Origin of the sequence: Pantoea alhagi (assembly GCF_002101395.1) — a bacterium.
Taxonomy (GTDB): domain Bacteria; phylum Pseudomonadota; class Gammaproteobacteria; order Enterobacterales; family Enterobacteriaceae; genus Mixta; species Mixta alhagi.
In genome coordinates, this window is sequence record NZ_CP019706.1 from 1,319,762 (window position 1) to 1,435,104 (window position 115,343).

98 protein-coding genes, 3 pseudogenes and 1 riboswitch (1 of these 102 cut by a window edge) are annotated in these 115,343 nt (G+C 54.2%); of the genes and pseudogenes, 52 read left to right on the forward strand and 49 right to left on the reverse strand.

The window, feature by feature from the left end; all coding sequences use genetic code 11:
• On the forward strand, positions 1–223 hold the final stretch of the coding sequence (locus tag B1H58_RS06235; protein WP_085068690.1) for a DcrB family lipoprotein. 332 nt of this gene lie to the left of the window's left edge; 223 of the gene's 555 nt are visible here — the last part of the coding sequence; the start codon falls outside the window, past its left edge; the stop codon is at positions 221–223.
• An 89-nt stretch (positions 224–312) separates the two neighbouring features.
• On the opposite strand, the gene iolE is transcribed toward B1H58_RS06235, so the two are convergent.
• The 4 genes from iolE to iolD form a co-directional block, all read right to left on the reverse strand.
• A complete protein-coding gene (iolE, locus tag B1H58_RS06240; protein ID WP_085068692.1) occupies positions 313–1,209 on the reverse strand; it encodes a myo-inosose-2 dehydratase in 897 nt (298 codons plus the stop codon).
• A gap of 69 nt (positions 1,210–1,278) precedes the next feature.
• Positions 1,279–2,163, reverse strand: coding sequence for a sugar phosphate isomerase/epimerase family protein (locus B1H58_RS06245; RefSeq protein ID WP_085068694.1), 885 nt, complete (start codon positions 2,161–2,163; stop codon positions 1,279–1,281).
• 68 nt (positions 2,164–2,231) lie between these two features.
• On the reverse strand, positions 2,232–3,248 hold the full coding sequence (gene iolG, locus B1H58_RS06250; RefSeq protein ID WP_085068696.1) for a bifunctional inositol 2-dehydrogenase/D-chiro-inositol 1-dehydrogenase: 1,017 nt from the start codon (positions 3,246–3,248) through the stop codon (positions 2,232–2,234).
• Positions 3,249–3,350: 102 nt separating this feature from the next.
• Positions 3,351–5,291, reverse strand: coding sequence for a 3D-(3,5/4)-trihydroxycyclohexane-1,2-dione acylhydrolase (decyclizing) (gene iolD, locus B1H58_RS06255; RefSeq protein ID WP_085068698.1), 1,941 nt, complete (start codon positions 5,289–5,291; stop codon positions 3,351–3,353).
• A gap of 552 nt (positions 5,292–5,843) precedes the next feature.
• On the opposite strand from iolD, the gene B1H58_RS06260 reads away from it, so the two are divergent.
• Together B1H58_RS06260 and B1H58_RS06265 are read left to right on the forward strand one after the other, a co-directional pair.
• On the forward strand, positions 5,844–7,772 hold the full coding sequence (locus B1H58_RS06260) for a bifunctional 5-dehydro-2-deoxygluconokinase/5-dehydro-2-deoxyphosphogluconate aldolase (protein ID WP_085068700.1): 1,929 nt from the start codon (positions 5,844–5,846) through the stop codon (positions 7,770–7,772).
• Positions 7,773–8,023: 251 nt separating this feature from the next.
• Positions 8,024–8,863 carry a MurR/RpiR family transcriptional regulator gene (locus B1H58_RS06265; protein WP_085068702.1) on the forward strand — a complete coding sequence of 280 codons (840 nt, stop codon included), beginning with the start codon at positions 8,024–8,026 and terminating at the stop codon, positions 8,861–8,863.
• Positions 8,864–9,099: 236 nt separating this feature from the next.
• Here B1H58_RS06265 and iolB read toward each other — a convergent pair whose 3' ends face one another.
• Positions 9,100–9,921 carry a 5-deoxy-glucuronate isomerase gene (gene iolB / locus B1H58_RS06270; RefSeq protein WP_085068704.1) on the reverse strand — a complete coding sequence of 274 codons (822 nt, stop codon included), beginning with the start codon at positions 9,919–9,921 and terminating at the stop codon, positions 9,100–9,102.
• 21 nt (positions 9,922–9,942) lie between these two features.
• Positions 9,943–11,448, reverse strand: a complete 1,506-nt coding sequence (locus B1H58_RS06275; protein WP_085068706.1) for a CoA-acylating methylmalonate-semialdehyde dehydrogenase — start codon at positions 11,446–11,448, stop codon at positions 9,943–9,945.
• A 421-nt stretch (positions 11,449–11,869) separates the two neighbouring features.
• On the opposite strand from B1H58_RS06275, the gene B1H58_RS06280 reads away from it, so the two are divergent.
• Entirely contained in the window at positions 11,870–12,685 is an 816-nt protein-coding gene (locus tag B1H58_RS06280) for a TIM barrel protein (protein WP_085068708.1), read from the forward strand.
• A gap of 95 nt (positions 12,686–12,780) precedes the next feature.
• Here the strand turns inward: B1H58_RS06280 and B1H58_RS06285 are convergent, their stop codons facing one another.
• Positions 12,781–13,980: an MFS transporter gene (locus B1H58_RS06285; RefSeq protein WP_085072242.1), complete on the reverse strand. Its 1,200-nt coding sequence runs from the start codon at positions 13,978–13,980 to the stop codon at positions 12,781–12,783.
• Positions 13,981–14,111: 131 nt separating this feature from the next.
• Here B1H58_RS06285 and B1H58_RS06290 point away from each other — a divergent pair, with 131 nt between their 5' ends.
• Complete coding sequence (locus B1H58_RS06290) at positions 14,112–15,161, forward strand: AI-2E family transporter (RefSeq protein ID WP_085068710.1); 1,050 nt, start codon at positions 14,112–14,114, stop codon at positions 15,159–15,161.
• On the opposite strand, the gene B1H58_RS06295 is transcribed toward B1H58_RS06290, so the two are convergent.
• Positions 15,158–15,841 carry a FadR/GntR family transcriptional regulator gene (locus B1H58_RS06295; protein WP_085068712.1) on the reverse strand — a complete coding sequence of 228 codons (684 nt, stop codon included), beginning with the start codon at positions 15,839–15,841 and terminating at the stop codon, positions 15,158–15,160. The genes B1H58_RS06290 and B1H58_RS06295 overlap by 4 nt on opposite strands.
• A 229-nt stretch (positions 15,842–16,070) precedes the next feature.
• Here B1H58_RS06295 and uxuA point away from each other — a divergent pair, with 229 nt between their 5' ends.
• The 3 genes from uxuA to B1H58_RS06310 all read left to right on the forward strand — a co-directional run bounded on the left by uxuA (position 16,071) and on the right by B1H58_RS06310 (position 20,173).
• Complete coding sequence (uxuA, locus tag B1H58_RS06300; RefSeq protein WP_085068714.1) at positions 16,071–17,255, forward strand: mannonate dehydratase; 1,185 nt, start codon at positions 16,071–16,073, stop codon at positions 17,253–17,255.
• A 409-nt stretch (positions 17,256–17,664) separates the two neighbouring features.
• Positions 17,665–19,170, forward strand: a complete 1,506-nt coding sequence (proP, locus tag B1H58_RS06305; RefSeq protein WP_085068716.1) for a glycine betaine/L-proline transporter ProP — start codon at positions 17,665–17,667, stop codon at positions 19,168–19,170.
• 172 nt (positions 19,171–19,342) lie between these two features.
• Complete coding sequence (locus B1H58_RS06310) at positions 19,343–20,173, forward strand: MBL fold metallo-hydrolase (protein ID WP_085068718.1); 831 nt, start codon at positions 19,343–19,345, stop codon at positions 20,171–20,173.
• A gap of 32 nt (positions 20,174–20,205) precedes the next feature.
• Here B1H58_RS06310 and B1H58_RS06315 read toward each other — a convergent pair whose 3' ends face one another.
• On the reverse strand, positions 20,206–20,679 hold the full coding sequence (locus tag B1H58_RS06315) for an Hsp20 family protein (RefSeq protein ID WP_085068720.1): 474 nt from the start codon (positions 20,677–20,679) through the stop codon (positions 20,206–20,208).
• Between the two features lie 315 nt (positions 20,680–20,994).
• Here B1H58_RS06315 and hemB point away from each other — a divergent pair, with 315 nt between their 5' ends.
• Both hemB and B1H58_RS06325 read left to right on the forward strand, forming a co-directional pair.
• Positions 20,995–21,972 carry a porphobilinogen synthase gene (gene hemB / locus B1H58_RS06320; RefSeq protein WP_085068722.1) on the forward strand — a complete coding sequence of 326 codons (978 nt, stop codon included), beginning with the start codon at positions 20,995–20,997 and terminating at the stop codon, positions 21,970–21,972.
• Between the two features lie 248 nt (positions 21,973–22,220).
• Positions 22,221–23,189: a GGDEF domain-containing protein gene (locus B1H58_RS06325; RefSeq protein WP_085068723.1), complete on the forward strand. Its 969-nt coding sequence runs from the start codon at positions 22,221–22,223 to the stop codon at positions 23,187–23,189.
• Positions 23,190–23,194: 5 nt separating this feature from the next.
• Here the strand turns inward: B1H58_RS06325 and pqqF are convergent, their stop codons facing one another.
• The 9 genes from pqqF to B1H58_RS06370 all read right to left on the reverse strand — a co-directional run bounded on the left by pqqF (position 23,195) and on the right by B1H58_RS06370 (position 33,860).
• Positions 23,195–25,570 carry a pyrroloquinoline quinone biosynthesis protein PqqF gene (gene pqqF / locus B1H58_RS06330; protein ID WP_085068725.1) on the reverse strand — a complete coding sequence of 792 codons (2,376 nt, stop codon included), beginning with the start codon at positions 25,568–25,570 and terminating at the stop codon, positions 23,195–23,197.
• Positions 25,570–26,733: a pyrroloquinoline quinone biosynthesis protein PqqE gene (pqqE, locus tag B1H58_RS06335; RefSeq protein WP_085068727.1), complete on the reverse strand. Its 1,164-nt coding sequence runs from the start codon at positions 26,731–26,733 to the stop codon at positions 25,570–25,572. Before pqqE ends, pqqF begins: the two co-directional genes overlap by 1 nt.
• Positions 26,702–26,980 (reverse strand): pyrroloquinoline quinone biosynthesis peptide chaperone PqqD, encoded by a 279-nt coding sequence (pqqD, locus tag B1H58_RS06340; protein WP_085068729.1) that lies wholly within the window; start codon positions 26,978–26,980, stop codon positions 26,702–26,704. The genes pqqE and pqqD overlap by 32 nt, the downstream gene beginning before the upstream one ends.
• Positions 26,980–27,735 (reverse strand): pyrroloquinoline-quinone synthase PqqC, encoded by a 756-nt coding sequence (pqqC, locus tag B1H58_RS06345; RefSeq protein WP_085068731.1) that lies wholly within the window; start codon positions 27,733–27,735, stop codon positions 26,980–26,982. The genes pqqD and pqqC overlap by 1 nt, the downstream gene beginning before the upstream one ends.
• 2 nt (positions 27,736–27,737) lie before the next feature.
• Entirely contained in the window at positions 27,738–28,649 is a 912-nt protein-coding gene (pqqB, locus tag B1H58_RS06350; RefSeq protein ID WP_085068733.1) for a pyrroloquinoline quinone biosynthesis protein PqqB, read from the reverse strand.
• A 53-nt stretch (positions 28,650–28,702) separates the two neighbouring features.
• Positions 28,703–28,780: a pyrroloquinoline quinone precursor peptide PqqA gene (pqqA, locus tag B1H58_RS06355; RefSeq protein ID WP_071883753.1), complete on the reverse strand. Its 78-nt coding sequence runs from the start codon at positions 28,778–28,780 to the stop codon at positions 28,703–28,705.
• A 130-nt stretch (positions 28,781–28,910) separates the two neighbouring features.
• Positions 28,911–29,951, reverse strand: coding sequence for a dipeptidase (locus tag B1H58_RS06360; RefSeq protein WP_085068735.1), 1,041 nt, complete (start codon positions 29,949–29,951; stop codon positions 28,911–28,913).
• On the reverse strand, positions 29,948–30,946 hold the full coding sequence (locus B1H58_RS06365; protein ID WP_085068737.1) for an alpha/beta fold hydrolase: 999 nt from the start codon (positions 30,944–30,946) through the stop codon (positions 29,948–29,950). The genes B1H58_RS06360 and B1H58_RS06365 overlap by 4 nt, the downstream gene beginning before the upstream one ends.
• A 127-nt stretch (positions 30,947–31,073) precedes the next feature.
• The gene (locus tag B1H58_RS06370) at positions 31,074–33,860 is read right to left on the reverse strand and encodes an autotransporter outer membrane beta-barrel domain-containing protein (RefSeq protein ID WP_085068739.1); all 2,787 of its coding nucleotides are present in this window, start codon (positions 33,858–33,860) and stop codon (positions 31,074–31,076) included.
• A gap of 568 nt (positions 33,861–34,428) precedes the next feature.
• On the opposite strand from B1H58_RS06370, the gene B1H58_RS06375 reads away from it, so the two are divergent.
• Entirely contained in the window at positions 34,429–34,926 is a 498-nt protein-coding gene (locus tag B1H58_RS06375; RefSeq protein ID WP_085068741.1) for a CinA family protein, read from the forward strand.
• Between the two features lie 52 nt (positions 34,927–34,978).
• Here B1H58_RS06375 and B1H58_RS06380 read toward each other — a convergent pair whose 3' ends face one another.
• Together B1H58_RS06380 and B1H58_RS06385 are read right to left on the reverse strand one after the other, a co-directional pair.
• On the reverse strand, positions 34,979–36,172 hold the full coding sequence (locus B1H58_RS06380; RefSeq protein ID WP_085068743.1) for a zinc-dependent alcohol dehydrogenase: 1,194 nt from the start codon (positions 36,170–36,172) through the stop codon (positions 34,979–34,981).
• A 381-nt stretch (positions 36,173–36,553) separates the two neighbouring features.
• Positions 36,554–37,165, reverse strand: coding sequence for a helix-turn-helix transcriptional regulator (locus B1H58_RS06385; protein WP_085068745.1), 612 nt, complete (start codon positions 37,163–37,165; stop codon positions 36,554–36,556).
• A 683-nt stretch (positions 37,166–37,848) separates the two neighbouring features.
• Between B1H58_RS06385 and B1H58_RS06390 the strand changes: the two genes are divergently transcribed.
• Entirely contained in the window at positions 37,849–38,595 is a 747-nt protein-coding gene (locus B1H58_RS06390; protein ID WP_085068747.1) for a winged helix-turn-helix domain-containing protein, read from the forward strand.
• Complete coding sequence (locus B1H58_RS06395; protein ID WP_085068749.1) at positions 38,592–39,056, forward strand: hypothetical protein; 465 nt, start codon at positions 38,592–38,594, stop codon at positions 39,054–39,056. The genes B1H58_RS06390 and B1H58_RS06395 overlap by 4 nt, the downstream gene beginning before the upstream one ends.
• A 123-nt stretch (positions 39,057–39,179) precedes the next feature.
• Here the strand turns inward: B1H58_RS06395 and B1H58_RS06400 are convergent.
• Positions 39,180–39,487: pseudogene (locus B1H58_RS06400) on the reverse strand (hypothetical protein); the annotation flags it as partial.
• A 489-nt stretch (positions 39,488–39,976) separates the two neighbouring features.
• Between B1H58_RS06400 and B1H58_RS20990 the strand changes: the two are divergent.
• Entirely contained in the window at positions 39,977–40,138 is a 162-nt protein-coding gene (locus B1H58_RS20990) for a YnfU family zinc-binding protein (protein WP_237172479.1), read from the forward strand.
• Between the two features lie 78 nt (positions 40,139–40,216).
• Here the strand turns inward: B1H58_RS20990 and B1H58_RS06405 are convergent, their stop codons facing one another.
• Positions 40,217–41,401: a BaiN/RdsA family NAD(P)/FAD-dependent oxidoreductase gene (locus tag B1H58_RS06405; RefSeq protein ID WP_085068751.1), complete on the reverse strand. Its 1,185-nt coding sequence runs from the start codon at positions 41,399–41,401 to the stop codon at positions 40,217–40,219.
• Positions 41,402–41,642: 241 nt separating this feature from the next.
• On the opposite strand from B1H58_RS06405, the gene pitA reads away from it, so the two are divergent.
• Positions 41,643–43,142 carry an inorganic phosphate transporter PitA gene (gene pitA, locus B1H58_RS06410; RefSeq protein WP_157130232.1) on the forward strand — a complete coding sequence of 500 codons (1,500 nt, stop codon included), beginning with the start codon at positions 41,643–41,645 and terminating at the stop codon, positions 43,140–43,142.
• Between the two features lie 47 nt (positions 43,143–43,189).
• On the opposite strand, the gene uspB is transcribed toward pitA, so the two are convergent.
• The gene (uspB, locus tag B1H58_RS06415; protein ID WP_085068755.1) at positions 43,190–43,525 is read right to left on the reverse strand and encodes a universal stress protein UspB; all 336 of its coding nucleotides are present in this window, start codon (positions 43,523–43,525) and stop codon (positions 43,190–43,192) included.
• Positions 43,526–43,841: 316 nt separating this feature from the next.
• Between uspB and uspA the strand changes: the two genes are divergently transcribed.
• Positions 43,842–44,279 carry a universal stress protein UspA gene (uspA, locus tag B1H58_RS06420; protein ID WP_085068757.1) on the forward strand — a complete coding sequence of 146 codons (438 nt, stop codon included), beginning with the start codon at positions 43,842–43,844 and terminating at the stop codon, positions 44,277–44,279.
• 328 nt (positions 44,280–44,607) lie between these two features.
• Here uspA and rsmJ read toward each other — a convergent pair whose 3' ends face one another.
• Entirely contained in the window at positions 44,608–45,360 is a 753-nt protein-coding gene (rsmJ, locus tag B1H58_RS06425; protein WP_085068759.1) for a 16S rRNA (guanine(1516)-N(2))-methyltransferase RsmJ, read from the reverse strand.
• Positions 45,361–45,368: 8 nt separating this feature from the next.
• A complete protein-coding gene (gene prlC / locus B1H58_RS06430) occupies positions 45,369–47,411 on the reverse strand; it encodes an oligopeptidase A (protein WP_085068761.1) in 2,043 nt (680 codons plus the stop codon).
• Positions 47,412–47,585: 174 nt separating this feature from the next.
• Between prlC and B1H58_RS06435 the strand changes: the two genes are divergently transcribed.
• Both B1H58_RS06435 and B1H58_RS06440 read left to right on the forward strand, forming a co-directional pair.
• Positions 47,586–48,401 (forward strand): CPBP family intramembrane glutamic endopeptidase, encoded by an 816-nt coding sequence (locus B1H58_RS06435; protein WP_085068763.1) that lies wholly within the window; start codon positions 47,586–47,588, stop codon positions 48,399–48,401.
• A 102-nt stretch (positions 48,402–48,503) separates the two neighbouring features.
• Entirely contained in the window at positions 48,504–49,346 is an 843-nt protein-coding gene (locus B1H58_RS06440; protein ID WP_085068765.1) for a 23S rRNA (adenine(2030)-N(6))-methyltransferase RlmJ, read from the forward strand.
• A gap of 99 nt (positions 49,347–49,445) precedes the next feature.
• Here B1H58_RS06440 and rnz read toward each other — a convergent pair whose 3' ends face one another.
• Together rnz and B1H58_RS20575 are read right to left on the reverse strand one after the other, a co-directional pair.
• A complete protein-coding gene (gene rnz / locus B1H58_RS06445; protein ID WP_085068767.1) occupies positions 49,446–50,357 on the reverse strand; it encodes a ribonuclease Z in 912 nt (303 codons plus the stop codon).
• A 4-nt stretch (positions 50,358–50,361) separates the two neighbouring features.
• A pseudogene (locus tag B1H58_RS20575) lies at positions 50,362–50,538 on the reverse strand (sigma 54-dependent transcriptional regulator); the annotation flags it as partial.
• Between the two features lie 140 nt (positions 50,539–50,678).
• Here B1H58_RS20575 and B1H58_RS06450 point away from each other — a divergent pair.
• The 5 genes from B1H58_RS06450 (at position 50,679) to B1H58_RS06470 (ending at position 57,502) form a co-directional block, all read left to right on the forward strand.
• A complete protein-coding gene (locus tag B1H58_RS06450; protein WP_085068769.1) occupies positions 50,679–51,902 on the forward strand; it encodes an RtcB family protein in 1,224 nt (407 codons plus the stop codon).
• A 163-nt stretch (positions 51,903–52,065) separates the two neighbouring features.
• The gene (gorA, locus tag B1H58_RS06455) at positions 52,066–53,418 is read left to right on the forward strand and encodes a glutathione-disulfide reductase (protein ID WP_085068771.1); all 1,353 of its coding nucleotides are present in this window, start codon (positions 52,066–52,068) and stop codon (positions 53,416–53,418) included.
• A 267-nt stretch (positions 53,419–53,685) separates the two neighbouring features.
• A complete protein-coding gene (locus tag B1H58_RS06460; RefSeq protein ID WP_085068773.1) occupies positions 53,686–54,411 on the forward strand; it encodes a gluconate 2-dehydrogenase subunit 3 family protein in 726 nt (241 codons plus the stop codon).
• 45 nt (positions 54,412–54,456) lie between these two features.
• Positions 54,457–56,226: a GMC family oxidoreductase gene (locus B1H58_RS06465; RefSeq protein ID WP_085068775.1), complete on the forward strand. Its 1,770-nt coding sequence runs from the start codon at positions 54,457–54,459 to the stop codon at positions 56,224–56,226.
• A gap of 4 nt (positions 56,227–56,230) precedes the next feature.
• Positions 56,231–57,502 (forward strand): c-type cytochrome, encoded by a 1,272-nt coding sequence (locus B1H58_RS06470; RefSeq protein ID WP_085068777.1) that lies wholly within the window; start codon positions 56,231–56,233, stop codon positions 57,500–57,502.
• A 37-nt stretch (positions 57,503–57,539) separates the two neighbouring features.
• Here the strand turns inward: B1H58_RS06470 and B1H58_RS06475 are convergent, their stop codons facing one another.
• Positions 57,540–59,366, reverse strand: coding sequence for a glycoside hydrolase family 15 protein (locus tag B1H58_RS06475; RefSeq protein WP_085068779.1), 1,827 nt, complete (start codon positions 59,364–59,366; stop codon positions 57,540–57,542).
• A 223-nt stretch (positions 59,367–59,589) separates the two neighbouring features.
• Between B1H58_RS06475 and adhP the strand changes: the two genes are divergently transcribed.
• Positions 59,590–60,603 carry an alcohol dehydrogenase AdhP gene (gene adhP / locus B1H58_RS06480; RefSeq protein WP_085068781.1) on the forward strand — a complete coding sequence of 338 codons (1,014 nt, stop codon included), beginning with the start codon at positions 59,590–59,592 and terminating at the stop codon, positions 60,601–60,603.
• 35 nt (positions 60,604–60,638) lie between these two features.
• Here adhP and B1H58_RS06485 read toward each other — a convergent pair whose 3' ends face one another.
• The 8 genes from B1H58_RS06485 to kdpF form a co-directional block, all read right to left on the reverse strand.
• Positions 60,639–61,580 (reverse strand): alpha/beta hydrolase, encoded by a 942-nt coding sequence (locus B1H58_RS06485; RefSeq protein ID WP_085068783.1) that lies wholly within the window; start codon positions 61,578–61,580, stop codon positions 60,639–60,641.
• Between the two features lie 196 nt (positions 61,581–61,776).
• Positions 61,777–63,162, reverse strand: a complete 1,386-nt coding sequence (locus B1H58_RS06490; RefSeq protein WP_085068785.1) for a cation:proton antiporter — start codon at positions 63,160–63,162, stop codon at positions 61,777–61,779.
• 203 nt (positions 63,163–63,365) lie between these two features.
• A complete protein-coding gene (locus tag B1H58_RS06495; RefSeq protein WP_085068787.1) occupies positions 63,366–63,869 on the reverse strand; it encodes a TIGR00645 family protein in 504 nt (167 codons plus the stop codon).
• Between the two features lie 140 nt (positions 63,870–64,009).
• Positions 64,010–66,694, reverse strand: coding sequence for a two-component system sensor histidine kinase KdpD (gene kdpD / locus B1H58_RS06500; RefSeq protein ID WP_085068789.1), 2,685 nt, complete (start codon positions 66,692–66,694; stop codon positions 64,010–64,012).
• Positions 66,695–66,772: 78 nt separating this feature from the next.
• Positions 66,773–67,351, reverse strand: a complete 579-nt coding sequence (gene kdpC / locus B1H58_RS06505; RefSeq protein ID WP_085068791.1) for a potassium-transporting ATPase subunit KdpC — start codon at positions 67,349–67,351, stop codon at positions 66,773–66,775.
• A 9-nt stretch (positions 67,352–67,360) separates the two neighbouring features.
• Positions 67,361–69,409 carry a potassium-transporting ATPase subunit KdpB gene (gene kdpB, locus B1H58_RS06510; RefSeq protein ID WP_085068793.1) on the reverse strand — a complete coding sequence of 683 codons (2,049 nt, stop codon included), beginning with the start codon at positions 69,407–69,409 and terminating at the stop codon, positions 67,361–67,363.
• Between the two features lie 15 nt (positions 69,410–69,424).
• Complete coding sequence (gene kdpA, locus B1H58_RS06515) at positions 69,425–71,104, reverse strand: potassium-transporting ATPase subunit KdpA (RefSeq protein WP_085068795.1); 1,680 nt, start codon at positions 71,102–71,104, stop codon at positions 69,425–69,427.
• Positions 71,104–71,193, reverse strand: coding sequence for a K(+)-transporting ATPase subunit F (gene kdpF / locus B1H58_RS06520; protein WP_085068798.1), 90 nt, complete (start codon positions 71,191–71,193; stop codon positions 71,104–71,106). Before kdpF ends, kdpA begins: the two co-directional genes overlap by 1 nt.
• Positions 71,194–71,504: 311 nt before the next feature.
• Between kdpF and B1H58_RS06525 the strand changes: the two genes are divergently transcribed.
• The 5 genes from B1H58_RS06525 (at position 71,505) to B1H58_RS06545 (ending at position 76,972) form a co-directional block, all read left to right on the forward strand.
• Positions 71,505–72,605: an ABC transporter substrate-binding protein gene (locus B1H58_RS06525; protein ID WP_085068800.1), complete on the forward strand. Its 1,101-nt coding sequence runs from the start codon at positions 71,505–71,507 to the stop codon at positions 72,603–72,605.
• On the forward strand, positions 72,598–74,685 hold the full coding sequence (locus tag B1H58_RS06530; RefSeq protein ID WP_085068802.1) for a TonB-dependent siderophore receptor: 2,088 nt from the start codon (positions 72,598–72,600) through the stop codon (positions 74,683–74,685). The genes B1H58_RS06525 and B1H58_RS06530 overlap by 8 nt, the downstream gene beginning before the upstream one ends.
• 119 nt (positions 74,686–74,804) lie before the next feature.
• Positions 74,805–75,002, forward strand: coding sequence for a hypothetical protein (locus B1H58_RS06535; protein ID WP_085068804.1), 198 nt, complete (start codon positions 74,805–74,807; stop codon positions 75,000–75,002).
• A gap of 1 nt (position 75,003) precedes the next feature.
• Positions 75,004–75,768 (forward strand): hypothetical protein, encoded by a 765-nt coding sequence (locus tag B1H58_RS06540; RefSeq protein WP_085068806.1) that lies wholly within the window; start codon positions 75,004–75,006, stop codon positions 75,766–75,768.
• Between the two features lie 76 nt (positions 75,769–75,844).
• Positions 75,845–76,972, forward strand: a complete 1,128-nt coding sequence (locus B1H58_RS06545) for a GNAT family N-acetyltransferase (protein ID WP_085068808.1) — start codon at positions 75,845–75,847, stop codon at positions 76,970–76,972.
• On the opposite strand, the gene B1H58_RS06550 is transcribed toward B1H58_RS06545, so the two are convergent.
• Positions 76,969–78,801 carry an ABC transporter ATP-binding protein gene (locus B1H58_RS06550; RefSeq protein WP_085068810.1) on the reverse strand — a complete coding sequence of 611 codons (1,833 nt, stop codon included), beginning with the start codon at positions 78,799–78,801 and terminating at the stop codon, positions 76,969–76,971. The genes B1H58_RS06545 and B1H58_RS06550 overlap by 4 nt on opposite strands.
• Positions 78,802–78,912: 111 nt before the next feature.
• Here B1H58_RS06550 and B1H58_RS06555 point away from each other — a divergent pair, with 111 nt between their 5' ends.
• Positions 78,913–79,524, forward strand: a complete 612-nt coding sequence (locus B1H58_RS06555; protein WP_085068812.1) for an alpha/beta hydrolase — start codon at positions 78,913–78,915, stop codon at positions 79,522–79,524.
• Positions 79,525–79,536: 12 nt separating this feature from the next.
• On the opposite strand, the gene B1H58_RS06560 is transcribed toward B1H58_RS06555, so the two are convergent.
• Both B1H58_RS06560 and crcB read right to left on the reverse strand, forming a co-directional pair.
• Positions 79,537–80,352 carry a sugar phosphate isomerase/epimerase family protein gene (locus tag B1H58_RS06560; protein WP_085068814.1) on the reverse strand — a complete coding sequence of 272 codons (816 nt, stop codon included), beginning with the start codon at positions 80,350–80,352 and terminating at the stop codon, positions 79,537–79,539.
• Between the two features lie 69 nt (positions 80,353–80,421).
• Positions 80,422–80,799, reverse strand: coding sequence for a fluoride efflux transporter CrcB (crcB, locus tag B1H58_RS06565; protein WP_085068816.1), 378 nt, complete (start codon positions 80,797–80,799; stop codon positions 80,422–80,424).
• Between the two features lie 101 nt (positions 80,800–80,900).
• Positions 80,901–80,975: riboswitch (Fluoride riboswitch) on the reverse strand.
• Between the two features lie 146 nt (positions 80,976–81,121).
• Here crcB and B1H58_RS06570 point away from each other — a divergent pair.
• From B1H58_RS06570 to B1H58_RS06580, 3 genes are all read left to right on the forward strand, one after another.
• Complete coding sequence (locus B1H58_RS06570) at positions 81,122–82,273, forward strand: acetyltransferase domain-containing protein (RefSeq protein WP_085068818.1); 1,152 nt, start codon at positions 81,122–81,124, stop codon at positions 82,271–82,273.
• 715 nt (positions 82,274–82,988) lie between these two features.
• Complete coding sequence (locus B1H58_RS06575; protein ID WP_237172456.1) at positions 82,989–83,300, forward strand: mobilization protein; 312 nt, start codon at positions 82,989–82,991, stop codon at positions 83,298–83,300.
• 6 nt (positions 83,301–83,306) lie between these two features.
• Complete coding sequence (locus B1H58_RS06580; RefSeq protein WP_085068820.1) at positions 83,307–83,522, forward strand: MbeD family mobilization/exclusion protein; 216 nt, start codon at positions 83,307–83,309, stop codon at positions 83,520–83,522.
• A gap of 333 nt (positions 83,523–83,855) precedes the next feature.
• On the opposite strand, the gene B1H58_RS06585 is transcribed toward B1H58_RS06580, so the two are convergent.
• Positions 83,856–84,548, reverse strand: a complete 693-nt coding sequence (locus B1H58_RS06585) for a hypothetical protein (RefSeq protein ID WP_085068821.1) — start codon at positions 84,546–84,548, stop codon at positions 83,856–83,858.
• A 777-nt stretch (positions 84,549–85,325) separates the two neighbouring features.
• On the opposite strand from B1H58_RS06585, the pseudogene B1H58_RS06595 reads away from it, so the two are divergent.
• The 3 genes and pseudogenes from B1H58_RS06595 to B1H58_RS06605 form a co-directional block, all read left to right on the forward strand.
• A pseudogene (locus B1H58_RS06595) lies at positions 85,326–86,098 on the forward strand (hypothetical protein); the annotation flags it as partial.
• A 715-nt stretch (positions 86,099–86,813) separates the two neighbouring features.
• A complete protein-coding gene (locus B1H58_RS06600; protein WP_085068825.1) occupies positions 86,814–86,978 on the forward strand; it encodes a con-10 family general stress protein in 165 nt (54 codons plus the stop codon).
• Between the two features lie 318 nt (positions 86,979–87,296).
• The gene (locus B1H58_RS06605) at positions 87,297–87,773 is read left to right on the forward strand and encodes a YciE/YciF ferroxidase family protein (RefSeq protein ID WP_085068827.1); all 477 of its coding nucleotides are present in this window, start codon (positions 87,297–87,299) and stop codon (positions 87,771–87,773) included.
• A 49-nt stretch (positions 87,774–87,822) separates the two neighbouring features.
• Here the strand turns inward: B1H58_RS06605 and B1H58_RS06610 are convergent, their stop codons facing one another.
• On the reverse strand, positions 87,823–89,214 hold the full coding sequence (locus tag B1H58_RS06610; RefSeq protein WP_085068829.1) for a hypothetical protein: 1,392 nt from the start codon (positions 89,212–89,214) through the stop codon (positions 87,823–87,825).
• Positions 89,207–90,076, reverse strand: a complete 870-nt coding sequence (locus B1H58_RS06615) for an alpha/beta fold hydrolase (protein ID WP_157130233.1) — start codon at positions 90,074–90,076, stop codon at positions 89,207–89,209. Before B1H58_RS06615 ends, B1H58_RS06610 begins: the two co-directional genes overlap by 8 nt.
• Before the next feature lie 748 nt (positions 90,077–90,824).
• Here B1H58_RS06615 and B1H58_RS06620 point away from each other — a divergent pair.
• From B1H58_RS06620 to mqo, 4 genes are all read left to right on the forward strand, one after another.
• Positions 90,825–91,067, forward strand: a complete 243-nt coding sequence (locus tag B1H58_RS06620; RefSeq protein ID WP_085068833.1) for a DUF1158 family protein — start codon at positions 90,825–90,827, stop codon at positions 91,065–91,067.
• A 198-nt stretch (positions 91,068–91,265) separates the two neighbouring features.
• Positions 91,266–91,661 (forward strand): YgiW/YdeI family stress tolerance OB fold protein, encoded by a 396-nt coding sequence (locus B1H58_RS06625; RefSeq protein WP_085068834.1) that lies wholly within the window; start codon positions 91,266–91,268, stop codon positions 91,659–91,661.
• Between the two features lie 45 nt (positions 91,662–91,706).
• The gene (locus tag B1H58_RS06630; protein WP_085068836.1) at positions 91,707–92,102 is read left to right on the forward strand and encodes a YgiW/YdeI family stress tolerance OB fold protein; all 396 of its coding nucleotides are present in this window, start codon (positions 91,707–91,709) and stop codon (positions 92,100–92,102) included.
• Between the two features lie 352 nt (positions 92,103–92,454).
• Positions 92,455–94,074, forward strand: coding sequence for a malate dehydrogenase (quinone) (gene mqo, locus B1H58_RS06635; protein ID WP_085068838.1), 1,620 nt, complete (start codon positions 92,455–92,457; stop codon positions 94,072–94,074).
• Between the two features lie 95 nt (positions 94,075–94,169).
• On the opposite strand, the gene B1H58_RS06640 is transcribed toward mqo, so the two are convergent.
• Positions 94,170–95,471 (reverse strand): SLC13 family permease, encoded by a 1,302-nt coding sequence (locus tag B1H58_RS06640; protein ID WP_208615340.1) that lies wholly within the window; start codon positions 95,469–95,471, stop codon positions 94,170–94,172.
• A 147-nt stretch (positions 95,472–95,618) separates the two neighbouring features.
• Here B1H58_RS06640 and B1H58_RS06645 point away from each other — a divergent pair, with 147 nt between their 5' ends.
• On the forward strand, positions 95,619–98,009 hold the full coding sequence (locus B1H58_RS06645) for a phosphoketolase family protein (protein WP_085068840.1): 2,391 nt from the start codon (positions 95,619–95,621) through the stop codon (positions 98,007–98,009).
• Between the two features lie 38 nt (positions 98,010–98,047).
• Here B1H58_RS06645 and B1H58_RS06650 read toward each other — a convergent pair whose 3' ends face one another.
• On the reverse strand, positions 98,048–98,629 hold the full coding sequence (locus B1H58_RS06650; RefSeq protein ID WP_085068842.1) for a LysE family translocator: 582 nt from the start codon (positions 98,627–98,629) through the stop codon (positions 98,048–98,050).
• Between the two features lie 134 nt (positions 98,630–98,763).
• Here B1H58_RS06650 and B1H58_RS06655 point away from each other — a divergent pair, with 134 nt between their 5' ends.
• Positions 98,764–100,233 carry an aminotransferase-like domain-containing protein gene (locus B1H58_RS06655; RefSeq protein ID WP_237172457.1) on the forward strand — a complete coding sequence of 490 codons (1,470 nt, stop codon included), beginning with the start codon at positions 98,764–98,766 and terminating at the stop codon, positions 100,231–100,233.
• 9 nt (positions 100,234–100,242) lie between these two features.
• Here B1H58_RS06655 and B1H58_RS06660 read toward each other — a convergent pair whose 3' ends face one another.
• Positions 100,243–100,866 carry a glutathione S-transferase family protein gene (locus B1H58_RS06660; RefSeq protein WP_085068846.1) on the reverse strand — a complete coding sequence of 208 codons (624 nt, stop codon included), beginning with the start codon at positions 100,864–100,866 and terminating at the stop codon, positions 100,243–100,245.
• 110 nt (positions 100,867–100,976) lie between these two features.
• Here B1H58_RS06660 and B1H58_RS06665 point away from each other — a divergent pair, with 110 nt between their 5' ends.
• Positions 100,977–101,828, forward strand: a complete 852-nt coding sequence (locus B1H58_RS06665) for a PhzF family phenazine biosynthesis protein (protein ID WP_085072244.1) — start codon at positions 100,977–100,979, stop codon at positions 101,826–101,828.
• 62 nt (positions 101,829–101,890) lie between these two features.
• Here the strand turns inward: B1H58_RS06665 and B1H58_RS06670 are convergent, their stop codons facing one another.
• Positions 101,891–102,649 (reverse strand): SDR family NAD(P)-dependent oxidoreductase, encoded by a 759-nt coding sequence (locus B1H58_RS06670; RefSeq protein WP_085068848.1) that lies wholly within the window; start codon positions 102,647–102,649, stop codon positions 101,891–101,893.
• Positions 102,650–102,764: 115 nt separating this feature from the next.
• Here B1H58_RS06670 and B1H58_RS06675 point away from each other — a divergent pair, with 115 nt between their 5' ends.
• From B1H58_RS06675 to B1H58_RS06695, 5 genes are all read left to right on the forward strand, one after another.
• The gene (locus tag B1H58_RS06675; protein WP_085068850.1) at positions 102,765–103,664 is read left to right on the forward strand and encodes a LysR family transcriptional regulator; all 900 of its coding nucleotides are present in this window, start codon (positions 102,765–102,767) and stop codon (positions 103,662–103,664) included.
• Between the two features lie 54 nt (positions 103,665–103,718).
• Positions 103,719–104,723 (forward strand): inner membrane protein YhjD, encoded by a 1,005-nt coding sequence (yhjD, locus tag B1H58_RS06680; protein ID WP_085068851.1) that lies wholly within the window; start codon positions 103,719–103,721, stop codon positions 104,721–104,723.
• A 137-nt stretch (positions 104,724–104,860) separates the two neighbouring features.
• On the forward strand, positions 104,861–105,304 hold the full coding sequence (locus tag B1H58_RS06685) for a hypothetical protein (protein ID WP_085068852.1): 444 nt from the start codon (positions 104,861–104,863) through the stop codon (positions 105,302–105,304).
• A 1-nt stretch (position 105,305) separates the two neighbouring features.
• Positions 105,306–105,854, forward strand: a complete 549-nt coding sequence (locus B1H58_RS06690) for a hypothetical protein (protein WP_085068853.1) — start codon at positions 105,306–105,308, stop codon at positions 105,852–105,854.
• 381 nt (positions 105,855–106,235) lie between these two features.
• Positions 106,236–107,567 (forward strand): MFS transporter, encoded by a 1,332-nt coding sequence (locus B1H58_RS06695; RefSeq protein WP_085068855.1) that lies wholly within the window; start codon positions 106,236–106,238, stop codon positions 107,565–107,567.
• Positions 107,568–107,620: 53 nt separating this feature from the next.
• On the opposite strand, the gene B1H58_RS06700 is transcribed toward B1H58_RS06695, so the two are convergent.
• Both B1H58_RS06700 and pdeH read right to left on the reverse strand, forming a co-directional pair.
• Entirely contained in the window at positions 107,621–109,681 is a 2,061-nt protein-coding gene (locus B1H58_RS06700) for an AsmA family protein (RefSeq protein WP_085068857.1), read from the reverse strand.
• A gap of 53 nt (positions 109,682–109,734) precedes the next feature.
• A complete protein-coding gene (pdeH, locus tag B1H58_RS06705; protein ID WP_085068859.1) occupies positions 109,735–110,514 on the reverse strand; it encodes a cyclic-guanylate-specific phosphodiesterase in 780 nt (259 codons plus the stop codon).
• Between pdeH and B1H58_RS06710 the strand changes: the two genes are divergently transcribed.
• From B1H58_RS06710 to B1H58_RS06725, 4 genes are all read left to right on the forward strand, one after another.
• Positions 110,491–110,694: a hypothetical protein gene (locus B1H58_RS06710; protein ID WP_085068861.1), complete on the forward strand. Its 204-nt coding sequence runs from the start codon at positions 110,491–110,493 to the stop codon at positions 110,692–110,694. The two genes, pdeH and B1H58_RS06710, sit on opposite strands and share 24 nt — an antisense overlap.
• A gap of 84 nt (positions 110,695–110,778) precedes the next feature.
• Entirely contained in the window at positions 110,779–111,711 is a 933-nt protein-coding gene (gene kdgK, locus B1H58_RS06715) for a 2-dehydro-3-deoxygluconokinase (protein WP_085072245.1), read from the forward strand.
• A gap of 48 nt (positions 111,712–111,759) precedes the next feature.
• Complete coding sequence (locus B1H58_RS06720) at positions 111,760–112,401, forward strand: glutathione S-transferase family protein (protein WP_085068863.1); 642 nt, start codon at positions 111,760–111,762, stop codon at positions 112,399–112,401.
• A 325-nt stretch (positions 112,402–112,726) separates the two neighbouring features.
• A complete protein-coding gene (locus B1H58_RS06725) occupies positions 112,727–113,617 on the forward strand; it encodes an alpha/beta hydrolase (RefSeq protein WP_085068865.1) in 891 nt (296 codons plus the stop codon).
• A gap of 48 nt (positions 113,618–113,665) precedes the next feature.
• On the opposite strand, the gene B1H58_RS06730 is transcribed toward B1H58_RS06725, so the two are convergent.
• Entirely contained in the window at positions 113,666–115,159 is a 1,494-nt protein-coding gene (locus B1H58_RS06730; protein WP_085068867.1) for a M16 family metallopeptidase, read from the reverse strand.
• Between the last annotated feature and the right edge of the window lie 184 nt (positions 115,160–115,343).

Consider the following 115,343-nt stretch of genomic DNA (forward strand, 5'->3'; position numbering starts at 1 on the left):
ACAGCTGCAGGTGGTAACCAACAAGGCGATTGACCTGAAAGGTGAAGCGGCGCAGCAGCTGGACACGGTGATTTCCGCCAATAATCAAACCGCATGGTCCTCAGTGGTATTAGCGAAGACCGAAGGCAAACTGCTGACGCTGCAAATTACCCTACCGGCTGGCAATCAGCAGCAGGCGCAGACCCAGGCTGAAAACATCATTAACACCATTACGTTGAAATAAGCCGCGCCAAAAGTTGAGGTAAAAAACGCCGCCAGATAATGGCGGCGTTTTTTTATCACGCAAACCAGGCGTGAGGCCTGCTCGCTAATTTAAATCCCTGCGGTTTCGCGAATATATTTGCGGGCCTTTACCGCATATTCGAAAGGGTTTGCCAGTGCCGGATCCTGCTCCGCTTCAACCACCATCCAGCCGCGATAGCCCGCGTCATCCAGCAGCTTAAATACCGGTTTAAAATCAATCACGCCGTCGCCGGGCACGGTAAAGGTGCCGCGCTTAACGCCATCCAGAAAAGAGAGCTGTTGCTTACGCACTTCTGCCACCACCTCATCACGCACATCCTTCAGGTGTACATGATTGATGCGTGACAGATGTTTTTCCAGCACCGCCAGCATCGCCTGCTCACTATTTTCTGAATAGTAAAGATGACCCGTATCGTACAGCAGACAGACATCATCATTCGTTAACGCCAGGAAGCGGTCGATTTCAGCCGGCGTTTGAATGCCGGTGCCCATATGATGATGCAGGCAAACCTGCATTCCTTTCTCAGCGGCGATTTTCGCCAGCTCGTTATACCCTTCTGCGGTTAAGCGCCACTCTTCATCGGTAAATACCGGCTTATGCCCGAACACCGCCAGTGAAGTACCCTGAATGCTTTTACTTTGCTCAGAGCAGCCGATGACTTTCGCGCCCATCGCATGCAGAAAGTTCATATGGTTGATGAACTCATCGATGGTTTTCGCCTTTTCGCCATTGGCGAAAAAAGTGCTGAACCAGGCGTTACAGATCTCAATGCCACGGATCTCCAGCATGGGTTTCAGTACTGCCGGATCGCGTGGGTATTTGCTGCCGACTTCACTGCCGCTAAAGCCAGCCAGCGCCATTTCACTTACGGTCTGCTGAAAAGTATTCTCTTTCCCCAGCTCTGGCATATCGTCATTGGTCCAGCCAATCGGCGCAATCGCCAGCTTTACGTTATCTTTGTTCATCATGCATTCCCGATTCGGTACGGCGGCCTTTAGCCGTCATGCGGTCAGGCTCCGGCGGAGCTAACCACCCTATTTTCCCAGCAGTTCGCGCTCTATCAGCTCGCGCGTTTCCACCGCCTGATACTTCATTTTTTCCGGGTAACCAAACAGCGCCGGGGTAATAATCGACTCGCCGCCCACTTTCCAGCTGCGGCTGGCAAAGTTCATTTCACGCAGCGTTTTAAACAGCGCGGTGAAATCCACCTCGCCTTCACCTACGCCAACATGCTGATGCACAGCGGCATCAACGCCCGGCGGGTTGACGATATAACGGCAGTGTTTGGTGTGATTCATGGTGTCCGCAATCAGCACGTGTGAGAGATCGTCGCCCACGTACTCCAGCATGCTTTTTACATCGCCTTTGCCGTTGTCATAGAAAAAGGTGTGCGGCACGCTGTAGACATACTTAACGTTCTCGCTGCGGAATGACTTAACGATGTCGGCGGTTTCATTGTTGCGCTCGCAGAAATCCCACGGATGTGACTGAATTTCAAGGCGGATCCCTTCGCGTTCTACGATCGGCAGCAGCTCTTCCATTGAGCGATAAAACATCTCTTCGCAAATCTCCGGCTCGTTCGGATTGCCGGACAGTTCGGTATTGATGACCTGTACGCCCATCTCAACCGCAATTTCAATCATGCGTTTCCAGTTTTTAACTGCCGCCTGGCGACGCAGCTCATCAGGGCCTGACCAGCGATAAACCACAATAAACGAGGAGATCTCCACGCCGGTGGCTTTCAACGCGTTTTTGTACTCCGTCATAATTTCCCGACTGGCCTTCGGGTGCTTATAAAAAGGGTTAATCTGCGGATGCGGTGACTGCTCAATATACTTGTAGCCCCAGTCAGCCACCTGATGAACCATCTTTGTGATGCCTAAATCTCTAATGACATCCACATCGAAAGCGATCTTCATAACCTTCTCCCTGATTGCTCAGTGCATGATGCACGCGCTTCCCGCCAGGGCAGGAAGCGCGCGGGAAATTAAGCCTTATCGTAAAATGCCGGGCGCGGCGGCAGCTCAACGGGCTCGATAGCGCCGCTATTCTGTGCCTTCAGACAGGCATCGGCAGCCACGGAAGCGGCATAGCCATCCCAGGCGGATGGTCCGGTCAGGGAGCCGTTACTGACATCATTAATAAATGCCTGCAGCTCTACGTCATAGGCATCGATAAAGCGATCTTTCCAGTCGGTAAGAATGGAGGTGGAAAGTTGGGCGCTTTTACGCATCTGTACGGCAGAGGGTTCCGGCAGTTTGGCAATACCCTCTTCGCCGACCACTTCGCACTGGATATCGTAGCCGTAGGCGCAGTTAACAAAGATTTCTACATCGATGCGGATGCCCTTCTGCGTTTCAAACAGCACAATCTGCGGATCTTTCAGACGAGCATGCGTTTTTGACGTCACGCGCGGGAAAACCACCTGGACGGTTTTATAGTCATCATTGGTCAGCCAGCGCAGCACATCCAGCTCGTGAATCAGGGTGCTGGTGATTGCCATATCGGTGGTATAACTTTCCGGCACCGCTGGATTACGGTGTGCGCAATGCAGCATCAGCGGCTCGCCGATCTCACCGTCAGTAATTACTTTTTTCAGCGCCCGGTAGCCCACATCGTAAGGACGCATAAAACCAACCTGTACCAGACGCTTGCCGAATTTCATTTCAGCATCAACGATGCGACGGCAGCCTTCGGCGGTCATCGCCAGCGGTTTTTCACAGAAAACTGACTTACCGGCGGCAATAGCAGCCAGGGTAAATTCCTCATGCGTAGGATCCCATGACGTCACCAGCACCGCGTCCACGTCAGGGGAATTCACCACGTCATGACCATTGGCGTACACCTCCGCCTGCAGGCCAAGTCGCGTCAGCGCCGCCTTCGCGCCTTCAAGATTAATATCAGAGACCGCTACTACGGTGGCACCCTGCAGCACTTTGCTGCAGCGACGAATATGTTCCTGGCCGATTGCGCCGGTGCCGATAACGCCAAGTTTCAGAGTCATGGTATCTCCAGAATTCAGGGTAAGCGCGAACCCGCCAGGCGGGCTGGCAAGATTCGCTGTCAGGGTAGATGTCAGATAGTTAAGGACTAAATTTTTTAATAATTAGTATTTACGCGCCTGCTCGACATGCTCGTTCAGCATTTTAGCCACGGCATCGATGCGCTCGGAGGTGGAAACCTGCGCGCCGCCGACATGCCACCAGCTGAAATACTTATGCACCATGGTTTTAGGCAAAACTTTCACGTCAATCAGGGTTGATACGGTTTCTTTACGTGCCGCTTCCAGCGCATGGCTTAGCTCTTCCAGCGTGGTCACACGCCAGGTTTTACAGCCGTAACCGGCAGCGATGGCGGCGAAATCAACCGGAATAAAGCCACCGTCCAGCTTGCCGCTTTCGTTATCCCGAAAGCGAAACTCGGTGGTAAAGCTGTCCATGCCGTGTTCCAGCTGAAGGTTGTTAATGCAGCCGTTGGTCATATTGTCGAACAGCACGACATTGATTTTGGCTTTCTCCTGAATCGAGGTCACCAGCTCAGAATGCAGCATCATAAAAGAGCCGTCGCCCACCAGCGCATAGACTTCGCGTTGGGGCTCAGCCAGCTTGACGCCAAGCGCGGCGTTGATCTCATAGCCCATGCAGGAGTAGCCATACTCCACGTGATAGCCGTTCGGCGCTTTGGTGCGCCAGACCCGTTGCAGATCGCCCGGCAGGCTGCCAGCCGCCGCGACGATAACTGCATCCTCCGGCAGTTGCTCGTTCAGAGTACCCAGCACGCTGCTCTGAGTCAGAAAGGAGCCGGTCAGGCGATTAAACTCGGCAAACAGCGCTTTGCGATCGATGCTGTCATCAATTTCCGGCACAAAATTTTCTTCGCTGTAAGCCACCTGATAAACGCGCTGCGTTTCCCTGAGCAGCTTGCTTTGTGCCTGTTCGATTTTAGCGCCCCACTCGCTGCTAAACCCTTGCGCGCTCAAACGTTCATTCAGTGCGGTCAACGCTTCACGCGCATCGGCAACCACCTGCACGCCATCCAGTTTATAAGCGTCGAAATTGCTGATGTTAATATTGAGGAAGCTAACGTCGGGGTGCTGGAATATCCATTTTGATGCGGTAGTGAAATCGGTGTAGCGCGTCCCGACGCCAATCACCAGATCGGCCTCTTTCGCCAGCAGGTTAGCAGCCAGGCAGCCGGTTTCGCCGACACCGCCTACGTTCAGCGGATGATCGGAAACTAACGTGCCTTTGCCCGCCTGCGTTTCAGCGAAAGGAATGTGATGCTGTTCAGCAAACTGACGTAGCGCCTCGCCAGCGCCGGAGTATTTCACGCCGCCGCCACAGACAATCAGTGGCTTACGCTTGCTTGCCAGCAACGCTAATGCATCCTGTAACTGCGCTTCAGTAGCGGGACGGCGATCTAACCGATGCACACGCTTTTGAAAGAAATAATCAGGGTAATCCCAGGCTTCGCCCTGCACATCCTGCGGCAGCGAAAGCGTCACCGCGCCGGTTTCCGCCGGATCGGTTAATACGCGCATGGCATTGATGCAGGCGGTCATCAGTTGTTCAGGACGGCTCACGCGATCCCAATATTTACTGACGGCACGAAACGCATCGTTGGTGCTCAGGCTCAGATCGTGGCTCTGTTCAATTTGCTGCAGCACCGGATCGGGCTGACGCGTAGCGAACACATCGCCGGGTAGCAGCAGCAATGGAATGCGGTTAGCCGTGGCGGTTGCAGCGGCGGTAATCATATTGGCTGCGCCGGGACCAACGGAGGAGGTGCAGGCGATGATTTCACGACGCAGTTTCTGTTTTGCATAGCCAGTAGCGGCATGCGCCATCCCCTGCTCGTTGCGGCCCTGATGCACAACCAGATCGCCACTATCCTGTTCTAACGCCTGGCCAAGACCCAGCACGTTACCGTGGCCGAAAATAGCGAAAATGCCCTTAACGAATTTAGTTTCAACCCCGTCAACGCTCAGGTACTGATTATCCAGAAATTTCACCAGCGCCTGTGCCGTGGTTAATCTGATCTTGCCCATTTGCTTATCCTTTACCCGTGGAGGAACCGTTAACAGGGTGCGCCGTAACTCGCCTGTGCTGGCGACCAAACGCTAATCGCCCGACGGCTGATTAGTGAAACGTGAGGCGATTATAAACAAATATTTTTTCCATAAAATATGATTACAGAAGAAACATTTCATTTTGCGAGTGAGATCAAATTATGGATTTAGCCAGCCCGTAAAGCGGCTTCGGTACAGCGAGAAGTGAAACAGCAGCAGGACTTTTCGCCAAAAACAAATATTCCATTTCATTTGCTGGGTGATGTTAACTGCTTCAATATCAGCGCTAAAGCAAGTGAACATCCGCTTTTCATCGCAACTAATCGCAGCTTTAAGAGCAGCAGGAACGCCGAGAGATTTTTACCCGCCTCACAGTTTTGGCTATATAATTTCATTTTATATTGTTTTTGAAATATTTATTTCCCATACTGCCAGCACAGTTGATCCGGTGCGATCGGATTATCGGGATTTCCCGTAAGATCTCTGGAGACGCTCAACAGTGACTGCTTATCACAAAAGGAAATCACAGGTATGAGTACACAACAGAAGCGGCTTGATGTGATTTGCATTGGCCGTATTGCCGTTGACCTCTACGGTCAGCAAATCGGTGCGCGTCTGGAAGATACCAGCACCTTTGCCAAATATCTCGGCGGCTCCTCTGGCAATGTCGCTTACGGCACCGCCATTCAGGGCCTGAAATCAGCGATGCTGGCGCGCGTCGGCGATGAGCATAATGGCCGTTTCCTGCGTGAAGAGTTGCAACGCGTAGGCGTCGATACCGAATTTTTGATTACCGATAAAGATCGTTTAACCGGCCTGGTGATATTGGGAATTAAAGATCAGGATACCTTCCCGTTAATTTTCTATCGCGATAACTGTGCGGATATGGGCCTGACGCCGCAGGATATTGATGAAGACTATATTGCTTCCGCCCGTGCGGTTGCCGTTACCGGCACCCATCTTTCTCATCCCGACACGCGCGCGGCAGTATTAAAAGCGCTGGAGATTGCGCGGCGACACGGATTACGTACGGCGCTGGATATTGACTATCGTCCGGTGCTGTGGGGACTGACATCGCTGGGCGATGGCGAAACCCGTTTTATCGAATCAGGACGTGTGACTCAGCAGCTACAGGAAGTGCTGCACTATTTCGATTTGATCGTGGGAACAGAAGAAGAATTTCATATTGCTGGCGGCAGCACCGATACGCTGACGGCATTGAAAGCGGTACGTCAGGCCAGTAAAGCGACGCTGGTATGCAAGCGCGGCCCGTTAGGCTGCGTTGTTTTTGAAGGCGATATTCCGGACAGCTGGGATCACACCACGCTGCAGAGCGGCGTGCGTGTGGAAGTATTAAACGTGCTGGGCGCGGGCGACGCCTTTATGTCGGGTCTGCTGCGCGGCTGGCTTAACGACGAAGGCTGGCAGCAGGCCTGTCGCTATGCCAACGCCTGCGGCGCGCTGGTGGTATCACGTCACGGCTGCGCACCGGCAATGCCGACCAAAGCGGAGCTGGATGATTATCTCAGCCGTGATAGCGAAGTAAAACGCCCCGATCGCGACGTGCGGCTTAACCATCTCCACCGGGTGACCACCCGCAAGCAGAACTGGCAGGAGCTTTGCGTGTTTGCGTTCGACCATCGCAAACAGCTGTTTGATATGGCCCAGGAGGCGGGTGCCGAACCGGCACGTATTCCGCAGCTAAAAATGCTGTTGTTGCAGGCGGCTGAAGCGGCGGCCAGCGAGGCCGGTTTAGAAAATCACAGCGGTATTCTGGCCGATACCACATATGGTCAGCAGGCGTTAAATGCCATCACCGGCAAAGGCTGGTGGATCGGGCGCCCTATTGAAATGCCTGGATCGCGTCCGCTGCGTCTTGAGCATGGCAACATCGGCTCACAACTGATCGACTGGCCACAGGAGCATGTGGTGAAGTGCCTGGTCTTTTACCATCCGCACGATAAGGCCGAGCTGCGTGAACAGCAGGATGCACTGATTCGCGACGTCTGGCGCAGCTGCAATAAATCGGGCCACGAACTGCTGCTGGAAGTGATCCTGCCGGAGGATAACCCGGATCGCCAGGAATCTTACTATATTGATATCGTTCAACATTTTTACCGGCTTGGCGTACAGCCTGACTGGTGGAAGCTGCCGCCGCTGTCGCTGCAAAGCTGGCAGGCGCTTGGCTCCATCATTGAGCAGTACGATCCCTGGTGCCGGGGCATTCTGCTGTTAGGGCTGGATGCGCCGGAAGATAAGCTTAAAGCGGGATTCCGTGATGCGGCGCAGGCTCCATGGGTGAAAGGGTTTGCCGTAGGACGAACCATTTTCGGTCAGCCGTCGCGTCAGTGGCTGCAGGGCGAACTGAACGACGAACAGCTGACTGAACAGGTAAAAAACAACTATCTGACGCTCATTGGCTACTGGCGTGAGGCACGGCCGGTACGCCAGGCCAGCTGATATCCAGAGCCATCACACCGCCGATATCATACCTGTCGGCGGCGTGATTTTTTTTAACCGTAATCGCGATGAATTGCCTGCTTTTCTGCTTTCTTATCGCCCTACGGCGCGCTATTTAGCACCACTTTTTGTGAGGTAATTCATGTTGCGATGAAATAAAGTCTGCTAACCCGGGATTCAAATGAAATTTTCCATTCGTCTGGTAGAATATTGCTCAGCAAAATGCCCACCATTTTTAGCAGGCCGAAGTAATGACAACTAATCCTACCCAGCTTTCCCTGTTACAGGACGACATTCGTCGTCGTTACGATACGCTCAGCAAGCGCCTGAAACAGGTTGCACGTTATATCCTTGATAACAGCAATAGTATTGCTTTTGACACCGTCGCCTCAATTGCTCAGCAGGCTGACGTTCCGCCTTCTACGCTGATTCGCTTTTCGAATGCTTTTGGCTTCAGCGGCTTTAACGAAATGAAGCAGGTTTTTCGCCAGCATTTAATGGAAGAAACGGTTAACTATACCGAGCGTGCGCGTCTGTTCCGGCAAACGGCTACCGACGAGGCTGCTGCCTCGCCTGAAAATCCGGCAGAGATCCTGAATGTGTTCACCATGGTGAACTCTCAGGCTTTACAGCAGTTAGCGATGCAGACCAACCCTGAGCAACTTAATAAAGCGGTGGAGATGCTTAATAATGCTGAAAACATCTATGTCATCGGCCTGCGCCGCTCTTTTAGCGTGGCGTCTTATCTGACTTACGCCCTGCGCCATCTGGAGCGTCGCGCTTTCCTTATCGATGGTTTAGGCGGCATGTTCACTGAACAGCTCAGCCTGGTGAATCCCAGAGATGTGGTTATTGCCATCAGCTATTCGCCTTACGCCCGTGAAGGTGTGGAACTGGTGGAGATGGGTGCCCGACGCGGCGCGCAACAAATTGCCATTACCGATAGCCAGGTAAGCCCGCTGGCTGCCTTCAGCGATGTCTGTTTTGTGGTGCGCGAAGCGCAGGTGGATGGCTTCCGTTCTCAGGTCGCCTCTTTATGTCTGGCACAGACGCTGGCGGTATCGCTGGCGCTGCACAATGCCAAAGAGTAGTTCTGCCAACTCATCCCTTCTGACAGTCATAAAGCAGCCCGTGCGGGGCTGCTTTATGACGATTGCTGCTACCGCTGGCCAGGCTGCGGTTTTTGTCTACGGACTAATGCCCTGATTGAGGCCTGGCTTAAGACACGAGGCGTTAAGACAGCAGAGTACAGCCGCGCAGACTCCCTACTTTGCCAGCAAAAAAAGGCAGCCTTTCCGGCTGCCCTGATACGCTTTACCGTGCGGATTTATTTCTCTTTAACAGGATAATCATCGCTGTTAACCCAGGCGTGATCCTTTTCCCAGGTAAATTTCCACTTCCGTACCGGCCCGGCCATGACGTTCAGATAATAGTTATCGTAACCGGCAAGCGTGGCGACTGGATGGTAGCCGCGCGGTACCGTAACCACATCGCGGTTATAGGGCGCCATACATTCGTCCAGCGAGCGATCATCGGTATAAACGCGCTGCATGGCGAAGCCCTGCTCCGGTTGGAAACGGTGATAGTAGGTCTCTTCCAGATAGGTTTCATCCGGTGAGTCCTCCTGATCATGCTTGTGGCTGGGATAAGAGCTGGTATCGCCCTCGTCGGTATACACCTCTACCACCAGCAGACTATCGGCAGGCTTATCATCTGGCAGGATATTATGCACCAGCCGCTTGTTACGCCCTTTACCACGATGCTCAACGCCCACATCCTGTGGCGCAATCAGCCGTGCGGGTAAATCGCCCTGCCCCGGCGCGCTGCATACGGCCAGCTCCAGATCGGAATCAGCTACCACCTCAACACGGTCATGATGCGGCACATAAACAGAGTAAGGGGGCGTGCGCTCAAAAGGCGATTGCCGTTTGCCGATATCAGGAAAATCTGCATATTGTGTTTTCACCGACGCCAGCCCCGCAACCAGCACCAGGCACAGTTCTTTCTCCCCGCTTTCCAGCGTCAGGGTTTGCCCTTGTTTCAGCAGATAGACATCAAAGCCAACAAAGCGCCAGCCAGCGCTTTCTGGCGTAATGTGTTGGATACGCCCGTTGGCATCAGGCTGCTGATGTTTAGCAAGTAACGACATTCGCTTCTCCTTGTAAACCCGTTAGCCCAGCGTTGGCATACTAAATTCAGATACCGTTTGCTGGCCGCTCGGCCAGCGTGCCGTTGCCGTTTTCATCCGCGTATAGAAACGCACGCCGTCCGGGCCATGAACATTCAGCGCACCAAATACCGAACGCTTCCAGCCGCCAAAACTGTGGAAGGCCATCGGCACGGGCACCGGAACGTTGACGCCGACCATACCCGCCTCTACGTTTTGAACAAAATCACGCGCGGTATGTCCATTGCTGGTAAAGATGGCGCTGCCATTGCCAAACTCGTGGCTGTTTACCAGCGCCAGCGCGCTCTGGTAATCAGGCGCACGCATAATGCCCAGCACCGGCCCGAAAATCTCTTCGCGCCAGATAACCATATCTGTCGTGACGTTGTCGAACAGGGTGCCGCCAACATAGTAGCCTTCTGCATGGCCTGGCACCTGGAAATTACGGCCGTCCACTACCAGCGCCGCCCCTTCCGCTACGCCTTTATCGATATAGCCCAGTACCTTCTTCTGATGAACGGCAGAAACCACCGGTCCCATTTCATTTTCTTCGCTGCCTTTATGCATGCCCGGCCCTACGCGCAGCGCTTTTATCAGCGGCGTAAGGCGCGCAATTAGCTTATCGGCGGTATTGTCGCCCACCGCCACCACGACCGGCAGCGCCATACAGCGTTCACCCGCCGAGCCGAAAGCGCCGCCCATGATGGCATTAACGGTGGCGTCCAGATCGGCATCTGGCATCACAATGGCATGATTTTTGGCCGCGCCGAATGCCTGTACGCGCTTGCCGTAAGCACTGGCGGTTTTATAAATATGCTCCGCTACGCCCGACGAGCCGACAAAGCTGACCGCCTGAACGCGGCTGTCGGTATACAGCTGTGCGGCATCTTCATTAGAACAGTGTACGACGTTGAACACGCCATCCGGCAGACCGGCTTCGCTCAACAGCTCAGCCATGCGCACAGCAGCGGAAGGATCAAGCGCCGGCGGCTTCAATACAAAAGTATTGCCACAGGCCAGCGCGATCGGGAACATCCACATCGGCACCATCGCCGGGAAGTTAAACGGCGTAATGCCCGCCACCACGCCCAACGGCTGCATCAGCGAGTAGCTGTCAACGCCGGTGCCGACGTTCGGCGAATATTCCCCTTTAATCAGGTGCGGGATGCCGCAGGCGAATTCCACCACTTCCATGCCGCGCGTCAGCTCGCCCTGCGCATCCGACCATACCTTGCCGTGCTCGCTAACAATCAGCTCCGCCAGTTCGTCGCGGTGCTTTTCCAGCAACATTTTAAAATTAAACATGACGCGCGCGCGGCGCAGCGGGGAGGTATTGGACCACTCCGGGAAGGCGTTATGCGCCACTTCTATCGCCTGAGCGACCTCATCCGCCGTGCTCTGCGTGAGTTCGCGCACCACTTTACCGGTAGCAGGATCGTAAACCGGAATAGTTTCATTGCTGGCGCTATACGTGATTTTGCCGCCAATAAAGTTTCCAACGATATTCATGTGCATGCCTCTTGATATGGTGGTTCCCGCCGAACGGCCCGTTGCGCTTCGCCATTGGTAAGCGGGGTTTAGCCTGTTTCCGTGCATTGACCCTATTATATTGAAATAAATTTTTCAAATAGTTCAGATTGGAAAATTCATTTTTAGCGGGATGGATCGCATTTTTTCCGTAACATCACAAGACCGTTTCAGCCGATAGAGGCCACATTAGCGCTATTATCCGGCGCTTTATCACACAGCTTACGGCAGGACCGCACGTGCTTTCCCCCTGTTCCTCTTAATGAAAAATGAAATTTCTGCGAAGCAGATCCAAAAATTATCATTTCACCATTCCATCAATTTGAAATAAATGTTCTCTTTAGTCCAACCGCCCGGCACGTAATCATGTCGGCTTTTACTTAACATTTTGCAGGAGCACATCATGGCCATCGATCCCACCCGTTTCTGTATCAACCGCAAAATCGCGCCCAATCTCAGTATTGAATCGTTCTTCAAACTGGTTCAGCGGCTTGGCCTGAATAAGGTGGAATTGCGCAATGACATGCCCAGCGGCAAAGTGACCGATAACCTGAGCCATCAGCAGGTGAAAGACCTGGCGCAGCAGTACGGCATGGAAATTGTGACCATCAATGCGCTTTATCCCTTTAACCGCATGGATGAGGCGCTGCTGGCGCAGGCGGAAGGGTTATTGAAAGAGGCGCAGGCAATTGGCGCTGGCGCGCTGGTGCTCTGCCCGTTAAACGACGGGCAACCGATCGCCGCAGAAAAAACCGTCGCCGCGCTACAAAAGCTTGCGCCGCTGTTTGAGCAGTATGGCGTGAAAGGGCTGGTAGAGCCTCTGGGCTTCCCGCAAAGTTCACTGCGCTCTGCCGTCCAGGCGCAGGCACTCATTCGCGATGCGCAGGTGCCCTTTAACGTGCTGATCGATACGTTCCACCACCATTTATATGAGCAGGCTGAACAGGAGTTTGCTTCCGGTATTGATATTGATCGCATCGGGCTGGTGCATCTCTCCGGCGTAGAAGATGCGCGTCCAACTGCGGAACTGACTGATGAAGAACGTATTATGCTCAGCAACGGCGACGTGCTGAACAGTGTTGCGCAGGTGCAACGCCTTGAGCAGATGGGCTATCGCGGCATTTACGCCTTTGAACCTTTCTCTTCAGACCTGGCGAACTGGAGCGAGGCGGATATCGAACGTGAAATCCGCCAAAGTATTGAACTGTTGCAGGCTTGATGCCGGCACGGTTCTGAAGAAGTTATCTGTTATTTGTGTCTTTGCAGTTTCTGGCCTCCTCTGGAGGCCTTTTTTATACCTTTTCTGCGGGCGAATCAGGTCGTTTCAGCAGTGCGGTTCCGCATGCGCCACGTCAGCAACAGCGCCAGGCACACCAGCAGCGCGCTCAGCAGATAAATAACCGGTATCCCCGCATAGCTCATGATAAAACCGGCAACCGGCCCGGTAATACCCAGCGATAGATCCATAAACGCGGTGAAGGTAGCCAGCGCGCTGCCCTGATTTTGCTGCGGCACCGCCTTCACTGCCGCTACGCCTAGCGCCGGGAACACCAGCGAAAAGCCTGCGCCGGTCAGCAAAGCGCCAAGATTAGCCAGCCACGGAGAAAAAGAGAGCCAGACAATAAACAGTCCCAGCGCCTCCACACCAAAACAGACAATCGCCACCCGCAATCCGCCGTAGCGGTTGATACTGTTGGGAAACAGCAGGCGAGTGCCGACAAACGCCAGGCTGAACAAGGTTAACGAGAAAGCTGCGCCAGGCCAGCCTTTCGCCTGATAAAACAGCGTAATAAAGGTGGCGATAACGCCAAAACCCGCTGAGGCCATCGCCAGCAGCAGGCCGAACGGCCAGATTTTCCCCAGCACCGCGCGAAACGGCAGCGGCTTGCCTTTACTGCCTTTTACCGACGGTCGCGGCAGCGCCAGCAGTATGGCGATAATAACGATCAGCATAATTACCACCGCCAGCAGCAAAATGCCGCCCAGATGGTAAATCAGCGCTCCCAGCGGCGCCCCCAGCGCCATCGCGCCGTAGGTGCAGATACCATTCCAGGATATTACCCGTCCAATATGCAGCGACCCCACGACACCAACGCCCCATAAGGTAGATCCGGTGCCGGCAAAGCTTTGCCCAATCCCCAGCGCCAGCCGTCCAATACAGAGTAACGTCAGGCTAATCAATGGCCAGTCGGCGCTCAGGGCTGCCAGCGCATAACAAATACCGCTAAGCAGACAGCCGAACAGGCCGAAAATCACTACTTTTTTCGGCCCCCATAAATCAGCATAACGGCCAGCGTGAGGACGGCTGAGCAGCGTAGAAAGATATTGCAGGCTAATCACCAGTCCCGCCCAAAAAGCGTTATAGCCCATCACGTCATGAACGTAGCCGGGCAATACCGCCAGCGGTAGTCCGATGGTGAGATAGCTGGCAAAGTTGAAAACAACTACTGAAAGAATACGCTGATTCAGACGAAATGCGCTGGGTGAGGCTTCCGTCTCAGACTGTCCAGACATAATATTTAACTCGTTACGGGTAATCATCACCGGCTAAATTTTTACTATACGCAGGTTAGTGACAATAATCAGTTCGTTAGCAATTGTTAGCAGCTACAATTATCGTGGTGAAATTATTTACAGGGAACACTATGCTCGTACCGCAGCAGGAAAAAATGGGACAAAACATGTTGCTTAAAATGGCAACGCTGGTGGTCATTCTGGCAGGGATCCGTGCTGCGTCAGATATTATCGTTCCTTTTCTACTGGCGATTTTCCTCGCGATTATCCTGAATCCGCTGGTGAATATGCTTATGCGCCGTGGCCTGCGCCGTAGCCTGGCGATTACGCTGGTCATGGTCGTGGTGCTAATGGTGATTTTGATGCTGGTCGCCATGCTGGCCAGCTCGGTCAATGAGTTTTCCCTGGTTTATCCGCAAATACGTACCATTCTTGAACAGAAGCTAACCGTGCTTCAGCATTATGCCGGACGGCTAAGGATCCCCGTTTCGTCGACCGCACTGGCGGAACAGCTTGATCCCAACGCCATTATGAATGTGGCGACAACGGTGTTACGCCAGTTTTCCGGGGCGATGAGCAATTTTGTCCTGCTGATCATGACCGTTGTTTTTATGCTGTTTGAAGTGCGCCATCTGCCCTATAAGCTGCGCAACGCGCTGGCTAATCCGCAGATTCGCATTGCCGGGCTGCATAAGGCGCTGAAAGGCGTAACCCACTATCTGGCGTTAAAAACGCTGATCAGCCTGATTACCGGCATCGCCGTCTGGATATCGCTGCTGCTGCTGGATGTGAAATTTGCTTTGTTCTGGGGCGTGGTCGCCTTTGTGCTGAACTTTATTCCCAATATCGGGCCGATTATCGCCGGGATTCCGCCTTTCATCCAGGCGCTGGTGCTGAACGATTTCTATGATGCACTACTGGTGGCGGCGCTGTTCAGCGCCATTCATATGGTATTCGGCAATATGCTGGAGCCGCGCGTAATGGGCCGTGGCCTGGGCTTATCGACACTGGTGGTGTTTTTGTCGTTGATTTTTTGGGGCTGGCTGCTCGGTCCGGTAGGAATGCTGCTGTCGGTGCCGCTGACCAGTGTCTGTAAAATTTTGATGGAAACAACGCCCGGCGGCAGCAAGCTGGCTATTTTATTGGGCAATGGACGTCCACAGGTGAAGCGCAACCGCTAACTATCAAACAGATGGTCATAGACGCGCTGCAAATGCAGCGCCATGCTGTCGCGGGCAAGCTGTGGATTCTGTTGCACAATGGCGGTCGCGATCATTTGATGGTCATGGTTTAACGCCTGAGGGAAATCCCGGTCGGCAAAATGATTTTCCAGCCTGACAAAGCGCTGGCTTTTACGCCGGTTCCACAGCTGCTCCATCATCTCCCGCAGCACATCATTACCGGTCATTTCGCTGATCAGCAAGTGAAAGCGCTTATCCTCACGCAAGAATTCATCATCATTAACTCTGTATTGCGCCAGCTGATGCGCAACCTCAAGCAGCTCCCGTCGCTGCTCTGCCGTACCGTGACGCGCAGCCAGTTCAGCGGTCATCGCCTCGAACGCCTGACGCGCTTTAATCAGATCGCGCAGGCTAAAGGTATCTTCGGGTTCTGCTGGTTTTACCGGCAGCGGATTAACCACCAGCACGCCGTTACCGCTACGGATCTCCACCCAGCCGGTAACCTCCAGCGCAATAAGCGCTTCACGCACTGACGAACGACTGACGTTAAGCTGCCTGGCCAGCTCACGCTCCGGCGGCAATAACGTGCCAGGGGCAAACTCACCGCGTGCGATCGCCGCGCTTATCAGACTGGATATTTGCCGATAAAGCCGCTCGGTTTTGATGGCGGGTAATGTCATAAAATGCCCTCTTCCGGTTAACGTAGCTTAAACGCTGTCATAAGGCGTTATTGTTGCAGCGCCCACTATTTTATCGGGCGCTGCGCCTGATAATGGGACATTCATCACTCTTTCAGGCAAAAAACTCTCCTATTCTGGCCCAGCGGCCTGACCAATGGCCCCTTACCTCTACCGGCAGGCCCGCTGCTTTGGGCCGTCAAACCATGAAAAATCGCATACAGGAGAGCTTATGGAACACACCTGGCGCTGGTATGGCCCTAACGACCCCGTTACGCTGGATGATGCGCGCCAGGCGGGCGCTACCGGCATCGTTACCGCTCTGCATCATATTCCGAACGGTGAAATATGGACCATAGATGAAATCAAAGCGCGACAGGCGCAGCTGGCGGAAAAGGGGCTTTACTGGTCAGTGGTGGAAAGCGTTCCGGTCCATGAGGCGATTAAAACCCAGCGCGGCGACTGGCAGCGTTATATTGCCAACTACCAGCAGTCGCTGCGCAATCTGGCCGCCTGCGGCATCGATACCGTTTGCTATAACTTTATGCCGGTGCTCGACTGGACGCGGACCGATCTGGGCTGGCAGTTACCTAACGGCGCGCGCGCCCTGCGCTTTGACGCCATCGCTTTTGCCGCTTTTGAACTGCATATTCTCCGGCGTCCCGGCGCACAGGAAACCTACAGCGAAGAAGAGCAGCGTCAGGCAGCCGATTACTATGCCGCCATGACGCCGGAAGCGATCGCCACGCTGACGCGCAACATTATCGCTGGTCTGCCTGGTGCGGAAGAAGGCTATACGCTGGAGCAGTTTCAGGCGCAGCTGTCGCAATATGATGGCATCGATAAAGCGCGCCTGCGTGAACATATGGCAACGTTCCTGCGCGCTATCGTACCGGTGGCGGAAGAATCAGGAATTATGCTGGCGGTACACCCGGACGATCCGCCGCGCCCTATCCTTGGCCTGCCGCGCATTATCTCTACCCAGGAAGATATGCAATGGTTAACCGAGACGGTGAACAGCCTGCATAACGGTTTCACCTTTTGCACCGGCTCTTACGGCGTACGCGCCGATAACAATCTGGTACAGATGGCGAAAACCTATGCTGACCGCATCCATTTTATTCACCTGCGCGCCACGCAGCGCGAAGAAAACCCCAACAGTTTTCATGAGGCGGAACATCTGGCGGGCGATGTGGATATGGTCGGCGTCATCAAGGTGATTCTGGAAGAGGAGCAGCGCCGTCGTCGTGCCGGCAAAGAACGCGCTATCCCTATGCGCCCCGATCATGGTCATCAGATGCTGGACGATCTGCATAAAAAAACCAATCCCGGCTATTCCGCTATTGGTCGCCTCAAAGGGCTGGCTGAGCTGCGTGGCGTTGAGCTGGCGCTAAAGCAGTGCTTTTTTACCGATTAACCACGCTTACCTTTCTTCAGAATTTTACTTCCCTGCCAAAGCGCCGACGTCAGGCGCTTTGTTAACTCACATCCTTTTTTAATCCTGCTGACAGCGGAAAAAATCCCCTTTCCTGCCAGGCTTTAAACAGGCCGCTGCTCCAGCAGAGTGTGCTACCCGGACGGTAAGCGGTTATTTTATATACGCATTTAAGCGCTACTTTTAGCACAGATGTAACATTTTTTGCCATCTGGCGATATACTGTGAAATCGCAGAGTAATAGTTTCTTTAAGTTATTATTGCACTCAATGATATATTAAGCCGGATCTTCCGGCAGGAAAAATTTTCTCAACGCCGCGATCTGACATTTCTCACTTCGGTTTGCATCGTTGAGGAAATTAAATTAATCAGCAAACACAGGGCGAATGATATGAAACTACGTAGGAAGCGTGTAAAACCTATTGCGCTTGATGACGTTACCATCATTGATGACTCACGTTTACGCAAGGCAATTACCGCCGCATCGCTAGGCAATGCGATGGAGTGGTTCGATTTTGGGGTATACGGTTTTGTCGCCTATGCCCTGGGTAAAGTCTTTTTCCCTGGTGCCGATCCTGGCGTTCAGATGATCGCCGCACTGGCGACCTTTTCCGTTCCTTTCCTGATCCGCCCGTTGGGCGGGCTGTTCTTCGGCATGCTTGGCGATAAGTATGGACGCCAGAAAATCCTGTCAATCACCATAATTATCATGTCGCTCAGTACTTTCTGTATCGGCTTAATCCCCTCTTACGCCTCGATTGGTATTTGGGCGCCGATACTGCTGCTGCTGGCGAAAATGGCCCAGGGCTTTTCCGTGGGCGGCGAATATACCGGCGCGTCGATCTTCGTGGCGGAATACTCGCCTGACCGCAAACGCGGCTTTATGGGAAGCTGGCTCGATTTCGGCTCCATCGCCGGCTTTGTACTGGGCGCGGGCCTGGTGGTACTGATCTCAACCATTGTTGGCGAAGAAAACTTCCTGTCGTGGGGCTGGCGTCTGCCGTTCTTCCTGGCGCTGCCACTGGGCATCATCGGTCTGTATCTGCGTCATGCGCTGGAAGAAACGCCAGCGTTCCAGCAGCATGTGGAAAAACTGGAACAGGGCGATCGTGAAGGCTTGCGCGAAGGGCCGAAAGTCTCTTTTCGCGAAATTGCCACTAAGCACTGGAAAAGCCTGCTGGCCTGCGTTGGTCTGGTAATTGCCACCAACGTGACTTATTACATGCTGCTGACCTATATGCCGAGCTACCTCTCGCATAACCTGCACTACCCGGAAGATCATGGTGTATTGATCATTATCGCTATTATGATGGGCATGCTGTTTATCCAGCCGGTCATCGGCCTGCTGAGCGACCGCTTTGGCCGTCGCCCGTTTGTCATTATCGGCAGTATCGCGCTGCTGCTGCTGGCAATTCCCGCCTTTATGCTGATTAACAGTAATGTGCTGGGGCTGATTTTTGCCGGTCTGCTGATGCTGGCGATTGTGCTTAACTGCTTCACTGGGGTAATGGCCTCATCGCTGCCAGCGATGTTCCCGACACATATTCGCTACAGCGCGCTGGCCAGCGCCTTTAATATTTCGGTGTTAATTGCCGGTCTGACGCCAACTGCGGCAGCCTGGCTGGTAGAGGTGTCTAACGATCTCTATATGCCGGCTTACTATCTGATGGTGATCGCGGTTATCGGTTTAATTACCGGTATTATGATGAAAGAGACCGCCAACAAACCGCTGAAGGGCGCAACCCCGGCGGCCTCGGATATTAACGAGGCGCGTGAAATCCTGCAGGAACATCACGATAATATCGAGCAGAAAATCGACGATATTACCGAGGAGATCGCTAAGCTGGAGGAGAAACGTAAGAATCTGATCCAGCAGCATCCGCGCATTAACGAGTAACAAAAAGGCCCCTCGCAGAGGGGCTTTTTTTAGGTCGCCCACTTCAGTTTTGCAGCAACGATCCCATTCACGTAGCGCCATTTCACTCTTCTGCCGCCGCTGCGCAGATTGCCGTCTGGCTTGCTGGCCCATTAGCGCCCACACTTAGACTTTACGTTTAAGGAGGAAGACTATGCGGATACACCACCTGAGCTGTGGTTCGATGTGTCCTTTTGGCGGCGCGTTGTATGACGGCTTCAGTAAAGGATTGCATGCCCACCTGGTCTGTTACTGCCTGCTGATTGAAACCGAGCGCGACGGGCTGGTGCTGGTTGATACCGGTTTTGGCGAGCAGGATCTTCGTCACGATTCACGTATCGCCCTTTTCTTTCGGCAGTTGAATAATATTCAGCGTCGCCCTGAACTTAGCGCGCTGGCGCAGGTTCAACGTTTGGGCTTTCAGGCGCAGGATGTCCGCCATATTGTACTGACGCATCTCGATTTCGATCACGCCGGTGGGCTAACTGACTTTCCCCATGCACGTGTTCACCTGCTGCAACAGGAGCTGGAAACCAGTCATCACCGCAACAACTGGCTACAGCGACGACGCTACCGCCCGGCTCAATGGCCCGGCAACGTCCAGTGGCAAACCTATCAGCCGCAGGGCGAAAGCTGGCAGGGTTTTACCGCAGTGAAAGCATTAAATGGTCTTCCCCCTGAAATTCTGTTAATTCCGCTGCCGGGCCATACGCCAGGGCATGCGGGCGTTGCCATTCAGCAAGATGATGGCTGGCTGCTGCACGGTGGCGATGCCTGGTTTTATCGCGGAGAAATGTATCAGCAGCAGCGCCATTGCACGCCGGGGTTGCGTTTTTATCAGTGGATGATGGCGACTGATAATGCGGCGCGACGGGAAAATCAGCAGCGGCTACGGACGCTGTCGCTGAGCCGCCAGGAAAACATCACTCTGTTTTGCAGCCACGATGCAAAAGAGCTGGCCAGAATGCAGGCGCGCAGCCGATAAAAAAACCCCGGCGACAGAGCCGGGGAAGAATATCAGGCGTTGTGTTCAATAACCCGCTGCTGGCTTTCAATCGCAATTTTGCGCGGTTTCTCGCTTTCAGGGATCTCCTGATACAGCGAAATTTCCAGCAGGCCATGCTCCAGGCGCGCGCGCTCCACTTTGACATGCTGCGGCAGAGCAAAGCTGACGCTAAAGTTATGTCGGCTGATGCCGCGATGCAGCCAGGCGCTTTTTTCATCCTGCTGATGTTGTTCTTCAACGCGTTTACCGCTAACGGTCAGCTGGCCGCCTGTGGCGCTGATCTCCAGCTCCTCCTCTTTCCAGCCCGGAACGCTGAGCATGATAGAATAGTGGCTTTCATCGAGACGTTTAATATCACAGGCTGGCGTGGTGGCCAGCGGTGCATCTCCGGTTAACTGACTAAACAGCCGATCGATACGGTTAAAACGATCGGAAAACAGCGTGTCGGTAACGTCGGGGAACAGAGAAAGTGATTTGAATGCCATGAATAACCTCCTGAAAATCTCTTACTGAGCCGTCAAAAGCTTAAACATGTCAGGGAGAATTGCCTCCCTGAGCACTATTTATGTGCTGGCAAACCTTTTTCAAGCGGCGCTTAAAATAATGATTTTTTATATTAAAAATAACTGCTCAGATCCGGCAGGAATATTAAACGGCAGAATGTTGCCAGGCTGTTAAATATAATTATTAAGTCACCGTTACGGTTAACTTTTTGCCTGAAATGTCGCACGGGAAGTTTCACCCGATAATCTAAAAGCGCGTACACTATGATGACTTTTTCACCTGTACAGCAAATAACTATGTCTGATATTTCCCTGATTAATCGTCCCAGAAGATTACGTAAAAGCGCCGCGCTGCGCGATATGTTCCAGGAAACCACGCTGAGCCGCAACGATCTGGCCCTGCCGATCTTTGTTGAAGAAGGCGTGGATGATTACAAAGCAATTGAAGCGATGCCGGGCGTTATGCGCATTCCGGAAAAACGCCTGGCTTATGAAATTGAACGCATTGCTAAAGCAGGTATTCGTTCAGTAATGACCTTCGGTATTTCCCATCATACCGACGCCACCGGCAGTGATGCCTGGCAGGAAAATGGCCTGGTGGCGCGTATGTCGCGCATCTGCAAAGATACGGTGCCGGAAATGATCGTTATGTCCGATACCTGCTTCTGCGAATATACTTCGCACGGCCACTGTGGCGTATTGTGCGATCACGGTGTTGATAATGACGCGACGCTGATTAACCTTGGCAAGCAGGCGGTGGTCGCCGCGCAGGCGGGCGCTGATTTTATTGCGCCTTCTGCGGCAATGGATGGTCAGGTTGCAGCGATTCGTCGGGCGCTGGATGAAGCAGGCTTTACCGATACCGCGATTATGTCCTACTCCACTAAGTTCGCGTCATCCTTCTACGGCCCGTTCCGTGAAGCTGCAGGCACCGCGCTGAAAGGCGATCGTAAAACCTATCAGATGAACCCCATGAACCGCCGTGAAGCGATCCGTGAGTCATTGATTGATGCGGCGGAAGGGGCCGATTCGCTGATGGTTAAACCGGCGGGCGCTTACCTGGATATTCTGCGCGATATTCGTGAACGCACTGAACTGCCGCTGGCGGCTTATCAGGTAAGCGGTGAATATGCGATGATCAAGTTTGCCGCTCAGGCAGGTGCAATCAACGAAGATGCGGTTATTCTGGAAAGCCTGGGAGCGATTAAACGCGCCGGCGCCGATATCATCTTCAGTTACTTTGCGCTCGATCTGGCGGAACGTAACCTGCTGTAATTCTTCACAGGCAGCCGTCCGGCTGCCTGGATCATGCCTGCTGAAAGCAAATCCCTCAGGTTCACCCCCTACAGATCCACTAATCTAACCGTTCAGTTCAGACAGTTAACATTTTCATCGCAGTACGCTTCAGTTTATTTATGGCGGTATCGCTTTAACCTCGTTTTATCCTGAAGTTGTGCCTTTTCTGACCGATACTGTCACTGAGAGTAATTAAATTAGATAAATATAAAGTTTGAAGGCTTTTTATGAAAACACCAGAAATCCCTGCGAATGAAGCTCAACGGCTGGATGCGCTTCATGCGCTGAAAATATTAAATACGCCTGCCGAAGAGCGTTTCGATCGCCTGACACGCCTGGCAAGACGGCTGTTTAACGTTTCCGTGTCGGTGGTCAGTCTGCTTGATGCTGAGCACCAATGGTTTAAATCGAAAGACGGCATCAGCGTTACCCACACAACACGCGACATCTCTTTTTGTGGTCATACGATCCTACAGGATGATGTGATGGTGGTGGAGAATGCCTGTGACGATCCGCGTTTTCATGATAATCCGCTGGTGATCGGCGAGCCGCATTTTCGCTTTTATGCCGGTTGCCCGCTACGCGCCCCTGGCGGTGCGAAAATCGGAACGCTGTGCATTTTAGACGACCAGATCCGGTCGTTTAACGATGAAGATGCCAGCGCTCTGCGCGATCTGGCCTTTATGGCCGAGACAGAGCTGCTGAACTTCCAGGCAGCCACCTCAGATGAGCTGACACAGATATCTAACCGACGCGGCTTTATGACTCTGGGGCAGATGCTGCTGAAAGAGTGCGTGCTACGCCACTGCTTCGCCAGCCTGGCTTTTTTCGACCTCGATCAGTTTAAGCTGATCAACGATACCTTTGGGCATCGCGAAGGCGACCGGGCCTTGATGGATTTTGCCGATGCGCTGAAAACCAGTTTTCGCCAGTCGGCGCTCTTTGCTCGTCTCGGCGGTGATGAGTTTGTCGTACTGTTTATCGATATGAATCAACAGCAGGCGAGTGAACGGCTGGCAAATTTTCGTGCCGAGCTGGAACACTATATGAAACCCCTTAATAGACGTTACCGACTCGATTTCTCGGTGGGGATGGTGGAGTTTGATCCAGCCCAGCCGCAGCCGCTGACAGGATTGTTAAATCAAAGCGACGATATTATGTACCAACATAAAAAGGCGCGTCGTCAGCACTATTAAGCCGTTTATTCAGCCTCTGCCGCACACTGCCACCACCAGACGCGATCGCACAGTCTTTGATGCCAGGCAACCAGCCCGGGCGCATCCAGACGCTCAAGCAGCTGGCGCGCCGCCGGAGAAGTCAGATCGGGAAAAGCCAGCGCCTGACGCGCCTGCTCCAGCGTATCGCCCTCTGGCTGGAGCCGCTGCCACAGTCGTTCACGCTTTTCCGCCAGCTCATCAGCGGAAAGACGGGCAAGATCATTTTCCATTATCCGTAAAAAACGCTGAATATGCGTTAACAACGCGGCGGCATTATGCTGCGGCGACTGCAGCGCAAACAGTATTCCTGTGCGATCGGCCACATGATGAAAACTGCAGCTGACCACGTAGCCGACCTGCTGTTCTACGCGCAGGCGCTGAAAGAAGGCTGGCTGATAAATCAGCGCCAGCATCCGCCACGCCAGCTGTGCCTCCAGCCCAGGCTGCGTCAGCGGGCAAAACAGCAGCAGGGCCGTATCGCCCTGCGTCAGGCGAAGAGCGTGCTGCTGCCCCGGCTGCGGCCCACACGGCAGCCAGTCGGTTGCATGTTGTACACGCCCCGGCATGCGGCTCAATAGTCGGGAGAGCCTTTGGGTCAGCGCCTGGCCGCCGCCAACCAGCGCCGCCTGCCAGACAATTTCATTCAGTTTCGCACAGAGCGACTGCTGCGCCAGCAGCCAGCGCGGCAGTTGGCTAAGCAGCTGGCGTACCGGGATATCACCCTGTTCTTGCTGCTGCTCTCGCTGCCAGGCGCGCGCGCCTGCATCCAGCGAGGTAAAGGTGTGCAGCCGCGAAACGATCGCCGCCAGCGCGGCCACCATCAATGCGGGTTCACCGCTCAGCTGAAGCTGCCAGATGCCCTGCCGCCGTTCAACGCTTAATCTTCCGCCCTGATGCGCCAGGCTGGCTGATAACGCACGTAGCGCCGCCTGTAAAGCGTAGCCCAACGCGTCGGTAATGGGTTTCTCCGGCACCGGACGCAGCGTTAATACCGCAGGTGCGGATGCAGGTAAATAGAGTAAGGGAACCGCTCTGTGAGGTAAGGTTTGCGGCGCCAGCAGCGGCGGAAAAGGCCAGAAACGCAGCGGCAAAGCGGTAGTGGCGGAAGTATGCGGCAAAGGCGCGTGAATAAACTCAAAGCCCGCCGATGAAGTCATCTCGCCCTGTACGGTCTCATCCAGCCACAGGCGGCTGACTTCAGCGCTCTGTAACTGCTCCAGCCAACGTTGCCACTTATCTGGCGTAACTGACGCGGGCGGTGCGAAGCCGAACGCCCGATCGCGCAGGCGATCGAGCGCGCTTTTATCGGCATGCTGGCGCTGCGCCAGCTGCAAATAGTGGTTTAACTGCGAGGCGGTAAAGTCGGCAAGCTGTGCAAGCCACTGCCGCAGCGCAGCCTCCAGCGTTGCAGCGAGCGTCGGACGCACATGGGCCGGCACAAAACAGACGGCAATCAGCGCCGCCCCTCCGCCGCGCCAGACCTCCTGCAAACTCACGCCATCACAAATATCAGCGGCCCGCAGCTGCGCCAGCAGGCTGCCTTCCGCCTCATCCAGCAGCAGCTGCTGCAGCAGTGCGCACCAGCCCGCATCGCTCTCCTGCCAATGGTTAAGAGCAAAGGTTAGCGTGAATTGCGGCGCGCCTGTGGTGCGCACCGCACCATCCGCGCGCGCCTGTAAATGGGCAGGCGATACAGCCGGGGCGTCAATGGATGCGGGCAGGCTTGCCCCGCAGCACCGGGCAATAGTTTCCAGCTCAGCCAGCGGCTGCGGACCGGAAAGCCAAAGCGTCATCGCCCCCGCATGATAGCGCTGCTGATGAAAATCTTGCAGCGCCTGGCGTAACCGGCTGTGATCTTCGCCAAAGCTGGCGCGGTTGCCCACGTGGAAACGCTGCATCGCGGGCGGACCCTGAAAAAAGTACCGCTGCGCCACGCCGGTTAGCGTTTGGGCATCCTGACACAGCAGACGATATTCGGCGTCAATCACCGCCGTTTCCTGCGCAATCGCCTCTGATGAAAGCTGTGGGCACGCCAGCATATCCACCAGCCGCATCAGCCCCGCTTCCAGCCCGCTGGCGGGCAGGCTAAAGAAATAGGCGGTGCGATCGGCGCGAGTGGTGGCATTAAGGCGGCCTCCCTGCGCAGGTACCCAGCTCATCAGCCGCTGCTGACCGCTATAGCTTGCGCTGCCGGTAAACAGCAGATGCTCCAGCAGATGCGCCAGGCCCGGCCACTGCTCTGGCTCATGGTCGCTGCCGCTGGCGACCTGTAGCAGCGCTGCCGCTTCTGACGCCTGCGCGTCGTGCAGCAGCCGCACCGTCAGGCCATTATCGAGCCGTAACGAGGCCGCCTGCGGCATTATGCGTTCGCCTTAAAGATCAGCTGAGAATTAACCCGATTGCGGAACTGCAACTGGCTGATTTGCATCTGGGTGCAGTTGGCCGCCTCGCGCGCCGCAATGATTTTGCCGTGATGCGGCGATTTCGCGCAGACCGGATCGGCATTATCGGCGTTGCCGGTCAGCATAAAGGCCTGACAGCGGCAGCCGCCGAAATCCTTCTCTTTTTCGTCACAGGATCGGCAAGGCTCCGGCATCCAGTCAAAGCCGCGATAGCGATTAAAGCCGAAAGAGTCATACCAGATATGCTGCAGGTCATGCTCCAGCACTGACGGAAACGTGACCGGCAGCTGGCGTGCGCTGTGACATGGCAGCGCGGTGCCTTCCGGCGTCACGCTAAGGAAAATCGCGCCCCAGCCGCCCATACAGCCTTTAGGGCGCTCTTCATAATAATCTGGCGTAACAAACAGCAAATTGGTCAGGCTGCCGCTTTCCGCCATGCGCTCGCGGTACTGCTTCACCACCTGCTCGGCACGTTCAATCTGTTCGCGCGTTGGCAGCAGGCCTTCTCGATTGAGCTGCGCCCAACCGTAAAACTGACAGGTCGCCAGCTCGACGTCATCCGCCTCCAGTTCGATGCACAGCTCGATAATGCGGTCGATCTGGTCGATATTATGGCGATGCAGCACAAAGTTCAGCACCATCGGATAACCGTGCGCTTTGACCGCCCGCGCCATTTCCAGCTTCTGCCGGAAGGCTTTTTCCGAACCGGCCAGCGCGGCGTTCAGGGTTTCATCGCTGGCCTGGAAGCTGATTTGAATATGATCCAGCCCGGCCTCGGCAAAGCTATCAATCTTTTTCTCAGTCAGCCCGATGCCGGAGGTGATCAGGTTAGTGTAAAAACCGAGATTGCGTGCGGCGGCAATCAGCTCCGGCAGATCTTTACGCACCAGCGGCTCGCCGCCGGAAAAGCCGATCTGCACGCTGCCCATCGCCCGTGCCTGTCGAAACACGTCAATCCACTGCTCAGTAGTCAGCTCTTTATCTTGTTGAGCGAAGTCGAGCGGGTTGGAGCAGTAAGGGCACTGCAGCGGGCAGCGGTAGGTTAACTCCGCCAGCAGCCACAGCGGCGGATTCACCGCCGGTTTCCGTTCAGTCACGGAAGATGATCCACTTCTGTTCATAGGCCTGGCCAAAAAATTCAGTAACGTCGTTGCCCAGATCGGGCACGCCGGGGAAGCGCGCGCTCAGCTCGGCGACGATATCGCCCAGCGTCCGCTTGCCGTCCACCAGCAGTAAAATTTCAGCAGCGCTGCCGTTGAGTCGCGCCATTCCTTCCGGATAGAGCATGACATGACAGTTCTGCGCCTCTTCCCACTGCAGGCGAAAGCCACGGCGGAACTGCGGCGTCTGTGAAGCGTTGATTTCCATTACACCAGCCTCGTTTTGTGCCAGGCGAGATCCGCCGTTACCGTATGGTAAGGCGGTCGTTTCATTTCATACGCCATCGTCATTGCGTCCAGCATGCTCCACAGGATATCCAGCTTGAACTGCAGGATTTCCAGCATGCGCTGCTGTTTCTCTACCGTATCGCAATACTCCAGCGCCAGCTGCAGGCCATGCTCCACGTCGCGGTTCGCCTGGCTCAAACGGCTGCGGAAATAGTCGTAGCCTTCCGCTTCGATCCACGGATAGTGCTGCGGCCAGCTGTCGAGCCGCGCCTGATGGATCTGCGGCGCAAACAGCTCGGTCAAAGAGCTGCAGGCTGCTTCCTGCCAGTTAGCGCGTCGGGCAAAGTTGACATAGGCATCCACGGCGAAGCGCACGCCGGGCAACACCAGCGCTTCCGACTGCACCACTTCGCGTTTCAGCCCTACCGCTTCGCCCAGTCGCAGCCAGGCCTCAATGCCGCCTTCGCTGTCGCCGTAGCCGTCGTGATCGAGAATGCGCTGTACCCACTTGCGACGCACGTCCGGATGCGGACAGTTAGCCATAATGGCGGCATCCTTCAGCGGAATATTGGTCTGATAGTAGTAACGGTTCGCTACCCAGCCCTGAATCTGTTCGCGCGTGGCTTTGCCGTTATGCATCGCAATATGGTAGGGATGATGAATATGGTAATAAGCGCCTTTGGCGCGCAACGCCTGTTCAAAAGCCTGCGGCGAAAGCGGCTGTGCCTGCGTCATGGTTATACCTCGATTAACATGCCATCCCAGCTCACTTCGATGCCCTGCTGCGTCAGGCTTTGGCGCTCGGCGGACTCTTCATCCAGGATGGGGTTAGTGTTGTTAATATGAATCAGAATTTTGCGTTCTGCCGGCAGCGACGCCAGCAGCGCTGCCAGCCCCTGCTCTTCTGAGAGCGCCAGATGGCCCATATCTTTACCGGTGTTTTTGCCGACGCCGGTGGCCGCCAGTTCGTTATCACGCCACAGCGTGCCGTCGATCAGCAGGCAATCCGCCTTTTGCAGCCACGGCATCAACGCATCATCAGGCTCGCCCAGTCCCGGTGCATAGAGCAGGCTTTTACCGCTGCTGCCATCTTCAATAAACAGCGCCACGTTGTGGCCCGGCAATGGACGATCGCGCCAGGGCGAGTAAGGCGGCGCGTTGCTTAACAGCGGAATGGCGGTAAAGCGCAGGCTTTGGCACACGCTGACGCTAAAGGTCTGCTCCGGCACGATGGCGTGATGAATCAGGCCGCCGTTCCAGTGGGAAAGCATGGTGAATACCGGAAAGCCGGTGGTGAGATCCTGATGGACCTCTTGCGTACACCAGACGTGATGCGGACAGCCTTCACGCAAATTGAGTAAGCCCGCGCTATGATCGATTTGGCTGTCGGTAAGAATAATGGCGCCAATACCGGTGCCGCGCAGCACGTCGGGATTATTCAATTCGGGCGAAGCCAGCAGCTGATGGCAAATATCGGGAGAGACATTGCACAGCACCCAATCTTTTCCGTTATCGCTGATAGCGATAGAGGATTGCGTACGCCGCGAGGTTTTCATCGTGCCGTTACGCACGCCCTGGCAGTTTTTACAGTTACAGTTCCATTGCGGGAACCCTCCGCCAGCTGCGGAGCCAAGAACTTTGATCTGCATGTGATAACCGGGAAAGGAAAGAAACAGGCCCGCGACTGGCGCGGGCACAGGGATTAACGGTTGGAAATGTACAGAGTAACTTCCAGACCCAGACGTAAATCTTCAAATGCAGGTTTGATCCATGCAGACATAACTTTTCTCCTCTTGGCGTTAAAAATGACGGATTGTCACCCTTAATTGCGGCAGGCAATCCGTGAGTTGTCAAATATGAAAATTTGGCAGCGCAGATGTTGCTCTAATGTGACCTGGATCGCAACTTTTCTATTGACCCCACGTGCGCTTTAACACGCGCAGCCAGTTACGCCAGGCCAGCTTCTCCTGCAGTTGCGCATCAATGCCTGCAGCGGCTAACGCCTCAAAAAGTCGGGGCATACCGCTCACATCGCCCAGCGGCTCCGGCACGCTAATGCCATCAAAATCTGAGCCGAAGCCAACGCGATCTTCACCTAACTTATCAAGCAGAAAACACAAATGTTTAACAATTTCGTTAAGAGAAGTCTCAGCGTTGCGCGCACCATCGGTGCGCAAAAAGGCGTTGCCAAAGTTAACGCCGACAAAGCCGTCGCTGGCGGCGATAGCTTCCAGTTGCGCATTGGTCAGGTTGCGCGGCTGGGCGCAAAGCGCATGCGCATTGGAATGCGTGGCTACCAGCGGCGCATCGCTCAGCTCGGCAGTTTGCCAAAAGGTTTTCTCGTTCATATGAGAAAGGTCGATCAGCAGCCGCCGCTGATTGCAGGCGCGGATCAGCGCCTTGCCCGCTGCCGTCATCCCCTCGCCGGTATCGGGCGAACCGGGAAAACCGCCGTTCACACCCACACCGAAGCGATTAGGCAGATTCCAGAACGGCCCAATGCTACGCAGGCCCAGTTGGTAAAAGCGATCCAGCAGCGTCAGCTCCTCATCCAGCATCTCCGCGCCTTCGATATGCATCACCAGCGCCAGCACGTCCTGCTGCAGGCACTGTTCGATATCGGCGGCCGTCACACAGAGCCGCGCCCGTCCAGCAGAGGCCTCCGCCAGCTGACGCAGAATAGCGATTTGCGCCCCGGCAATCGCCAGCGCGTCGTGCTGCGCCTGCACCAGGCTCACTTCCTGGCCGCGCTCTCCCGCCAGCCAGGTGACCGGCGGCACAAAAACCGCAAACAGCCCGCCAGCAAAGCCGCCCTGCCGCATACGTGGAAAATCGAGATGGCCCTGCTCCCGACCGGCGAAAAAAGCCTGCGCCGGATTATCGGCATGATTTACCCACAGGCGCAGCAACAGATCGTTGTGGCCATCAAAAAATTTTCCCGCAGTGATCATTTTAACGTTGCTAAATCCTCGATCAGCGCCTGATGAAATTTCTCCGGCGCTTCCATTTGTGGCGCGTGTCCCATACCGTCAAACTCTACCAGGTGAGCATGAGGAATGCGTTTTGCTGCCTCTTTGCCCAGCACCTCGTAGTGACCCAGCTGCGCCTTCACCTCCGGCGTGGCAATATCGCTGCCGATGGCGGTGGTATCGGCAGTGCCGATAAACAGGGTGGTGGGAACACGCAGATCCGGCAATTCATAATAAACCGGCTGGGTATAGATCATGTCGTAGATCAGCGCAGAGTTCCAGGCGACTTTTTTATGCCCCGGCCCGCTGTTCAACCCGGCCAGCATATCAACCCATTTGTCATATTCCGGCTTCCACTGACCAGAATAGTAGGTTTGCTGCTCATACTTTTTGATGCCTTCTGCCGACAGTTTCAGCTCGCGCTGATACCAGTCATCCACCGATCGCCAGGGCGCGCCCTTCGCTTTCCAGTCCTCAAGGCCGATAGGATTTACCATCACCAGCTTTTCGGTCTGCTGTGGATACATCAGCGCGTAGCGCGTCGCCAGCATGCCGCCGGTAGAGTGACCGATAACGATCGCTTTCTTCACGCCGAGATGCTGTAGTAACTGATGGGTATTGTTAGCCAGTTGCTGGAAGCTGTACTGATAGTTAGCTGGTTTGGTCGAGGTACAAAAACCGATCTGATCCGGGGCGATAACCCGATAGCCCTGCTGGCTCAGCGCGCGCAGCGTGCTTTCCCAGGTGGCACCGCAAAAGTTTTTGCCGTGCATCAGCACCACAACGTGACCGTTGGCATTGCCGACCGGCTTAACATCCATATATCCCATGCTGAGCGACTGCTGCTGGGAAGAAAAAGTGAAATGCTGTAGCGGATAAGGCATCGGAAAGCCTTCCAGCTGCTCGCCGTAAGAAGCCGCAGCGGCATTGCCCGCCGCCAGCATCAGCCCCAGGGCCATGGACGTTAGCTTATTCATTATTTTGCTCCTGTGTAATGTGACCGCCGAAGCGGTAAAAAAACAACCAGTACGGCAAAAATATAAGCGCAATCAGGCCAGACTGGAGCATGACTTAAGTAAAAGCAGGTAAAGGCAGATGCTCACCTCAGAAACTAAAGCGATAACCGGCGTTAAACTGCCGCTGATTAAACTGGTTTCCGGTGGTACTGTCTCCCTCAAGATAGATCACGTGCTGGCTGGCAATCTGCGCGCTAACCCCAAGGCCATTATTCCACGCATTGCCTTTAAAGCTGTGCCGTTCCGGCGAACCGTTGAGGTGATAATGGGTTTCACCTTTAAACTCACGCACAATGCCGCTTTTCAGGTAGAGATTGAGCTGTAAGCCATCCTGCTGCACGCGATAGCCGAGCAGTGCGCTGGCGCGGCCCAGCAAAGAGTGATAGCCATCGAGGTCGATATGCAGGCCGTTGGAGGCGACGAGACGATCATTTTGCTGACGGCTCCAGCTTAGTTGCAGCTGCGGCTCAAGGTAAAAAACCTGCGGTGCTGAGGACAGCTCGATGCGTTTGCCACCCTCCAGCGATGCGCTGTAACTGTCCGTTGCACCATAACCAGAGACCGTTGCCCCCTGAGAGTCTCTGACGTTAAAGCTGTTTTTCAGCCGCCCATATTTCACCAGGCCATCCAGCCACAGACCATTATCCGCCAGCGCGGTGAGATAGATCCCGGCATGTTGCGATCGTTGATCTCCTCTGCCGGAAGCGTAATGGGCATTGCCGTGGGTAACACCCATAAAGGCCCCAGAGATGACGGGCGTTTCAGGCGCAATCTGTTTATCAATACCAAACTGCATGCCGGAGTAACTCAGGCGAAAACCGCTGAGTTTGCCGCTGCCAAAATCATCAAAGCGCCCGCCGATGCCACGGATCCAGCCATTGCCCATATCTTTCTTTTGCCGCAGCTCGCCAAAGCGCTGCATCAACGTCTGCGTCTCGGCATAGTTAATTAAATAGGTAATATTCAGGAAATTAGCCCCTGCATCGGCCGTGCTGGTGAGCTCCGGCTGCCCGGGCGTCGGTACCGGTGCGGGCGCAGGCTCAAGGCTTTCCTCCAGATTCAGCTCTGGTTCTGGCGCAGGCTTCGGCGTTACTTCTGGTGTGGGCGCAGGTTCCGGCGTTGGCTCCGGCGTTGGCTCCGGCGGCGCGGGGGCAGGTTCCGGTACAGGTTCTGGTGCAGGCGCGGGTGCTGGTTCCGGCGCAGGATCGAACTCAGGGGTCTCTGCGGTGCCGGTGGCAGACAGCTGCCAGTTCGAGCCCGTCTTTTGCAGACCATACAGATAGCCGCCCAGCTCCACTTTTTCCGTTGTGGGCGAAAGCGCAAAGCGTGCCTGACCATCCTGCGTTTTTACCATCGTCAGCACTTCCTGACCCGTGGTGCGCATATCGCCACGATTGCGTATCTGCAAATAGTGACTGCCTGCGCTGTTGCCGGTTACCACCAGTTGATCGTTGCGTTGCGCAGCGATATCCGTCGTCAGCGCAAAAGTGCCGCTTCCGGCCAGATTGCCTACCGTAAGACGCGATCCCTGGTTTTCTGCCATAAAGTTAACCGTGCTGTTGTCCAGGGTTAAATTATCCACCCTGGCATTGCCCGGCATATCCCACCGGCTGTGGTTCATTTTGATATCCAGCGAGCCGCCGTGAACCCTGTCGCTGGCGGTCACCCCCGTCAGCAGCGAGCCTGGTGCCATATCCAGATCGATATCACCGCCAGCGGCACTTACGCTGCCGACAATATCGATCAGCCCACTCAGGCTGATACGGCTGGCGCGAGATCCGGGGATATATTCAGTGCCCAGCGCCATATCCAGCGGCGAAGCCATACGAATAACCGTTTTACCGGTTAAATCAATTTCACCGCCGGTTACGGCGTATGCGCCAATCGTTCCGCTATTGCCGGTAATTGCCAGGTTATCGCCCTGCACCTTTCCCCCGCCCAGCGCCCATATGCCTATCGCCAGCCCATTGTCGCTGCGGATATCGATATCGCTCCAGGAGAGGTTAACTCTGGCTCCTTCGAATTGCGCCGAGACCGCATAAGAGCCGCTGGAAAAAATGCGATTCCGCTGCGTCTCGCTACCGTTGAAGTTAGCCGTTGCCGCCTCGCCACGCGCAACCAGTGCGCCGCTGCGCTCGCTGTAAAGCGAGCTGCCTGCTCCGATCGTCGCCACGCCCTGCTCTCTGACTTCCAGCGCGTTGGCGAGATTACTGCCTGCGGTTTTAATCTGCAGTTCATCCGCCGTCAGCGTACCCAGGTTCCAGATCCCCATTGCGTCTTTGCCATGGGTTTCAATCCGGCTGCCGCGACCTAAATCTACCGTTGAGTTGGCCTGAATATTCACGCCGTAAGCGCGATCGCCTGCGGTGGTAATGGTAAGCCGGTTCGCCTTTAAACTGGCTGGCTCGCCGGATGCGCGATTGTCCCGACCAAAAATATAGATACCGGTTGCCTCTGTACCGTTCGTCTGAATAAGCGAGTTCTCACCCATATCTATTCGGGTTCCCGCGTCGGAAATAGATAATCCGTTGCCCACACCATGCGTAATTACGGTTAGCTCATTTGCTAATAAAGAAGCGTGATTACCCAAATAAATACCATTAGCCATCAGAGCGTTATTATTTATTTCAATACGGCTGCCGCGACCTAAATTAATCTGCGCATCTTTTGCATCAACCTGAATGCCGTAATGTCCATTGACATTAACCTTTAGCTGATTCGCCTGCAGAGTAGAATTATCGCCTTGTAACAGAATGCCGCCTGCTACCGGCCCATTAACATTAACGCTGACGTTATTAACTAAATTAATGGTGCTATTTGTTGCGCTAACGGGATTACAAATACCGCAAAGGCCATTTTCACTACCCGTCACCACTATTTCATCTCCTTCACTTAGCGTCAGGAGACTATCCTTTTCCGCAGTAACCGACGCAAGCAAGGCCGCATCGCATGCCACAGGCGTAAAAGAGAGTAATAACAAAGATAATGTGCCGCTAAGCGTTACGCTGTGCCGAATAATATTCACTAAGGGTTTTATTTTAAATAAAGGTGTAATCACTGACTTTTTCCTCTTAAGCCTCGTCCGTTTCTGCTCGCAAAAAAAATATCACCACCTGTTATTGCGGTAATAACCATGACGCATCAATAAAACAGAAGAAAAACAGTAAAAGGCGCACACAAAAATATCACCTTTATTAAAACCCTAGCATGAATATGCGTTATCTGGTTATTTACCAGACAGAAATCATATTTATTAGATGATTGCTTACTGACTGATTAAGAATATTTAAATAAACAATAGCGTTAAAATATTGATTAAGCGTCAGCAAGAATAAATACCCGTTTACCTCCTGAATTTTCTGATTCATGTAAGAAATTTATTTCGAACGAAATAAAGCACATCTTCTACACTTAATTTATTCAACCGAGTAAGGAGAACGATAATGAACGAACAACTGCGGCAGGCTGCGTCGGAACTGGGAGAGATACTCAAAGGGGCAAAAGTTAAGCTGGCAACGGCAGAATCCTGTACCGGTGGTCTGGTCAGCATGTCGATGTGTTCCGCCAGCAGCAGTGCAGATTATTTCAGCAGCGGTTTCGTGACCTATACCAATGAAGCCAAAATGCGTTTGTTAAAAGTTGACGAGCGGACGCTGGAAAAATTTACCGCCGTTAGTCAGCCGACCGCCAGAGAGATGGCAGCGGGCGCAAAGGCACAATCTGGCGAAGCGGTGAGCCTGTCGGTTACCGGCTACGCCGGACCTGACGATGGCCCGGATGGGACGCCAGCCGGTACGATCTGGTTTGGCTGGGGCTTACCGGACGGGACCATTAAGGCAGAGAGAAAGCAGTTCAGCGGCGACAGCGAATCTGTTATTAACCAGGCGGCGCTTTTTGCTCTTACCCGGCTAATGACCCTGCTAAAAGAAGCGAATCAATAAAAAAAGGGTTTCAGCATTACGGCTGAAACCCATGGATAGTCTCTGAAAGCGATTAAACGTGACGTAACGTTTCGGTCAGGCCCGGCACCAGAATAACTTTGCGGCACTCTTCCTGCCGCTTTTCAAAAATCTTATAGGCTTCTTCCGCCCGCTCCAGCGGCATATGGTGCGTAATAATTTCTTCCGGCTTGATTAAGCCCTGCTCAATTAAATTCAGCAGCTCCGGCAGATAGGCCTGAACATGCGTCTGACCCATTTTAAAGGTCAGCCCCTTATCAAACGCATCGCCAAACAGGAAGCCGTGGATAAAGCCTGCGTAGACGCCCGGCACGCTAACAATCCCGCCGCGCCTTACTGCTGCGATACACTGACGCAATGCTTTACCGCTACTGCCTTCCAGCTTCAGGTTAGTCATCACGGTTTCCGTCAGGCTGCCTTTCGCCTCAAACCCTACGGCATCAATCACGGCATCGACGCCACGATGGTTGGTAGTGTTTTCAATAATGTAGGCCGCCGGATCGTCATTGTCATCGAAGTTAATAGGGATCACATCATAGCGATCCCGGGCAAACGCCAGCCGATAGGGGTGATGATCCACCATAAAGATTTTTTCCGCGCCGAGCATACGTGCGCAGGCAGCGGTAAGCAGACCAACGGGACCGGCACCGAAAATAGCCAGACTGCTGCCTTTGGTAACCTGCGCATTTTTTACTGCCTGCCATGCCGTGGGCAAAATATCGGATAAAAACAGCACCTGATCGTCAGCCAACACCGGCGGCACCCTGAACGGCCCGGTATTCGCCTTCGGTACGCGCACATACTCCGCCTGCCCGCCCGGCACGCCGCCATAAAGGGCACTAAAACCAAATAGCGCAGCCGGTGAGGTAATCTGTTTTTTATTCAGGATCGCGCCACGTCCGGGATTGGTGGTTTCGCAGGCGGCAAACTCCTGCAGACGGCAGAAGAAGCAGTCGCCGCAGGCAATAACGAAAGGAATAACTACCCGGTCTCCTTTCTGCACCGCCGTTACTGCGGAGCCAGCTTCTACCACTTCACCCATGAATTCATGGCCGAAGATATCGCCATGGGAAGTGCCCGGGATCTTGCCACGATAAAGATGCAGATCGGAACCACAGATCGCCGTCGCCGTTACACGCAAAATAATATCATCCGCAGCTTCAAGGCCGGGATCGGGAACATTATCAACTTTGACACGATGCGGGCCATGATAAGTCAGTGCTTTCATTGCCTTTCTCCATGTTGAAAAGTGAATGAGATGACCATCTCTTGACGCAGCAAATATAAAAAAAACCCGCATCAAGCGGGGTGCGCATCTGCGCCAACACCAGGGAATCTATTAGTTAAAAGTTAGTATCTTGTGGAGATTCCGCAAGCGGCGGCGGGCAAAAACGCGATATTTGTGGATGGTCAGTTGGGCAGAGCAGCCTGACAGCAGCAAAAGAAGATAAGAAATAAAAAAGCGATGCCTGAAAAAGGGCGCAGCATCGCTTTGTTAGCAACAATGTTTTGCGTGAACATAAACCGTTACTAAATAGCACTAAGGAATTTTAATCTGTTACACCATCGGCTTTAACCGTCATCATGCAACGATAAGAATCGCTGCCGTTTAATACATTGGCCGGCTAATAAATTGTGGATGCTTTTGCCGGTTAATGTGTTCTGAAACCAACAGAGACTTATAAATAAAATCGGCCATGCAGTTTAGTGAGCGTGCGTTCATTTTTTTCAGGCCAAAGTTCATCATCACCTTGCGTTTATGGGCCGATACGGTCTTCACAGAGATGTTCATTACTCGAGCGATCACACCAGGCGTGACGCCACGTATCAAATATTGCAGTACTTTGCGCTGCTGGTTAGTGAGTAAAAACTCCAGCGGCCTGACGCCAGCCCTGGATTCAGCAAGCTTGTCTAACAGCGCCGCAGCGGTAATTTTACGCGGTATAACTCCCTGGAAAGGATGATGGCTTTCATGCTGATCTGAGAGGTCGTCCGTAATAAAGAAAACTCTTAACTTCCTTTTACCCAGTAATGCGAACAGATCTCGTAAAGGTTTTCGCTCGTTAGTATCAATAATGATAACCAACTCGTTATCTTCTTTTTCACAAAATGGATTTACGGAATGATAAAAAAAGTTCCAGGTTTTATGACCCGCCTGATTCAGTAAGGCGCTTATGCCGTTGGCGAAAAAAAAATTATCAGAACACACAATGACTTTCATAATACTTCAACATCCCTTTTTGAATAATTACGCAACCAACTTATCAGAACCGTCACTATTACCAGTAAAGCGAGCATTGAGTCATTCCCTGAACATCGTGCTTCAAACCAAATGATTCTCGTATATCAGAAAAGCCATCCTGGCCCTCCGATAACCTAAACGATATTACCGTTACCGTTAATTGAGACAATAACAACCGCTTTAAATAAGCTTCTCAACATATTTAAGAAGTTAAGCTATCCTCTTAAGATAAATTCAAATTACTGATATTACTGCATAAATAATGCAACAAAACTGTGATGACTGCCTTTTTCGGCAAACATTTACGCTCAGCAAGCTGTCTTTCAACGTGAGGCGAGATAAAAAACAAAGCCGTGAAAAAAGCTTTTTATTAGTGGTTATTTTAAAGTTTTCTTTTTCCCATATAATTTTACATGATGCTGCCTACTGGTAAAAAAAAGATAATGAAATGCTGCGCCACATATATAAGGCAACTTTTGTCATCTTTTCATTAATTAAAAATGTAATTTTATGCCGTTGTATGAAATAATGAAACTTCTGAGGCTTTATAAAGGGTTCGTTTACTCTCAATATTGAATAAAAGGGCATGCACATTCTTATAAAAGCGTGATAGTGTCTTAACCAACAGGAGCACGTAAATCACTAGCAAACAGGATGTGGCTATGGGTCCAGTTTATCTTATTCACGAATCTATTTATTTTTATCCAAAAAACCATAGGCTTGTCTGTCACTCTCAGGGAAAAGAAGATACTTCATTGACCCAGCCGGCAACAAAATGCCTCGAACTATTAATAAAGACTGATGGGCTGGTATCACAAAATGATCTGTATCATTATGCCTGGGGAGAAAACAGTCATAACGTTTCCCCCAATACGCTTTACCAAAACATTTCGCTAATCCGCAGGGCGCTAAAAAATATTATGCCTGGCGCAGATAGATGGATCATTACCGTACCTCGCAAAGGCTTTAGGTTTGATCACAGCATTTCTACCAAATTGCAGACCGCTGAAGAAATATTACCTGACATCATCTCCGCCCCCACTTTCCGCATAAAGCCGCAAGGCAACGCAACGCGGCTTAAAACATTAATTCCGGTTTCGTTTTTTTTGCTTTGTTCCAGCCTTATCTTCTTTGTTAACCCGGTAAACGCTGACTTTAAAAAACTGATGGGAAGCTATGATAAGATAGCCGAGGATGGCGCCTGCCAGCTCTATGTTTATCGCAAAAATTTGCCCCTGAAAGAGAATATAGACAACACGCTAAGTCAATATATCGACTGCAAAGCTTACCCACACATTTATATCACCTACGATAAGTTTGTTAAGCATATTTCGTTCTTCTCCTGCCAGAACCCGCTCAATGAAGACAGTACTTCCTGTACATCCTGGTCGTTAGGAAAAACCATATGAAAAGCAGGATCAAATTTATTATTGGGATTTTATTGGTTATTGGCGTAGCTATCACTTATTTCACTGTTAATAACCGTGAGCGCCACTTTTCCTGCCTGGCACAGCATCATGTTCAAAACAATGGTATGCGTGCCAATATGCTGATGCGTTTCTTTTTTAATGGTTCTTCTGGTTTCGTCATCATGAATGGCGAATTTATTAATTCTGCAGGCCATCATAAAGTGTTAAGCAGAAAGGTTTTGTTTGATTTTACCGTCAATAATAATAACTATTTATTAACCTCAAAAGCCATTATCCCCTCAGCTTTTGATGAAGTTGATAATAAATCGTTAGCCTGGTTACTTGAGCGGTTTTATACCGACATCAAGGAACCAGCACAATATAATATCTATAGAGACGGTAATGGTGGGCATATATTTATGAATGGTGACGTTCCTGTACTACTCTGCACCGGTACCTGAAGCAATCCTCTTAAGCGGTACCAATACTATTTATCTTTTTCAGGCCCCGCAAATGCGCCTTATTACGGGGCCGGCTTTTTTAGCTTCTGTAATATGTCAGCGTTGTTTAATTAGCATGCTGCAGTCAAAATGCATCAGGCAGTAAATGTTCGCGGGATCCTGGCGTAAGGTCTGTTCAACCAGGCTCAAAGACTCAACCATGTCCGGCCAGCTGATTTCTCCCAATTGACGCAGGCCCGCAATACTGTTGCTGACCGACAGTTGGCTAATCGCCAGTTGCTGATTGAAGTGGGCAATGACGCGCGCGCTGGTCAGGCCGATTGCCTGCAACTGTTGTTCTACCCAGTAAGCGCCAGAAGGTTGCTCTGACCATTCAGGCGTCGGGAAAGCTCCGCAACAAAGGCGCCGGATAATACCGGCGTCTGTTTCGCCCCGGCCGGAGTAAGGCTTTTTTTATCGCCTTCACTCAAAATGGCGGCGCAGCGAATAAGCTGCTGCTCATTTTTAGCCAAACGTTCCGGTAGGTTAAAGGAGCTTTTACCAACGAAAGGTTGATGGGCGTTGGCCAGTTTTGTGCCATAGCTTGTCATCGGCGCTGTTAAACCCGCGATCAAAATTAACCTTCATACAGGGTTCCCTAATGCATACGCAACGGAAGTAAAGAGTGGAGTCTGAAAAGGCGGGATAGAAATATCAGGAAGAGATGAGGTGAATACCTTGCCAACAAGTATAGTTGAATAAAATTTAATCACGCCGTTTGAAAACCTAATCGGGCGATTAAAAATTAAACGCGCGGGAAATCATCGTATTGAAATTTAATTATTTTAATAATGGTGGCGTTAGCTTTTTTGCGCGTTGGGTAAATCACCTGATGCAGCGGGATATGTGTTAAGGTTTATAAAACCCTTCGAGGATAAATGATGACGCACTTTCAATGGCTTTTGAATCTCATCAAAAGGCGGGAATCCGGCGTGCAATGTCCAGTCTGCAAGCGTTTCTCCAGCCAGACCGCGCTAAAAAGATCGGTAGGTCACACCATGCTCTGTCCACACTGCAAATCACTTTTTGCGGGTAAGCGTTAAGCGATACGGTAACTTAGCCGCACTGCCTTTTACTGAAAATGACTTACCGCTGTTTTTAAAAGATTCAGCCGCGCTATATTACAGCGCCTGCGCGCAGGCCCAGGCGGAGCTCCAGGCCCACTGGAAGTTATAGCCGCCCAGCCAGCCGGTGACATCCACCACTTCGCCGATAAAATAGAGACCGGGCACTTCACGCGCTTCCATGGTTTTCGAAGATAGCTGCGTGGTATCCACGCCACCCAGCGTGACTTCTGCCGTGCGGTAGCCTTCGGTGCCGTTGGGCTGCACACGCCAGGCATGCAGGTTTTCGGTAAGCTCGCGTTGCTGCTTAGCGTTAAGCTGCTTTAGCGTCACCTCCGGCACAACGCCCAATATCTGCAATACTTCCACCAACCGCTTTGGCAGCGGCTTCGCCAGCGTATTTTTCAGGCTCTGATTCGGACGCGCCTCGCGCTCCTCATTGATAAAAGCGTCGAGATCCTGTTCCGGTGAGAGATCGATGGTGACAAACTCGCCCGGCTGCCAGTAACTGGAAATTTGCAGCACCGACGGCCCGGAAAGGCCACGGTGGGTAAACAACATCGCCTCTTTAAAGCGCTTGCCGTTGGCCGCTTCAATGGTGGTGGGTAGCGAAACGCCCGACAACGTCTGTAACTGTTCCAGTAGCGGCTTATGCAGCGTAAAGGGCACCAGTGCGGCGCGCGTGGGATAAACGCGCAGACCAAACTGCTCTGCCAGCCGATAGCCGAAGGGCGAGGCACCCAGTCCCGGCATTGATAACCCGCCGCTGGCGATAACCAGTTTATCGGCCCGCACTTCCGCCCCGTTGAGCTGAACAGCATAACCCGCCTCATCACGGCTAACCGCCAGCACTTCGCTACGCAGCCGCAGCGTTACGCGCCCTTTCTCGCATTCCGCCATCAGCAGATCGACAATTTGTTGTGCCGAGTCATCACAAAAGAGCTGGCCAAGCGTTTTTTCGTGGTACGCGATACCGTACTGGTTAACCAGCGCGATAAAGTCCCACTGCGTATAGCGCGCCAGCGCCGATTTACAAAAATGAGGATTATGCGAGAGATAGGCCGCCGGTTCGGTATAAAGGTTAGTAAAGTTGCAGCGGCCGCCGCCGGACATCAGGATTTTGCGGCCCGGTTTTTTGCCGTTATCCAGCAGCAGCACACGCAGGCCGCGCTGCCCCGCCTGAGCCGCACAAAACAGCCCGGCAGCCCCTGCGCCAATGATGATAACGTCATACTTTTCCACTGCTCACTCCTGCCGACCGGGCAAAGACCGCGATTGTAATAGCTTGCCCGCGTCCAGGCCAGCGTAACCAAAGCCAACTGAAAGTAACATAATGTAACTAACGGATTTGTTAGCTTTTTTACTGCCTGATGACGCGCGTTTTACACTTTTATGGCAAAAAAAGTCTAATTTTTCTTTCCCCAGGCGCGGTTTGTCGCTGATAATGCGCCGCGTTCATGTCCCCGAAAATGGCGTAACGCTTATGCTACATCTGTTTGCTGGTCTCGATTTTAATACCGGCCTGTTATTAGTACTTGCTCTGCTGTTTGTCCTGTTCTACGAGGCCATTAATGGTTTCCATGATACGGCTAACGCAGTTGCGACGGTAATCTATACGCGTGCGATGCGTGCGCAGCTGGCCGTAGTGATGGCTGGGGTTTTTAACTTTTTTGGTGTGCTGTTAGGTGGTTTGAGCGTCGCTTATGCCATTGTACATCTGCTTCCTACCGACCTGCTGTTGAATGTCGGTTCGGCGCACGGGTTGGCTATGGTCTTCTCCATGCTGCTCGCCGCTATTATCTGGAACCTGGGAACCTGGTATTTTGGTTTGCCTGCGTCCAGCTCCCATACGCTTATTGGCGCTATCATCGGTATTGGCCTGACCAACGCCCTGATCACCGGCACTTCCGTGGTGGATGCGCTCAATATCCCGAAAATGATCAATATTTTTGCTTCGCTGATCCTGTCGCCAATTATTGGCCTGGTGGTGGCGGGCGGATTGATCTTCCTGCTGCGCCGCTACTGGAGCAATACCAAAAAGCGTCGTCGTATTCATATGACGCCCGCCGATCGTGAAAAGGAAGACGGCAAGAAAAAGCCGCCGTTCTGGACGCGTATCGCGCTGATTATTTCCGCTATCGGCGTCAGCTATTCTCACGGCGCGAATGACGGACAGAAAGGCATCGGTCTGATTATGTTGGTACTGATTGGCGTTGCGCCCGCAGGCTTCGTGATTAACATGAACGCCTCCGGCTATGATATTACGCGCACCCGCGACGCGGTAAACCATCTGGAGCAGTATTACAGCCAGCATGGTGATGCGCTGCAGCACGTGGTTGAGCTGACGCCGCCTGCACTGCCGACGCCGGAAGAAGTGCCGAACGGGCCGAAAGAGTTTCACTGCGACAGTTCACGGGCGCTGATTGCGATTAACCGTGCGCAGCTGCTGTTGAACAACCTTTCCAGCTACGATGCGCTTAGCGTTGAACAGCGCAGCCATCTGCGTCGCCTGCTGCTCTGTATTTCGGATACCGCTGAAAAAGCGGCCAAGATGCCGGATATTAAGGCCGAAGATAAACGCTTCCTTGGCAAGCTGAAAGGCGATCTGCTGAATACCGTTGAGTATGCGCCGATCTGGATTATCGTGGCAGTGGCGCTGGCGTTGTCGCTCGGTACCATGTTTGGTTGGCGTCGTGTCGCCACCACCATCGGTGAGAAAATTGGTAAAAAAGGCATGACCTACGCACAGGGCATGTCAGCGCAGGTAACGGCGGCGGTGTCGATTGGTGTTGCCAGCTATACCGGGATGCCGGTCTCCACCACCCATATTCTGTCATCATCCGTGGCAGGTACCATGGTGGTTGATGGCGGCGGCGTTCAGAGCCGTACGATTAAAAGTATTGCTCTGGCGTGGGTGTTTACCCTGCCCATTTCGATTCTGCTTTCGGGCAGTCTCTACTGGATTGCGCTAAAGCTGATCTGATGTCTCTGCGGGCCGGTTAATCCGGCCCGCTTCTTTTCTGATGGCGCTTAATGCCAAATCGCTAATCCCACCAGGCTGATGAAAACCAGAGCGCATAACGCGCTGGTCAAGACAAATTGCCCACGTACCCGCTCACAGCGGCGAATAAATTCTTCGTCATGATGATCGAGGTAGTACCGTTTCCAGATATAGCGCACCAGCCTGACTTGCTTACTCGGTTGACCGTGCGCGGTAAAGAAGCCAGCGCCGTCCACATACTGATAGAGCAACGGATCGCACCCGCGCAGCACAATCAATAACGCCCGCAATGAAGAAAAGTAGCGCGCCATATTCACCAAACAAACCACACACAGAGCCCAGAAAAGCGCGACGGTGCTAATCATGTTTCCCCTCCCGGCTTACAACTGCCGAAGCGTATGCAGCGGGGATACGCTGAATACGCCCCACCTTGATTCGCCAACCACCATTGAACCGGTCTGAATTATTCTGAACTGAAGAGCACGGTGTTCTGCACAAGCAGGACCGCTAAGATTTAGTGTAGGAGATGTGTTTAAAATTTTTCCAGCTTCGATTTTCATTAGGGCTGAAAAGCAGGTAAAACACTCCTTGATCCGGCTCGCAAAGCAGGCGTGCTGACAGCACATTTGTTAACAACTGGCGCTATACTGACGCTATGTGACACATGGAAGGAGTTCCATCATGGCTTATAAACATATTCTGATTGCCGTTGATCTTTCACCGGAAAGTAAGCTGCTGGTTGAAAAAGCGGTTTCTCTGGCGCGTCCCTACGATGCCAAAATTTCTCTGATTCATGTGGATGTGAATTATTCCGATCTTTATACCGGTTTGATTGACGTTAATCTGGGTGATATGCAGAAGCGTATTTCTGAAGAGACGCATCATGCCCTGACTGAGCTGTCGCAAGGCGCCGGCTATCCGGTTAGCGAAACGCTGAGCGGCAGCGGCGATCTGGCGCAGGTGCTGGTTGAAGCAATTAAGAAATATGATGTGGATTTAGTGGTTTGCGGACATCATCAGGATTTCTGGAGCAAGCTGATGTCGTCTGCTCGCCAGCTAATTAATACTGTGCATATTGATATGCTGATTGTGCCGCTGCGCGATGAGGATGAAGAGTAAACGGGCGCGAAAGACCGTGCCTGCGCTGGCAGATATGCGTTAATCATTCGCGAAAGACCGTGCCTGCGCAGGGAATGCAGCCCGATCGTAAAGACGCAAAAAGCGTCATCCCTGACAGCTCGGCCCGCGCCATCCCTGGCGCGGGACGCTTTACTCTTCTGCCTGCACTCCCTGCGCTTTGATTTCTGCGTCGTTGTGAGGAAAAGATCAAAGCGATAACTGATTTCCTCTCACTTTTCTCACTTTGAATCGGCCAGAATTTTTTGTATTTAAAAGCAAAGACCTAATTTTATTTGCTATATGCCATCAGCCTGTCGGTTCTACAGCCTTAGCTTTTCAGCGGCGGGTAAATATCAAAGCGATGACTTTTCGTGGTAACCGCCGACTGGGTTACCACGTCTGCCAGCGGCGGCGCATAGTCCGGACGTTTTACCACCACCCGCTTTTTCGCCAGCTGGCGCGCAGGCAGCAACAGGCCATCCGCATCATTATCCGCGCCCACCAGCGACTGAAACACGCGCATCTCTTTCTTCACCAGCGCGCTTTTCTGGCGATGCGGATACATGGGATCAAGGTAAACCACATCCGGCGCAGGCGTAATGGCCTCCAGCGCCGTCAGGCTTGAGGCATGCAGCAGCGTCAGCCGCTGCTGTAGCCAACTGCCGATCTCCGCATCCTGATAGCCGCGACGCAATCCATCGTCCAGCAGCGCCGCTACCACCGGATGCCGCTCCAGCATTCGTACCCGACAGCCGATCGCCGCCAGCACAAAGGCATCGCGCCCTAACCCGGCGGTGGCGTCCACCACATCAGGCAGGTAATCCCCTTTGATACCGACCGCTTTGGCTACCGCCTCGCCGCGCCCGCCGCCGAAGCGACGCCGATGCGCCATCGCGCCGCCGACAAAGTCGACCCAGATGCCGCCCAGCTTTGGTTCATCGCGCTTGCGCAGTTCCAGTCGATCCGGCGTCATCACTAACGCCATCACCGAGTGTTCATCCTGCTCCAGCCCCCAGCGAGCGGCTAAAACAGATAAGGCACCGTCTCCGGTGCCTGATTCATCAACTAAAGCTATTTTCACGCCTGGCGTTATCCCTGAATACCGTAGTGTTCCAGCATCGCATCAAGCTGCGGCTCACGGCCACGGAAGCGTTTAAACAGCTCCATCGGTTCTTCAGAACCGCCGCGCGTCAGGATGTTATCCAGGAACGACTGGCCGGTTTCGCGGTTAAAAATGCCTTCCTCTTCAAAACGAGAATACGCATCCGCTGCCAGCACATCCGCCCACAGATAGCTGTAGTAGCCCGCTGCGTAGCCGCCAGCGAAGATATGGCTGAAGGCGTGCGGGAAACGGCCCCATGCCGGGCTTGGCACTACCGCCACCTGTTTTTTCACTTCAGCCAGAGTTTCCAGAATCTGCGCGCCCTTAGCCGGATCGAATTCGGTGTGCAGGCGGAAATCGAACAGGCCGAACTCCAGCTGACGCAGAATAAACAGCGCCGCCTGATAGTTTTTCGCCGCCAGCATTTTGTCTAACAGTTCCTGCGGCAGCGGCTCGCCGGTTTCATAATGACCGGAGATAAACGCCAGTGCTTCCGGCTCCCAGCACCAGTTCTCCATAAACTGACTCGGCAGCTCGACCGCATCCCACGGTACCCCGCTGATGCCGGAAACGCCCGGGACATCCACACGCGTTAACATATGATGCAGGCCGTGTCCGAATTCATGGAATAGGGTGGTGACTTCATCATGTGTGAACAGTGCCGGTTTGCCGTTGACCGGACGATTGAAGTTACAGGTCAGATAGGCGACCGGCTTCTGCAGGCTGCCGTCCGCTTTACGCATCATACCAACGCAGTCATCCATCCAGGCTCCGCCGCGCTTGTTTTCACGCGCATAGAGATCAAGATAGAAGCTGCCGCGCAGCTCGCCGCTTTCATCAAACAGGTCGAAGAAGCGCACATCCGGATGCCAGACATCCACATCTTTACGCTCTTTAGCGCTGATGCCGTAGATGCGTTTCACCACTTCAAACAGACCGTTAACCGCGCGTTCTTCCGGGAAGTAAGGACGCAGTTGCTCATCGCTGATCGCGTACAGATGCTGTTTCTGCTTCTCGCCGTAATAAGTAATATCCCACGGCTGCAGTTCATCGATACCGTGCTGCTGTTTAGCAAAGGCGCGCAGGCGCTCCAGCTCTTTCTCTGCCTGCGGACGCGCGCGCTGCGCCAGATCGTTGAGGAAATCAATGACCTGTGACGGGTTTTGCGCCATTTTGGTCGCCAGCGATTTATGGGCGTAGGAGTCGAAGCCCAGCAGCTGTGCCAGCTCGTGACGCAGCGCCAGCTCTTCCGCCATAATCGGGCCGTTATCCCATTTACCGGCGTGCGGCCCCTGGTCAGAAGCGCGCGTCGCATAGGCGCGATACATCTCTTCACGCAGCGCCTGGTTATCGCAATAGGTCATCACCGGCAGATAGCTGGGAATATCCAGCGTCAACAGCCAGCCCTCTTGCCCTTTGGCTTCCGCCTGCGCTTTGGCCGCCGCCAGCGCGCTTTCCGGCATTCCGGCCAGCTCGCTTTCATCGGTGATCAGTTTGCTCCAGCCCATCGTCGCATCCAGCACGTTGTTGCTGTAAGTAGAGCCAAGCTCTGACAGACGCGCGGCGATTTCACCGTAGCGCTGCTGCTTCTCTTTCGGCAAACCAATACCTGACAGCTCGAAATCACGCAGCGCATTATCCACCGCTTTTTTCTGCTCCAGGCTTAGCTGCGCATAGTTGTCGCCCTCTTTCAGATTGCGATACGCCTGATACAGACCTTCATGCTGACCGACCCAGGTGCTGTATTCAGAGAGCAGCGGCAGCGTCTGTTCGTAAGCCTGACGCAGCTCCGGGCTGTTTTTTACTGAGTTAAGATGACTTACCGGTGAGAAAATACGGCCCAGACGATCGTCCACCTCCGCCAGCGGCTGGCACAGGTTTTCCCAGCTGTAGGGTGCTCCCTGAGCCACCACTTTTTCTACCGTTTCGCGGCACGCCGCCAGCGCCTGTTCAACGGCAGGTACGACATGTTCCGGCTGTATGGCAGAGAAAGGAGGAAGAGTAAATGGCGTCAATAATGGATTGGTCATCGCGCAGTCCTTTAAGTTTGATGTGGGCGCGCACGGGCGCAATATGACTAACATGCGGTTAAGCCGCCTGAAAATCAATGGGCGCGCCCGCTGCTTTAGCGTTACTGACCTGAATTAGTCAGTTTGTTATAGTCTCTCTCCCGTTGATTTTTGATACTTAAGGAAGAGAACATCATGTGGTATGTACTGGCGGCGGCGCTCCTGGCGCTTCTGTTTTTCCGCCCCGCTGTGAAACCTTTGCTGCTGGCCGCCCTGGCGCTGGCCTTTTGGCAACAAACGCTGCTGTGGCCGGGTCTGCTGCTGCTGACTGGGCTGGCGTTGACGGCGTTGGTACGCAAAAACTTTGCACACCATTCGCGCCTGATGCCGTTACTGGAGGCGATTCTGGTCGCCGGGGCCGTGGCGCTAACGCTTCATCTTGTGCCCGGCTTCAATAATCCGCCCATCGTTATGAAACAGCAGGCAGGCCCGCTTAGCGCGCCTTTTACATTTTACTACAACCTCGATAAAGCGCTGGTGCCCTTCGTTTTGCTGGCCTGTTTACCTACCCTGGTGCAGGCGCCTGCGTCCGCGCCGCGCTGGCGTTTCGCCTGGCCTGCGCTGATCGCCGCCATTCCGGCTCTGCTGTTGCTGGCTACGCTGGCTGGTGGGCTGCGCATTGAACCGCACGCGCCCGCATGGCTTGGCGAATTTATGCTGGCAAACCTGTTTTTCGTGTCGCTGGCGGAGGAAGCGCTGTTCCGCGCCTGGCTGCAACAGCGACTGAGTCAGTGGATTGGCCGCTGGCCGGGTTTGCTGATTGCTGCGCTGCTGTTTGGCCTGGCGCATATTGCCGGCGGCCCGCTGCTGATTTTCTTCGCCACGCTGGCTGGTATTGTTTACGGCCTGGCCTGGCAGTGGAGCGGCAGGCTATGGGTTGCGACGCTGGTGCATTTTGCCTTTAACCTGACGCATCTGCTGCTGTTTACTTACCCTGTACTGCAACGCTAGTCGGGTATTTTTATCGACGTCCAGCTATACTAGCCACTGTTTCCGCCGGAGCGTTCATGCTCCGGCCTCATTTCATCAGGCATCACCGGATACATTGTTTATATGCTTAGTTACCGTCACAGTTTTCACGCTGGCAACCATGCGGATGTGCTGAAGCACACCGTACAAAGCCTGATCATCACCGCGCTGAAAGAGAAAGAAAAACCGTTTCTTTATCTCGATACGCACGCTGGCGCTGGCCGTTATTTGCTGAGCGGCGAACACGCGGAGCGTACCGGTGAATATCTGGAAGGAATTGCCCGCGTCTGGCAGCAGGACGATCTGCCGGAAGAGCTGGCTCCTTACATCAGCTGCGTAAAAGCGCTTAATCGTGGGCCGGGCCTGCGCTATTACCCTGGCTCGCCGCTGATTGCCCGCCACCTGCTGCGTGAAGATGACAAGCTGGAGCTGACGGAGCTGCATTCCAGCGATTTTCCTCTGCTGCGTAGCGAATTTCAGAAAGACAGTCGCGCCCGCCTGGCCCGTGCCGATGGCTATCAGCAGCTTAAAGCCAGGCTGCCGCCGCCATCGCGCCGTGGTTTGATTTTGATTGACCCGCCTTATGAGATGAAAAGCGATTATCAGGCGGTGGTGAAAGGGATTCAGGAAGGCTACCGCCGCTTCGGCACCGGCGTTTTCGCCCTCTGGTATCCGGTGGTACTGCGTCAGCAGATCAAGCGCATGGTGCACGATCTGGAAGCGACCGGCATCCGCCGTATTTTGCAGATTGAGCTGGCGGTACGCCCGGACAGCGATCGCTTCGGCATGACCGGATCCGGCATGATCGTGGTTAACCCACCGTGGAAACTGGAACAGCAAATGCGCGACCTGCTGCCCTGGCTGCACCGGGTACTGGTACCGGCAGGCACCGGCCACACCAGCGTTAGCTGGATCACCCCGGAATAAGCCCAGGGCGCAGGTTGTGCCACTATCAACAACGCGTGTCGCCTTTTTACCATCGGCCTGTCTATCTGGCGTGCGCGTCAGATAGACAAAGCACTTTCGCTACAGATTAAATACCGCGAAATCGCGCGCCAGCTCGGTGGCCGGGAATATCGCCTGGCACTCCGCCAACAGCCGTGGCATATCCTCAAAACGATAGCGTGAGCTAAAGTGAGTGGCGATAAAGCGCTTTGCGCCTGCGTCTCTGGCCACGGTTGCTGCCTGCACAGTAGTGGAGTGTCCCCGCCCATTGGCTTTTTCTTCCATCGCCGCCTCAAGCGTGGCTTCGTGCACCATCACGTCCACTTCAGCCGCCAGCGCCAGCGCGGTTTCCACCGGCGCGGTATCGCCGAAAATCGCCAGCTTTCTTCCCGGCGTGGCGGGGCCCAGGTAATCACGTCCGTTAATTACCCGCCCGTCTTCAAGCGTGACGATCTCGCCCTGTTTCAGTTGCTGAAACCAGGGGCCGCGCGGCACATTGTCCACCTTAAGCCGCTGGGCGTCGAGAAAGCCCGGTTTATCATGCTCTTCAATACGATAGCCAAAACAGGGCAGGACATGATTTAACGGATAAGCGGTGACTCTGAATTTGCCATTATCAAATACCTCTCCCGCCTCAACCTCTACGATCTCAAGCGGATAGGTAACAAAGGATCCGCTCAGGCTAAGCGTCGTCTCGACAAAGGTTTTCAGGCCCGCCGGACCGTACAGCGTCAGCGGCTCGCTGATGCCGCCCATGGAGCGGCTGGTCAGCAGCCCGGGCAGACCGAAAATATGGTCGCCATGCAGGTGGGTAATAAAAATTTTATCCAGCTTGCCTGGCTTAAGCGCGCTGCGCATAAACTGATGCTGCGTCGCTTCGCCGCAGTCAAACAGCCAGTAGTCGCCCCGACGCGATAAGGTCAGGGCGATAGCGGTAACGTTACGCTGCAGGCTTGGCGTTCCGGCACCGGTGCCAAGAAAAGTCAGTTGCATAGGATTAACCTTGTTGATGTTGAATGGCTTCCCAGCTCAGCCCGAAGCGGGCCAGGTATTTACGTAGCCGATCGGCATCGTTCGGCTGCTTCTTTTGCTGGCGCGAAACAGCAAACAGCTTACGTCCCGCTTCTGACAGGCTGGCGGATTGCTGGCAGATCGTCAACACCGTTTCCAGCCGATCGTTATTCTGTGCATCCTTTATGCTTATTTATAAATCTTTATTCGCAAGCCTGCTGTTAACCAGAAATGTAGCCCTGTTTAAGGCCGCCAGCACATCGCTTCCGTACGCCTGAAACAGCAGCCAGAAGGAAACGCACAATGAAACCGCAATATCAGGTGTTATCAGCGCCCAACAGCGCGCCGGTAAAAATGTGGACCAATGGCGTACCGGTAGAACCGGAAGCGCGTAATCAGCTGCTGAATACAGCAAAAATGCCTTTCATCTTCAAACATCTGGCAGTGATGCCCGATGTCCATTTAGGCAAAGGTTCCACTATCGGCAGCGTTATTCCGACGCGTGGTGCCATTATCCCGGCGGCGGTCGGCGTTGACATCGGCTGCGGCATGATCGCGGTGCGTACTTCGCTGGCCGCTGGCGACCTGCCCGAAAATCTCTACGGCATCCGCAGCGCCATTGAGCGCACGGTTCCACATGGCCGCACCAGCAACCGCTCCAGCAACGATAAAGGCGCCTGGAAACGCGCACCGGATATTGTGGATCAACACTGGGCCACTTTGCAGAAGGGATTCAGGCGCATTACCGATAAGTATCCGGCGCTGCTGAAAACCAATAATTACGCCCATCTAGGCACGCTCGGCACCGGCAACCATTTTATTGAACTCTGCCTGGACGAAGCGGACCGCGTGTGGGTCATGCTGCACAGCGGCTCACGTGGCGTGGGCAATGCCATCGGCACCCTGTTTATTCAACTGGCGCAGCAGGATATGCGTCAGCATATCGCTAACCTGCCGGATCGCGATCTCGCCTGGTTTGCTGAAGGCAACCCGCATTTTGACGACTATATCGAAGCGGTCGGCTGGGCACAGGACTATGCGCGTCATAACCGCGAAATAATGATGCAGCAGGTGCTGGCGGCGCTGTCGCGGGAAATCACCAAACCCTTCAGCGCCACGGCGGAAGCGGTTAACTGCCACCATAACTATGTGCAGCGCGAAAAGCATTTTGGCGAACAGGTACTGGTAACCCGTAAAGGCGCAGTATCGGCCCAACGCGGCGAGATGGGGATTATTCCCGGCTCGATGGGCGCGAAAAGCTTTATCGTGCGCGGGCTGGGCAATGAAGAGAGCTTTTGCTCATGCAGCCATGGCGCTGGGCGCTCCATGAGCCGCACCGCCGCTAAAAAACGCTTTACCGTTGCCGACCAGCAGCGCGCCACAGCCCATGTGGAGTGCCGTAAAGATAGCGATGTGATCGATGAAATTCCAATGGCCTACAAGGATATCGATGCGGTGATGGCGGCGCAGTCTTCGCTGGTGGAAATCGTGCATACCCTGCGTCAGGTGGTCTGTGTTAAGGGATAAAAAAACACGGCTATCAGCACGGTCCGAGGATAACGTCGGCTAAAAGCGCTTCGTTGCACAAAAAGACGGCTCCTGTTGCAATCATAGGCGCAAACTTTGCGGGAAATCACCGAGTAACGGTACACTGACGCCAGTTTTCTTTTCTTACTTTGGAGTTCGCTCAATGACCCGACATTATGATTATCTCGCTATTGGCGGCGGCAGCGGCGGGATTGCATCCATTAACCGTGCGGCAATGTATGGGCAGAAATGCGCCCTGATCGAAGCCAAAGAGCTGGGTGGCACCTGCGTCAACGTGGGCTGCGTACCGAAAAAAGTGATGTGGCATGCGGCTCAGATTGCTGAAGCGATCCATAACTACGGCCCTGATTACGGTTTCGATACCACCGTCAATAACTTTAGCTGGCAGACGGTGGTAAAAAACCGTACGGCCTATATCGATCGCATCCATACCTCATACGAAACGGTGCTGGGCAAAAACAACGTAGACGTGATTAAAGGTTTCGCCCGTTTTGTTGATGCGCATACGGTAGAAGTGAATGGCGAGAAAATCACCGCCGACCATATCCTGATTGCCACCGGCGGACGTCCGGTTCAGCCGACAATCCCGGGCGCGGAATATGGCATTAACTCTGACGGCTTTTTTGAGCTGGACGAGATGCCGAAGCGCACCGCTGTCGTGGGCGCGGGCTATATCGCGGTTGAGATCGCGGGCGTACTGAATGCGCTGGGCTCAGAAACCCACCTGTTCGTGCGTAAAGATGCGCCGCTGCGTCAATTCGATCCGCTACTTAGCGAAACGCTGGTTGAAGTGATGAACGCCGAAGGTCCCACGCTGCACACCCAGTCGGTGCCAAAAGCAGTCGTGAAAAACAGCGACGGCAGCCTGACACTGCAGCTGGAAAACGGCAACGAACAAACCGTTGATTGCCTGATTTGGGCCATTGGCCGCGAACCGGCGACCGATAATCTGAACCTGGCCGTGACCGGCGTTGCGCTGAATGAAAAAGGCTATATCCAGGTGGATAAATTCCAGAACACCAGCGTTTCCGGCATTTATGCCGTTGGCGATAACACCGGCGCGGTTGAGCTGACCCCGGTTGCGGTGGCTGCAGGCCGTCGCCTTTCCGAGCGTCTGTTTAACAACAAGCCTGATGAGCATCTGGATTACAGCAATATTCCAACCGTGGTATTCAGCCATCCGCCGATCGGCACCGTTGGCCTGAGCGAGCCGCAGGCACGCGAGCAGTATGGAGACGAGGCGGTAAAAGTCTATAAGTCATCCTTTACCGCGATGTACACCGCCGTTACACAGCATCGCCAGCCGTGCCGTATGAAGCTGGTTTGCGTCGGCCCGGAAGAAAAAATCGTGGGTATTCACGGTATTGGTTTCGGCATGGATGAAATGCTGCAGGGCTTCGCGGTAGCGTTGAAAATGGGCGCCACCAAGAAAGACTTTGATAACACCGTGGCGATTCACCCCACCGCATCGGAAGAATTTGTCACCATGCGCTAAGCGCTATCAATAAATCATGCTGTTAAAACAGTTTATTAAAGGCCAGATACCTTAGGGTATCAGGCCTTTTTGCATTTAGTACCTATAATTATTGAAATATCTGACTATTAATCAGCAGAAACATAAGTTCCGCTGTTAACTAATTTGTTGCATATGTTAATATTAGGCAACTTAGTTATGTGTATATCTAGTTAATAAATAAACATAAACTAAACAAAGAAAAAAAACAGAACCATTTTTTTAACATTATGTGAGATATTCAGGGCTATGTTGTTCAATAAAGAAACATCCCGCCGTAAGTTTTTGCTCGGCGCTCTTGTCGCTTTGCCATTAAGCGATATGATTTTCAAAGGACTTACCGCAGCACAGGCCGCTGAAATGGCCGCCCCCGAGTTAATGGACTATAAACCCATCTTTTTTAACGCTGAAGAGTGGCAGTTTATTCTGGCCGCAACCGATCGTTTAATTCCGGCCGGCGGTAAAGGCAACGCCCCCGGCGCGCTGGAAACCAACGTGCCGGTGTTTATCGACCAGCAGCTTCATGGCGATATGGGCGAAGAAATTTATATGCAAGGGCCGTTTAACGCCCATGCGCCTGCCACCATGGGCTATCAAATCCCTTACCGTCCGCAGCAGCTCTATAAGATTGCTATTCCCCTGATCGATAAATGGAGCAAGACAACCTATCAGAAACCTTTTCATCAGCTATCACAGCAGGAAAAAGATGAAGTGCTAACCCATCTGCAAAAAGATGGCATCGACTTCGCTGCTCTGGGTGAAGAGAGCATGAAGCCTTCACACTTTTTCAGCCAGCTGATTTCCGATACCAAGCATGGCTACCTCTCCGATCCGATGTATGGCGGCAACAAAGGTATGAAAGCCTGGATCGCCATCGGCTTTCCCGGCGCTCGCGCCAGCTTCCTGGAGTGGGTTAAGCAGCACAACGTGCCTTATCCGTTAGGGCCAGTGAGTATCAAAGGTGAACGCGCCTGATCGGCGTGACTGATTTGTTTTTTTGCAAGTTTTACAGGGTTAATAATGGCACAGCTAAATAAAAAAGAAGTCGACGTCGTTGTGGTCGGCCTGGGTTGGGCTGGCTCTTTAATGAGTATTGAGCTGGCAATGGCGGGATTAACGGTACGGGCGCTGGAAAAAGGGCCGGAACGCGACTACCCCGAGTTCGCCTATCCGAAACCGGCAGATGAATACGCTTACGCGGTACGTAACAAGGTTATGACCACGCCAGCGGAATCGGCGGTCACCGTACGCTACAACATGGATCAGACCGCGCTGCCCACCCGCAAATGGGGCGCTTTTGTTCCGGGCGGCGGCGTGGGCGGTTCAGGTCTGCACTGGACCGGCGTGCTGATTCGGCCGACGCCAACCGACTTAAAGCTCAAAACCTACGCTGACGAAGCGTATAAGCCAGGCATCTTGCAGGAAGAGATGCGCATAATGGACTTCCCGTTCACCTGGGATGAAATTGAGCCTTATTTCGACAAATTTGAGCGCATCTGCGGCCAGTCCGGCAACACCGGCAACCTGCGCGGCAAAATTCTTGAGGGCGGCGACCCGTTTGAAGGGCCGCGTTCTCATCCTTATCCGCTGCCAGCGCTGGAAGATACGCTGAACAACGTGATGTTCGCGGAAGCGGCGAAAAAACTGGGATATCATCCGTTCCCGAACCCATCTGCGGCGGTTTCACGCGCCTGGACCAACCCATACGGCAACCAGATCGCCCCGTGTAACTACTGCGGCTATTGCAGTAAGTATCCTTGCCTGAACTACTCAAAAGCGTCACCGCAAACCGCCGTGATGGATGCGCTGAAGCGTATGGATAACTTCTCCTATGAAGTGAACGCCAACGTGTTAAAAGTGGTGCTGCACGATGATAAGAAAACGGCGAAAGGCGTTATCTACATTGATGAGCAGGGCAACGAATGCTTCCAGCCAGCAAAAATCGTGGTGCTAAGCAGCTTCCAGCTTTACAACGTGCATCTGATGCTGCTCTCCGGCATCGGCAAGCCTTATAACCCGATTACCGAAGAGGGTGTGGTTGGACGTAACTACGCCTTCCTGAGCAACGGCGGCGCCACGCTGTTTTTCAAAGATAAAAACTTCAATCCGTTTGCGACCTCCGGCCCTACCGGCCAGATGTTTAACGATATCTCACCGGGCAATTTCGATGGTCCGGGGCTGGGCTTTATCGGCGGCGCGAAGATCCACAGCTCGCAGGCGACCGGAACGCCGATCGGCACCGCATTGCCAAAAGGCACGCCGTCATGGGGCATGGGCTGGAAAGAGGGTCTGGAAGAGTGGTATGGCCACTCTATGAAGATCAGCATTACCACCACCTGCATGTCTTACCGTGATATCTATCTGGATCTCGATCCGAACTACACCAATGAGCATGGCCAGCCGCTGCTGCGCATGACGTTCAACTGGAAACAGAATGAGCTGAAATTGCAGCAATACCTGAAAGGTATCGTGGGCAATATTGCTAAAGAGCTCAACCCGGACAGCATGAGCATGAGCTTTCTGCCGATGGATGCGCAATTTGATCTGACCAAATATGTTTCTACCCACAACGTGGGCGGCGCGGTAATGGGCGATAACCCGAAAACCTCGGCGCTTAACCGCTACCTGCAAAGTTGGGATGTGCATAACGTGTTCGTACCGGGCGGCAATGCTTTCCCGCAAAACTTCCAGGCGAACCCCACCGATACTATCGGCGCGATCACCCTGATGGCGGCACAGGCGATCAAAGAGCAGTATCTGAAAAACCCCGGCCCACTGGTACAGGTATAAACGCATGAAGCTGTTTACTCTGAAAAATTTCATTTTTGGCAACCTACTGGCGCTGGCTGCGGGTTTCTCTGCTGGCGTACAGGCCGATGATTCCACTCAGCTAATTAAGCAGGGCGAATATCTTTCCCGTCTCGGCGACTGCATGGCTTGCCACTCGCTGCCGGGCAAACCCGCTTATTCCGGCGGCCTGGCGATTGAGTCGAATCTGGGCACCATCTATTCAACCAATATTACGCCTGATAAAAAGTACGGTATCGGCAACTATAGCGAACAGCAGTTTTCTGATGCCGTGCGCAAAGGGATCCTGCCAGATGGCTCACGCCTCTACCCGGCGATGCCTTATCCCGACTATGCCAAAATCAGCGACACGGATATGCATGCGCTTTACGTCTACTTTATGCAGGGCGTGCAGCCAGTTGCCGATGCCGCGCCGGAAACGAAACTGAGTTTTCCGTTTAACCAGCGTTGGGGCATGCGTTTCTGGAACTGGGCCTTTACCTCTGATAAGCCGTTCCAGCCGATTGGCGGCGCTTCTGCGGAGATCAACCGAGGCGCTTATATCGTCGAGAGCCTGGGCCACTGCGGCAGTTGCCATACGCCGCGTCGCATCACCATGAATGAAAAATCGCTCGACAGCAGCGAAGACACCTTCCTGGCGGGCGGCGAGCTGAACGGCTGGTCAGTGCCTGCGTTACGCGGCATGCCGCACTGGAGCGAGCAGGAGATCGTCGATTATCTGCAAACCGGGCGCAATGATAAAGCGGCGGTAGGCGGTGAGATGACGTCGGTGGTGGAGCATAGTTCTTCGCACATGAGCGATGCCGATCTGAAAGCGATTGCCGCTTATCTGAAGTTCCTTGGCGGCAACCCTGGTCTGCATGCCGCCGATCCGCAGGCAGTGGAAAAAACTGCTGCGAAGCTGACTGCGGCGAAGAATCTGACGGAAGGCGAGCGTCTGTATATCGATAACTGCAACGCCTGCCACTTCGTTAATGGCAAGGGCGCGCCGGGCGTCTTCCCGGAGCTGGATCAGGCCTCGATTGTTAACGCCGAAAGCCCGGTGGGATTAATTCACACCATTCTTGCCGGTGCGCAGCAGCCCTCCACGGCCAAAGCGCCCTCTACGCTGGCGATGCCGGGCTTTGCTGCCCGTCTGAGCGATGAGGAAGTGGCAAAGCTGGCAACCTTTATCCGTCAGGGCTGGAGCAACCATGCCCCGGCAGTGACCAGCGATCAGGTGAAGGACGTACGCAAAAACCTGAAGCACGGTGAGTAACCGTTAAGCCGCCTAAAGGCCGGATTTCCGGCCTTTTTTATACCTTCGATCCCGAATTATCGTCCGCCAACGCCTTAGCGGCGCACACCAGCGACAGATGACTCAGCCCCTGCGGCATATTGCCCAGCCAGCTTTTAGTGTTCGTATCGAACATCTCATTGAAAATCTCAATATTGCCGCGTTGACACAATTGCTCAAGGATCTCATCCATAGTGCGCCGCGCCTCTTCCCGTTGGCCCAGCTCCGCCAGCGCCTCTACCAGCCAGAAGGCGCAGGCGACGAAAGTGGCTTCCTCTTTTTCCACATCCGAATAGCGGTAAAGCATCACGCCGCCGTGGCCCAGCTCCTCACGTATCTGCGTCAGGGTCGATAACATTCGCTGCGGATTGACTTTGCTGCCGTAATAATGGGTAAGCGCAACTGCCGCATCCAGCCGCTCGCTTCCGGCATAAAAGGTGTAGGCCTGACGCTTTTCCGACCAGCAGTGCGTTTCGATCCAGTCGCGAATGCGGTCCCGTTCACGTTCCCAGCGCCGCAGCCAGGTCGGCTCAATATGATCATCCCGCGCCAGCTCTACCGCCTGATCGAGCGCCAGCCAACAGGCCATTTTGGAATGCGTATAGTGCTGCTCTTCCGGCAGCTCCCAGATACCGGAATCCTTTTGCCGCCAGCCGTCGGCGCAGTGATTCGCCAGTTTGCCCAGCAGGCGTGAGGTAGAGAGATCCAGCACGTGCCCCGCCTGGATAAACAGCCGCGCAGTCGCCAGCATATCGCCATACATACTCAGCTGAACCTGATCGCGCGCGTTATTGCCCACCCGCACCGGCTGCGTTCCCTGATAGCCCTCCAGCGGCGGAATGCGTTCTTCCGGCACCTGCCCGCCTTCCAGCGTATAGCAGGCGCGCAGGCCGCCGTCATGTCGCCGTATGGTGGCCGATAACCAGGAAAAGGCCGCTTTACAATCTTCCAGCGAGCCAAGATAGACAAACGCCTTAATGATCAGACAGGCATCGCGGATCCAGGCGTAGCGATAATCGTAATTTTTATCGTTGCCGAGCTTTTCCGGCAGCGAAGTGGTAGCCGCCGCCGCCAGCGCGCCGGTTGGCGAATACCAGAGAAACTTTAGCGCCAGCGCCGAACGACGCACATGATTATCGTAAGGGCCGTCCCAGCTTAGCCCGTCCGCCCAGTCGCGCCAGGCGGTATGACTGGTCTCAATCCGTTCGTCGATTTTCTCCGGTGCCGGGATCGCCAGCGGTTCGCGTTCGGTGGTGACTAACGCCACCAGCGTGCGTGAATCAGGCGAGGCGGTAAAGGTGGCAGTAAAGCGCTCATCATCGCATTCATCAATCTGTACATCATCCGTCAGGCGCAGCATCGCCATCAGTTCGCCAACGTGATAAACCGGATGACCGTTGATGCGCTTTTGCCAGGGCGAACAGGTCTCCGCGCGCGTGCCGGGCTGAAAAATTATCTGCATCTCAACGTTTCCGCTAATGCCTTCCACGCGACGCGCCAGCTCATTCCACGGCAGCCTTCCCGCCAGCGTACTGTTCAGTGATTCCGTTATCAGCACTTCGCCCGTTTCCGTCTGGTAGCGCGTCTCCAGCACATTGCTGTTTTCACGATAGCTGCGCTGCATTTGCCATTCTCCCTTCGGTGCCACCTGGAAATAGCCGCCCGTCCCGGCGTCCAGAATGCGATCGAACAGCGGCGGCGAATCCATATTCGGCGCGCACCACCAGTCGATCGCTCCGTCAGGCGCAATCAACGCAACGGAACGTCCTTCGCCAATCGCGGCGTAGTCGCCCAGCCCGGCATAGCCTTTTTGCCTGGCGGGAGAATGATAGGTCATGTTTTTCACAGGCGATGTTTTCCTTTTCTGGATAGCGATACAGGCTCGTATAAACGGTTTTAACATCGCTACGGCACCTGTTCCGCGCTACGCTGGAAGGGTCTTTAAAGCGTAGTACACCAGTGATCGTTGTCACATCCTGCTCAAACGCATTGTTCCGTCTAACTCTTACCAGGTAGCATAGGGCGACAGCAAGAAGGATTTATGTTCTCTCATCAATGGAGTATTCAGCATGAAAGCAGCCGTTGTAACTAAAGATCATCGCGTAGCCGTAGTAGAGAAAACGCTGCGCGCGCTGGAACATGGCGAAGCTCGTCTGAAAATGGAATGCTGTGGCGTTTGCCATACCGATTTGCATGTAAAGAATGGAGATTTCGGCGATACCACTGGCATCACGCTGGGCCATGAAGGGATCGGGATAGTGGAAGAGGTCGGGCCAGGCGTAACCTCGCTCAAACCCGGCGACCGCGCCAGCGTTGCCTGGTTTTATCAGGGCTGCGGTCACTGTGAATACTGCAACAGCGGTAATGAGACGCTCTGCCGCGAGGTTAAAAATGCAGGCTATAGCGTCGATGGCGGCATGGCGGAAGAGTGCATTGTGGTAGCCGATTACGCGGTTAAGGTGCCTGACGGGCTCGATCCTGCCGCGGCCAGCAGCGTGACCTGTGCAGGCGTCACCACCTATAAAGCGGTGAAAATTTCCGGCATACGTCCGGGCAAATGGATTGCTATTTACGGCCTGGGCGGCCTGGGTAATCTGGCGCTGCAGTACGCGAAAAATGTCTTCAACGCCAAAGTGATCGCTATAGATATTAATGACGATCAGCTCGCCTTTGCCAGTGAAATGGGCGCGGATATGGTGATTAACTCACGTAATGAAGATGCGGCGAAAGTGATTCAGGAACGCGTGGGCGGCGCACATGCAGCAGTGGTGACCGCCGTGGCGAAATCCGCCTTTAACTCAGCGGTAGATGCCATGCGTGCCGGTGGCCGTATTGTGGCCGTTGGCCTGCCGCCGGAATCGATGAGTCTGAATATACCGCGTCTGGTGCTGGATGGTATTGAGGTAGTTGGCTCGCTGGTGGGCACTCGCGAAGATCTGGCCGAGGCCTTTCAGTTTGCTGCCGAAGGCAAGGTGGTGCCGAAAGTGCAGCGCCGCTCTATTGAGGAAATCAACGAGATCCTGCATGAGATGGAGGAAGGTAAAATCCGTGGCCGCATGGTAATCGATTTTACTCACTCATAACCCGCTGGTCCGGCGCGCCTGTTGCGCCGGGCCCGTTAAATCATTTCCGTTACCAGCGGTCGACGACGATGCCGGTAACGCTGCCGTTGCGACTGTAGCCAGCTTACATAAGCTTGATCCCAGATAGCCGCTGGCGTTCCCGCTTTTCCCAGACCAAAGCCGTGGCCGCCCTGGCTGATCTGAACCCACTCAACCGGCACGCCAACGCGACGACAGGCATCACGCATAATGGTTGAATTTTGCGGCGGCGAGACCCGATCATCTTCTGCCTGCGCAAGAAACGTAGGCGGATAAGCCGCAGTGACATAATTCTCAATGGACCACTCAGCCTCTTCCTGCGGCGTGGCGTGTTTGCCGGTCAGAATGCGATGGGTAGTGGTGTGGTTATAGGGCGCCTCCAGCGTAATTACCGGATAAATTAATCCCACGCTATCAACTACCGCCGCGCTGGCATCCAGTTCATCCTGCGGGCTATAGCTGGCGAATCCGGACCGGGCAGCCGCCATTCCCAGCAGGTGCGCACCGGCGGAAAAACCCAGCGCATGCACGCGCCCTTCCATCGCCCGAACCAGACGAATCGCCCGTTGCGCATCCTGTAACGCCGCCAGCGGGCCTGCATGCCATTTTTCTCCAGGCAGACGATAGCTCAGCACATAGGTGGTATAGCCAAAGCCGTTCAGCCAGTGAGCCACGGGCCAGGCTTCGCGTCCCATGCCGATCCAGTTATAGCCGCCGCCAGCAGCGATCAGCACCGCTTCACCGTTGGGCTTTTCAGGCTGAAAACGCTGTATTGATGGCGAGACGATATTAGACCAGGAACCGGACTTATTGATATGCAGCGCGCCCGTAGGCCCGCCGCCGCCCGGCGGCACATCAGGCCACAGCGGAATCACATTCTGTCTGGCAAATAAATTACCGGTCTTGATTGAAAACAGACTGGCACCGGCTCCCAGAAGAAAACGCCGACGACTTATCATGCTTTAATTCCGTTAATTTCCAATGTCAAACCCACAGACGACAAGGCAACGGGCAACCCGATCCGTTATAAAAACAGAGCGTAAATAAACGTCGGGATGTGCCCTTAAAGACCGACGCCGAACAACGTCGCGAACCGGAGTTTAGCGCAAAAAATGTGATCGCCGTCAGCCTTATTTAACCTTAGCCGGTGGTTTTTTACTCTCGCCGCGTCTGTTCATCCTGCTGTTTCTGCTCTTTCGTTTTGCGTCGCGCCTGCTGCCAGGCCTGGCGACGATTAAGCAGCGGCGTGACCGTAATACCATGGATCACTACGCTGGCGGCAACCAGCGTTAACGCCATATCGACCATCGCGTCGGCCTGCGGGCCAGACATGCCATGCACCCAGGCGTAAGCGATATAGTTAATACTGCCGATGCCGCGAATGCCCAGCCAGCCAATCAATATGCGCCGTCCAAAAGGTATACCGGTGCCGATAGTGGCGATCCATACCGCCAGCGGGCGGATAACCAAAAACAGAATAGCCGCCAGCAGCAGGCCGGTACTATTCCAGTGCAGCGCCAGCGTAACGCCCAGCACCACCACCATCAGCGCCGCCAGCAAGCGTTCGACCGTATCACCAAACGATAACGCATCGCCCACAACCAGCCCTACCGTATGCGCTGGCGTATAATCCTGCTCCTGTACATGGCGCTGGTTGGGGTTCACCAGCAGTTCGGCGGGCGGAATGCGTTCGTTTTCGGGCTGCTCCTTCGGCGGGAAAGTTCGCACGACGTGGATCTCGGCGCGGCGTAACCCCACGCCCGCTGCAAAGGCCGCCAGAAAGCCGGAGGCTTCAACATACTGCGCCGCCGCATAGGTAATGGCGATCAGCGCCAGCGTCAGAAAATCGTTCGGCGCGGTATCGCTGTTCACGGTTCGCAGCCGGGTCGCCACAATGCCAACGATGCGACCAAAGCTGTAGCCAATCAGCGTGCCCATCCCAATCGCCCACAGCACATCTTTGGCCAGCCAGTGACCAAAGAAACCGGCTGAAAGCGGCTCGGTATTATGAAACAGCAGCAGCGCCAGCATCAGCAGCGGCAGCGCCGAGCCGTCGTTTAATCCCGCCTCGCTGGAGAGCGCGACACGCAACTCATCCTCATCACCCGCGTGGTTAACGGAGATCAGGCTGGCCAGCACCGGATCCGTTGGCGCGACAATAGCCGCGAACGCCAGCGACAGCGGCCAGGAGAAGCCGGTAATCAGGTGAATGACCACCATCATTCCCAGTACCGTCAATAGCATGGCGGGAAACGCCAGAAGCAATCCATCACGCCAGTTGGCGAGCCGCTGCGGCAGACGCAGCTTCAAACCGGTAATAAACAGCGAGGCGGCCATGGTGATTTCAGTGATATGCGCGGTTAGCTCAGGATGGCTTAACAGATCGAGCGAGACAAAATTGAGTACCCAGGGACCAAACAGAATGCCGATCAGCAGAAACAGGCCGAAAGAGGTCACCGGGCCACGGTGGATCCAGCCCGATGCCAGAGACATAATTAAGAGCAACCCGCCGCTGGTGGCGGTCCAGGCAAGGAAATCCATATTACTCCTGTGATAGTGACTAATTGAATAGATTAAGCCTGGCATATATCGCTGGTTGACGCGGGGAAATGCTTTACGGTTAGTAACAACAAGTTCGGATGCGTTGGTGCGTTATTTCATACGCAGAGGCGAACAAGAAAAAGCCATGCCGGGCGGCATGGCTTCGGTACAGCGATCAACAGCGGCGGTAAAGGCGCGGCTAATCAGTGGTCTTTCTTATCCTGACGCGTAATGTAATCGAGCCAGCCCATAAGAAAAGCTGAAAAAACAAAGGTCAGATGAATAATGACGTACCACATGAGCTTATCGTTAGCGACATGTCGCGCCTCCATAAACACCCGCAGCAGGTGGATGGAAGAGATGGCCACGATGGATGCCGCCACTTTGTTTTTCAGCGAACCGGAATCCATTTTCCCCAGCCAGCTCAGTTTCTCTTTATGCTCATCAATATCGAGCTTAGACACAAAGTTTTCATAGCCGGAAAGCATTACCATCACCAGTAATCCGCCGACCAGCGTCATATCCACCAGCGACAGCAGCAGCAGAACCAGATCGTTCTCTGCAATATCCAGAATATTGGGCAGCAGATGGATAATTTCCTGAAAAAACTTAATTGTCAGCGCCAGCAGCCCCAGCGATAAACCAATATAAACGGGTGCCAGCAGCCAGCGCGATGCGTACATCAGGTTTTCGGTGAAACGTTCCATACAGTCCAGTCAATTGATTAACAAGATGCTCAGTATATACCCGGCATCCTTCACGTTGCATATAACGTTGGCTTTGTTTGCCTGCTTCAGTCACTGACTCGTGTAAGTTCCCGAAGGGATTTGTAAGGATATCCAGGGCCTTATGACGTTATTAGCGCTTCCTGCTCACTTTCCGGCAGCGGGGGCGGAGTGGTCTGCGGCAGGTTGATCAAAAAACTCACGCCACCCTGCGCTCGTGGCCGGGCGCTGATTTCTCCCTGATGCATCTCAATAATCGCTTTACAGATGGCCAGACCCAGCCCAACTCCCGGTACGGCGGACTCCTTATCGCCACGAGAGAATTTATCGAAAATCTTCTCCTCCAGCCCGGCGGGAATGCCTGGCCCGCTGTCCCATACCTCAATCTCCAGCCGTCCGCTCTGCTCGGCAGCGCGAATACCACGCGGCGTTTGCGGCCCGGCATATTTCACGCTGTTTTCCAGCAGATTGATAAATACCCGCTCCAGTAGCGTACTGTCGCCATGCAGCCATACCAGCCGATCCGGCAGCGCCAGCTGCACGTTATCGTGCGGCAACAGGCTTGAGAGCTGGGTCAGGGCACTGCCGACGATCTCTTCCAGCGACAGCCACTCCTGTTGCAGATTCAGCCCGCCCGACTGAATGCGCGCCATATCCAGCATATTGCTGACCAGCCGGATAGTGCTGAGGGTCTGTTCACGGATCTGACTGGCCTGCGGCGCAAATCTGGAATTTTCTTCGGCAAGATCAAGCATCAGCATCTCCGCCTGGCCAAACAGCACGGTAAGCGGCGTGCGCAGATCGTGCGACAGCGCCGACAGCAGCGCGTTTCTCAGCTGTTCCCGCTCGGCCGCCAGCCGCGAAGCCGCTTCGCTGCGCGCCAGCGCGACACGCTCCAGCGCATTCGCCAGCAGCACGCAGTAGGTTTCCAGTAGCCGCTGCTGTTCCGGGATCATTAGCTGACGCAGATTCTCCGGCTCAATCACCAGTAGCCCCCAGCTTTTTTCGTGCGTTTTCAGCGCCAGCATTTGCCAGGGCATGGCCGGCAGCGTGTCGGTTCCTGCGCCAGCAGGCTGCCCTTTGCTGAAGCTCCAGCGGGCAATCGCCCCGTCAGGCGGCAGCGTCAGGCTGCTGTCGCCAACAATCTTCAACTCGCCGTTCTCATCCGGCAACAGCAGCGCGCTGCGCGCCTGCAGGGTAGCCAGCAGACTACGCTGCCCCGCTGCGGCGATATCCTCGTAGCGCAACGCGCTACTGAGCGAGCGGGCCATTTCATACAGATAACGCGCCCGCTGTTCACGATAGCGTGCCACGCGCGCCTGGTAGCGCACCCCAGCCGTCAGGTTGCCAACAAGCACCCCCACCGCCAGCATCACCGCAAAAGTGACCAGATACTGTAAATCAGAAACCGCCACCGTGCCGGTAGGCGCAACAAAAAAGAGATCGAAGGCGAGAATATTCATCACCGTCGCCGCCACCGACGGCCAGCGCCCATAGCGCAAGGCGATAATCACCACGCCCAGCAGATAGATCATCACGCCGTTGGCGGTATCAAAGCCGGTCAGCCAGTATTGTCCGACCAGGGTGATCAGCGCGCACAGCAGCAGCGCCGCCAGCGTACCGCGCAGTTGGGTGGCCCACTTTTCACTAAACGTGCGTGTATCGTTGCGTGCCTCAGGCGCGTCGCGCGTCGCCTCTTCCAGCGCCACCACCACCAGATCCAGCTCCGGTCCTGACTGCCCCAAACGGTCGGCAAAGCTATCGCGCCGCCAGCGCCGCGTGGGCCGTCGGCCAATAACGATTTTACCAAGATTGTGCGCCCGTGCGTAACGCAGCACTGCCTGCGCCTCGTCGCTTTCCGCCAGCGTGGCGGTTTCTGCACCCAGCTCCTGCGCCAGCCGCAGCGTACGAAGAATGGCCCGCCGCCGCGCTTCAGGAAGCCGGTAAAGCCGGGGGGTTTCAACATAGACCGCATGCCAGACGCTGCCCAGACGCGACGCCAGCCGGGCAGCGGTACGCACCAGCTTTTCGCTACCGGTATGATCGCCGATGCAGAGCAGAATGGCGTCACGGGTGTGCCACACCTTTTCCCGTCCCTGCACATCACGCCAGGCACGCATCTGATCGTCAACCCGATCGGCAGTGCGCCGCAGCGCCAGTTCGCGCAGGGCAAATAAATTTCCTTTGCGGAAGAAGTTCTCAATCGCCCGCTCCGCCCGATCGCCAACGTAAACCTTGCCTTCTTTCAGGCGCTGACGCAGATCGTCCGGCGGCAGATCTACCAGCACCACTTCATCCGCCTTATCAAAAAAGGGATCGGGCACCGTCTCGCGGACCTGGATGCCGGTGATACCGCCGACCACATCGTTCAGGCTTTCCAGATGCTGAACGTTTACCGTGGTCATGACATCAATGCCCGCCTCCAGCAGTTCATCAATGTCCTGCCAGCGTTTCGGATGGCGCGAGCCTGCCACGTTGCTGTGCGCCAGCTCATCCATCAGAATCACCGCCGGACGCCGCGCCAGCGCCGCATCCAGATCGAACTCCTCATAGCGCGAGCGCCCGGTTGTCCGACGCGGCAGCAACGCCAGCCCCTCCAGCAAACGTGCGGTTTCCTCACGTCCGTGGGTTTCCACAATCCCGACCAGCACATCCAGCCCCTGAGCACGCAGCCGTCGCGCCTCCTGCAGCATGGCAAAGGTTTTACCAACGCCTGCGCAGGCGCCAAAGTAAATTTTGAGCTTGCCGCGATGGCTGCCGTGTAACAACAGCGCGTCAGGATCGGGGCGGACTAACTCATCGTTCATCAGAGTCCCTGAAAAGATAAAAAGAGAAGATTAATTACCGCCTGCCTGTGCCGCATCGGTAAAGAAAGCCAGGATCGGCTAGCGTGCGGGAGCCAGCGCATCCAGAGCCATATTGAGTTTCACCACATTTACCCCGGGTTCGCCAGAGAATTTCAGCAACGGGCGCTCGGTATTGTCATCAATCAGCTGCTGCACGGCGCTGAGCGGCAGCTGACGTACTGTCGCCACGCGCGTCGCCTGCCATCTGGCCGCTGCTGGCGAAATATGCGGATCCAGCCCGCTGGCGGAAGCGGTGACTAAATCAACAGGCACTGACCGGCTGGCCTGGGGATTTGCGGCGCGCAGCATCGCCACCCGTTCACGAACCGCCTGATCCAGCGCCGGATTATTCGCCGCCAGGTTACTGCCCGACGAAGCCGCGCCGTTATAGGGCGTTTCCGCCGTGGCCGATGGCCGTCCCCAAAAATAGTCGGGGCGGGTAAAGGCCTGGCCAATCAGCGCCGAGCCGCGCACGCGCTCTTCTGCCGACAGCAGCGAGCCGTTGGCCTGCACCGGAAACAGCCGCTGCGCCAGCTGTGTGACGATCAGCGGGTAAATGCCGCCGGTTACCAGCGCCAGCAGAACGAACAGCGTCAGAGCGGGACGTAAAATAGACATATTTTCTCCTCAGGCCCAGCCCGGCAGGGTGAGCGCCATATCAATCAGCTTAATTCCGGCGAAAGGCACCAGCAGGCCGCCCACGCCATACAGCCACAGGTTGCGACGCAATAGCGCCGCCGCGCTCAGTGGTCGATAGCTAACGCCCTTCAGCGCCAGCGGGATCAGAAACACAATCACCAGCGCATTAAAAATCACCGCCGACAGAATGGCGGAGTTGGGTGAGTGAAGATGCATCACATTAAGCTGGTTGAGCTGCGGATACGTTGCGGCGAAAGCAGCCGGAATGATGGCGAAATATTTCGCTACGTCATTGGCAATACTAAACGTGGTCAGCGAACCGCGCGTCATCAGCATCTGCTTGCCGATATGCACTACCTCCAGCAGCTTGGTAGGGTTAGAGTCGAGATCGACCATATTGCCTGCTTCTTTTGCCGCCTGAGTGCCTGAGTTCATCGCCACCGCCACGTCCGCCTGTGCCAGCGCTGGCGCATCATTGGTGCCGTCGCCGGTCATCGCTACCAGACGCCCTTCCGCCTGATACTGACGAATCAGCGCCAGCTTGGCTTCCGGCGTCGCTTCCGACAGGAAATCGTCCACGCCCGCTTCTGCGGCAATCGCCGCCGCCGTCAGCGGGTTATCCCCGGTGATCATCACGGTTTTAATGCCCATTTTGCGCAGTTCGGCAAAGCGCTCGCGGATGCCGCCTTTAACGATATCCTTCAGCGCCACCACGCCCATGACCCGCTCGTTGTCCGCGACCACCAGCGGCGTGCCGCCGGTACGTGCGACCTCTTCAACCAGCGCCTCGACCTGCGACGGGAAGAGACCATGATTGGCAGCGATATGTTTGCGCACCGCATCCACTGCGCCCTTGCGAATGCTACGTCCCTGCACGTTAACGCCGCTCATGCGCGTTTGCGCCGAGAACGGAATAAAGGTGGCGTCCATGCTTTGCAGATCGCGCTCGCGCAGATTAAATTTCTGCTTCGCCAGCACCACAATGCTACGCCCTTCCGGCGTTTCATCTGCCAGCGAAGCCAGCTGTGCTGCATCCGCCAGTTGCTGTTCGCTGACGCCGGGTGCCGGCATAAAATGCGTCGCCTGACGGTTGCCCAGCGTAATGGTGCCGGTTTTATCCAGCAGCAGCACATCCACATCGCCCGCTGCCTCTACCGCGCGCCCGCTGGTGGCGATCACGTTAGCGCCCAGCATGCGGCTCATCCCCGCCACGCCAATCGCAGAGAGCAGGCCGCCGATGGTGGTCGGGATCAGACAGACCAGCAGCGCCACCAATACCGTGACGCTGACCGCATGGCCGCCCCACGCGGAGAACGGCCACAGCGTGGCGGTCGCCAGCAGAAAGACGATGGTCAGCGAGATCAGCAGGATGCTTAAGGCGATTTCGTTGGGCGTTTTACGCCGTTTCGCCCCTTCCACCATCGCAATCATGCGATCAAGAAAGGTTTCGCCCGGGTTAACGCTGCACTGGATCACCAGCCAGTCAGAAAGAATGCGCGTGCCGCCGGTGACCGAAGCGAAATCGCCACCCGACTCGCGGATCACTGGCGCTGATTCGCCGGTGATCGCGCTTTCATCCACTGAGGCGCCGCCTTCTACCACTTCGCCGTCGCACGGCAGGATATCGCCCGCCTCAACCAGCACCCAGTCACCCTTGCGCAGGGTTTCTGCCGCGACCTGCCGCCAGGGTTCATCGTGGCGTGGCGCACTGAGCTTTTTGGCAAAGCTGGTTTTTTTTACGCCCTTAAGGCTGCTGGCCTGCGCCTTACTACGCCCTTCCGCCAGCGCTTCGGCAAAGTTAGCGAACAGCACGGTAAACCACAGCCACAGCGCAATCGCGCCGGTAAAGCCCACCTCACCGGCCAGCAGCCTTGCCGCCATCGCCGCCGCCAGCAGCGTGGTCAGCAGGCTTCCAAGATAAACCAGAAACATCACCGGATTACGAAACTGCACGCGCGGATGCAGTTTTTTGCACGCGTCGACGATAGCGACGCGTATTAGCGCCGCATCAAACAGCGCCTGTTGTTGACGACTCATCAGCTTCTCCACCCGTTAACGCAAAACAGGATGTAAATGTTCTGCCACCGGCCCTAACGCCAGCGCAGGAATAAAGGTCAGCGCCCCAACCAGCAGCACGGTGCCCGTCAGCAGGCAGACAAACAGCGGGCCGTGGGTTGGCAGCGTGCCGCTGCTGACCGGCTGGATCTTTTTCGCCGCCAGCGAACCGGCAATCGCCATCACCGGAAGGATGATGCCGAAGCGACCTACCAGCATGCAGAACGCCAGCAGCAGGTTCCAGAACGGGGTGTTGGCACTGAGGCCGGCAAAGGCGCTGCCGTTGTTGTTGGCCGCCGACGAGACGGCGTACAGCACTTCGCTAAAGCCATGGGTGCCGGGGTTCGCCATGCCTGCGCGTCCGGCTTCACTCATCATCGCCAGCGCGGTGCCGAGCAGCACCAGCGTTGGCGTGACCAGAATTGCCAGCGCGGTCAGCTTCATTTCACGAACGTCGATCTTTTTACCGAGATACTCCGGGGTGCGGCCTATCATCAGGCCAGCGATAAACACCGCCAACACCACGAACAACAGCATGCCGTACAGCCCTGCGCCGACGCCGCCGAACACCACTTCGCCCAGCTGCATCAGCCACATCGGGATCATGCCGCCCAGCGCGGTAAAGGAGTCATGCATGGCGTTTACTGCGCCGCATGAGGCGGCGGTGGTGATCACTGCAAACAGGCTGGAATTAAGAATACCGAAGCGCGTCTCTTTGCCTTCCATATTGATGGCACTGTCTGCGCCCAGCGTCAGAAAGTGCGGATTGCCGCGCAGCTCAGCCCACATCACCACCGCAACCGCGGCGATAAACATCAGGGTCATGCTCCAGAGCAGCGCATGACCCTGTCGGCGATCGCCTGCCACCTCGCCAAAGGCGAAGCAGAGCGCGGCCGGGATCAGAAAGATCGCCAGCATTTCAATCAGGTTGCTGATAGCGGTGGGGTTTTCAAACGGATGAGCCGAATTAACGTTAAAGAAGCCGCCGCCGTTGGTGCCGAGCATTTTAATCGCTTCCTGTGAGGCGACCGGCCCAAGCGCCAGCGTCTGTTTTGCGCCTTCCAGGGTTTGTAAGTCCACGCTGGCGTTCCAGGTTTGCACCACGCCCTGGCTTACCAGCAGCAGCGCGATAATCAGGCTCAACGGCAGCAGCATAAACAGCGTAATGCGTGTCAAATCGCGCCAGGCGTTGCCCAGCGTCGTCAGGGATTTACTGGCGAAACCCCGTATCAGAGCAAACGCCACGGCAATACCGGTAGCCGCTGACAGGAAGTTTTGTACCGTCAGGCCAACCATCTGGCTAAGGTTGCTCATAGTGGTTTCACCACCATAGGATTGCCAGTTGGTATTGGTGACAAAACTCACGGCAGTGTTCAACGCCAGGTGCCAGCTCAGATTGGGCAACTGCTGCGGATTAAGCGGCAGCGCCTGCTGGGTCATCAGAATAACCAACAGAAATACCAGCCCTGCGGCGTTAAACAGCAATATCGCCAGCAGATAATGCAGCCAGCCCATGCTTTTTTTATCGATACCGCAAAGCCACCATACTCTGTTTTCCAGCGCTGGCAGCACCGGCCTGTCGCGCACCATACCCGCTATCACCTTGCCCAGCGGATTAGCCAGCAGCATCAAAATTGCCAGATAGCTGGCTAACAATAAAAATGCGGAAGCTATCATTAAAACGCCTCCGCATTCACCAGGGCATAAACCAGATACCCCAGCAGTAAAAACAGCAGCACAATACCGGCTACAATTCCTGTACTCACAGCCACCTCCACGGCGCATTTCAGTTAGCCGCAAGGATAAAAAAGTGCGTATAAAATTGGCGTTAAATTACCGGGCCGGGGTGTAAAAAAGTATAAAAACGGAGGGGGAGTAGTTATAAAACCATCAATCCCTGTTGCTCAGCTATAAAGCCAGCGACCTGCTTTGGCGGATTCGGCAAACGATCTTCCCGGCTTACGCCTTGTGGTTAAGACTGGCTGACCAGGCAATATACAGACCACCGCAGCGGCAGTTGTTGAGATAGTAACTGATTTTTATTATCATTTAGTTTTCCATCTCCCTAGCCTGACTCATGCGCAAACTTCTTTTTCTGCTGTTACTGCTCAGCCACTCTCTTCTTGCGCGGCAAATCATTGATATCACTGGCACAACCGTTACCGTTCCCGATCGGCCTCAGCGCATTTTTCTGGGAGAAAGCCGGATGCTCTATACGCTCGCCCTGCTGCAACCCGGCTATCCGGCGGCACATATCGCGGGCTGGCCGGGCGATCTGGCGAAATATGATGCGCAAAGCTGGCAGCAGTATCTGCAACGTTTCCCGCAGATGGCGCAGATCCCACAGCTGGGAACGGGCAGCGTTCGCGAGCTGAACGCCGAGCGGGTTTTACAACTGCATCCCGATCTGGTCATCCTGCCACGGCTGGCGAAAACCGGCGGCGAAGAGGCGCGTTTTCGCCAGGTTATGCAGCAGGCGGGCGTGCCGGTTATTACCGTCGATTTACGTGTCGACTTGCTGCATAACACGCTTCCCAGTATCAAAATTCTGGGCGACGTGCTGAACCAGCCGCAGCGCGCGCAGGCGTTCAGCGCATTTTATCAGGCTCATATGCAGCGCATCCGGCAGCGCCTGGCGAACCGCCAGGGCCCACGCACCACGGTGATGTTGCATCTGCATCTGGGACGCCGCGATACCTGCTGCACCACAGCGGTTAAGGGTAACCTCGGCCAGCTGGTGAGCTTTGCAGGCGGCGAAAATATTGCGGCCGGTACGGTAAAAGGGGTATTCGGTGAGCTAAATCCAGAGCAGGTGCTTGCCGCCCAGCCGCAGGTCTATATCGCCACCGGAATGGCCCGCGCCGACAGCGATGCCAAAACCGTTGCGTTGGGGCCGCAGGTTAATGCGCAGCAGGCCAGACAAAGCTTTCAACGAGTTATGGCTGCCCAGCCGCTGATCGGACAGCTGGCGGCGGTGCAAAACGGCCGGGCGGGTGCGCTGTGGCACAACTTCTATCTCAGCCCTTATCACGTCGTCGCCACCGAATGGATCGCCAGGATGCTCTATCCACAGCTGTTCGCCGACGTCGATCCGCAGCAAACCATGCAACAACTTTACCAGCAGTTTTTACCGCTGGATTTTTCAGGGACCTTCTGGAGTCAATTATCAAATGAATAAAATCGCCCCGTGCCTGCTGGCCAGTCTGCTGCTGCCGCCAGCGTTGCAGGCCGAGGAAAATACGTTGGTTGTCACGCAGGAAACCTCTGATGACACGGATTATCAGCCACACAGCAGCGTGACTGCCACACGCTCGCCGATGAAAATCATCGATACGCCGCAGAATGTGACGGTGGTGCCGCAGCAGTTTCTTGACGATCGCGATGCGCAGGATGTGGATGAGGCGCTGAGCTATGTCAGTGGTATTACTCAGTCCAACACGCTGGGCGGCACGCAGGACGCCATTATTAAACGCGGCTTTGGCGATAACCGTGACGGCTCCATTCTGCGCGATGGGGTGCGCTCGGTTCAGGCACGCAACTTTACGCCCACCAGCGAGCGCGTGGAGGTGCTAAAAGGCCCCTCCTCTATGCTGTACGGCATGAACGAGCCGGGCGGCCTGATTAATGTCATCAGTAAAAAGCCGCAGCTGACGCCGCAGGTGCATCTGGAAGGACGCAGCAGTAGCTTTGGCGGCGGCGGCGGTCAGCTGGATGTCACCGGCCCGCTTGGCACCACAGGCTTTGCCGGACGCATGATTATCGATCATAGTGAAACCGACTACTGGCGCAACTTTGGCCGCAACCGTCAAACGGTGATTGCGCCCTCTCTGATGTGGTACGGCGAAAACACCACCGTACGCCTCTCCTGGGAGCATATGGAGTATCTGACGCCATTCGATCGCGGCACGGTAATCGACTCCCGCACCGGCAAGCCGGTGGATACCCCGCGTGAGCGCCGCTTCGATGAAGGCTACAACGCTACGCGTGGCGATCAGGACACGCTCAGTTTCCAGCTTGACCAGACGCTGAACGATCGCTGGCGTTCACAGTTAACCTATACCTTTAGCCGCAACCGCTACAGCGATAACCAGGCGCGCGCCACCGCCTTCGATGCTGAAACCGGCATTCTGACGCGTCAGGCGGACGCCACGGCCGCCGCAGAAAGTCGTTCGCAGATGGTGCAACTGACGTTTAACGGCGACGTTGACTGGGGCCAGGTCAACCATCAGTTGATGTTCGGCTTTGATTACGAAGCGGATCGCACCTTCCGTGGCGATATGATCCGTGGCACGAAAGATAGCTCGTTTAATGTTTACGATCCGGTTTATGGCGTCCTGCCTGCCTCAACAACAGTCAGCGCTAAAGACAGCGACCAGCGGGAAAACGTCGATAGTCGCGGCTGGTTTATGCAGGATGCGATGCGCCTGAACGAACACTGGCTACTGCTGGGCGGGCTGCGCTATGACAGCTTCGACGTAATGTCAGGCAAAGGCCGTCCGTTTGTCACCAATACCGACGCTTCCGACAGCCGTCTGGTGCCGCGCGCCGGGGTGGTTTACAACATCAATAGCTGGTCGAGCCTGTATGCCAGCTATACCGAATCCTTTAAGCCGAATACCTCTATCTCCACACAAATCGGCGCGCTGCCGCCGGAGCTGGGCAAAGCGTATGAAGTGGGCGCGAAGATCGATCTTGCGGGTCGGGTAACCGGTACGCTGGCACTGTTCGATATTCACAAGCGCAACGTGATGGTCAGCGAACTGGTCGATGGCGAAACCGTTACCCGCACGGCAGGTAAGGTGCGTTCACAGGGCGTGGAGCTGGATGTCGCGGGCAGGTTGACCAACAGCCTGAGCCTGGTCGGCAGCTATGCCTGGACCGACGCGCGCGTTACCTCCGATCCGGATAATAACGGCAACGAACTCGCTAACGTTGCGCGTAATACCGCCGCGCTGTTTCTCACCAACGATTTCGGTTCCACCGGACTGCTGCCGGCGGACGACCTGCGAGCGGGCATCGGCGCGCGCTACGTTGGTCGTCGTGCCGGTGATGCTGCCAACAGTTTTTATCTGAATGACTACACCGTTGCCGATGCCTTTGTCGCATGGAGTACGCCAGTGGACAGTTACAAGGTGAAATGGCAAGTCAATGTGAAAAACCTGTTCGATACCACCTGGTACCCTTCCAGCGGCAATAACCTGCGCGTGGCGGTAGGCGAACCCCGTGAAATTGTGCTCAAGGCCAGCGTTGATTTCTGATATCTGTTTGCGGGCGCCGCGTTGCGCCCGTTTTTTGCCGTTTCGCTGCCTGATTCAGACAGATCCCGCCCCAAAGCTACCATCCCTTCCTACACTTATGGTCAAAAAGGAGGAAAGTGATGTTAAAGCTGATTCGTTCATTGTTCACCAGCCCGGAAAAACTACTGCAGGTCATGTCTCAGGATGATGTCCAGGATTCGATTGACGATGGCGATCGGATTGTTATCGATGAAAATGGCAGCGCGATGGTCAATATTCACAGCAAGGAGGTGCAGAAAGATTTTGCCCGCCACGTCGAAGCATTAAAGAGGGCATAACATGGGAACGGCAATATTTATGGTGCTGATGGTTTGCGGCTACTGGTACAGCAGTCGCGATCTCTCTACGCGCTTCAAATTTAAACGTACGTTTGGCTGGGACGTCTATTTCCTGGTCGCACTTTATGGCTGTATTTTCGTTATCCAGGGCGTGATTGCCACCGCGATTATCTGGCTGCTGTTGCTGGTCATCTCCGCAGTGATGAATGAACTGCCGCAGTATTTCGGCACCGGACATCATCATTACCATATCGAATTTATGAACTGGAGCTTTCTTGGCATCCAGGCGCCGGTAGTGATTATGCTGACCTTTGCCGTGCTGTTTTGTCTCTATCGTTCTAACTGGGCGGGCAGCGCGCGGCTTGATGGATGCAGCCGTCGCGAACTCTATAATTCGCTTACCCGTACCAATGGCGTGGAGCATCTGCTTTATCAGTGTATGGAAGGGGGTGAGCTGGCATGGATTACCCTGACCTCCCGTCGTATTTATATCGGCATGATCATGTCCTCTTCCTTCGACAGCGTCGATGCTAATAATGTGGTAGTTATTCCTATGCTAAGCGGCTACCGCGACAGTAAAACGCTGGATCTGGTGGTGGAGCATAATTACAGCGCCTGGTATGCCAAACACGATATTACCCTGACCTCAGAACCGCAGTCAGCGCTTGATTTTCGTAAGGTTATCCTGCTTGATCAGATCGAAAGCCTGTCGCTGTTCGATCCTGCCAGCGCGCTGGCGCTGAACATGCGCGAAGACAGCGATTAAGCCGAATATGCTAAGGTGAGGTCTTACTCCTGGGCGGCCGGTTTACGGCTCGCCCGCCATCTGTCGGAGCCTGTTGATGTCGTTCTCCTTTCTCTCTTCGCTTGCTGCTGTTTCTGCCGCCGACTGGGATGCGCTACTGCCTGATAACAATCCATTTTTACGTTACGCCTTTCTGCGTTCGCTGGAAGAGAGCGGCAGCGTGGGCGCAGAAAGCGGTTGGCAACCGGCGCACTGGGTCGCCCTGGAACAGGGACAGCTGCGTGCAGCGCTGCCAGGCTATCAAAAAAGCCATTCATGGGGTGAATATGTATTCGATCACAGCTGGGCGGACGCCTGTTATCGCGCCAATATTCCCTATTATCCGAAATGGCTGGGCGCTATTCCGTTTAGTCCGGTCAGCGGGCCGCGTCTGCTGGGCGATGCCACGTCGCTGACGGCGCTGCTGGAAGCCTTGCCTGAGGCGCTTGCCCGACAGGGGTTCTCTGGCGCGCACATTAACTTTACCGATCCACACAGTGATGCGCTGTTGGCTGCGCAGCCCGGCTGGCTATCGCGCCTCGGCTGCCAGTATCACTGGCATAATCCCGGCTACCGTGATTTTCAGGATTTCCTTGATACCCTGATGTCACGCAAGCGTAAGCAGATCCGTAAAGAGCGTGAACAGGTTGCCGCTAACGGCATTAGCTTTCACTGGCTGAGCGGCGGTGAGCTGAGCGAAGTCCAATGGGATTTTGTTTATACATGTTATGCCAATACCTACGCAGTACGTGGACAGCTGCCTTATCTGACGCGTGACTTTTTCAGCCTGCTGGCGGAGCGTATGCCCGGCGCAATCCAGGTGGTTTTTGCCCAACGTGGGACGCAGCCGGTGGCAATGGCGTTTAGCCTGATCGGCGACGATACCCTGTATGGCCGTTACTGGGGCTGCCTGGCGGAATTTGACCGCCTGCATTTTGAGACCTGCTTCTGGCAGGGAATGGATTATGCCATTGCCCACGGCCTGCGCCATTTCGATGCGGGTGCGCAGGGAGAACATAAACTGGTGCGCGGTTTTGAACCTACGCTTACCCGCTCATGGCACTGGCTACGCCATGAGGGATTACGCGCAGCGGTTGGCGATTTTTTACAGCAGGAGCAGGCGGGTGTACTGGCCTGGGCGGAGGAAGCGCGTGACGCGCTCCCCTACCGCCGTGGACAGGCTTAATGATCGCCGACAAAGTTGCCGGTTTGATGACGCCACAAACGGGCATATAGCCCGTTATGCGCCAGCAACTGCTGGTGATTACCCATCTCGATAATTTTGCCCTGTTGCAGCACTACCAGCCGATCGAGTCTGGCAATTGTCGAGAGGCGGTGGGCAATGGCGATCACCGTTTTGCCCTCCATCAGGGTATCCAGGCTCTCCTGAATCGCCGCCTCTACCTCTGAATCGAGCGCGGAGGTGGCCTCATCCATGATCAAAATTGGCGCATCTTTTAACAGCACGCGCGCGATAGCGATACGCTGGCGCTGACCCCCGGAAAGCTTCACGCCGCGCTCGCCCAGATGCGCATCCAGCCCGGTACGCCCTTCGTTGTCGGAAAGCAACGGAATAAAATCATCGGCGCGCGCCCGACGGATCGCCGTCCACAGCTCCTCTTCGGTAGCGTCGGGACGGCCATACAGCAAGTTATCGCGAATAGATCGATGCAGCAGCGAAGTATCCTGGGTGATCATGCCAATCTGCGCCCGCAGGCTGGTTTGGGTGACTTTTGTAATATTTTGACCATCAATGCTGATGCTGCCGCCTTCCAGGTCATACAGCCGCAGCAGCAGGTTAACCAGCGTCGATTTTCCCGCACCCGACGGCCCAATCAGCCCGATCTTTTCGCCGGGCTGAATATCCAGGTTGAGGTTATTGATTACCCGCCGACCACCGCCATAGTCAAAATGGACATTTTTAAAACGGATCGCACCCTGCGTTACGCGTAGCGGTTTAGCATCCGGCTCGTCGGTGACGCTTAGCGGCTGCGCAATGGTGGTCAGGCCATCCTGAACCGTACCGATATTGTCAAAAATGCCGTTGACCACCCACATAATCCAGCCGGACATATTCACAATACGGATCACCAGCCCGGTTACCAGCGCAATCGCGCCGACGGTGATCAGTGACTCGCTCCACAGCCACAGCGCCAGTCCGCAGGTGGAACCGATCAGTAAACCATTCAGTGTAGAGAGCGTCACATCCATGCTGGTCAGCATCCGGCTGGCCTGCTGCGTTTTCTGCGTTTGCTCGCCTATCGCCTCCTGCGCGTAGCGCTGCTCCAGATCGGTATGAGCAAACAGCTTTAGCGTGGTGATGTTGGTATAGCCATCAACAATGCAGCCCATCAGCTTTGAACGCGCCTCAGAAGAGATCACCGATCGCGCTTTGATACGCGGCACAAAATAGCGCAGCGTGCTGGCATAAGCGAAAATCCAGGCGATCAGCGGCAGCATTAGTCGCCAGTCCGCTTCGGCAAACAGCACCAGCGAGGTGATGGCGTAAATAGAAACGTGCCACATGGCGTCAACGGTCTGGACTGCCGAATCACGCAGCGCATTACCGGTCTGCATAATGCGCTGGGCGATACGCCCGGAAAAATCGTTCTGGAAGAATTTCAGGCTTTGACGCAGCACATAGCTGTGGTTCTGCCACAGGATCAGGCTGCCCAGGCTGGGACCGATGCTTTGATGGATTAGCAGATCGTGCAGACCGATAAACAGCGGACGCAGAATCATCGCTACCGCCGCCATCCACAACAGCGTTCCCCAGTTTTCCTGAAAGAAGATGGCAGGCGTTGAGGCGTTGACCATATCGATCAGCTGACTTAAATAACGGTAGAGCGCCACTTCAATCAGCGAAACAATCAGGCCGACCGCCAGCAGCGCGGCGAAGCTGCGCCAGACCTGACGCAGAAAGTAACTGTAAAAGGCCCCCACGCTATCCGGCGGTGCTTCGCCGGGTGCGTCCTGAAAAATATTGATATAACGTTCGAAACGGCGAAATAGCATAGATGTGCTCATTTTTTGCCCTACGAAACACTGATATTAGTGCAAATTGCCGCAATGGTTTAACTTCGAAATGTAAAAGCGCAGGACAAAACTTTCCACGCGGAGGCGAAGATGACAAAAAAACTGGTGATTTTTCTACACGGCGTTGGCAGCAACGGCGACGATCTGGCCGGGCTGGGCCCGCACTGGGCGCCGCTGCTGCCTGCCACCGCTTTTGCCGCGCCCGATGCGCCCTTTCGCTTCGATCATGGTCCCGGCTTTCAGTGGTTCAGCCTTGATGGCGTAACCGCGCAAAACCGTGGGGAACGGGTAAGAGAAGCCCGCGCCGCCTTTGATAAGACGCTGCATGGTTTGCTGAGCGCGCATCAGATTACACAACCGGAAAAGGTACTGCTGGTGGGCTTTTCGCAGGGGTCAATTATGGCACTGGATGCGCTGGCGTCCGGGCGCTGGCCGTTAGCGGGCGTGGTGGCTTTTTCCGGTCGCCTGGCTACGCCCGACCCGCTGATGCCGGTACGTAACGCGCCGGTGCTGCTGGTGCATGGCAGAGCCGATCCGGTGATCCCGTGGGAGGAGACGGAATCTGCCGCGCTGCGTCTGAAGGCGGCGGGCATGTCGGTAGAAACCCTGTTTGAAAGTGGCGTCGGCCATACCATTTCCGGCTCCGGCGCACAGCGAGCGGTTAATTTTATTGCCCGCTGCTTTAACGGCAGCGAGCACTAATCATGACAGGCGTTAAGGCCAGCACCGGCGCAGAGCGGCAAACGCCTGCGCAGCGGTAACCTGCGGCGGTTGCTGCTTCAGCCGATTGTTAAACACTTCAATTCCGACCGGGCCGCGATAGCCTTTACGCTGCAGCGCAGCGACAAAATCCGCCACCGGCAAAATGCCATCACCGGGCAGCAGACGATGATGACGTGCGCTATCAACCAACTGCAACATATCGTCCGGCGTGACTGCCTCAGCCATATCGCACAGCTGTACTTCGTAAATCCGCTGCGGCGGAATGTCTTCCAGCACGCTGGCATCATCGCCACGTGCAGCGATATGAAACAGATCCACCACCAGCCCGACGTTGGGCAGATCGAGCCGTTTCAGCCGTTGCCAGGCCATACCCAGTCGGTTATCCACCGTACTCCAGGCCATCGGCTCATACATGATGCGCAAATCGTGCCGCGCCGCCCCGGCGGAGAGCCAGCACAAATCTTCATCAATCAGCTCAGCCTGGCAATCCTCGCGTGTGCAGGCAGGTGCCTGAACCGTGCGGCAACCTATTGCCTGCGCCAGCTGAAAAAACTGCTGCGCCTGCTGTCGCTTCTCTTCACGCAGTGCCAGCGGCGCGCCAGCGAAATCACGCAGCACCTGACAGTTGGTGAACCCCAGATTAAGCCGCTGCGCCTGCGCCCGAATGGCCTTTGCGCCGCCTTCTGCCGCCTGCACATTTTCCTGCCAGATCTCCACCTCATCGAAACCAGCCTGCTTCGCGGCGTGCAGCAGCGTAAGCGGTTCGCCTTCCAGCAGTACCAGATTAAGAAATACAGGGTTAGCCATTCATCCTCCTTGTTTACCGGGAAAACCGGCGCGTAAATTGCGCCGCCCGGTTTAACTGTAGAAGGTTATCTAGCCCAGCAGGGTAACCAGGGTGAAACCGGCAAAGGTCATCAGCAACGAGCCAACAACATGAACCAGTACGTGACCCATTGCCCAGATATATTTGCCGCTTTGCATCAGCAACATGATTTCTGCCGAGAAGGTGGAAAAGGTGGTCAGCCCGCCACACAGTCCGGTGACAATCAGCAATTTCCATTCTGGAGAAAGGTGCGGATTCTTCATAAACCAGGCGGTGGCGATACCGATGATCAGGCCGCCCAGCAGATTAACCAGCAGCGTACCCGGCGGCAAATTTGGAAACAGCGCATTAAAGCGCAACGAAATTAGCCAACGCAGCGTACAGCCTGTGGCACCCCCGAGCATAACTGCCAGCATAGATTTCAACATTGTCGTTAAGGCTCAATAATGGTTTTAATTCAACGGGATATCACGCAGCAAGAAGGCAGAGCGCTATCCTGACATGCGTCACACCTTCCCGGTGAGAAAGTGTCGTGTCAGGCGTCATCAGCTCTCAAAGGAAGAGTAGCGGTTGGGTAAGGTGGAACGCCATCACCAGGGCAGTTATTTTAGCCACAGCCTGAGCGGCCTGGCAATGAAAACACTCTGGCATTCTGCCTGCGGTGAACGGTGATGTGACTGCTCACGTCCTTGAGCCACTACCTTTTGTTATGATATAACGTTTCGCTCTTTATACTTTCAGGAAAAGGATATGTCCGATAAGCTTGTTCAACGGCTGCAGGCTATTGATGCGCTGCGTGGCCTGGTGATCCTGTTAATGCTGCTGGATCACGTGCGTGAAACCTTCTATCTGCATAAACAGCTCGCCGATCCGATTGATGTCGCCAATACCGATCCGGCGTTGTTCATCAGTCGTACTCTGGCGCATCTGTGCGCACCGGTTTTTGTGTTTTTAACCGGCCTCTCCGCCGCGCTTTATCAGCAAAAAAAGCAGAGCCGTAAAGCCGTTTCGCTGTTCCTGCTGAAGCGCGGCCTGGTGCTGGTGGTACTGGAACTGACGCTGGTTAACTTCGCCTGGACCTTCAGCTTCCCCCCGGAAGTGCTCTATTTACAGGTAATTTGGGCGATTGGCCTGAGTATGCTGGCGCTTGGCGGGCTGCTGTGGCTGCCGCTTTGGGCTATCGTCACCGTCGGGGTTGTGCTGGTGGCGGGACATAATCTACTCGACCATATTCATGCTGCATCCGGTACGTTCTGGCATCTGCCATGGGCGATTTTGCACGATCGCGGCTGGATTGAATTAGGCGATTCGCTGCGGATGCGTACGTCCTATCCGGTGCTGCCGTGGATTGGCGTCATTGCGCTGGGCTACTGTGCGGGCCAGCTCTGGCAACCGGCCTGCAACCGCGCAACACGCGGCAAAATATTTCTGACCAGCGCCGCCAGCCTGCTGGGGCTGTTCGTGCTGCTACGTTTGCTTAACGGCTATGGTGAAAAACCGTGGCAGGCAGGCAATACGCTGGGCGAAAGCGCAATGGCGTTTTTTAATATCACCAAATATCCGCCCTCGCTGCTGTTTATCTGCCTGACGCTGGCAGTCGGCCTGACGCTGCTGGCGCTGTTTGAACGTATCGAAGAGCGCAGTCGTACTATTGCCTGGCTGGCGGTATTTGGCAGCGCGCCGATGTTTTTCTATTTGCTGCATCTTTACGTTCTGAAAGGCATGTATCTGGTCGCTGAGGCAAGCTGGGGGAAAAATCAGGGTGACTGGTTCGGCTTCGATGCCGTCTGGCAACTGTGGTTCTGTATGCTGCTGCTGGCACTGCTGCTGTGGTGGCCGGTACGCGCCTTTGCCCGACTGAAGCAACAAAGGCGTGATATCCGCTGGCTGAAATATTTCTGATCGGTAAGTGATGGTTATACTGACCCGCCTTTAACCTGGCGGGTCATACTGGCGATAACTTATCGCTCCCGATGTGCCGCTTCCTGCAACTTTAACCGCGTTTCTTGAAAAAGCATTTTGCTCAGATCAGCATGAGCATGGATGGTTGGATGCATGTCATCCCAAAAGATAAATTTGCTGCCGCTGCTTTCCAGCCCTGTACTGCAGGCACACCTGAACAGACGGATAGCCTGAATATGCCTATCTGTGATGCGCTCAGCGGAGCCAGTTGATTAAGTGGGAAAAATATTATCGTCTGCCGGAAAGAAGTTATTGAATACGTAGCTTTGGCATACTAAAGCATTTCCCGGACGTTAACTTTTAACACCCCAATGCAATAAGCGTTCTGGCAAAATAAATTGATAAAAAAGCATCAACAACATTCTTGCAAATAACAATCTTTACTCATCAATAATTAGCTGATGATAATTACGCCAATTGAACCGACAAGTTATTTTCGCTTATCAGCCTATTAGGGGTTAGTTTGGATATCGAAAATTATTGTACGTTAAGGTGGTTTTTTTACCTCTGAGCTGTGGTAGAGCCTGACCACTTTGACAGGCAGCTTTGTGCGAAAAGCGCACTCCAGTCTTAAATTAAAACTGCACATTAAGAATTCAAAAAATCTCTGAAATATAGCGCGCTTCTCGGCCACGACCGGAAGCTGTCCTCAGCCATGAGCCTGCGCACGAAAGGGATGGTGCGGATGGTCAGCCAGACGTGGCTGACCATCGTACTGGCGTCGGTCCTGCTGATCGCCTCCAGCGCGGGCATTCTGTGGTGGCAGGGGCAGCAGATACTCGACAACTACACGAGCATCCGGGAGCAGAAGGACGTGCTGGAGAAGCTGAACGCGAGAACGTGGGGCGTGAGATACCAGGAAGACAACCAGGAGCGCTTTCTGGTGCTGCCGGAAGGCGTGAAAGCGGACATGAACTGGACGTTCGACAACGGCAGGAAAAACGGCATCAGACTGATGCAGAAGTAGAGCAGCATGTCGGAGCTGGAAAAACAGTTGCTGAGCGCATTAGAGCAGCTACAGCAGGACTACTCGAAAAGGCTGGACGAGTGGGAGAACGCCTTCGCGGAATGGCGGACGATGTCTGGTCTTATGCAACGGGAGAACGCGGCGCTGAGCGAGCGCGTCACGGGCTTGAGCAGGCAGGTGCAGAGTTTGAGCGAGCAGCTGCGCCGGTTGTCGAGCGGCTGAACGCCGCGGAGCTGCGCCAGCAGCAGGAGCGCGCGGCGCAGCACCAGAAAGCGCTGGAGCTTGAGCGATCACAGAGACAGCGAAGCTACGACGGTCCGTCGCTGTGACAAACCGGAGAAAACAAGGCTTTCGGCGGTCATCTGTACTGAAAGCCTGAGCCATTCACCCAGTTGCATGACTATGCGTTCCGGGGAAATTTATCGGACGCAAAAGAGTCTTTTTACCGGGAGCTTTGCTGCCGGTTTTACCTGTCAGGCATCATATTTGTGCTGAATGTGCCTGATTCTACGCTGTGGTGTCCGTTATTGGCTATCAGATCGTAGGATGTCCCTTTTAATAAGCCAAGGATTTCATTATGGAAACAATCCGCTCTTCCCCACGTAAACCCATTGATGCAATTAGTGCCTTGTTTATTTTTTCGCTAACAAGGAAATAGAGCATTTCCATATTGTTGTTGTATAGGGTTGAATATAGTGCTGGTGATATTATTTTAAGGTTCCTTGCGGCCATGGCTGCCGCTTGTATTTTACCGTAAAGTGATGCTAGGGTTACTACCAATAGCGCATATTTATTTATTTGAGCCATAACCTCAGTTTTGAAGTGAAATGAGTTCACTACGATAATGGATAGTGCGTTTGCTATTGATACCTTAGTAGACATTCCGCCATAATAATTAGAGAGTACTTTGGCTAGTGACGCATTGAGAGAGCCAATTTGATTGTTGTTTATGAATTTTAACTCTTCTTCTAAATACATCCTTATCATATCGGCGATTATGTCTTTCCGATTGTATATTTCAAATATGTTTTTTAAGAAACGCTTGTCTTCAGTTTTTAATTGAGCGCATACATCCGCATAACTATCGAAAAAGCATGAGCCATACCATGATGCTCTTTCCAGACCTGAATGGACATCTCCCAAGACACTGCGGTTGTTCTGTGCTACACCGTCTACAGCACGATTAAGTGCTATAGCTGCTTTTTTGTCATTCTCCATTTTAAATTTTAATATAGATGATATAGACATTGTCAGCTTTCCTTTTCCATGATAAAAACGTTGGGATTTTATAATCATATCATGAGGTCTTTGTTTTGAAAAAATGGATTTTAGCTATCATTTCATTTGTTGTTTTGTTTTGCTTGATTACGGTTATTCTTTTTGAATCTGTATTTAGGTTTATGACAGCTGATTTTGTTATTAATGCAATGGATCGCCTTGAGTTTTTAGGCGTTCATGCATCCCTAGAAACTTTAACTGTAATATTGGTTTTGATTTCTTTTGTGTGTTCATTTATTATGTCGCTATTGGTTTTTGTAAAATGTAAAAAGGTGCACCAATGAGATTTATTCCTAAGTTCATTGCTGGGAGTGTTGGGTATATTGGTGCTCACGCGATAATTGTTTTTCTTTTTTTGTTTTACTATTTTATAGTTCCCGACTATTGGTTCTTGTGTACTTTTTTTACGGTTATTATTTGGGGTGGTATCAGTATATATTTTGCCATTAAAAAGGAAAGGTCTGGGGGCTGAATTACAGATGTGCGAAACTGCACGCTAAGTACGTTTTTTGGACAATGTAATGGTGATTATTTTCAGAACCCTGAATTATGATCCTTGAGATCCTTTCATTCTGCGAGTAGTCTCATGTCTAGAAACGAAAAAAACACCTGGGGAGGTGGTTTTCCGAAGGTTCAGTAAGTTGGGGAACTTCTGAACCGTGGTAACAGTCTTGTGCGAGACATGTCACCAAATCTGTCCTTCCAGTGTAGCCGTAGTCAGGCCACCACTTCAATGGGTTAGTTTGGATATCGAAAATCCGGCAGAACAACGTGATAATCCCCGCGATTGATGTCGTGGAACGACCTGTGCGGAGGCCATGGCTGGCGGAGATAAAATCGTATTTCAGACTCTGAATGCCCCGTTAACTCCGGTGCACAGGGATGCCCTGGATCGTTTACTTGAGTCATCAGATAATCAGCCCTCCAGGCTGATATGACTTCTGCAACCGCCGGGTAAAATCAATGGTAAGAATGTGCTGCAACATCTTGATCGGCTCAGTAGCATTGAATCGCTGGCATTACCTGAAGGTATAGATCGTACCATTCACCAGAACCGGTTGCTGAAACTGGCGCGGGAAGGCCGAAAGATGAGTAGCCGGGATTTGACCCGATTTTCAGCAGCCCGCCGTCATGCGATCCTGGTCTGCGTGCTGGAAGAAGCCAGAGCCACACTGACAGACGAAGTGATTGAGCTGCATGAGCGAATGCTGAACAGCCTTTTCAGCAAAGCCAAAAGAACACAGGCTGAGCGCCTTCAGCAGACCGGAAAGCTGATCCAGTCCAAACTGAGGCAGTACATCGATGTCGGTCAGGCGCTGGTTGTGATCAAGGATATGTACCGGAAGCAGTCACGTAAAGTTCCGGCGACAGCGCCGCTTGAGTTTGTCCCTGAAAGCTGGCGCAAGGTGGTGATTACACCTGCGGGTATTGACCGGCAGTATTATGAATTTTGTGCGCTCAACGAGCTTAAAGGGGCGTTGCGCTCCGGGGATATCTGGGTTAAAGGCTCGCGCCGCTACAGCGGGGACAAAGGCGTAAAGATAGCATTGCTGCTTCGCAGAGACCTGGTGAAAGGCACGTCTCTCATGAACCAAAAAGATGTAAAACAGAGAGCCTGCTCCGGCGCCAGCAGAAGGGCCGACGCCGGTAAAATCAAATCAACGTACCTGAGAGGAGGCATTCACAGGTTCGAAGGCATGACAATGCCGCCGCAGCCATTGCGCAGAACGAAAAACCGCGCCGCCGTTACGGAACAGCAGCCAGGCCACTTTACCTTTCTTCAACACGACAAAGGATCCCAGATGGGGAAGCTCACGGGATCGTAACCATGTGGTATTCATCAGTCATCTCCTCCGTTATAAATTAGCTTGCTGAATAATTAAAGACCAAACAAAACGAAACGGCCTCCTTTTTTTCACTGATCCGACCTGCGGAAAACGCGTTGTGATCCTGAGCCAGAAATCGTGTGTGACTGGTAGCCGAAGAGGCCTTTCTGGCATTAACAGGCGAAGCGCCAGATATATATGCAGGCGTCATTCATAAAATATAACATTTCCATTTACCCGTTATGTAACGCGAACTTACGCCCTATAAAATGTCATAAGAAAAACTTTTACCTGCCATCGCCTTGCAATATTATTCTCAACCGCTAAATTTAAAAACGTTGGATGCGCATATATTTATCGCCCACTGATAAATATATGCATTCTGTTAATACACACGAGGAGAAATAATATGACTCAGCATCGTGGTGGTTCAGGTAACTTTGCAGAAGATCGTGAAAAAGCCTCTGAAGCCGGTAAGAAAGGCGGCCAACAAAGCGGCGGTAACTTTAAAAATGACCGCGAAAAAGCCTCTGAAGCAGGCAAAAAAGGCGGACAGAATAGCCGCCGCAGCTAATTTAAAAGTGGGTAACTCCCTGTAAAAATTAGTTAAACCCGTGGTGCGCCCTGGCGTACTGCGGGTAAGCGTGTTACTTCTTGCGTCAGTTCTGTTTTCTCCGTCTTATTACCTTGTTTATATCAGGCTATTTCCTGCTTTTTATTAATAAGCACGGCAGCGAAGACTTTATTTAAAACAAGCGAGGCGGTAGCAGCAGGATGAATCCTAATCTCATCATTCTGCCGTTGCAGTTGTTTATTTTTGTCTATACTGAAATGAACAGGGCACGCCATCCCTGAACTTATAAATTATTATCCTTTGGTTATGGAGATTACGATGAGTATTAAAACGCTGGAAGATATGTTTATTCACGATCTGTCTGATGTTTACAGCGCTGAGAAGCAAATTAGCCGTGCCCTGCCGAAATTGGCGCGTGCCGCTAGCGATGAGAATCTTATCGAAGCATTCAAAACTCATTTGGAAGAAACCCAGGGCCAGATCGAGCGTCTTGATCAGCTGGTAGAAGCGACTCCTGAAGTGCGCATTAAACGTATGAAATGTCATGCGATGGAAGGCCTGGTAGAAGAAGCGCAGGAAATCATCGATTCCGTCGAGAAAGGCGTGGTGCGTGATGCTGGCCTGATCGGCGCAGCGCAGAAAGTGGAACACTACGAAATCGCGGCTTACGGCACGCTGCGTGCACTGGCACAGAAGCTGGGCTATACAGAAGCGGCTCGCCTGCTGGAAGAAACGCTGCAGGAAGAGAAAGCGACCGATGAAAAACTCACCCTTATTGCTGAAAAAGCGCAGTAACGGTTGAGTAGCAGTCAGGTCATGGGGCCTGACTGCTCATCTTTTTCACTCAGTTATGTAGCAAACACTCCACCTGAAATTTTTCCCCGTAACGCTGTACGCCCGCTAAAAATGTTTCAGTCGTCAGCGGTTCCGGCGGCGGTAACAGCGGCGCTCTCTGTTTCAGTTCCTCATCAAAACGCGATAATGTTGCGAAATCACGCGGGAAGCGTTCCGTATCAACACCGATAAATGCCCCTTCATCAGTAGCGTAATTCAACAGCTGTTGCCAGCGTTCAATCGAAGCCATACCGATACTTTCCGTGCCGTGGGAAAACAGCAGCAGATCGATATTACGGAACCGCGGCTGACGCTCAAGATAGCGCTGTAGTGAACTGGCAGAAGGCTCAGTACAGAAGGTCAGCCAGAAAGGAATCGCATATTGCTGCATGGTGGTCCAGGGATCCATTAACAGGAAATTATCCACCACCAGCCGCGAAGCGATTACGCCTGCCGAAAGATACCAGTCGCGATAAATTTCGGCAGTCACAAAGCTTAGCGCTTCCGGGTTTTCATAACGCAGCTCTACCAGTTTCCAGTTCTGGCTGTTCGCCAGTTTTTTCAGCTCGGCCATCAGGTGCGCATCAAACCCCCACTCTGCCTCGGGTACGGTAACGTCCGGCGCAGGCGGCTCCCATTTTTCACGTTCAACGCCGTTACGGGCCAGATATTCCATTACCCGCGGCCCGCCGGAGAAATATTCCTGCTCCGTTGCGCCCCCGACCGCCCCAAATTGATAGAAAGAACGATCGCTGGTACGCGTGGCGGGCCACTGCTGCGTACAGTGGTTGATTACCAGCGTTCCGCCTGGCGGCAGCGCGCTGAGCAAAAACTCATGATATTCCAGCGGCAGTTTGCGGTGCTTTAAACGGAAATAGGACATCTGGTCCAGCATCAATCGATCCTGATTCGGATCCTGCATATGATGAACCGCCAGATGCGGTGAGGCCGCCAGCAACGCATCGGTAATCGGCTTGCCGTCCGCCATACCTTTCTGCGCGTCGTCCGGGTCGTTGTGCAATGAACGTACCGGACACAAAAAGGTTTGCGGCAGCCAGGGCACGCCCATCGCCGCCGCCAGATGTACCATCGCACCGTTAGAAGAGCCGACAAAAGCGGCCTGATACTGCTGCTGCGGATATTGACTGGCCACCCAACGCGCGATGCCTTCAATATCCAGTTGCTGCGCCTGGCTTAGCGTAATGCCTTCAGCCATACCGCCAAGCGCATAGCCCCATTCACGGACGCGCTCAGGCAGTAAATTCAACGCTGGCAGCATGCGATCCAACGTAGGCGACTGGCTGGGGCTGCTAAAAGGGCGCTGATGTAGCGCATTGCTGAGCGCCATTACCATCGCTGCCGAAGAGTCAAAGCGGGCAACGCCCTTTGGTGGTTTACTCATGGTTTTCCTGCTCCTTCTGCACGCGAGCAATAAAAGGTCGGATAGCGCGGCTGTAGCTCCACGGGTAAACGTAGTGCAGCGTATGCGTACCTTGCGGGATGGTCATCAGCTCGCCACGCGGCAGCAGCGCCACCATCTCTGTGACCCAACGAGCGGGCGAAACCACATCAAACGAGCCCCGCACCACCAGCGTCGGCGCTTTGATATGTGGCAGCCGCTGTTCAATGCGATCACGCATCATAAGGCGCATGGTACTCATGGCGCGCCAGATACCCGCTTTGGCATAATCGATACGGCTAAGCGCGGCGGGAGAACGATGCGCCTCCCGTCGGCCATTGATCCAGTCGCGCCAAATTTGGCGCAGCAGCGTACGGTTATGGCGATCGACGGTAGGCCCTTGCAGTACCAGCCCGGCAACCGCTTCAGGATGCGCAACCGCCAGCGCAGCCAGCACCTGGCATCCCATAGAGTTGCCGATAAAAATAGCGCGCGACAGCTGATTTTGCTGCATCCACAGCCATAGCGCCTCTGCCAGTTGGTCAACGCTTAACACCGGCTGCGAGGCCGGAAGCGAACTGCCGCCAAAACCGGGCAGATCGGGCACCAGTACGCGATATTCCCAGCCTAATGCCAGCGCCAGGTCTTCCATGGCACGCCCGGAAAGCACCAGGCCATGCAACAAAACCACCGGAAGACCAGGGCGGCTTTCTGGTGTTACACGGGTAAACATCCGCCACGGCCCGACTTGCTGGTAATAGCCCGCCAGACCTGCCTGATGGCTATGAATGCCCACCGGCGGCGTCTGCTGCCATTTTCGCCATTGCTTAACAAATAGCGCCGTCCCGGCCATTGCTGCGGCCATACCGAGAAGAAGTGTGCGGTTATTTGGCCCGCGCCTACGGGTTGCTCTCTTCATCAGCTGCTCTCAGGTTAGGGATACCCGCTAAGTTTAGGCGTTAAATAACGCTTCGCCTTCTTTGCCGGGACGCTTAATCAGAACGGTTGATAAAAATGTGCGGCGGTTATCAACAAAGAGCGTTTAAGAAACAGGCTGTAGGCCCTTGTCAGAGCATAACTTTTAGCAATGAAAAGACCATCGATAAGGCTATTGGATAAGAGTGAAACAAAGCTGGAGACAAGAAGAATGAAGCAGGAGAATACATAAAGCGGGTTTGATAACCATCGGTCGTTCCCTGGCCGCGGTTATCGAGGGTGTTAGTGCGACGCTGCCATTAGTTCAGCGCGCCGGGCGGCACATGCTTAAAGGTTTCAACATAAGCGCGAAACACATACCGAAAGAACTTTTTCATAACCCATGACCTGCTTAACTTTTGTTGAAAAAAACAACGAAAATTATAACGGCAGCGGTTTTTTTCAGCAACTTTTTTTGAAGCTGATCACAAAATTGCGGGCGATTATGCAAAGCCTGACTTAAACAAAAGCTAAACAAATCATGATTGCAGACCTTTTTTCAATGTGGGTTATCACACAAGCTATTGATTTAATGATGAAGATATCCATCCTGCGCTATGACGACCACGCCAAACATTGAACCGGCATGCTGAATCCCGGACAATGAACATCTCTTTTTCTTTTTTGTCCTGAATTCCATGAAATCCACTTTTGAAAACTGGCTGGCACCAATGAGCATTCTGCTGCTGGGCTTTCTCTCCGCGCTGCTATTGCCTGCGCCCTCTCCGGGTCCACAGTTTACTGCCCGTATGATGTCGCTGTTTCATTTCAGCGATCTCAATCAGTTTTATACCTTTGTGCTCTGCCTGTGGTTTTTGCTGCTGGGCACGATAGAGTTTTTTGTGCTGCGCTTTCTCTGGCGTCGCTTTGGTAAGATTTAATTTTTATCGCTCACATTTTGCTATGTACTGCCAGGCACGCTGCAACCCTGCCGCCCGCTCCGGACAATTTTCCTAAAGTTGTGCAATATCAATGCGGCCGTATCCTGATTTCCCCCGATTTCATCAGACTGTGCCAGGCTTATATCCTGCAAAGGCGTATTTCGCCTGGCCCGAACGGATGGTTATTAAGGAGAATGTATGGCTAAAAAATTGACTATCGCCGCCCTGATTGCCCTTTTCACGCTGCCGGCTTTTGCCGAAGATAGCGGCGGCTACAAAAGCGGTGAAAAGCCGCCGGAGAATCAGGACAGCGGTTATAAAGGAACGGAAGACACGACTTCAGCGCCGATTGAGCTGGTAAAAACAATGCGTGACGGCGCCTGGGTAACGGTTGAGGGTTATATCGTTAAGCAGAAAGACGCTAACCGCTATCAGCTGCGCGGTCACGGCGATCAGACTATCGATCTGGTTATCCCGGAAAAAGTCTGGGCAGGGAAAACCTATGATGCCAAAGACCAGGTGCGTCTGAACGGTCGCGCACGTCAGGATGGCGAACGTCGCTGGATTGATGTGCAGCAGCTGGGCGATCCCTGATAGCGCAGCGGTAATTAATGTGGTTAATGACCGCAGGAGTTAGCAATGAATAAAATCCTGACGCTGTGTCTGGCTACACTGTTTGCCGCCCCAACGCTGGCCGCCGATGGCGGCTTTAATCCGGACGGCAAAGCACCGCCGCCGGAAGATCAAAAAGATGGCTACCGCGCAGTAACAGATAACCAGCAACTGAATACGGCTCATCAGCTGGCACAGCTTTCTACCGGAACCTGGGTAACGTTGCAGGGCAACATTATCCGGCAAACCGGTAAAAAAACCTGGGAGCTGCGCGATCGCACTGGCACCGTCCAGTTACAGATTGACGACGGCGTCTGGCAGGGGCAGGAAGTGAAACCGGATGATTTGATTTCGGTTAACGGTACTTTACTGCGCCACGGCAAAAACCTGCTGATTGACGTAAAAAAATTACATCTGCTTTAACATTCCGCTCTCCTGTTCCCTTGCCGTTAAAGCAAGGGAACGCTTACCCTCATCCCTTTTCCTCTGTCGTTAGCTAAACAATTTTTGTACTGTTACGCTAAGAAGTGTGAAGCTAATCGCTTCAGCATGGTTAAAATTCAAACAACTTTTAAAGTTTAAACAAATTATTCAATTTTATTACGAGAATGTTATATTTCTCAGCACACCTATAACGTGTGGTTAACCCATGCCGTTTGTGCGGTTATGTCACTCGCTTTTTTAGTTATGGAAAGAGAGCAACCCGCCTGACAGAAGCTGGACGCTCTCGCCTGCAATTACCTGTTGAGCAATCAACAGACGGAGATGTCGCCACATGCGTAAAAAAGCATTGCTTCTGGCGCTGTGTATGAATGCTTTCGGCCTAAGTAAGCATGCAGTAGCAGAAGATAAAAAGGACGTCGATGTACTGCTCATCGGCGGGGGAATTATGAGTGCCACCCTGGGAACCTATCTTCAGGAGCTGGAACCAGACTGGACTATCGAAATGGTAGAGCGTCTGGATAACATCGCAGAAGAGAGTTCGAACGGCTGGAACAACGCCGGTACAGGCCACTCCGCGCTGGCGGAAATGAACTATACGCCAGAAAAAGAGGATGGCTCTGTCGACATCAGCAAAGCCATTGAAATTAACGAATCCTTCCAGATTTCTCGTCAGTTCTGGGCCTCTCAGGTACAGAAAGGCGTTCTGCACGATCCGCGCAGCTTTATCAATTCCACCCCACATATGAGCCTGGTCTGGGGCGAAGAAAACGTTAATCTACTGCGTAAACGTTATGAAGCGCTGCAAAAGAGCACGCTGTTTCGCGGCATGGAATACTCTGAAGACCACGAACAAATCGCTAAATGGGCGCCGCTGATGATGCAAGGCCGCGATCCGCAGCAGAAAGTGGCCGCAACGCGCATTGATATCGGTACTGACGTCAACTTCGGTGAAATCACGCGCCAGCTGGTGGCATCACTGGAGAAAAGTCCAAACTTCAGCCTGCAAACCCGTCACGAAGTGCGCGATATTGAGCGTAACGACGATGGTAGCTGGAACGTTACCGTTGCCGATCTCACAAACAACGGCGCAGAACGCGTGATTAGGGCGAAATATGTCTTTATTGGCGCTGGCGGCGCGGCTCTGCCGCTGCTGCAGAAGAGCGGCATTCCGGAAGCAAAAAACTACGCTGGCTTCCCGGTAGGTGGCTCCTTCCTGGTAACGGAAAATCAGGAAGTCGTGAAGCAGCATCTGGCGAAAGTGTATGGTAAGGCCTCGGTTGGCGCGCCGCCGATGTCCGTGCCGCATCTGGATACCCGCATGCTGGATGGAAAACAGGTTCTGCTGTTTGGCCCCTTCGCCACTTTCTCAACCAAATATCTGAAACACGGTTCCCTGTGGGATATGTTCGGCTCCATCACCCCCAGCAACCTGATGCCGATGGTACATGTCGGTCTGGATAACTTTGACCTGGTGAAATATCTGGTCGGCCAGCTGATGCTGAACGATGACGATCGCTACGCGGCGCTGAAAACCTGGTTCCCGCAGGCGAAAAAAGAAGACTGGCATCTGATTCAGGCAGGTCAGCGCGTACAGATCATTAAAAAAGATGCAGAAAAAGGCGGCGTATTGCGCCTGGGCACTGAAGTGGTGACCTCTCAGGACGGCACCATTTCTGCTCTGCTGGGCGCATCGCCAGGCGCTTCTACGGCAGCGCCAATTATGCTGAATCTGATGCAGAAAGTGTTTAAAGATAAAATCGCTACGCCAGAATGGCAGGCGAAGCTGAAAGAGATGATCCCCTCTTACGGCCAGAAACTGAATGGCAATATCAGTGCCACTGAGCATGAGCTGGCGGAAACCAGCCGCATCCTGCAACTTGATTATTCGCCGATGACGCCAGTCGCCGCTAATGACGAAACGTCTCACGTTGTTGCAGCAGCAGGCAAGTAGGCCTTAACGTTTCAGATCGGTGCACTATTCAGGGGCGGCAGCAATGCTGCCCCTTTTTTAATCATATCAGCCATACAGCCAGAACTTTATTGTCGTTATAAATAGCCCAGCAGTCGGAACCAGCCGTAATAGAGCGGCAACAATAAAACGATGCTGACCAACGCCACCAGCAGGCAGAGCCTGAGACCGTCTCGTGCTGACACATTGCCTAATCCCATCGCCAGTACAATCGGCGAGGCCTGATAGGGCAGCAGCGGCGTGGCGTAGGCCAGCACCTGAAGCATAATGACACTGCCTAATGGAAAACCGGAAGCGGTGGCGAAACTCTGCGCCATCGGCGTAAACATCGCCGGGACGCCGTTGGCGGTTACCACAAAATTCAGGGCGCTGGTTAAAGCGCTCAGCGAAACGAAATTAACAAAGGGCGTGGCGGGATCAAGCGGCGTAATGCTCAGCAGCGCCTGCGCAATAATGTTGCCGAGGCCGGAATCAACCACCACCGCCGTCACGCCTAAAATGGCCGCGACATACAAACAGGTTCGGAAATTAACGCCGCTGGCGAACGCTTCGCTGGAAATAAAGCCTACGCGCGGCAATAAGCAGAAGCAGGCGGCGCACAGACCGATCCAGGCGGGTGAAATGCCGTGCTGGCTGTCGGTCATCCACAATATCAACGTCAACAGCAGCAGGATAATCAGACGCCATTCCTCGCCACTGAGGGCAGGCAGGCGCGCATTATGTGTCACCGCCTCAGGCCGTGCCGGAAACAGCCAGCAGATGCACAGTGTTAATATCACCCCTTTCAGTATCCCCACTACCGGTGCCTGTAAAAACAGCCACGGCATATAGCCCAGATGGAGATGATACGTGGTTTCCGCCGCCCCGCTCATGACCAGATTTGGCACGTTGGCGGGCAGAATGCTGGCGGAGAGCTGGAAGGTGCCAAACCCCACCGCCAGCGCCAGGCCAACCCAGCCGCGGCTGCCCTCTTTTATTCCTGCCTGCTTCGCCAGCGCCCCGATCACCGGCATCAGTAACGCAATGCGGCCCATATTGGAGGGCATCACAAACGCCAGCAGATAACTGATAACGATCGTTCCGCCTACCATGCGCGGCCAGCTGACGCTTAAGCGCGGTACCAGCGCATGCGCCAGCCGATCGGCCAGCCCTACTTTGCGGATCGCCACGCCCAGAATAAAACCGCTCAGCACCAGCCAAAAGGCAGATGAGGCGAAGCCGCCAAACACGCTGGCTGCTGGCGCAATATGCAACATCATTGCGGCGGCGAAAAACAGCAGTGCGGTAATGAATTCCGGCAGGCGCGCGCTGGCCCACAGCAGAATCGTAACGGTAACCACCAGTGCGGTTAGCCACAGGTGAGAATTGGAGATAAGCACAGCGCAGCTCCTTGCCAGCACGCTAAAAAGCCTGTTTTTTGGCTGATTAAGATTTCTTCTAGTAGGGTTAAAGAGTATTGATTTTCATTTCGCCCGGGTAAAGCGCTTCCTGGCAAAAATTGTGATTGTCGTCACCGGAGGAAAAGCATGACGAATGCACCTGATATCCAACAAGAACTCCAGTTGCTCGATCGCTACTGGCGCGCCGCTAACTATCTGTCAGTGGGCCAAATCTATTTAATGAACAATCCCCTGCTGCGCGAGCCGCTACAGCCTGAACATATTAAACCGCGTCTGCTGGGTCACTGGGGCACCACGCCCGGCCTTAATTTTATCTATGCGCACCTTAATCGCGTTATCCGCCATCGCGATCTGAATATGATCTATATCTGCGGGCCGGGCCACGGCGGGCCGGGCATGGTGGCAAATACCTGGCTGGAAGGCAGCTACAGCGAGATCTATCCGGAGATCAGCGAAGACGCTATCGGCATGCAGCGACTGTTTAAGCAGTTCTCCTTTCCCGGCGGTATTCCCAGCCACGCCGCGCCGGAAACCCCAGGATCGATTAACGAAGGCGGCGAGCTGGGCTATTCCCTGTCACACGCCTTTGGCGCGGTGTTCGATTATCCCGATCTGATTGCCGCCTGCGTGATTGGCGACGGCGAAGCGGAAACCGGCCCGCTCTCTTCCAGCTGGCACGGCATTAAATTCCTCAACGCCGCCCGCGACGGCGCCGTGCTGCCGATTCTGCATCTCAACGGCTATAAAATCGCCAATCCGACGCTGCTTGGGCGCAGCAGCGATGAAGACCTGCATCAGCTGTTCAGCGGCTACGGTTATGAACCGCTGTTTGTCTGCGGAGACGAGCCAGAGAAAATGCACCGGCAGATGGCGGAAACGCTGGATAACGCCTGCGATAAGATCCGCGAGTATCAGCGGCGCGCCCGCAGCGGCGACGCGCCGGAAGCGATCCCGCGCTGGCCAATGATTATTCTGCGTAGCCCGAAAGGCTGGACCGGCCCGAAAACGGTAGATGGCAAAAAGGTTGAGGATTTCTGGCGCGCGCATCAGGTGCCGGTCTCTTCCTGCCGTGAGAATGACGAGCATCGTCAAATTCTGGAGCAGTGGATGCGCAGCTATCAGCCGGACGATCTGTTCGATGAACAGGGCAGGCTGAAGCCGGAGCTGCGTGCGCTGGCCCCGCAGGGGGAAAAACGCATGGGCGCATCGCCTTACGCCAACGGCGGACGGCTACGCCGCGAGCTGGATACGCCTGATATCCGTGAGTTTGCCGTGGAGGTCACCACGCCTGGCGAAAAGCAGGTGCAGTCCACCGAAATCCTGGGGCAATATCTGCGTGCGATTTTCCAGCGTAATAAAGATAATTTCCGTCTGTTTGGCCCTGACGAAACCGCATCCAACCGTCTGAGCGACGTGTTCGACGTTACTAACCGCACCTGGATGGAGGAGGTCAGGTCTTACGATGAACAGCTGGCGCACGATGGCCGGGTCATGGAGATCCTGAGCGAGCATCAGTGTCAGGGCTGGCTGGAGGGCTATCTGCTGACCGGACGTCACGGCCTGTTTAACTGCTATGAAGCCTTTATTCACATCATCGATTCAATGTTTAACCAGCATGCGAAGTGGCTGAAAGTCACGCGCAAGCTGCCGTGGCGCGAGCCGGTCTCCTCGTTGAATTATCTGCTCTCTTCACACGTCTGGCGGCAGGACCATAACGGCTACAGTCACCAGGATCCTGGCTTTATGGACCATGTCGCCAACAAAAAAGCTGATATTGTGCGCATCTATCTGCCGCCAGACGCTAACACGCTGCTCTGGGTAGGCGATCACTGTCTGAAAACCTGGGACCGCATTAACGTTATCGTGGCGGGCAAGCAGCCGGAGCCGCAGTGGCTGACCATGGATCAGGCTATCAAACATTGTGAAGCGGGTCTGGGAATTTGGTCGTGGGCAGGCACTGAACAGCCAGGAGACGAGCCGGATGTGGTGATGGCCTGTGCAGGCGATGTACCCACCATGGAAACCCTGGCGGCGGTGGATCTGCTTAAAACCTGGTTGCCGGAGCTGAAAGTCCGTGTAGTCAACGTAGTAGACCTGATGGCGCTGCAAACCCAGGATCAGCATCCGCACGGCATGGAAGATGCCCAGTTTGACCAGATATTTACCCGCGATAAACCGGTAATCTTCGCATTTCATGGCTATCCCAGCCTGGTTCACCGGCTCACCTATCAGCGCAACAACCACCATAACTTCCATGTGCGCGGCTTTATGGAAGAAGGCACCACCACTACGCCGTTCGATATGACGGTGATGAATGAACTGGATCGCTATCACCTGGCGCAGGAGGCCATCCAGCGTATTCCATCGCTGGCAGGTAAAGCGGATCACATTCTTGACGCGCTGGCAGAGAAAATTGCCGAACATCATCGCTACGTGCGCGAACATGGCGAAGACTTGCCGGAAGTGCGCAACTGGAAATGGCCATCGCAGCAGGGCAGCAGCGACGTGCCGGAATAATCTTTGGGCGGCTTCCTGCGTGGGGCCGCTTTTTTCACTTACCGCCATACCTCATACAGCATCCATAGCGCCGTCAGCGCCAGCGAACCGGCCATTACGCTATTAAACAGACGTCGTTTCCACTCCACCGTCAGCAGCACGCGCAGCCGTTCCCCCAGAAACGCCCAGAGTAAAATGCAGGGCAGATTCAGCAGCGCATATCCTGTCAGCACGGTAACAATGCCGTTATCGGCGATATAGAGCAGCGCCACATTGCTGACCATCAGCCAGGCCTTGGGGTTAATCGCCTGAAACAGCGCGCCGCCGAGCGTGGTCATGGGTCGTGCTTTGGCCTGTAGCGTTGGTGCCGCCGAACGCCAGATTTTCCACGATAACCACAGCATCCAGGCGCAGCCCAGCAGCGTTAACGGTTTGCGGATCTCCTCCATCCAGCTCAGCAGCAGATCCAGCGCCAGTGCCAACAGCAGTAACTGCACCATGCAGCCCAGCAAAAAACCGCCGATCATCGGCAGCGTACGACGCAAACCGAAGTTAACGCCAGAGGTCGCCAGTAACAGATTGTTCGGCCCGGGGGTTATCGACATTACAGTGACGTAGCTGAAAAAAGAGGGATCGATCATGGCAGGCTCCAGGCTGATAACAGAAGCTTTATGTTATGCAGCGCCGGAGAATGGTAACAGAGACAGCAAAAGACTATTGTAATGGGTACAAAGCATGTTTAATAAAATTGTACCCCACTGTTCAGGGAGCAACTGTGTCCATCGATCTCAGCGAAAACCGGCGTTATCAGCAGCTGGCGGATAATTTTGCCAGCGCCATTCATGACGGCACCTGGCTGCCAGGCAGCCGTTTGCCAGCTATTCGCCGGGTGGCAATGGCGCAGCAGGTCAGCATCAATACCGTTCTGAGCGCCTGGCGGCTGCTGGAAGATCGCGGGCTGATTGAGTCGCGCCCGCAGTCCGGTTATTACGTGCGCAGCATGCTGCCCGCGCCGGAAAAAAGTCCGGGCTATCTGACCACCATCAGCACGCCGGGACAGGCCAAGCTGGATCTGATTGATACGGTGTTTGCGGCGCAGAATCACCCCGACTATATCAATATCTCCCTGGCCTGCCCGCGTGATGGCGACTTCTACCCCACGGCTAAACTGGCGCGTATTACCGCCTCGCTGCTACGCCGTCATCCGCAGATTATCGGACGCTATGCGTTGCCGCCAGGTAGCGAAACCTTACGTAAAGAGATCGCGCGGCGCGCCAGCTATATGGGTATGAAACTCACAGCCGAAAGCATTACGCTGACGCATGGCTGCATGGAAGCGCTACAGCTGGCGCTGCGCGCCACGACGCGTCCGGGCGACTGCGTGGGCCTGGAGACGCCAACCTATTTTTTCCTGTTTCCGCTGCTCTCCAGTCTTGGTTTGAAGACGCTGGAGATCCCTACCGATCCGCAAACCGGCCTGTCGCTGGATGCGCTGGAGATGGTGTTACAGGAAGGACGTATTCAGGCACTGATCGCCATGCCCGGCCTGCAAAACCCGTTGGGCTGTAGCATGACGCCGGAAAATAAAAAGCGGCTGGCGGCGTTGATGAATCAATGGCAGGTGCCGCTGATTGAGGATGGTTTATATGATGAACTGCAGTTCCGCGAACCACAGCTGCCGACGGTAAAGGCGTTCGATCGTGACGGCTGGGTGATCTACTGCACCAGCTTTACCAAAACGGTGGCCCCGGACTTTCGTATCGGCTGGATGGCGGCAGGCCGCTACAGCAAAGAGATTGCCCGGCTGAAAGCCTTCTCTTCTATGGCGGAATCGACGTTGCTGTGCGAGACGCTGGCGCAGTTTCTGGCCACCGGCGGCTACGATCGTCACCTGCGATCGCTGCGCCGTCGCTATGCTGCCAATCTGGATGAAGCGCGGGCGTTAATTGCGCAGCATTTTCCGGTTGGCACCCGCGCCACGCTGCCGCAGGGCGGCTTTGTTTTCTGGATAACGCTGCCGGACAGCATTGATACCGAGACGCTGTTCCATCGATTGTTGCAGGAAAAAATCTGCCTGACGCCAGGCGCGCTTTACACCCTGAGCGATCGTGCTAATCATGCAGTACGTCTTTCCTGCTGTTATCCCTTTGACGATCGTTATCGTTACGCCATCAGCCGAGCGGGCGCGGTGGCCTGTGAAATGAGCGGGTTGCCCGCTGGCGCGGTTGAACCCCGGCTGGCTTAACCCCCGCCTTTACGGGATGCCGTTGCGCCCCCATTTTACGTAACCTTCCCGGCCGGTAAGCCGTTCATAATAGGCGCGAACAGCGGGATAATTTGCATGCTCAAGCGGCGTTTCATACCAGCGGTTAACCGACAGCCCAACAGGAATATCCGCCAGGCTAAAGCGATCGCCTGCAATATAGCGTCCGGTTTTTTCCAGCTGCTGATTTAAAATCCCCATGGTGTAAGTCCAGCCTTTACAGGCGGCGGCCAGCAGCCGTTCGTTCTGATGGGCGGGCGACTGACGCACCAGCGCCATAAAGGCGTAGCGCCAGGCCGTATTCAGTTCGGTGGCTTGCCAGTCTATCCAGCGATCAACCTGCGCACGCGCACGCGGGGCAGTGGGATAGAGCCATTCGCCCTGGTAAGCGTTTGCCAGGTAGCGAATGATGGTATTTGATTCCCACAGCACAAAGTCTTCATCTTTGATCACCGGTATCATCGCATTAGGATTCAGCGCCAGGAAGCGCGCCTCATGAGTGGATTTAAACCCCTGGCCCCAATCTTCCCGCTGATAAGGCAGGGAAAGCTCGTCGCATAACCAGAGCACTTTACGCACGTTGATAGAGGAGGCGCGTCCTAATATTGTCAGCATCAATTCAGCCCTGAATTTTTATATGGTTACTCTATTCATAGTGGTTGCCGTTGACGTTAGCAACGTAAACAGGGTAGTAATCAGTTTTCTGGATCAACGTTGGGATGGTTATGGCACTCACTCTTCCGTTTAAGCAGGTCGATGTTTTCAGTAATACAGCTTTCTGTGGTAATCCACTGGCGGTGATCCTTGATGCCAGCGCGCTGAGCGATGCGCAAATGCAGGCTATCGCCCGCTGGACTAACCTGTCTGAAACCACCTTTGTTCTGCCGCCTCAGCATCCTGACGCTGATTATCGGGTGCGCATTTTTACTATTGAGGGCGAGCTGCCGTTTGCCGGTCATCCCACGCTGGGTACGGCGCACGCGCTGCTGGAAGCAGGCCATTCGGTTAAAACGCCGGGCCGTATGGTGCAGGAATGCGGCGTGGGGCTGGTGCCCATTTCTGTGGCCGCCAACGGCAATCTGGCCTTTGCCGCGCCGGAAGCGGTGCTGACCGGCTGGGAGCATCCCGGCATCGCTGCCGCCCTGAACAGCGAAGCGTTTGATATGCAGCAGGCGGTGACCATTGTTGATATGGGCATCCGCTGGTTGCTGGTGCCAATGGCCTCGGCGCAGGCGGTGCTGGATATTGTTCCCGACGTACCGCGTCTGGCGCAGCTGTTGCAGGATGCCGGGGTCTCTGGTGTGATGCCGTTTGGCCCGGCCAGTGACGGCAAAGTGCAATATGAGGTGCGCGGATTGCTGGTGGAACAGGGTGCGTTAACGGAAGATCCCGTGACCGGCAGTGCCAATGCCTGCCTGGCGCGTTATCTGGCGGCACAGGGCCGCCCGCATGATTATCTGGCGCGTCAGGGCACCGTTATTCAGCGTAACGGCCTGGTTTCCGTTCAGTACCGCGATGATGGCATCTGGATCGGCGGCAAAGCCGTTACTCTTATTGACGGCACCCTGACGGTGTAAATCTTATGCGGCCAGTGCGGAAGCCCTCCGCCTGGCCTGCCATCAACATCGCCTGATCGGGCTTACAGAAACATGCCGCCGGATGCCTCGATGCGCTGGGCAGTGATCCAACCGGTATCTTCACTAAGCAGTGCAGCCACGGCACGACCAATATCATCCGGCTGTCCGGCGCGTCCCATGGCGGTTTGCGCAGCGATCCAGGCGTTAACCTCAGGATTATCGCGCACCGAACCGCCGCCAAAATCGGTTTCAATCGCACCGGGCGCCAGAATATTTACCGCAATACCACGCGGCCCCAGTTCACGCGCCTGATAGCGCGTCAGCACTTCCATTGCGCCTTTCATTGATGCGTATGCCGCGTAGCCGGGCGGGCTAAAACGCGCCAGTCCGCTGGAAACGTTGAGAATGCGACCGCCGTCATTAATCAGCGGCAGAAGACGCTGAGTCAGAAAAAAGGGGCCTTTGAAATGGGTGAGCATCAGCGTATCGAATTGCTGCTCGCTGGTTTCAGCAAAAGAGTTGTACATGCCAACGCCTGCATTATTGAACAGATAATCAAAGCGCTCACGTTGCCATTGCGTGCGCAGCGTCTGCTGCAGGCGTTCGATAAAATCTGCGAAGCCTGCCACCTCAGCCACATCCAGCTGCAGTGCCGCAGCGCGCTGGCCCAGAGCATGAATCGCTTCTACTACTCTTTCCGCTTCCTGCTGCTGCTGACGCCAGGTAATTATCACATCGACGCCCTTTTCCGCCAGTTTCAGCGCCGCATTACGCCCTAAACCCCGGCTGCCACCGGTTATTAATACAATTTTATTGCTCATGATGCGTCTCCTGCCTTTTTATCGCTTAAAAATCCAGCATATTGAAAACAGTTTTCGCGATAAACTATGCTTACAGCGTTTCACTGTTTCATTTCTGGTAACAAACGGTGCATAAATGGATAAAATTCACGCAATGAAAGTGTTTGTCACGGTGGCGGAGATGGAGAGCTTTACCCGCGCTGCAGAAAGCCTTGGACTACCGAAAGGTAGCCTGTCGCGTCAGGTGCAGGCGCTGGAAGATGGATTAGGCACGCGTCTGCTGCATCGCACTACCCGACGCGTACAGCTTACTCAGGATGGGCTGGCCTATTACGAACGCTGCCGTGATGTGCTGGCAACGCTGGAAGAGATGGATACGCTGTTTCAGAACGAACCGGCTACGCTAAGCGGTCGCCTGCGGGTGGACATGCCGGTGGCGCTGGCGACCGATATCGTTATTCCCCAGCTGCCACAGTTCCTGCAGCACTACCCTGGCCTGGAACTGGAACTAAGCAGCAGCGATCGACAGGTGGATGTGATCCGGGAAGGCTTTGACTGCGTGGTGCGCGTAGGCCAGCTTCAGGATTCCGGCCTGATGAGCCGTACGCTGGGCCTGCTGCAAATGGCAAACTGCGCCAGCCCCAGCTATCTGATGCGTTTTGGTATGCCGCTGCGGCTGGAAGAGCTTTCACAGCACGCGATGGTGCATTACAGCCAGCAATTTGGCGGCGCGCCCGCAGGCTTTGAATATTATGACGGACAGCGCAGCCATTTTATCCAGACCGGCGGCGCGCTGACGGTTAACTCGACGCAGGCTTATCGTCACGCCTGCCTTGCCGGGCTGGGTATTATTCAGGCACCGCGTCACGGTATTCAGCCGCTGCTGGAAAATCAGCAACTGGTGGAAGTGCTGCCCGGTTTCCACGCCCGCGCTATGCCGCTGTCGCTGCTTTGGCCGCACCGCCGCAATCTGGCCCAGCGGGTCAGAGTCTTTATGGAATGGCTGACGCAGCTGTTGAAAGGCTACGTTGCGTAACAGCGCGGCTATAATGACAAGCTAAAGCCCTAAACAAAAGGATGATTCCGGTTGATGACGGACAAAAACGCCCAGCCTCCTGTTGAGCAGGCAGAAGATAAGCCCCTGATTAATATCAAGACTGGCAACGCTACGGTTGATCGCTCGATTAGCCGGGTTTCACATTTCGTAAGATGGTTTCAGGCAATCCCGGCGGTAGCGCATTTTATTCGCGCCGGAGAACGTTTTACCGATCGCCTGGGCAGCCAGTTTGGCGCTGCAATTACCTATTTCTCGTTTTTATCGCTGATCCCGATTCTGATGGTCTCTTTTGCGGCGGTGGGTTTTGTGCTGGCGTCGCATCCAACGTTGCTGAACGAGCTGATTGAACGCATCGCCAACAGCATCAGCGATCCAACGTTAGCCAGCACCTTAAAAAATACGGTTAATACCGCCGTTCAGCAGCGTACCACGGTCGGTATCACCGGCCTGCTGGTCGCACTCTATTCAGGTCTTAACTGGATGGGTAACCTGCGCGAAGCGATTCGCGCCCAGTCGCGTGACGTTTTTGAACGGGGCAAGGAGGATAAAGAAAAAATCTACTTTAAATATACCCGCGACTTTATTTCCCTGACCGGGCTGGTGCTGGCGCTGATTATTACGCTGTCGCTGACTTCTATCGCTGGTTCAGCGCAGGATGCGATTGTGCGGGCGCTGGGACTGGAAGATATCGAATGGCTGCGTCCGGCGATGACGCTGATTGCGCTCTCGATTTCTATTTGCGCCAACTACCTGCTTTTCTTGTGGATTTTCTGGATCCTGCCGCGCCATCGCCCCCATAAAAAAGCGCTGCTGCGCGGCACGCTGCTGGCGGCAATCGGCTTTGAGGTCATTAAATTTATTATGACCATGACCCTGCCGAAGTTGGCCGCTTCGCCCTCCGGTGCGGCCTTTGGTTCAGTGCTGGGGCTGATGGCGTTTTTCTACTTCTTTGCTCGCCTGACGCTGTTTTGCGCTGCCTGGATTGCCACCGCCAACTATAAAAATGACCCGCAGTTGGAGCTACGTCGAAAAAAATAGCCCATGCGCGACGCGGCAGCTCAAAAAATGTCGCGTCGCGCACAAAAACCGGGATGTGAAACCTTTACATTAAAAATTCTTGTTGTCCTGTTTCCCGATACGCCTATATATAAATATTCACAGGGAGTGAAACTATTATGTCGATAAAATCATTCAGTTATTCTCAGTTAGCAGATTTAAGAATTGAAGGCGTAGGTATACATGCCAGTTTTTCTGTTAACTTAATCGTCAGAGATAATAATATACCAAGCGGAAAAAAGCTGTATCTATCAGCGACGGGGAAAACTAACGCTGCTAAGGCTGCCGGAAGCGGCAAGATTATTTTTTGGTGTAATGTCAGAGATACATTAACTAATAAAACTTATAAACTAACAAGAGATAGAGGTGAGTGTTTCGCTGTGAGTATTGACGATATAATTATTGGTTCAGTTCAATTTATAATTAAAGAAAATATATATTCGCCGCCGGAAATAGAAATTGAGGCGGGTTATATTTATGATGGAGGCTATATTGGCAGTGCAGTTCCATTTCCGTCATCCCTGAAAACAATTATAACCTTAACGCCATTTGACAGGTTTTAATATGATAAGAACAATACTGCTTGCAATGACTTTTTTGTGGATATTTAACGCTTATGCCACTATAAATAACGATAAAAACTCAACGGAGGAAGCGTCCTGCCTGACAAAAAAATATGTTGCATCAAATAATGAAAATATAAAAAAAACACTATTAACTAAGTTATCCTCTCTTTCTGATAGCAACCCGGACAATATTAATATCATAAGGATGTATTCAGGGCTGCTGGCTTCTGGCGGAAAATATAAAAAGGCAATTTCGGTACTTGAACCCTTTAACCAAAAACATAAAAACGCCTCTTTGCTTTTACAAGAATGTATGTTAAAAGACAGGATTGGCAACTATGAGCCATCGTGCTATAAAAAAGTCATCGCATTAAAAAGAGCCAGCGGCATTAATGACACAGATTATTTAATGGCTTTGTTTATGATTAGCGATAAAGATTTTAGTCAGGAGAAAAATCTTTATATGCAGGGAAGAGACGATAATCACGATCTTGAGGCTTTTAACCATAAAAAAGAAAAACTGCTAAAAATCTTTTATCCGAACTGAAGGATAAACATCCAGGGGATAAAAGAGATAACCGGTTTCGGCCCGAAGCCCTGCGCCAGTTGCCTGTAAGGATGATGGCGTACAGAAGAGTTTGTGCCGCCAGCTCGCCGACGCGGCATCCAGACGAAAATGCCGCGTCGCGCGCAATATTTAACCAACGCCCAGCATGAATAACTAACCCCTCACTTTTATTACTCCATTTTGCAGTGTTTCTCGCCAGAAAAATGGCCGTTCGCCCTGCCATCCGCCGATAATGCTTTATTGTTAAAAATTATCCTCTTTTTACCCGCTCGAGCCAGCCGTGACGCGGCTTTTCACCATTGAACGCGCCTGAGGCAGTGCGTAAGATTCCTGAACACGATTTATAAATAAGAAACAATTATGCAAGCATCCATCGCTCCAACAATCGATACTGAAAACGACAACGCTCAGGTTAACTCGCGCAGTAAAGTGGTTATTGCGTCGCTGGTGGGAACCGCTATCGAATTCTTCGATTTCTATATTTATGCCACCGCCGCAGTGATTGTTTTCCCACATATTTTCTTTCCGCAGGGTGACGCCACCGTCGCCACGCTACAGTCGCTGGCGACTTTCGCCATCGCTTTTATCGCGCGCCCTATCGGCTCAGCGCTATTTGGTCATTTTGGCGATCGTGTTGGTCGTAAGGCCACGCTGGTTGCCTCGCTGTTAACCATGGGGATCTCTACGGTGGTTATTGGTCTGCTGCCCGGCTACGCTACCATTGGCGTTTTTGCGCCGCTGCTGCTGGCGCTGGCGCGCTTTGGCCAGGGGTTAGGTTTGGGCGGCGAATGGGGCGGGGCGGCGCTGCTGGCAACGGAAAACGCGCCCGCGAAGAAACGTGCACTCTATGGTTCTTTTCCGCAGCTTGGCGCGCCGATTGGCTTCTTCTTTGCCAACGGCACCTTCCTGCTGCTCTCCTGGCTGTTAACTGACGAGCAGTTTATGAGCTGGGGCTGGCGTGTGCCGTTCGTGCTGTCGGCGGTGCTGGTGATTATTGGCCTTTACGTGCGCGTATCGCTGCACGAAAGTCCGGTATTCGCTAAAGTGCAGAAAGAGAAAAAGCAGGTACGCATTCCCATCGGTACGCTGCTGAGCAAGCATTTGGGGGCAACTATCCTTGGCACCTTTATCATGCTGGCAACCTACACGCTGTTTTATATTATGACCGTTTATTCAATGAGCTATGGCACCGCGCCGGTTCCTGCCGGCCTCGGCTTTTCGCGCAACAGCCTGTTGTGGATGCTGATGGTGGCAGTGATCGGTTTTGGCGTGATGGTGCCGATCGCCGGTCTTCTGGCTGACCGTTATGGCCGCCGTAAAACTATGATCGTGATTACATTAGGGATTCTGGTTTTTGCGCTGCTGTTCCCGTCGCTGATGGCATCTGGCAGCCAGACGATGATGATGGTGTTTCTGCTGCTCGGCCTGAGTATTATGGGCCTGACTTTCGGCCCGATGGGCGCGCTGCTGCCGGAGCTGTTCCCCACAGAAGTGCGTTATACCGGCGCGTCATTTTCATACAATCTGTCGTCGATTCTCGGCGCATCGGTAGCGCCTTATATCGCCGCCTGGCTTAACGCCAGTTACGGCCTGTTTGCCGTCGGTCTCTATCTGGCGGCAATGGCATTGTTAACGCTTATTGCGCTGATCGCCTGCAAAGAGACGCGCCATCAAACGCTCTACGAAGCGTAACCCAAAGCGGCAATAAAAAAGGCGTCTGAATGACGCCTTTTTTACATTGCGCGTTACTTCTGGTCCTTCATTTGCTGTAGGACATTCACGCACTGATTGTCTTCATTATCGCTGGGGGAAATCAGCGCCAGCAGCGCTGCTGCCGGGGTCAGTACCGTGCCTAACGCTACCGCCGCTGCGCCGCGCGCCAGCAGCGGGCCTGTTTTCACGCCTGCATCCGGGTTTTTAAAGGTGCCGCGCACGTATAGCGGCGAGCGCAGAGTAACAATACGTACGCCTTTGCTTTCCGGATTGATGGAAAGATCCATGCGCTCACTGGCAAAGTTAACGTTACCGGAAAGGTAAACCACGGCATTCGTGGTATCGAAAACAAACAGCCGCGACGAGGCAACGCCGTTACGCACCTCCAGGTTGGCGGCTGCACAATTGATACGCACTTCTTCATCGCCAAAAAGCTTGCCCACCACGTAGTTACCCACGTTCAGACCAATAATCTCCATCAGACTACGGCTGATCACGCCCTCGTTCATCAGCAGCTTCATATCGCCATCGCTGGTAGCCAACAGATCCGCTACGGAATTACCGGTGCCGCTTAGCTTCGCATCGCCGTTCAGCTCACCCATACTGCTACGCATCGCCTCCACGTCTGGTAAAAGCTGGCGCAGATGCAACCGACGAGCATGCAGGTCAGCCCGGCCACGCATTGGCGTCCGGCTACCTTCCAGACGAATGGTTGAATTAATAGTGCCGCCCGCAATGCCAAACCGCAGCGGATCCAACAGCAGATCGCCATCTTTTAGCTGTAAATGGGTATAAAGATCGCTTAACGGTAGCGAATTGCTGTGTTCGATACGCTTGCCGCTGAATTTCACATCAGCATCCATCACGTCCCAGTTTTTAGTGTCGAAACGATCATGCGGCAGCACACGATCGGCAGGTTGATTGCTGCTGTCGCTACTTTTTGCTTTTGTACGCTTGCTGCTGTCGCTATCTTTGCCAGAATCCACGCCAATCAGCGGCCCTAAATCCGCCATGCGTAGCTGGCGAGACTCCACTTCACCGCTCAGCTTCGGTCGCGGTTTGCCCTGCGTATAGGTCAGCGTGCCGTGAACATCGCTATCGCCGATATGACCATTGAAATTCTCGTAATGGTAAACGGTAGTGCCCTTTTCATGGAATTTTACTTTCAGATGACCATCGGTCTCATAGGGCGGGGTATCCGGCAGCAGTACGCCGGTTAAATCGTAAAGATTAGCCAGCGTATCGCCGGAAAAACGTACGCGCAGATCCAGCCCGCCCAGATTAAGCGGGTCCTGCAGGCTGCCGGTAATTCCGACGCGCGTCGAGCCATTGCGCACCTCAGCCTGCACCGGGAAAGGCGTCGTTTTGCTGCGCAACGACAGCATGCCGCCCAGCTTGCCGCTTCCCTCAAGCTGCTGATCGTTCCAGGTGCCGCTGGCGCGCCAGCCAAAGATGAAATCCGCTGCGCCCTTCTGCTTATCATCGCCGCCAGCAATCTGGCTATAAGCCACCGGTTTGCCCAGTGGATCCACTTCCATTTTCACACTGGCTTTATTAATGGCATCGCGCCAGGCGATATACGCCCGATCGAACTCGATATTGTCCAGGCGAAAAGACCAGGCGGAAGGCTGCTGCTCCGTTTCTGGCTGGTCGCTGCTGGCAAGTTCAAAGGTCCAGTTGTTCTTTTTATCGGCGGTTTGGATCAGTCGGGCATTTGGCTGTTGAAGTTTGATCCAGGGAATAAAAATCTCTTTGTGCAACAGCGCCAGCGGTGAAATTGTCGCGTCGGCACGCTGTAAGTGCACCATTGTGACGTCAGGAATATCGGGCGGATTACCCAGCACAATATCTTCGGCATGTATTTGCGGCCAGGGTACCCAACGACGCCAGCCCGGCTCCTGGCGGTTGCGCACCCAGTTAACGCCAAGGTCGCCGCGAATCGCGAAAGGTCGGTTCAGCTCCGTTGAGACTTTCTGGTTGATGGTTGGCTTCAGGCGATTCCAGTCGAAGGTTGCCATTACAACCACAATCACCACAACCAGCAAACAAAAAATCCCAATAACCCAGCTGGTAACTTTTCCTGTGCGTGACATCTCCATCTCCTTACCTGCAATCTATCTGGTAAAGATAGTAGAGAGGAGACAAATCAGCATCCGGCAAGCTGAAACGGCAGATTAACCAGTTCATCAAAAGGCTGCGGACGCGCAAAGAAATAGCCCTGCGCAGCGAAAGCGGGCGAATTGCGCACCTGCTCCCACTCTTCGGCCGTCTCCACTCCTTCGACAATCACCCCTTTACAGTAGCGATTAATCAGTGCCAGCAGTGATGTAAACAAACAGCGGCCCTCTTCGCTGTTACGCAACAGAATAAACAGCTCGCGTGCCAGCTTGATGTAATCGTAGCTTAGCTCTGTCAGCGCAGAAAAGTTGGCCATGCCGGAGCCAAAGTCGTCCAGCCACAGCGCGCCCAGTTCCGGCATCTGTGCCACCATCTCTTCCTGCGGCAAAACATGATGCTCAACCAACTCAAAGCGAATCCAGGGCAGGCGGGCAATCAGTGCGCGCAGCGGCGCGTGATGCTGAATCGCCAGTAGCGTCGGCCCGTCAATATTCACTGACGCAACACATCCGGCATCCTCGAAAAAGCGTTCCCGGTGGCTTAGCAGCTCCAGCTGTTCCTGAATAACAGATAAGCGTTGCGGAATATCCAGTGCAGCAAAATAGCGTTCCGGCGACAGTTTCTGACCCGGTGCAGACGCATGCGACACCGCAGTCAGTAGCTCAATTGCCATCAGGCGGCCCGTAACCTGATAAATCGGTTGGAAGGTGTAAAAACGCTGGCATCCCAGCCAATAGTGCCGCTGTTCTTGATGTTGTTGCATGACAATTGAGGAAGGAAGCCGATGACTTATTTTATTCATCATCATGTTTTTAATCCTGGTAGTCAGGCCCTGTTCCTGAGTCAATCACAGCATACTGGTAAAGTTTTCGTAGCCAGCGCTGCGTTGAAGGCAGCCACTTTAACAGCAAGAAACCTTTTCAATCGTAACAATAACGCTGTGATTTATTGCTTTATCGCTGCTTATCTCAGCAAATTAACGACTTAAGTTAAATTAAAACGCCGTTTTAAAATATTGACTCACCGCCGCGCTCGGTGGAGACTAAAGCCTTTTATTACGGGGGTGATTATGATGGCAGGGAAAAAAATAGCGGTAATCGGCGAGTGCATGATCGAACTTTCATCACAGGGAGAGGCGCTGAAGCGAGGCTTTGGCGGCGATACGCTGAACACCGCCGTCTATATTGCACGTCAAACGCAGGCTGACCAGCTGACGGTAGAGTACGTTACCGCACTGGGCAACGATAATTTCAGCAATGAAATGCTTGCAGCATGGCAGCAGGAAGGCGTGCAGACCGGACTGGTTCAGCGCCTGGATAACCGCCTGCCTGGTCTGTACGTGATTGAAACCGATGCGCACGGCGAACGCACCTTTAGCTACTGGCGTAATGAAGCCGCTGCGCGTTTCTGGCTGCAAAGCCCACAGGCAGAGGCGATTTGCCAGCAGCTGGCGCAATTCGATTATCTCTATCTCAGCGGCATCAGCCTGGCGATTCTGTCAGCCGAAGATCGGCAGCGGTTGATGACACTCCTCTCTGCCTGTCGCGCTAACGGCGGCAAAGTCATCTTTGATAACAACTATCGACCACGCCTTTGGGCAAGCCGCGAGGCGGCGCAACAGGCCTATCAGGCCATGCTCAGCTGTACTGATATCGCTTTTCTGACGCTGGATGATGAAACCGCGCTATGGGATGAAGCGCCTGTAGAGCAGGTGATTGCCCGCACCCGCGCAGCCGGCGTGAGCGAAATCGTTATCAAGCGCGGCGCGGATGCCTGTCTGGTAGCGCTGAACGATGAGCCGCTGCTGGAAGTACCGGCTATCCGGCTGGAAAAAGAAAAAATTATCGATACCACCGCAGCTGGCGACTCCTTTAGCGCAGGTTATCTGGCGGTGCGGCTGTGCGGCGGCAGCGCGCAGGAAGCAGCGCAGCGTGGTCACCTGACCGCCAGCACGGTTATCCAACATCGCGGCGCAATTATTCCGCTTAATGCTATGCCGCGCTAAAAGCTGCGCTTATGCTGTAGGCTCCGCTATCGCTCAGGAGAATAAGCAATGCTTAAGGTTTGGGGTCGTAAAACTTCATCGAATGTACAGACAGTAATGTGGTGTATTGGCGAGATGGGGTTGCCTTACCAGCGCATCGACATCGGACACAAATATGGCGGTAACCATACGCCAGAATTTTTGGCGATGAACCCTAACGGCCTGGTGCCGGTACTGCGTGATGGCGACAGCCAGCCGCTGTTTGAATCCGCCGCTATTGTCCGTTACCTCGCCAGCCGCTATGGCGATGATGCTTTCTGGCCCCAGGACGCGCTGGCACGTGCGTCCGTGGATATCTGGGCGGAATGGGCGAAGTCTAACGTTTATGTGAGCTTTATGCGCCCGGTGTTCTGGCCGGTTTTTGTCACCGCGCCGCAGGAGCGGGATGAGCAGGCGATAGCCGCCGCGCTGGATAATCTGACGAAGCTGCTAAAGATTGCCGACCAGCGGCTGACGCAGCATGACTATCTGGCAGGCGATCGGCTAACGGTCGCGGATATCATGTTTGGCACGCTGCTTTATCGCTATTACACGCTGGAGATTGAGCGCCCTACCTTGCCTGCTCTGGAAAATTATTATCAGCGCTTAACGCAGCGTCCGGCCTATCGGGAGCATGTTATGGTGCCCTACGCCGAGCTGCGTAGCTGGTAGCCAGCAGGCAAGCGCTTCACTAATAACCGCTTCGCGTAGCCGGGGCGGTTTTTATTAGCGCAACGGCTGTCTGCCACACAAGAAAGCCCCGCTTATCTTGCTGCCTTTTCTTTATTTTTCGCTGCAAGCAATTAATAGAACTCACTATTTTCACCTAAGCTAAATTTGTATTTTTCTCGCCAGGCTAATTCTGATTCTGTTGTTTAGCGCACAGTAAATGCTGGACGCGCATGCCTTTCAACGCCAATGATTAATGATGCCCCGCCTGAATTTTATTCGCAGTACCTGGCTCCGGCACCTAACATCACGCTAATCAGGACAGGTTATGAAAGCAGATATTTTCAATCTCTGGCCACAAGGCGACGCGCCCGGAGCCAGTCAGTCGACCGCTAAACCGCAAATCATCGATTTAGCCAAAGAATTTGAACCTTACAATCGGGCAGCGTCCGGCGTTCGCTGTCCTGAACTGGCCGTCTGGTATCCGGAAGAATCAAACGGCACCACGCTGCTGGTCGCGCCAGGCGGCAGCTTTGCGCGCATTATGATTGATAGCGAAGGCAGTTCGCTGGCGACATTCTTCACCGCAATGGGTTATACGCTGGCGGTAATGACCTATCGCCTGCCGGGGGAAGGGCATCATGAAGGAGCCGATGCGCCGCTGGCTGACGCACAGCGTGCGGTTCGCGTTTTGCGCGATCGTGCCGCGCGCGGTCTTAACGGTAAACGCATTGTGATGCTGGGCTTCTCCGCCGGCGGCTACGTTGCCGCCAGCGTGGGTATACGCTTTAGCGAAAAGCTTTATCCACCTCAGGATAATGCAGACAAACTCTCAGCGCGTCCTGATGCGCTGGTGCTGGTCTATCCGGTTATCTCCATGCGTGATGGTCTGGCGCACGCCGAATCGCGTCAGCGGCTGCTTGGCGCATGGCCGGACGATAAAACTCTGGAAGCTTATTCGCTGGAAACCCGCGTTACGCGTGAAACACCGCCGGTGCTGTTGATCCATGCCGTTGACGATGAAAGCGTGCCGGTCACCCACAGCATGGCCCTTTTCAGCGCCCTGCGGGAGCAAAAAGTGCCGGTGGAGCTGCATTTTTATGAGCGCGGCGGCCACGGCTTTGGTATGCGCAATCTGGCCGATTCGCCGCTAGCCAGCTGGCCAATGCTGGTAACCGAATGGCTGCGGGCGAAAAAAACCGCCACCACCACCGTCTGACAGCGCGTAAAAAAACGCCGGTGAGATTTAACCCCACCGGCGATGATTTTATGACTGTGGCACCGGAATATCTGATACTTCCGCTTTGCCCTCTTCCGGTGTGGCAGCCACCGGAGCCGGCGGCGGGGTCATGATTTTCTGCCAGCTCTCATGCAGCGCTTTGATATTGGCTTCTGGTTCGCCCTGCGGCTGCATCAGCGCCATCGTCAGCTCCTGCGACAGCTGTTGACGCAGCTCCTGGTTCAGCGCAGTCAGCGTCAGGCTATTCAGGAAGTCCTGCCGGTATTTTTGATACTGTTCCGGCGCAATATCTACCACCGCGTTTTGCTGCGAGCGTAAACGCTGGCTCATCAATACATCGGTATCGGTACGCGCATAAGTGGCGAACAATTTATTCAGCTCGGTGGTTTTCTGCGCCATCAGCGCGTCAAACTCTGACTGCGGCAGGCCATTATCACGCACGTTAGCCAGCTCGTGAGCAATCAGGGTCATATTCTTCTCCAGCGTTTCCGCGCTGGAATCCATGCTGATCGCGCACTGCGCCCGCTGATAAAGCACGCGGCAGTCAAAGCCCACCTGAACGCCCTGCGCTTTGCTGTCGCTTAATACGCGCTGGACATGCCAGAACAGCGCTTCACGCGCCAGATCGCTCTGCCAGTAGCGGATAAGATTTTGCGAATCACGGATGGGCTGCCAGGGCATATCCCAGATTAGCGACAGACGATCCTTCTTCAGGCTGGGATTCACCAGAGTAACCGGCTGCGGCGGCAACGGAGCAAGCGTCGGCATCGGGGCTGGCGTATCACGCTTGCCTGTTAACGGCGAGAAGGCTTTATTAATTTGCTCGCTAAGGGCGCGGCTATCAACATTGCCCACCACAAAGAGCGTCATGGCATCTGGCGTATACCACTGCTTATAGAAGCTGCCGAGCTGATTGATATCAACCGGCGCTTTGGGCTGCTCAGCGGGATCGTGCCCCAGCAGCGTGGAACCTTTCAGCCGGTAACGCCACCAGACGTCACGTGGATTAAGCGGCCAGCTGGCGATGGGATCGTCAGCGCCAAGCGCGGTGTTTACCACCTGCTCATTGATCGACATTTTGCCTGCCGTGGCAGAAAGCCAGCTTAACGCATCCTTTAACAGTTCCGGGCGGTTATTTGGCAGGCTGAGATTGTATAACGTGAATTCATAGGATGTAACGGCTGGCGGCAACGGACGATCGGGGTCCATTCCCTGCTGCCAGAGCGAGCGCTGCTGCGCTGGATCAAGCTCGGTATTATGGACCATCGCCAGGCGAGGCAGCAGATGACTAAAACCGGTTTGCTGGGCATTTTCCATCAGCGATCCGGTATTCACCATCAGGCGAACTTCCACACGATCGTTGGGACGCTGCGGCGTGCTGAGCAGCTGCCACTTAAAACCGTTATCTAATTTGCCCTGCTGCCAGGCGGGATCGGGTTGTAGTGTTTCAGCCTGCAATGTGCCGCTGACGGCCGCCAGCAACAACCCACCAACCAAAAGACGCATTCTGGTGCCCTGCATGTGAACCCCTACTCAATTACTAACTTAATCTCATTGATGACGCACGATAGTCTGACGCTATCTTCCTGTTGATAACGCACAGCGGGCGCACCGGCAGTTAGACCACGCAAAAACGAGGTTGTCACACAACGACGTGAAATAAAATGAACGTTAACCGTGTCCGGCAAACTCCGTTGCCATGAGC

Bases quoted from the DNA above. Each gene is read 5' to 3' on its own strand.
- adhP (WP_085068781.1), top strand. From the start codon at position 59,590: ATGAAAGCAGCCGTTGTAACTAAAGATCATCGCGTAGCCGTAGTAGAG.
- B1H58_RS06295 (WP_085068712.1), bottom strand. From the start codon at position 15,841: ATGACATTACCCGCCATCAAAACCGAGCGGCTTTATCGGCAAATATCC.
- iolB (WP_085068704.1), bottom strand. From the start codon at position 9,921: ATGTCGTTACTTGCTAAACATCAGCAGCCTGATGCCAACGGGCGTATC.
- kdpA (WP_085068795.1), bottom strand. From the start codon at position 71,104: ATGATAGCTTCCGCATTTTTATTGTTAGCCAGCTATCTGGCAATTTTG.
- B1H58_RS06685 (WP_085068852.1), top strand. From the start codon at position 104,861: ATGTCGATAAAATCATTCAGTTATTCTCAGTTAGCAGATTTAAGAATT.
- B1H58_RS06260 (WP_085068700.1), top strand. From the start codon at position 5,844: ATGAGTACACAACAGAAGCGGCTTGATGTGATTTGCATTGGCCGTATT.
- B1H58_RS06385 (WP_085068745.1), bottom strand. From the start codon at position 37,165: ATGAAAGTCATTGTGTGTTCTGATAATTTTTTTTTCGCCAACGGCATA.
- kdpC (WP_085068791.1), bottom strand. From the start codon at position 67,351: ATGTCTATTTTACGTCCCGCTCTGACGCTGTTCGTTCTGCTGGCGCTG.
- B1H58_RS06440 (WP_085068765.1), top strand. From the start codon at position 48,504: ATGCTTAGTTACCGTCACAGTTTTCACGCTGGCAACCATGCGGATGTG.
- B1H58_RS06600 (WP_085068825.1), top strand. From the start codon at position 86,814: ATGACTCAGCATCGTGGTGGTTCAGGTAACTTTGCAGAAGATCGTGAA.
- B1H58_RS20990 (WP_237172479.1), top strand. From the start codon at position 39,977: ATGACGCACTTTCAATGGCTTTTGAATCTCATCAAAAGGCGGGAATCC.
- pqqC (WP_085068731.1), bottom strand. From the start codon at position 27,735: ATGACGCAGGCACAGCCGCTTTCGCCGCAGGCTTTTGAACAGGCGTTG.
- B1H58_RS06560 (WP_085068814.1), bottom strand. From the start codon at position 80,352: ATGGCTAACCCTGTATTTCTTAATCTGGTACTGCTGGAAGGCGAACCG.
- B1H58_RS06625 (WP_085068834.1), top strand. From the start codon at position 91,266: ATGGCTAAAAAATTGACTATCGCCGCCCTGATTGCCCTTTTCACGCTG.
- B1H58_RS06645 (WP_085068840.1), top strand. From the start codon at position 95,619: ATGACGAATGCACCTGATATCCAACAAGAACTCCAGTTGCTCGATCGC.
- B1H58_RS06650 (WP_085068842.1), bottom strand. From the start codon at position 98,629: ATGATCGATCCCTCTTTTTTCAGCTACGTCACTGTAATGTCGATAACC.
- B1H58_RS06265 (WP_085068702.1), top strand. From the start codon at position 8,024: ATGACAACTAATCCTACCCAGCTTTCCCTGTTACAGGACGACATTCGT.
- gorA (WP_085068771.1), top strand. From the start codon at position 52,066: ATGACCCGACATTATGATTATCTCGCTATTGGCGGCGGCAGCGGCGGG.
- B1H58_RS06285 (WP_085072242.1), bottom strand. From the start codon at position 13,980: ATGTCTGGACAGTCTGAGACGGAAGCCTCACCCAGCGCATTTCGTCTG.
- B1H58_RS06245 (WP_085068694.1), bottom strand. From the start codon at position 2,163: ATGAAGATCGCTTTCGATGTGGATGTCATTAGAGATTTAGGCATCACA.
- B1H58_RS06630 (WP_085068836.1), top strand. From the start codon at position 91,707: ATGAATAAAATCCTGACGCTGTGTCTGGCTACACTGTTTGCCGCCCCA.
- B1H58_RS06730 (WP_085068867.1), bottom strand. From the start codon at position 115,159: ATGCAGGGCACCAGAATGCGTCTTTTGGTTGGTGGGTTGTTGCTGGCG.
- kdgK (WP_085072245.1), top strand. From the start codon at position 110,779: ATGGCAGGGAAAAAAATAGCGGTAATCGGCGAGTGCATGATCGAACTT.
- pqqE (WP_085068727.1), bottom strand. From the start codon at position 26,733: ATGAACAGAAGTGGATCATCTTCCGTGACTGAACGGAAACCGGCGGTG.
- pqqD (WP_085068729.1), bottom strand. From the start codon at position 26,980: ATGGAAATCAACGCTTCACAGACGCCGCAGTTCCGCCGTGGCTTTCGC.
- B1H58_RS06540 (WP_085068806.1), top strand. From the start codon at position 75,004: ATGGGAACGGCAATATTTATGGTGCTGATGGTTTGCGGCTACTGGTAC.
- B1H58_RS06375 (WP_085068741.1), top strand. From the start codon at position 34,429: ATGAACGAACAACTGCGGCAGGCTGCGTCGGAACTGGGAGAGATACTC.
- B1H58_RS06390 (WP_085068747.1), top strand. From the start codon at position 37,849: ATGGGTCCAGTTTATCTTATTCACGAATCTATTTATTTTTATCCAAAA.
- B1H58_RS06570 (WP_085068818.1), top strand. From the start codon at position 81,122: ATGTCCGATAAGCTTGTTCAACGGCTGCAGGCTATTGATGCGCTGCGT.
- iolD (WP_085068698.1), bottom strand. From the start codon at position 5,291: ATGGGCAAGATCAGATTAACCACGGCACAGGCGCTGGTGAAATTTCTG.
- B1H58_RS06605 (WP_085068827.1), top strand. From the start codon at position 87,297: ATGAGTATTAAAACGCTGGAAGATATGTTTATTCACGATCTGTCTGAT.
- B1H58_RS06615 (WP_157130233.1), bottom strand. From the start codon at position 90,076: ATGGCCGCAGCAATGGCCGGGACGGCGCTATTTGTTAAGCAATGGCGA.
- B1H58_RS06665 (WP_085072244.1), top strand. From the start codon at position 100,977: ATGGCACTCACTCTTCCGTTTAAGCAGGTCGATGTTTTCAGTAATACA.
- B1H58_RS06550 (WP_085068810.1), bottom strand. From the start codon at position 78,801: ATGCTATTTCGCCGTTTCGAACGTTATATCAATATTTTTCAGGACGCA.
- B1H58_RS06310 (WP_085068718.1), top strand. From the start codon at position 19,343: ATGCGGATACACCACCTGAGCTGTGGTTCGATGTGTCCTTTTGGCGGC.
- B1H58_RS06690 (WP_085068853.1), top strand. From the start codon at position 105,306: ATGATAAGAACAATACTGCTTGCAATGACTTTTTTGTGGATATTTAAC.
- B1H58_RS06620 (WP_085068833.1), top strand. From the start codon at position 90,825: ATGAAATCCACTTTTGAAAACTGGCTGGCACCAATGAGCATTCTGCTG.
- prlC (WP_085068761.1), bottom strand. From the start codon at position 47,411: ATGACCAATCCATTATTGACGCCATTTACTCTTCCTCCTTTCTCTGCC.
- iolE (WP_085068692.1), bottom strand. From the start codon at position 1,209: ATGAACAAAGATAACGTAAAGCTGGCGATTGCGCCGATTGGCTGGACC.
- pqqA (WP_071883753.1), bottom strand. From the start codon at position 28,780: ATGTCTGCATGGATCAAACCTGCATTTGAAGATTTACGTCTGGGTCTG.
- B1H58_RS06315 (WP_085068720.1), bottom strand. From the start codon at position 20,679: ATGGCATTCAAATCACTTTCTCTGTTCCCCGACGTTACCGACACGCTG.
- B1H58_RS06670 (WP_085068848.1), bottom strand. From the start codon at position 102,649: ATGAGCAATAAAATTGTATTAATAACCGGTGGCAGCCGGGGTTTAGGG.
- kdpB (WP_085068793.1), bottom strand. From the start codon at position 69,409: ATGAGTCGTCAACAACAGGCGCTGTTTGATGCGGCGCTAATACGCGTC.
- B1H58_RS06490 (WP_085068785.1), bottom strand. From the start codon at position 63,162: ATGGATTTCCTTGCCTGGACCGCCACCAGCGGCGGGTTGCTCTTAATT.
- B1H58_RS06530 (WP_085068802.1), top strand. From the start codon at position 72,598: ATGAATAAAATCGCCCCGTGCCTGCTGGCCAGTCTGCTGCTGCCGCCA.
- iolG (WP_085068696.1), bottom strand. From the start codon at position 3,248: ATGACTCTGAAACTTGGCGTTATCGGCACCGGCGCAATCGGCCAGGAA.
- uspA (WP_085068757.1), top strand. From the start codon at position 43,842: ATGGCTTATAAACATATTCTGATTGCCGTTGATCTTTCACCGGAAAGT.
- B1H58_RS06325 (WP_085068723.1), top strand. From the start codon at position 22,221: ATGAAAACACCAGAAATCCCTGCGAATGAAGCTCAACGGCTGGATGCG.
- B1H58_RS06485 (WP_085068783.1), bottom strand. From the start codon at position 61,580: ATGATAAGTCGTCGGCGTTTTCTTCTGGGAGCCGGTGCCAGTCTGTTT.
- B1H58_RS06535 (WP_085068804.1), top strand. From the start codon at position 74,805: ATGTTAAAGCTGATTCGTTCATTGTTCACCAGCCCGGAAAAACTACTG.
- B1H58_RS06360 (WP_085068735.1), bottom strand. From the start codon at position 29,951: ATGATCACTGCGGGAAAATTTTTTGATGGCCACAACGATCTGTTGCTG.
- B1H58_RS06700 (WP_085068857.1), bottom strand. From the start codon at position 109,681: ATGTCACGCACAGGAAAAGTTACCAGCTGGGTTATTGGGATTTTTTGT.
- B1H58_RS06695 (WP_085068855.1), top strand. From the start codon at position 106,236: ATGCAAGCATCCATCGCTCCAACAATCGATACTGAAAACGACAACGCT.
- proP (WP_085068716.1), top strand. From the start codon at position 17,665: ATGAAACTACGTAGGAAGCGTGTAAAACCTATTGCGCTTGATGACGTT.
- B1H58_RS06555 (WP_085068812.1), top strand. From the start codon at position 78,913: ATGACAAAAAAACTGGTGATTTTTCTACACGGCGTTGGCAGCAACGGC.
- B1H58_RS06465 (WP_085068775.1), top strand. From the start codon at position 54,457: ATGGCACAGCTAAATAAAAAAGAAGTCGACGTCGTTGTGGTCGGCCTG.
- uxuA (WP_085068714.1), top strand. From the start codon at position 16,071: ATGGAACACACCTGGCGCTGGTATGGCCCTAACGACCCCGTTACGCTG.
- B1H58_RS06710 (WP_085068861.1), top strand. From the start codon at position 110,491: ATGACTTATTTTATTCATCATCATGTTTTTAATCCTGGTAGTCAGGCC.
- B1H58_RS06450 (WP_085068769.1), top strand. From the start codon at position 50,679: ATGAAACCGCAATATCAGGTGTTATCAGCGCCCAACAGCGCGCCGGTA.
- B1H58_RS06290 (WP_085068710.1), top strand. From the start codon at position 14,112: ATGCTCGTACCGCAGCAGGAAAAAATGGGACAAAACATGTTGCTTAAA.
- rnz (WP_085068767.1), bottom strand. From the start codon at position 50,357: ATGCAACTGACTTTTCTTGGCACCGGTGCCGGAACGCCAAGCCTGCAG.
- B1H58_RS06280 (WP_085068708.1), top strand. From the start codon at position 11,870: ATGGCCATCGATCCCACCCGTTTCTGTATCAACCGCAAAATCGCGCCC.
- B1H58_RS06395 (WP_085068749.1), top strand. From the start codon at position 38,592: ATGAAAAGCAGGATCAAATTTATTATTGGGATTTTATTGGTTATTGGC.
- mqo (WP_085068838.1), top strand. From the start codon at position 92,455: ATGCGTAAAAAAGCATTGCTTCTGGCGCTGTGTATGAATGCTTTCGGC.
- B1H58_RS06720 (WP_085068863.1), top strand. From the start codon at position 111,760: ATGCTTAAGGTTTGGGGTCGTAAAACTTCATCGAATGTACAGACAGTA.
- B1H58_RS06275 (WP_085068706.1), bottom strand. From the start codon at position 11,448: ATGAATATCGTTGGAAACTTTATTGGCGGCAAAATCACGTATAGCGCC.
- B1H58_RS06675 (WP_085068850.1), top strand. From the start codon at position 102,765: ATGGATAAAATTCACGCAATGAAAGTGTTTGTCACGGTGGCGGAGATG.
- pitA (WP_157130232.1), top strand. From the start codon at position 41,643: ATGCTACATCTGTTTGCTGGTCTCGATTTTAATACCGGCCTGTTATTA.
- B1H58_RS06610 (WP_085068829.1), bottom strand. From the start codon at position 89,214: ATGAGTAAACCACCAAAGGGCGTTGCCCGCTTTGACTCTTCGGCAGCG.
- B1H58_RS06580 (WP_085068820.1), top strand. From the start codon at position 83,307: ATGTCGGAGCTGGAAAAACAGTTGCTGAGCGCATTAGAGCAGCTACAG.
- B1H58_RS06660 (WP_085068846.1), bottom strand. From the start codon at position 100,866: ATGCTGACAATATTAGGACGCGCCTCCTCTATCAACGTGCGTAAAGTG.
- B1H58_RS06725 (WP_085068865.1), top strand. From the start codon at position 112,727: ATGAAAGCAGATATTTTCAATCTCTGGCCACAAGGCGACGCGCCCGGA.
- B1H58_RS06585 (WP_085068821.1), bottom strand. From the start codon at position 84,548: ATGTCTATATCATCTATATTAAAATTTAAAATGGAGAATGACAAAAAA.
- B1H58_RS06435 (WP_085068763.1), top strand. From the start codon at position 47,586: ATGTGGTATGTACTGGCGGCGGCGCTCCTGGCGCTTCTGTTTTTCCGC.
- B1H58_RS06525 (WP_085068800.1), top strand. From the start codon at position 71,505: ATGCGCAAACTTCTTTTTCTGCTGTTACTGCTCAGCCACTCTCTTCTT.
- pqqB (WP_085068733.1), bottom strand. From the start codon at position 28,649: ATGCAGATCAAAGTTCTTGGCTCCGCAGCTGGCGGAGGGTTCCCGCAA.
- uspB (WP_085068755.1), bottom strand. From the start codon at position 43,525: ATGATTAGCACCGTCGCGCTTTTCTGGGCTCTGTGTGTGGTTTGTTTG.
- B1H58_RS06470 (WP_085068777.1), top strand. From the start codon at position 56,231: ATGAAGCTGTTTACTCTGAAAAATTTCATTTTTGGCAACCTACTGGCG.
- kdpD (WP_085068789.1), bottom strand. From the start codon at position 66,694: ATGAACGATGAGTTAGTCCGCCCCGATCCTGACGCGCTGTTGTTACAC.
- B1H58_RS06365 (WP_085068737.1), bottom strand. From the start codon at position 30,946: ATGAATAAGCTAACGTCCATGGCCCTGGGGCTGATGCTGGCGGCGGGC.
- B1H58_RS06495 (WP_085068787.1), bottom strand. From the start codon at position 63,869: ATGGAACGTTTCACCGAAAACCTGATGTACGCATCGCGCTGGCTGCTG.
- pqqF (WP_085068725.1), bottom strand. From the start codon at position 25,570: ATGCCGCAGGCGGCCTCGTTACGGCTCGATAATGGCCTGACGGTGCGG.
- hemB (WP_085068722.1), top strand. From the start codon at position 20,995: ATGTCTGATATTTCCCTGATTAATCGTCCCAGAAGATTACGTAAAAGC.
- B1H58_RS06380 (WP_085068743.1), bottom strand. From the start codon at position 36,172: ATGAAAGCACTGACTTATCATGGCCCGCATCGTGTCAAAGTTGATAAT.
- B1H58_RS06460 (WP_085068773.1), top strand. From the start codon at position 53,686: ATGTTGTTCAATAAAGAAACATCCCGCCGTAAGTTTTTGCTCGGCGCT.
- B1H58_RS06575 (WP_237172456.1), top strand. From the start codon at position 82,989: ATGAGCCTGCGCACGAAAGGGATGGTGCGGATGGTCAGCCAGACGTGG.
- pdeH (WP_085068859.1), bottom strand. From the start codon at position 110,514: ATGATGATGAATAAAATAAGTCATCGGCTTCCTTCCTCAATTGTCATG.
- crcB (WP_085068816.1), bottom strand. From the start codon at position 80,799: ATGTTGAAATCTATGCTGGCAGTTATGCTCGGGGGTGCCACAGGCTGT.
- yhjD (WP_085068851.1), top strand. From the start codon at position 103,719: ATGACGGACAAAAACGCCCAGCCTCCTGTTGAGCAGGCAGAAGATAAG.
- B1H58_RS06545 (WP_085068808.1), top strand. From the start codon at position 75,845: ATGTCGTTCTCCTTTCTCTCTTCGCTTGCTGCTGTTTCTGCCGCCGAC.